The organism is Streptomyces sp. NPDC059247 (assembly GCF_042754005.1).
GTDB lineage: Bacteria > Actinomycetota > Actinomycetes > Streptomycetales > Streptomycetaceae > Streptomyces.
This window is the reverse complement of the sequence record NZ_JBHYZW010000019.1, coordinates 1-111,874: the sequence shown is the minus strand read 5'-3', so window position 1 is coordinate 111,874 and position 111,874 is coordinate 1. Positions and strand designations below refer to the sequence as shown.

83 protein-coding genes, 1 tRNA gene, 1 rRNA gene and 1 other RNA gene are annotated in these 111,874 nt (G+C 73.1%); 29 read left to right on the top strand and 57 right to left on the bottom strand.

What is annotated here, in order from left to right; genetic code table 11:
* Positions 1-187 precede the first annotated feature (187 nt).
* The 3 genes from ACFXGN_RS26920 to clpS form a co-directional block, all read right to left on the bottom strand.
* Positions 188-1,612, bottom strand: a complete 1,425-nt coding sequence (locus ACFXGN_RS26920) for an amino acid permease (RefSeq protein ID WP_384864114.1) — start codon at positions 1,610-1,612, stop codon at positions 188-190.
* A gap of 322 nt (positions 1,613-1,934) precedes the next feature.
* Positions 1,935-2,519 carry a DUF2017 domain-containing protein gene (locus ACFXGN_RS26915; RefSeq protein WP_384864112.1) on the bottom strand — a complete coding sequence of 195 codons (585 nt, stop codon included), beginning with the start codon at positions 2,517-2,519 and terminating at the stop codon, positions 1,935-1,937.
* Positions 2,519-2,824, bottom strand: coding sequence for an ATP-dependent Clp protease adapter ClpS (clpS, locus tag ACFXGN_RS26910; RefSeq protein ID WP_351782794.1), 306 nt, complete (start codon positions 2,822-2,824; stop codon positions 2,519-2,521). Before clpS ends, ACFXGN_RS26915 begins: the two co-directional genes overlap by 1 nt.
* Before the next feature lie 112 nt (positions 2,825-2,936).
* On the opposite strand from clpS, the gene ACFXGN_RS26905 reads away from it, so the two are divergent.
* Together ACFXGN_RS26905 and ACFXGN_RS26900 are read left to right on the top strand one after the other, a co-directional pair.
* Positions 2,937-4,313: a nicotinate phosphoribosyltransferase gene (locus ACFXGN_RS26905; protein WP_384864109.1), complete on the top strand. Its 1,377-nt coding sequence runs from the start codon at positions 2,937-2,939 to the stop codon at positions 4,311-4,313.
* A 274-nt stretch (positions 4,314-4,587) separates the two neighbouring features.
* Positions 4,588-5,187, top strand: a complete 600-nt coding sequence (locus ACFXGN_RS26900; protein WP_384864106.1) for a nicotinamidase — start codon at positions 4,588-4,590, stop codon at positions 5,185-5,187.
* A gap of 114 nt (positions 5,188-5,301) precedes the next feature.
* On the opposite strand, the gene ACFXGN_RS26895 is transcribed toward ACFXGN_RS26900, so the two are convergent.
* The gene (locus ACFXGN_RS26895) at positions 5,302-5,613 is read right to left on the bottom strand and encodes a hypothetical protein (protein ID WP_030324937.1); all 312 of its coding nucleotides are present in this window, start codon (positions 5,611-5,613) and stop codon (positions 5,302-5,304) included.
* A 134-nt stretch (positions 5,614-5,747) separates the two neighbouring features.
* Positions 5,748-8,186: an immune inhibitor A domain-containing protein gene (locus ACFXGN_RS26890; RefSeq protein ID WP_384864102.1), complete on the bottom strand. Its 2,439-nt coding sequence runs from the start codon at positions 8,184-8,186 to the stop codon at positions 5,748-5,750.
* Between the two features lie 357 nt (positions 8,187-8,543).
* On the opposite strand from ACFXGN_RS26890, the gene ACFXGN_RS26885 reads away from it, so the two are divergent.
* Positions 8,544-8,822, top strand: a complete 279-nt coding sequence (locus tag ACFXGN_RS26885) for a hypothetical protein (protein ID WP_384864099.1) — start codon at positions 8,544-8,546, stop codon at positions 8,820-8,822.
* Between the two features lie 16 nt (positions 8,823-8,838).
* Here the strand turns inward: ACFXGN_RS26885 and ACFXGN_RS26880 are convergent, their stop codons facing one another.
* Complete coding sequence (locus ACFXGN_RS26880) at positions 8,839-9,573, bottom strand: RDD family protein (protein ID WP_384864097.1); 735 nt, start codon at positions 9,571-9,573, stop codon at positions 8,839-8,841.
* A gap of 101 nt (positions 9,574-9,674) precedes the next feature.
* Positions 9,675-11,297 (bottom strand): RDD family protein, encoded by a 1,623-nt coding sequence (locus ACFXGN_RS26875; protein ID WP_384864094.1) that lies wholly within the window; start codon positions 11,295-11,297, stop codon positions 9,675-9,677.
* Between the two features lie 488 nt (positions 11,298-11,785).
* Between ACFXGN_RS26875 and ACFXGN_RS26870 the strand changes: the two genes are divergently transcribed.
* On the top strand, positions 11,786-12,277 hold the full coding sequence (locus ACFXGN_RS26870; protein WP_384864091.1) for an SsgA family sporulation/cell division regulator: 492 nt from the start codon (positions 11,786-11,788) through the stop codon (positions 12,275-12,277).
* Positions 12,278-12,336: 59 nt separating this feature from the next.
* Here ACFXGN_RS26870 and ACFXGN_RS26865 read toward each other — a convergent pair whose 3' ends face one another.
* Positions 12,337-13,731 carry an FAD-binding oxidoreductase gene (locus ACFXGN_RS26865; RefSeq protein WP_384864089.1) on the bottom strand — a complete coding sequence of 465 codons (1,395 nt, stop codon included), beginning with the start codon at positions 13,729-13,731 and terminating at the stop codon, positions 12,337-12,339.
* A 97-nt stretch (positions 13,732-13,828) separates the two neighbouring features.
* Between ACFXGN_RS26865 and ACFXGN_RS26860 the strand changes: the two genes are divergently transcribed.
* Complete coding sequence (locus tag ACFXGN_RS26860) at positions 13,829-15,493, top strand: tetratricopeptide repeat protein (RefSeq protein ID WP_384864086.1); 1,665 nt, start codon at positions 13,829-13,831, stop codon at positions 15,491-15,493.
* A 133-nt stretch (positions 15,494-15,626) separates the two neighbouring features.
* Here ACFXGN_RS26860 and hppD read toward each other — a convergent pair whose 3' ends face one another.
* A complete protein-coding gene (gene hppD, locus ACFXGN_RS26855; protein WP_384864083.1) occupies positions 15,627-16,772 on the bottom strand; it encodes a 4-hydroxyphenylpyruvate dioxygenase in 1,146 nt (381 codons plus the stop codon).
* 121 nt (positions 16,773-16,893) lie between these two features.
* On the opposite strand from hppD, the gene ACFXGN_RS26850 reads away from it, so the two are divergent.
* The 4 genes from ACFXGN_RS26850 to ACFXGN_RS26835 all read left to right on the top strand — a co-directional run bounded on the left by ACFXGN_RS26850 (position 16,894) and on the right by ACFXGN_RS26835 (position 19,962).
* The gene (locus tag ACFXGN_RS26850) at positions 16,894-17,361 is read left to right on the top strand and encodes an Lrp/AsnC family transcriptional regulator (RefSeq protein WP_351782826.1); all 468 of its coding nucleotides are present in this window, start codon (positions 16,894-16,896) and stop codon (positions 17,359-17,361) included.
* A gap of 188 nt (positions 17,362-17,549) precedes the next feature.
* On the top strand, positions 17,550-18,131 hold the full coding sequence (locus ACFXGN_RS26845; RefSeq protein ID WP_384864080.1) for an ArsR/SmtB family transcription factor: 582 nt from the start codon (positions 17,550-17,552) through the stop codon (positions 18,129-18,131).
* An 86-nt stretch (positions 18,132-18,217) separates the two neighbouring features.
* Entirely contained in the window at positions 18,218-18,421 is a 204-nt protein-coding gene (locus ACFXGN_RS26840; protein WP_384864077.1) for a hypothetical protein, read from the top strand.
* On the top strand, positions 18,418-19,962 hold the full coding sequence (locus ACFXGN_RS26835) for an MFS transporter (RefSeq protein ID WP_384864074.1): 1,545 nt from the start codon (positions 18,418-18,420) through the stop codon (positions 19,960-19,962). Before ACFXGN_RS26840 ends, ACFXGN_RS26835 begins: the two co-directional genes overlap by 4 nt.
* Here ACFXGN_RS26835 and ACFXGN_RS26830 read toward each other — a convergent pair.
* The 6 genes from ACFXGN_RS26830 to ACFXGN_RS26805 all read right to left on the bottom strand — a co-directional run bounded on the left by ACFXGN_RS26830 (position 19,895) and on the right by ACFXGN_RS26805 (position 26,654).
* Positions 19,895-20,689 (bottom strand): hypothetical protein, encoded by a 795-nt coding sequence (locus tag ACFXGN_RS26830; protein ID WP_384864071.1) that lies wholly within the window; start codon positions 20,687-20,689, stop codon positions 19,895-19,897. The two genes, ACFXGN_RS26835 and ACFXGN_RS26830, sit on opposite strands and share 68 nt — an antisense overlap.
* 452 nt (positions 20,690-21,141) lie before the next feature.
* Positions 21,142-21,783 (bottom strand): helix-turn-helix domain-containing protein, encoded by a 642-nt coding sequence (locus ACFXGN_RS26825; protein ID WP_351782840.1) that lies wholly within the window; start codon positions 21,781-21,783, stop codon positions 21,142-21,144.
* 550 nt (positions 21,784-22,333) lie between these two features.
* Entirely contained in the window at positions 22,334-24,130 is a 1,797-nt protein-coding gene (locus tag ACFXGN_RS26820) for a DEAD/DEAH box helicase (RefSeq protein ID WP_384864118.1), read from the bottom strand.
* Between the two features lie 312 nt (positions 24,131-24,442).
* Positions 24,443-24,838 carry a type II toxin-antitoxin system death-on-curing family toxin gene (locus ACFXGN_RS26815; protein ID WP_384864067.1) on the bottom strand — a complete coding sequence of 132 codons (396 nt, stop codon included), beginning with the start codon at positions 24,836-24,838 and terminating at the stop codon, positions 24,443-24,445.
* Complete coding sequence (locus ACFXGN_RS26810) at positions 24,835-25,035, bottom strand: CopG family transcriptional regulator (protein WP_384864064.1); 201 nt, start codon at positions 25,033-25,035, stop codon at positions 24,835-24,837. The genes ACFXGN_RS26815 and ACFXGN_RS26810 overlap by 4 nt, the downstream gene beginning before the upstream one ends.
* Before the next feature lie 128 nt (positions 25,036-25,163).
* The gene (locus ACFXGN_RS26805; protein WP_384864061.1) at positions 25,164-26,654 is read right to left on the bottom strand and encodes an MFS transporter; all 1,491 of its coding nucleotides are present in this window, start codon (positions 26,652-26,654) and stop codon (positions 25,164-25,166) included.
* A gap of 180 nt (positions 26,655-26,834) precedes the next feature.
* Between ACFXGN_RS26805 and ACFXGN_RS26800 the strand changes: the two genes are divergently transcribed.
* Positions 26,835-26,909: transfer RNA gene (locus ACFXGN_RS26800), tRNA-Cys, on the top strand.
* Positions 26,910-27,196: 287 nt separating this feature from the next.
* Here ACFXGN_RS26800 and ACFXGN_RS26795 read toward each other — a convergent pair.
* The 3 genes from ACFXGN_RS26795 to ACFXGN_RS26785 are packed head-to-tail and all read right to left on the bottom strand — an operon-like array spanning position 27,197 to position 30,670.
* Positions 27,197-27,862: a hypothetical protein gene (locus ACFXGN_RS26795; RefSeq protein ID WP_384864058.1), complete on the bottom strand. Its 666-nt coding sequence runs from the start codon at positions 27,860-27,862 to the stop codon at positions 27,197-27,199.
* A 28-nt stretch (positions 27,863-27,890) separates the two neighbouring features.
* Positions 27,891-30,227 (bottom strand): hypothetical protein, encoded by a 2,337-nt coding sequence (locus ACFXGN_RS26790; protein WP_384864055.1) that lies wholly within the window; start codon positions 30,225-30,227, stop codon positions 27,891-27,893.
* 14 nt (positions 30,228-30,241) lie between these two features.
* Positions 30,242-30,670, bottom strand: a complete 429-nt coding sequence (locus ACFXGN_RS26785) for a hypothetical protein (RefSeq protein WP_384864052.1) — start codon at positions 30,668-30,670, stop codon at positions 30,242-30,244.
* 617 nt (positions 30,671-31,287) lie between these two features.
* On the opposite strand from ACFXGN_RS26785, the gene ACFXGN_RS26780 reads away from it, so the two are divergent.
* The 3 genes from ACFXGN_RS26780 (at position 31,288) to ACFXGN_RS26770 (ending at position 36,881) form a co-directional block, all read left to right on the top strand.
* On the top strand, positions 31,288-32,139 hold the full coding sequence (locus tag ACFXGN_RS26780) for a serine/threonine protein kinase (RefSeq protein ID WP_384864116.1): 852 nt from the start codon (positions 31,288-31,290) through the stop codon (positions 32,137-32,139).
* Between the two features lie 291 nt (positions 32,140-32,430).
* Positions 32,431-34,617 carry a PQQ-binding-like beta-propeller repeat protein gene (locus ACFXGN_RS26775; RefSeq protein ID WP_384864049.1) on the top strand — a complete coding sequence of 729 codons (2,187 nt, stop codon included), beginning with the start codon at positions 32,431-32,433 and terminating at the stop codon, positions 34,615-34,617.
* A 155-nt stretch (positions 34,618-34,772) separates the two neighbouring features.
* Positions 34,773-36,881, top strand: a complete 2,109-nt coding sequence (locus ACFXGN_RS26770) for a serine/threonine-protein kinase (protein WP_384864046.1) — start codon at positions 34,773-34,775, stop codon at positions 36,879-36,881.
* A 99-nt stretch (positions 36,882-36,980) separates the two neighbouring features.
* Here the strand turns inward: ACFXGN_RS26770 and mycP are convergent, their stop codons facing one another.
* The 12 genes from mycP to ACFXGN_RS26710 form a co-directional block, all read right to left on the bottom strand.
* Positions 36,981-38,213 (bottom strand): type VII secretion-associated serine protease mycosin, encoded by a 1,233-nt coding sequence (gene mycP, locus ACFXGN_RS26765; protein WP_384864044.1) that lies wholly within the window; start codon positions 38,211-38,213, stop codon positions 36,981-36,983.
* Between the two features lie 23 nt (positions 38,214-38,236).
* Complete coding sequence (locus ACFXGN_RS26760) at positions 38,237-39,769, bottom strand: WXG100 family type VII secretion target (RefSeq protein WP_384864041.1); 1,533 nt, start codon at positions 39,767-39,769, stop codon at positions 38,237-38,239.
* Between the two features lie 48 nt (positions 39,770-39,817).
* Positions 39,818-40,252, bottom strand: coding sequence for a hypothetical protein (locus ACFXGN_RS26755; RefSeq protein WP_384864038.1), 435 nt, complete (start codon positions 40,250-40,252; stop codon positions 39,818-39,820).
* Between the two features lie 173 nt (positions 40,253-40,425).
* Positions 40,426-42,747 (bottom strand): xanthine dehydrogenase family protein molybdopterin-binding subunit, encoded by a 2,322-nt coding sequence (locus ACFXGN_RS26750; protein WP_384864036.1) that lies wholly within the window; start codon positions 42,745-42,747, stop codon positions 40,426-40,428.
* Complete coding sequence (locus ACFXGN_RS26745; RefSeq protein ID WP_384864033.1) at positions 42,744-44,951, bottom strand: 2Fe-2S iron-sulfur cluster-binding protein; 2,208 nt, start codon at positions 44,949-44,951, stop codon at positions 42,744-42,746. Before ACFXGN_RS26745 ends, ACFXGN_RS26750 begins: the two co-directional genes overlap by 4 nt.
* Entirely contained in the window at positions 44,948-45,823 is an 876-nt protein-coding gene (locus ACFXGN_RS26740; protein ID WP_351782883.1) for an FAD binding domain-containing protein, read from the bottom strand. Before ACFXGN_RS26740 ends, ACFXGN_RS26745 begins: the two co-directional genes overlap by 4 nt.
* A 225-nt stretch (positions 45,824-46,048) precedes the next feature.
* Positions 46,049-47,698 carry a beta-N-acetylhexosaminidase gene (locus tag ACFXGN_RS26735; RefSeq protein WP_384864030.1) on the bottom strand — a complete coding sequence of 550 codons (1,650 nt, stop codon included), beginning with the start codon at positions 47,696-47,698 and terminating at the stop codon, positions 46,049-46,051.
* 4 nt (positions 47,699-47,702) lie between these two features.
* A complete protein-coding gene (locus tag ACFXGN_RS26730) occupies positions 47,703-48,542 on the bottom strand; it encodes a carbohydrate ABC transporter permease (RefSeq protein ID WP_384864027.1) in 840 nt (279 codons plus the stop codon).
* Positions 48,539-49,501 (bottom strand): carbohydrate ABC transporter permease, encoded by a 963-nt coding sequence (locus ACFXGN_RS26725; RefSeq protein WP_384864025.1) that lies wholly within the window; start codon positions 49,499-49,501, stop codon positions 48,539-48,541. The genes ACFXGN_RS26730 and ACFXGN_RS26725 overlap by 4 nt, the downstream gene beginning before the upstream one ends.
* A gap of 5 nt (positions 49,502-49,506) precedes the next feature.
* Positions 49,507-50,811, bottom strand: a complete 1,305-nt coding sequence (locus tag ACFXGN_RS26720; RefSeq protein WP_384864022.1) for an extracellular solute-binding protein — start codon at positions 50,809-50,811, stop codon at positions 49,507-49,509.
* 459 nt (positions 50,812-51,270) lie between these two features.
* Positions 51,271-51,564: a DUF3039 domain-containing protein gene (locus tag ACFXGN_RS26715; protein WP_384864019.1), complete on the bottom strand. Its 294-nt coding sequence runs from the start codon at positions 51,562-51,564 to the stop codon at positions 51,271-51,273.
* Between the two features lie 29 nt (positions 51,565-51,593).
* Complete coding sequence (locus ACFXGN_RS26710; protein ID WP_366441001.1) at positions 51,594-52,154, bottom strand: YqgE/AlgH family protein; 561 nt, start codon at positions 52,152-52,154, stop codon at positions 51,594-51,596.
* A gap of 290 nt (positions 52,155-52,444) precedes the next feature.
* Here ACFXGN_RS26710 and murA point away from each other — a divergent pair, with 290 nt between their 5' ends.
* The gene (murA, locus tag ACFXGN_RS26705; protein WP_384864016.1) at positions 52,445-53,785 is read left to right on the top strand and encodes a UDP-N-acetylglucosamine 1-carboxyvinyltransferase; all 1,341 of its coding nucleotides are present in this window, start codon (positions 52,445-52,447) and stop codon (positions 53,783-53,785) included.
* Positions 53,786-54,028: 243 nt separating this feature from the next.
* On the opposite strand, the gene ACFXGN_RS26700 is transcribed toward murA, so the two are convergent.
* The 6 genes from ACFXGN_RS26700 to ACFXGN_RS26675 all read right to left on the bottom strand — a co-directional run bounded on the left by ACFXGN_RS26700 (position 54,029) and on the right by ACFXGN_RS26675 (position 62,642).
* A complete protein-coding gene (locus ACFXGN_RS26700) occupies positions 54,029-54,310 on the bottom strand; it encodes an HU family DNA-binding protein (protein WP_003968811.1) in 282 nt (93 codons plus the stop codon).
* Positions 54,311-54,622: 312 nt separating this feature from the next.
* Entirely contained in the window at positions 54,623-56,053 is a 1,431-nt protein-coding gene (locus tag ACFXGN_RS26695; protein ID WP_384864013.1) for an NAD-dependent malic enzyme, read from the bottom strand.
* A 414-nt stretch (positions 56,054-56,467) separates the two neighbouring features.
* On the bottom strand, positions 56,468-58,804 hold the full coding sequence (locus ACFXGN_RS26690) for a HelD family protein (protein WP_384864012.1): 2,337 nt from the start codon (positions 58,802-58,804) through the stop codon (positions 56,468-56,470).
* A 63-nt stretch (positions 58,805-58,867) separates the two neighbouring features.
* Positions 58,868-59,422, bottom strand: a complete 555-nt coding sequence (locus ACFXGN_RS26685) for a GNAT family N-acetyltransferase (RefSeq protein ID WP_384864009.1) — start codon at positions 59,420-59,422, stop codon at positions 58,868-58,870.
* A 392-nt stretch (positions 59,423-59,814) separates the two neighbouring features.
* The gene (locus ACFXGN_RS26680) at positions 59,815-60,939 is read right to left on the bottom strand and encodes a uroporphyrinogen-III synthase (protein WP_384864007.1); all 1,125 of its coding nucleotides are present in this window, start codon (positions 60,937-60,939) and stop codon (positions 59,815-59,817) included.
* Positions 60,940-61,658: 719 nt separating this feature from the next.
* Entirely contained in the window at positions 61,659-62,642 is a 984-nt protein-coding gene (locus ACFXGN_RS26675) for a LysR family transcriptional regulator (RefSeq protein WP_384864004.1), read from the bottom strand.
* 83 nt (positions 62,643-62,725) lie between these two features.
* Between ACFXGN_RS26675 and ACFXGN_RS26670 the strand changes: the two genes are divergently transcribed.
* Complete coding sequence (locus ACFXGN_RS26670; protein WP_384864001.1) at positions 62,726-64,132, top strand: MFS transporter; 1,407 nt, start codon at positions 62,726-62,728, stop codon at positions 64,130-64,132.
* A gap of 82 nt (positions 64,133-64,214) precedes the next feature.
* Here the strand turns inward: ACFXGN_RS26670 and ssrA are convergent.
* From ssrA to ftsE, 5 genes are all read right to left on the bottom strand, one after another.
* Positions 64,215-64,607, bottom strand: a transfer-messenger RNA (tmRNA) gene (gene ssrA, locus ACFXGN_RS26665).
* A 98-nt stretch (positions 64,608-64,705) separates the two neighbouring features.
* Complete coding sequence (smpB, locus tag ACFXGN_RS26660; protein WP_384863999.1) at positions 64,706-65,242, bottom strand: SsrA-binding protein SmpB; 537 nt, start codon at positions 65,240-65,242, stop codon at positions 64,706-64,708.
* 18 nt (positions 65,243-65,260) lie between these two features.
* Positions 65,261-66,436: a S41 family peptidase gene (locus tag ACFXGN_RS26655; protein WP_384863996.1), complete on the bottom strand. Its 1,176-nt coding sequence runs from the start codon at positions 66,434-66,436 to the stop codon at positions 65,261-65,263.
* Between the two features lie 77 nt (positions 66,437-66,513).
* The gene (ftsX, locus tag ACFXGN_RS26650; RefSeq protein WP_351782930.1) at positions 66,514-67,431 is read right to left on the bottom strand and encodes a permease-like cell division protein FtsX; all 918 of its coding nucleotides are present in this window, start codon (positions 67,429-67,431) and stop codon (positions 66,514-66,516) included.
* A 21-nt stretch (positions 67,432-67,452) separates the two neighbouring features.
* Complete coding sequence (gene ftsE, locus ACFXGN_RS26645; protein ID WP_366440991.1) at positions 67,453-68,142, bottom strand: cell division ATP-binding protein FtsE; 690 nt, start codon at positions 68,140-68,142, stop codon at positions 67,453-67,455.
* Positions 68,143-68,376: 234 nt separating this feature from the next.
* On the opposite strand from ftsE, the gene ACFXGN_RS26640 reads away from it, so the two are divergent.
* Positions 68,377-68,559, top strand: a complete 183-nt coding sequence (locus tag ACFXGN_RS26640; RefSeq protein WP_384863993.1) for a hypothetical protein — start codon at positions 68,377-68,379, stop codon at positions 68,557-68,559.
* Between the two features lie 185 nt (positions 68,560-68,744).
* Here the strand turns inward: ACFXGN_RS26640 and ACFXGN_RS26635 are convergent, their stop codons facing one another.
* From ACFXGN_RS26635 to ACFXGN_RS26620, 4 genes are all read right to left on the bottom strand, one after another.
* Positions 68,745-69,473: an LPXTG cell wall anchor domain-containing protein gene (locus ACFXGN_RS26635; RefSeq protein WP_384863990.1), complete on the bottom strand. Its 729-nt coding sequence runs from the start codon at positions 69,471-69,473 to the stop codon at positions 68,745-68,747.
* 378 nt (positions 69,474-69,851) lie between these two features.
* Positions 69,852-70,955, bottom strand: coding sequence for a peptide chain release factor 2 (gene prfB / locus ACFXGN_RS26630; RefSeq protein ID WP_384863987.1), 1,104 nt, complete (start codon positions 70,953-70,955; stop codon positions 69,852-69,854).
* Between the two features lie 111 nt (positions 70,956-71,066).
* Positions 71,067-72,305, bottom strand: coding sequence for a serine/threonine-protein kinase (locus ACFXGN_RS26625; RefSeq protein ID WP_384863985.1), 1,239 nt, complete (start codon positions 72,303-72,305; stop codon positions 71,067-71,069).
* A gap of 107 nt (positions 72,306-72,412) precedes the next feature.
* Positions 72,413-74,218 (bottom strand): serine/threonine-protein kinase, encoded by a 1,806-nt coding sequence (locus tag ACFXGN_RS26620; RefSeq protein WP_384863984.1) that lies wholly within the window; start codon positions 74,216-74,218, stop codon positions 72,413-72,415.
* 456 nt (positions 74,219-74,674) lie between these two features.
* Here ACFXGN_RS26620 and ACFXGN_RS26615 point away from each other — a divergent pair, with 456 nt between their 5' ends.
* Positions 74,675-78,955, top strand: a complete 4,281-nt coding sequence (locus tag ACFXGN_RS26615) for an FtsK/SpoIIIE domain-containing protein (protein WP_384863981.1) — start codon at positions 74,675-74,677, stop codon at positions 78,953-78,955.
* A 526-nt stretch (positions 78,956-79,481) separates the two neighbouring features.
* Here ACFXGN_RS26615 and ACFXGN_RS26610 read toward each other — a convergent pair.
* Positions 79,482-80,090, bottom strand: coding sequence for a TetR/AcrR family transcriptional regulator (locus ACFXGN_RS26610; protein WP_384863978.1), 609 nt, complete (start codon positions 80,088-80,090; stop codon positions 79,482-79,484).
* Positions 80,091-80,233: 143 nt separating this feature from the next.
* Here ACFXGN_RS26610 and ACFXGN_RS26605 point away from each other — a divergent pair, with 143 nt between their 5' ends.
* From ACFXGN_RS26605 to ACFXGN_RS26595, 3 genes are all read left to right on the top strand, one after another.
* The gene (locus tag ACFXGN_RS26605; RefSeq protein WP_384863975.1) at positions 80,234-81,151 is read left to right on the top strand and encodes an ABC transporter permease; all 918 of its coding nucleotides are present in this window, start codon (positions 80,234-80,236) and stop codon (positions 81,149-81,151) included.
* Entirely contained in the window at positions 81,144-81,956 is an 813-nt protein-coding gene (locus ACFXGN_RS26600) for an ABC transporter ATP-binding protein (RefSeq protein ID WP_384863971.1), read from the top strand. Before ACFXGN_RS26605 ends, ACFXGN_RS26600 begins: the two co-directional genes overlap by 8 nt.
* Positions 81,957-82,222: 266 nt before the next feature.
* Entirely contained in the window at positions 82,223-83,527 is a 1,305-nt protein-coding gene (locus ACFXGN_RS26595; RefSeq protein WP_384863968.1) for a glycosyltransferase 87 family protein, read from the top strand.
* A gap of 112 nt (positions 83,528-83,639) precedes the next feature.
* On the opposite strand, the gene ACFXGN_RS26590 is transcribed toward ACFXGN_RS26595, so the two are convergent.
* Positions 83,640-88,604: an NAD-glutamate dehydrogenase gene (locus tag ACFXGN_RS26590; RefSeq protein WP_384863965.1), complete on the bottom strand. Its 4,965-nt coding sequence runs from the start codon at positions 88,602-88,604 to the stop codon at positions 83,640-83,642.
* 430 nt (positions 88,605-89,034) lie between these two features.
* Here ACFXGN_RS26590 and ACFXGN_RS26585 point away from each other — a divergent pair, with 430 nt between their 5' ends.
* Positions 89,035-89,589 (top strand): DJ-1/PfpI family protein, encoded by a 555-nt coding sequence (locus tag ACFXGN_RS26585; RefSeq protein ID WP_384863962.1) that lies wholly within the window; start codon positions 89,035-89,037, stop codon positions 89,587-89,589.
* A gap of 407 nt (positions 89,590-89,996) precedes the next feature.
* On the opposite strand, the gene ACFXGN_RS26580 is transcribed toward ACFXGN_RS26585, so the two are convergent.
* Together ACFXGN_RS26580 and ACFXGN_RS26575 are read right to left on the bottom strand one after the other, a co-directional pair.
* On the bottom strand, positions 89,997-90,668 hold the full coding sequence (locus ACFXGN_RS26580) for an HAD family hydrolase (protein WP_384863960.1): 672 nt from the start codon (positions 90,666-90,668) through the stop codon (positions 89,997-89,999).
* A gap of 49 nt (positions 90,669-90,717) precedes the next feature.
* Complete coding sequence (locus tag ACFXGN_RS26575; protein ID WP_351782974.1) at positions 90,718-91,224, bottom strand: DUF6912 family protein; 507 nt, start codon at positions 91,222-91,224, stop codon at positions 90,718-90,720.
* A 285-nt stretch (positions 91,225-91,509) separates the two neighbouring features.
* Here ACFXGN_RS26575 and ACFXGN_RS26570 point away from each other — a divergent pair, with 285 nt between their 5' ends.
* Positions 91,510-92,094 (top strand): Rv3235 family protein, encoded by a 585-nt coding sequence (locus ACFXGN_RS26570; RefSeq protein ID WP_384863957.1) that lies wholly within the window; start codon positions 91,510-91,512, stop codon positions 92,092-92,094.
* Between the two features lie 234 nt (positions 92,095-92,328).
* On the opposite strand, the gene secA is transcribed toward ACFXGN_RS26570, so the two are convergent.
* Positions 92,329-95,133, bottom strand: a complete 2,805-nt coding sequence (gene secA / locus ACFXGN_RS26565) for a preprotein translocase subunit SecA (RefSeq protein ID WP_384863955.1) — start codon at positions 95,131-95,133, stop codon at positions 92,329-92,331.
* A gap of 240 nt (positions 95,134-95,373) precedes the next feature.
* Here secA and ACFXGN_RS26560 point away from each other — a divergent pair, with 240 nt between their 5' ends.
* Together ACFXGN_RS26560 and ACFXGN_RS26555 are read left to right on the top strand one after the other, a co-directional pair.
* A complete protein-coding gene (locus tag ACFXGN_RS26560; protein WP_384863952.1) occupies positions 95,374-95,961 on the top strand; it encodes a GNAT family N-acetyltransferase in 588 nt (195 codons plus the stop codon).
* 64 nt (positions 95,962-96,025) lie between these two features.
* Positions 96,026-97,195, top strand: a complete 1,170-nt coding sequence (locus tag ACFXGN_RS26555; RefSeq protein WP_384863949.1) for a winged helix-turn-helix domain-containing protein — start codon at positions 96,026-96,028, stop codon at positions 97,193-97,195.
* A 207-nt stretch (positions 97,196-97,402) separates the two neighbouring features.
* Here ACFXGN_RS26555 and ACFXGN_RS26550 read toward each other — a convergent pair whose 3' ends face one another.
* The 6 genes from ACFXGN_RS26550 to mtrA form a co-directional block, all read right to left on the bottom strand.
* Positions 97,403-98,155: a response regulator transcription factor gene (locus ACFXGN_RS26550; RefSeq protein WP_351782989.1), complete on the bottom strand. Its 753-nt coding sequence runs from the start codon at positions 98,153-98,155 to the stop codon at positions 97,403-97,405.
* Between the two features lie 196 nt (positions 98,156-98,351).
* On the bottom strand, positions 98,352-99,032 hold the full coding sequence (gene hpf, locus ACFXGN_RS26545; RefSeq protein ID WP_366440972.1) for a ribosome hibernation-promoting factor, HPF/YfiA family: 681 nt from the start codon (positions 99,030-99,032) through the stop codon (positions 98,352-98,354).
* Positions 99,033-99,334: 302 nt separating this feature from the next.
* Complete coding sequence (locus tag ACFXGN_RS26540; RefSeq protein WP_384863945.1) at positions 99,335-100,147, bottom strand: ComF family protein; 813 nt, start codon at positions 100,145-100,147, stop codon at positions 99,335-99,337.
* A 296-nt stretch (positions 100,148-100,443) separates the two neighbouring features.
* On the bottom strand, positions 100,444-102,312 hold the full coding sequence (locus ACFXGN_RS26535) for an LpqB family beta-propeller domain-containing protein (RefSeq protein WP_384863942.1): 1,869 nt from the start codon (positions 102,310-102,312) through the stop codon (positions 100,444-100,446).
* Positions 102,302-104,326, bottom strand: coding sequence for an MtrAB system histidine kinase MtrB (mtrB, locus tag ACFXGN_RS26530; protein ID WP_384863939.1), 2,025 nt, complete (start codon positions 104,324-104,326; stop codon positions 102,302-102,304). The genes ACFXGN_RS26535 and mtrB overlap by 11 nt, the downstream gene beginning before the upstream one ends.
* Position 104,327: 1 nt before the next feature.
* Positions 104,328-105,005, bottom strand: a complete 678-nt coding sequence (mtrA, locus tag ACFXGN_RS26525; protein WP_010356958.1) for a two-component system response regulator MtrA — start codon at positions 105,003-105,005, stop codon at positions 104,328-104,330.
* A 1,088-nt stretch (positions 105,006-106,093) separates the two neighbouring features.
* Between mtrA and ACFXGN_RS26520 the strand changes: the two genes are divergently transcribed.
* Genes ACFXGN_RS26520 through ACFXGN_RS26500 form a run of 5 tightly spaced genes read left to right on the top strand, consistent with a single transcriptional unit; the run spans position 106,094 to position 111,501 of the window.
* Positions 106,094-107,308 carry a hypothetical protein gene (locus ACFXGN_RS26520; RefSeq protein ID WP_384863934.1) on the top strand — a complete coding sequence of 405 codons (1,215 nt, stop codon included), beginning with the start codon at positions 106,094-106,096 and terminating at the stop codon, positions 107,306-107,308.
* Between the two features lie 4 nt (positions 107,309-107,312).
* Entirely contained in the window at positions 107,313-108,005 is a 693-nt protein-coding gene (locus ACFXGN_RS26515; RefSeq protein ID WP_384863931.1) for a DUF4129 domain-containing protein, read from the top strand.
* A complete protein-coding gene (locus tag ACFXGN_RS26510) occupies positions 108,002-109,198 on the top strand; it encodes a DUF4350 domain-containing protein (protein WP_384863929.1) in 1,197 nt (398 codons plus the stop codon). Before ACFXGN_RS26515 ends, ACFXGN_RS26510 begins: the two co-directional genes overlap by 4 nt.
* A complete protein-coding gene (locus tag ACFXGN_RS26505) occupies positions 109,195-110,178 on the top strand; it encodes an AAA family ATPase (RefSeq protein WP_384863927.1) in 984 nt (327 codons plus the stop codon). Before ACFXGN_RS26510 ends, ACFXGN_RS26505 begins: the two co-directional genes overlap by 4 nt.
* Before the next feature lie 12 nt (positions 110,179-110,190).
* Positions 110,191-111,501: a DUF58 domain-containing protein gene (locus tag ACFXGN_RS26500; protein ID WP_384863924.1), complete on the top strand. Its 1,311-nt coding sequence runs from the start codon at positions 110,191-110,193 to the stop codon at positions 111,499-111,501.
* A 109-nt stretch (positions 111,502-111,610) separates the two neighbouring features.
* Here the strand turns inward: ACFXGN_RS26500 and rrf are convergent.
* Positions 111,611-111,727 (bottom strand): 5S ribosomal RNA (gene rrf, locus ACFXGN_RS26495).
* Between the last annotated feature and the right edge of the window lie 147 nt (positions 111,728-111,874).

Below are 111,874 nucleotides of genomic sequence, written 5' to 3'. Positions count from 1 at the left end.
TTCCTCCCGGGCCCTGCTCAAAAAAACCCCGGGCGCCCCCCCCGGGTTGGGGCGCCGTCCCTTTTCACCCTTTCCACACCGGCGCCCGGCGCGCCCGGGGGGGGGGCCCCCCGGGACTCGTCGCACGCGGGCGGCGCCCCGCTCCGGGCCCGAAGGCGGGACGGCCCGGATGCTGGGACGGTCGTGGTCAGGGCCGCTTGGTGAAGGCCGCGCCCTCCGGGTCGCGGGACTTCAGGACCAGGTAGGAGACGCCGAGCAGGAGGCCCCAGAGCGGGGCGCAGTAGAGGGAGACGCGGGCGCCTTCGTCGATGCCCATCATCACGATCACCATGCCGATGAAGGCGAGCGCGAACCAGCTGGTCCAGGGGGCTCCGGGGGCCTTGAAGGAGGACTCGGGGAGTTCGCCCCGGTTCGCCTTGGCGCGGTAGCGGATCTGGCAGACCAGGATCATGATCCAGGCCCACATGCCGGAGATGGTGGCGAAGGAGACGACGTACTCGAAGGCCCTGCCGGGGGCGATGTAGTTGATCCAGACCCCGACCAGCATGAGCGCGGCGGAGAAGGTGGTGCCGACGAGCGGGATGCCGCTCCTCGTGAGCTTCGTGAAGGCCTTCGGGCCCTGGCCGTTGAGCGCGAGGTCGCGCAGCATCCGGCCGGTGGAGTACATGCCCGAGTTGCAGGAGGAGAGCGCGGCGGTCAGCACGACGAAGTTGACAATCGCGGCGCCGACGCCGAGGCCCATCTTCTCGAAGGCGGCGACGAACGGGGAGACGCCCGGCTGGAACTCGGTCCACGGGACGACCGACAGGATCATGATCAGCGCGCCGACGTAGAAGACGGCGATGCGCCACGGCACGGTGTTGATGGCCTTGGGCAGGACGGTCTTCGGGTCCTTGGACTCGCCTGCGGTGACGCCGACGAGCTCGACGGCGAGGAAGGCGAACATCACGATCTGGAGGGTCATCAGCGTGGAGCCGATGCCGTTCGGGAAGAAGCCGCCCTGGTTCCACAGATGGGCGACGGTCGCGGTGTCACCGGCGTCGGAGAAGCCGAGGGTGAGGATGCCCGCGCAGATCAGGATCATCCCGATGATCGCGGTGACCTTCACCATCGAGAACCAGAATTCGATTTCTCCGAAGAGCTTCACGGAGATCAGGTTCGCGCCGTAGAGGACCACGGTGAAGACGAGTGCGGAGATCCACTGCGGAATGTCCCACCAGTACGTCATATAGGTGGCGGCTGCGGTGACCTCGGTGATTCCGGTGACGACCCAGAAGAGCCAGTACGTCCAGCCGGTGACGAAGCCCGCGAAGGGGCCGACGAATTCGCGGGCGTACTCCGAGAAGGAGCCGGACACCGGGCGGTACATGAGGAGTTCGCCGAGGGCCCGCATGATGAAGAAGATGACCAGGCCCGCGATCGCGTACGCGAGGATGAGACTGGGTCCCGCCTTGGCGATGGCCTTGCCCGCGCCGAGGAAGAGACCGGTGCCGATGGCGCCGCCGATCGCGATCATCTGGATCTGCCGGGCGCCGAGGCCACGCTGGTAGCCCTCGCCGCCGCCCACGGACCCGTCGCCGCCGTGTTCCTGGTCGACCTGCGCAGAGGTCATGGTGGTGCGCCTTTCTCCATGCCGATCCGCGCGTTCGCGTGTGCGTCCGCCGCGGACCAGTTCCTGATCCCCCCGGATATGGATGGAGTGCCACCGGCGGTCAGCCGGTCGGAGCGCCCTCGGGAACAGGGGTGGCGTCCCCGAGCGGTCGTGAAGATTTATCACGGGACAGGACACGAAGGACGGAGTCACGTGTGACCCGCGCCACGGAAAAGGACAGAGGAAAGGGATTCCGTACGGCAAAGCGGACGCTCTGATAACGCATTCGTTATCCGGATTTGAGCGTCCGCTGAGCGAACGGAAAGGGTCCTTGCGGCACCCGCTACGGCATCAGGGTCTCGACGAGGGACTCCTGGAGGGCGCCGAGCCAGAGGTACGCCATCACCATCGGCTTGCGGGGATCGGAGTCCGGCAGCCGGTACAGCCGCTCGCTCTCCCCGTCGTCCGCGACCTCCAGCCGGGCCCCTATGGTCAGCCTGAGGTCGTTGAGCGCGCCGAGCCATGCCCGGGACTCGTCCGGGGTCAGCCTCAGGACCGCCCCGCCCTCGTCCGCGGCGGTGGCGGAGAGCCCGTCGAGCGCGCGGATCACGACGAGGGCGTCCGCGCGCTTGCGGGCCCGCAGGTCGTTCTCGGTGAAGCGGCGGAAGTCGGACGCGGCGGACCGCAGCTCCTCGCTCTCGTCGCCGTACGCGTCGGGGAAGAGGCGCCGCAGCGCCGGGTCCGACGGCGGCTCGCTCGGGCCCTCGGCGAACAGCGCGGCCAGCGGGTCGGCGTCCGGCGCGGGCTCGTCGCCCGGCCCGATCAGCTCCATGAGCTGGACCGCCAGGGAACGCAGGATGGAGATCTCGACGTCGTCGAGCCCGATGGCGGCGCCGCCGTCGGGCAGCCGGTCGAAACGCCCGGCCATCAGCCGCGGTCCTGCGAGAGGGTGGCCCACAGACCGTAGCCGTGCATGGCCTGCACGTCGCGTTCCATCTCCTCGCGGGTGCCGCTGGAGACGACCGCGCGGCCCTTGTGGTGCACGTCGAGCATCAGCTTGTGCGCCTTGTCCTTGGAGTGTCCGAAATAGGCCTGGAAGACATACTCCACATAGCTCATCAGATTGACCGGGTCGTTGTGCACCAGGGTCACCCAGGGCACGTCGGGTTCGACGACCGCGGAGACCTCCTCGGCCGATTCCGTACGTTCGATCTCAACAGGCGCGACGCTCACTCACCCCATGCTGCCACTCCGGAGGGCCCGTCGCACAAACGGATGCACCCATTCCGTCTCTCGCGGGCATCGAAATCGTCAGAGTGACGATTTCCGGGTTAGCATCGCTGCCATGAACGCTGCGGACCTTGGGCTGCCGAACGAAGAAGTGCGCGGGACGCCTCCTCGGGAGGGCGGCGGGCGACGGGTGGGCGTGCCGTCGACCGCGCTCTTCACCGACCAGTACGAGCTGACCATGCTCCAGGCGGCCCTCAGGGCCGGGACCGCCGACCGGCGCTCGGTCTTCGAGGTCTTCACCCGGCGGCTGCCCGAGGGGCGGCGCTACGGCGTCCTCGCGGGCGTCGGGCGGGTCCTCGACGCCATCGAGGACTTCCGCTTCGACCCCGACCTGCTGGACTTCCTGCGCGAGCGCGGGACCGTCGACGGGCCGACCCTGGAGTGGCTGGCCCGCTACCGCTTCTCCGGCGACGTCGTGGGCTACCCCGAGGGCCAGGTGTACTTCCCCGGCTCCCCGCTGCTGCGCGTCGAGGGTTCCTTCGCGGAGTGCGTGCTCCTGGAGACGGTGATCCTCTCCGTCCTCAACCACGACTCGGCCATCGCCGCCGCCGCCTCCCGCATGTCGGCGGCGGCCGGTGGGCGCCGTCTGATCGAGATGGGCGCCCGGCGCACCCACGAACTGGCGGCCGTCGCCTCCGCCCGCGCCGCGTACGTCGGCGGCTTCGACTCGACCTCGGACCTCGCGGCGGGCTTCCGCTACGGCATCCCGACCGTCGGCACCTCCGCCCACGCCTTCACCCTGCTGCACGACACCGAGCGGGAGGCGTTCCGGGCCCAGGTCGAGACTCTGGGGCGCGGTACGACCCTGCTGGTGGACACGTACGACGTGACCGAGGCGGTGCGGACCGCCGTGGAGGTGGCGGGGCCGGAGCTGGGCGCCGTCCGGATCGACTCCGGCGACCTGCTGCTCGTCGCGCACCGGGTGCGGGCGCAGCTGGACGAGCTGGGCGCGCGCAACACCCGGATCGTGGTCACCTCGGACCTGGACGAGTACGCCATCGCCTCGCTGGCGGCGGCGCCGGTCGACGCGTACGGGGTGGGCACGCAGCTGGTCACCGGCAGCGGCCATCCGACCTGTTCCATGGTCTACAAGCTGGTCGCGCGGGCCGCCTCGGCCGATCCGGCGGCGCCGCTGGTCCCGGTCGCCAAGAAGTCGGCGGGCGGCAAGACGTCGGTCGGCGGGCGCAAGTGGGCGGCCCGGCGGCCGGACGCGGACGGGGTCGCGGAGGCGGAGGTCGTGGGCACCGGGCCGGTGCCCGGGGAGCTGGCGGACCACCAGTTGCTCGTCCCGCTGGTCGTGGGCGGCGAGGTGGTGGGCCGGGAGCCCCTGGAGGCCGCCAGGTCCCGGCACCTCGCGGTCCGTGCCGCGCTCCCGATGTCGGCGATCCAGCTGTCCCGGGGCGAGCCGGTGCTGCCGACGGAGTACGTGTGACCCGAGACCGAGTACGCGTGACCGAGTACGCGTGACCGAGTACGTGTGACGGACCCGGGTGACGGCGTGCGGACCCGGGCGACGGGACCCGGGTTGACGGCGTGCGGGCGCGGGTGGCGGCGTGCGGGTGACGCGCGCCCGCGGGGCCGCTCCCGCCGAGGTCGCCCGGGACGCCCCCTCCCGGCGGGAGGGGGAAGTCTCTAGGCTCGGACCCCTTCCCCTTTCCCGACGCGCCTTCCCGACGCGCCCTCCCCCCAGGACAAGGACACCCGCCATGCAGCGCGCTTTGATCGTCGTGGACGTGCAGAACGACTTCTGCGAGGGCGGCAGCCTCGCGGTGACCGGCGGCGCGGACGTCGCCGCCGCCATCACCGACCTGGTCGGCCAGACGGCGGGCTCCTCCTACCGGCAGGTGGTCGCCACCCGTGACCACCACGTCGACCCGGGGGCCCACTTCGCCCCGGCGGGCGAGCGGCCGGACTACGTGACCTCCTGGCCGGTGCACTGCGTGGCCGGTACGGAGGGGGTGGGCTTCCATCCGAACTTCGCTCCGGCGGTCGCCAGCGGGGCGATCGACGCGGTCTTCGACAAGGGCGCCTACTCGGCCGCGTACAGCGGGTTCGAGGGGCGGGACGAGAACGGGCGGACGCTCGCGGAGTGGCTGCGCGAGCGGAACGTCACCGAGGTCGACGTGGTGGGCATCGCCACCGACCACTGCGTCCGGGCGACGGCCCTGGACGCGGTCGGGGAGGGTTTCAGGACCCGGGTGCTGCTCGATCTGACGGCCGGGGTCGCGCGGCCGACGACCGAGCGGGCCCTGGAGGAGCTGCGGGCGGCGGGCGTGGAGCTGACCGGGAAGCCGGTGCTCGGCTGAGGCCGTACCGCGCCGGGACCGGGGGCGTGCCCCCGAGGGTCGGGATGCGCCCCTGAGGGCGGGCCGTGCCCCTGAGGGCCGGGGCGATGTCCCTGAGGCCGGGGCCGGGGCCGGTCAGGCCGCCGGTTCCCTGGGGAGGGACCGTACGGGGTGCCAGAGCTCCTGGGCGGCGCCCGGGGCGGACCTCCACAGCAGGCCGTCCGGGTGGTGCAGGACGGCCGTGATCTCGTCCGGGGTGGGCGGCTCGGTGTTGCCGCGCAGATAGACCGCCCGCAGCCCCAGGTTGCGCAGCCTGGTCAGGGCGCGGGCGCGGTTCGCGGCGTGGACGAGGAAGCGCACGGTGGCGCCGTCGCGGGCCGGACTCGGCAGTCCTATCGCCACCACCACGCTGCCTCCCGGCAGCTTGCAGAACCCTCCGTTGGGCATGTGGAACCACTCCCCCGTGGATCGACTGTCAACAAGGACGGTGGCAGGGCACCGTCAGACGCACCTAAACACGATCGGCCGCCGCCCGCTAGGGGGCGACGGCCGATCATGGCTTGACCTGGTGCTTTACCGAATTACTTGGTAGAGGGACCCACCCGGACCGTGATCGTCTCGCCGCTCTTCGGCTCCTTGACGACCTCGATCTTGGTGTTGGTGTCAGTTGTCTTGACACCGGCGCGCTTGGTCTCCTCGAACCAGTACGTGCCCTTGCGGTCGTCGAAGACGGGGTTGCCCGCCTGCGACTTCACCCAGGTGGCCACGTCGTTCTTGTGGAGGAGGATGCTGTCGGTCCGGTACGTGCCGAAGGTGGCGTCGTACGACTGGACGCGGTTGCGCATCAGGGTGCCGTCGGCCCACTTCAGCGGCGTCGGGTGGGCGTCGACCGGAAGGATCAGACCGGTACCCGGGTGGGTCGCGGTGTTGTTGTCCTTCTGGGAGAGGTCCCACTTCCAGATGAGCAGACCGTTCTGGTACGGGTAGTGCTCGACCCAGCTGGCCTTGTCACCGGTGAAGCCGAAGTTGTACGGGCCGGTCTTCAGCGTGGTGTCGTAGGAGACGTACTGGCGGTTCTCCGCGATGTAGTACTGCTCGTACTGCTTCGTGAAGCCGTTGCCGATCCGCGAGAAGCCCTTCGAGACCCAGCCGTTGTCGCCGTTCTCGACACCGTCGGAGAAGACGGGGGCGCCGTCGGCCTTCACGGTGATGGCGTCGGCGGTGAAGCCCTTGCCGCCCGCGCCGCCGTCCGTCTGGTAGCGGAAGCGGAGGTCGAACTTCTTGCCCGCGTAGGCGTCGAGGCCGTAGACCAGCGACTTGTGCGTGCCGGAGACGTCGGTCAGCGCCGGGGCGCCGCTGGCGTCGCGCGGGAGCGCCTTGCCGTCGGCGGTGCCGTCCAGGGCGGTCCAGTTGGCGCCGCCGTCGGTGGACACCTCGGCGTAGAGGTAGTCGTAGTCCAGCTCGATGTCGTACCAGCCCTTGAGCTCAAGGGAGGCGGACGTCTTGCCGGTGAGGTCGACCGGGCGGGTCAGGGTGTTCTTGAGGTTGTCGCCCATGCCGCTCCACCACTGCGTGGCGCCTTCGGCGGGCGCGACGACCTCGGTGGGAACCGTCTTCTTCGGCAGCTCGACGATGAGCGCCTGCGGGTTCTTGGTGTTGTACTCGGAGACGCCCAGCTTGTGCGTGGACTTCGTCTGCCGGCCGTCGTTCGACACCTTGGTGTAGTTCAGCCAGCCGAGCTGCAGCTTGTCCCAGGCGGTCATGTCGCCGGGCAGGTCGCCGATGGCGTCCTTGCCCTTGCCGAGCCAGGAACCGGACGACATGAGGGTCCAGAAGCCGGTCGAGTTCTCGGCGCCGGGGAGACCGGAGGTGTCGTACAGGTCCGGCAGACCGAGGTCGTGGCCGTACTCGTGCGCGAAGACGCCGAGGCCGCCGTTCTCCGGCTGCATCGTGTAGTCGCCGACCCAGATGCCGGAGTCACCGATCTGGGTGCCGCCGGCCTTGTTGTTGGCGGGGCCGGTCTTGCCCACGTTGGTGCCGTACGCGTACCAGCGGTGCGCCCACAGGGCGTCCCGGCCCTGGGCGCCGCCGCCCGCCGACTCGTCCTCGCCCGCGTGGACGATCTGGAAGTGGTCGATGTACCCGTCGGGCTCGTTGAAGTTGCCGTCGCCGTCGAAGTCGTACCGGTCCCACAGGTCGTACTGCGCCAGGTCGGCCTTGATCTGGGCGTCGGTGCGGCCCTTGGCCTTCTGGTCGGCGGTCCACGCGGTGACACCGTCGCGGACGGCGTCCCAGACGTTGGAGCAGTTGTTGTTGCCGCAGTAGTTCGAGCCGTAACGGGCCTCGTTGTACTCGACCTTGACCCAGTCGGAGACGGCGCCGTCGACCGAGTAACGGCCGGACGAGGTCTTCTCGTAGTAGGTCTTCAGCGACTGCTTGGGCTGTCCCTTGGCGTCCTTGCCGGTGCCGAAGTACAGGTCCTGGAAGTGCTTCTGGTTGTAGTCGGCCTTCCAGTCCGTGGAGTTGTCGTCCTCCCGGTCCGGCTGGGCTATCTGGTTGTGCAGCGGTCCCGGCGTGCCGCCGAACTTCGGCTTCAGGTCCGGGGTGTTGTCGTCCGCGCGGTCGACGAGGGTGGTGTTGTCCACCTTGTCGCCGAACTCGACCAGGATCGTGAAGATCTTGTCGGTCTTCTCACGGCCGAGCTCGACGTACTTCTTGCTGTCGAGCTTGACGACCTGAGAGCCGCCGCGGCGCTCCACCTTCGACTTGCCGTTCAGCACCTGCTCCAGAGCGGCCTTGCGCTGCTGGGCCTGCTGCTGGCTGAACGGGCCGTCGAGATCGTGGTCGACCGCGGTCTTGTCGATCCCGGCGCCGGGCGCCGGGTCGTGACGCACGTCGGCCACGGTCACACGACCGTTGTTGTCGGCCCAAGCGGTGCTGAAGGTCGAGGCGGTCGCGGCGGTAGCCGCGAGTGCCACAACCACTGCGGACGTTCTGATCGCCCGTCGTCTATTGGTCACTTGAAGTTGTCCTCCCCGGCGCCCGCGCCCTCGGACCGAAGGTGGGGTGTCCGTCCGGCGGGGTCGCGCGTCACAAGTGACGACATTCGACCGGAGGGAGACCAGAAAAGACAGATCTTGACTTGCTCATACCAACTGCATTATGCGGCAGATGGATTCCGATTATCGGACAGATGACGGGCTCATGACGGTCAAGATCACAGAGAGCGTGACCCCGTGCGCCCCCCGTGCATCCGCGCCCCGGGTGCGGGCCCGCACGTGCCGGTTCCGCTCGGACACCCGCCGTCGGTACAGTCGAACCGGCGTCCGGACACCGGCGCCCAGGCCGAAGCGACCTCCTGAGGGGGCGGTCCCGACATGCAGCGTCCGAACGCCGCACAGCTCGCCTGCGGCACGGCCACCGTCGTCCTCACGACCGTCGCCCTGCTGCTGCTCTCCGGCACGACGAGCACGCCCGGCATCGCGGCGGCCAGCCTCGCCGGACTGCTGCTCGGACTGTTCGTGGCGGTGACGATGCCCGCGCGGGCGGGCTCCGTCAAGACCCCCGGCACCGTTCTCCCGGCCCCGGCGGAGGCACCGGTCCGTGCGCCGGCCGCCCGCGTCGGTGCGGCGGCCGAGACCCGGACCGGTCCCTGACGCTCCGGACCGGTCCCTACTGCGGCACGGCGACGACCACGGTCTTCGCCGCCTTGTCGTGCAGACCCTGCTTGTAGGGCTTGTCGACCAGGATCAGGATCAGCAGGAGCAGCGGCCACAGACAGGCGCAGCAGATCAGCGCGGGCAGCCACAGGACCACGGCCCGCAGCAGCGACTGGTTCATCGGGGGCGTCGAGCCGTCGTTGAGCATCGCGACCCGGAGCTTCATCAGCTTCTTGCCCACGGTCTGGCCGGTCCTCGCCGTCATCACCGTGTCGTACGCGACGAACGCGACGATCGTGAGCAGTTGGAAGCCCAGGCTCTCACCGCTGCCGAAGCTGTTCTCGGTGGCCCGTCGGTAGATGTCGAACGGGATGCCGATGATCGCCAGCGGGACGGCGATGATCAGCCAGTCGATCACCCGGGCGATGATGCGGCGGCCCGACTCCGCGAGCGGCGGCATCCCGGAGAGCGGATCGCTCCCGCCGTAGCCTCCGCCCCCGTACGGGGAGGACGGCGGCGGGGGCATCCCACCGCCGTAGGGGGAGCCGCCGGAGGACCCGTAGGGAGAACCGTCCGACGGCCCGTACGGGGAACCGCCGGACCCGTACGGGTCGCCCGGCGGGGGTCCCTCCGGGGGCGGGCCGGACGGCGGCGGCTGACCGCCCGAGGGCGGCGGGGGCTCCTGCGGCCTCTTGAGGAACGGGTCCTCCTCGGGCGGCGGGCCGGACGGCGGCTGGTCGGTGCTCATGGGGGCAGTGCATCCCGGGCCCGCCGCCCCCGCAAGGAATCACCGCCCGTTCGGGGGGACCCTCGCCCGGTCGGCCCCCTCCCGGTCCGTCCGACGCCCCGTCAGCGCGCCACGAACGTACCGGCGGCCTTGTCGTGCCAGCACTGCCGCCACGGACGGTCGAAGAGACACCAGGCCACGTTGAGGACACCGACGACGAGCAGGTTCAGGACCCCGTGGACGAGCCAGCGGCGCAGCGACGCGCCGAACCCCGGCGGCTCGTGGCCCTCGATGTCCCGCACCGAGATCCCGCACAGCTTCTTGCCGAGGGTGCGGCCCCAGCGGGCCGTGGGCACCACCTCGTAGAGGACGCCGAGGACGAGCAGCGCGGCCAGCGCGATGCCGAACTGCACCGAGGTCGTCGAGTCCACCAGCCAGACCTGGACGGTGACGCCGGACTGCTTCGCCTCCTCGATCTTGCCGTCGATGTGGTCGAGCGCGGCGGTCACGAACGGGAACGCGGCGGCGCCGGAGAGCCCGCCCAGGACGACCGTGTCGATCACCCGGGCGAACAGCCGCCGCCCGAGCGGGGCGGGCCGGGCCGAGGCCTGCGCGCGGGCCGCCCGGGTGAACACGTCCTCGACGGGCGGCTTCCAGGGCGCGACCGGCTGCTGCTCCTGCGGCGGGGCCTGCTCCCAGGCCGGAGCCCCGGGAGCCACCCGCGTCTGCTGCGGCACGGCCGGAGGACCGGGACGCGCGGACGCGGGCGCCGGGTTCGGCGGTACGGGGGCCGGGGCCGGGTTCGGCGGTACGGGGGCCGGGGCGGCCGTCTGCCGGGGCGGGGACGCCGAGGGCCCCGGCGCTGGGGCCGGGCTCCGCCGCACGGGCGAGGGCTGTGCGGGGGCGGGCGTCGGGGCCGGGGTGACGGGCATCCCGCCGAGCCGGGCGGCACCCCCGGGGGTCCTCGGGTCCGGCACGGGCGCGGGGGCCGCGGGCTCGCCGCCGCCCGTGACCGGCCACTCCGCCGGGGTCCTGGGGTCGGCCGCGGCGGGCCCCGGCGCGCCCCAGGAGACCCGCTGGTCCCGGTCGCCGCCGAAGCCGGTCTGCCGGGAGGAGTCCGCCTGCCAGGCCGGGGCGGGCTCGGCATAGGGCCCGGGGTCCTCGTCGAAGAAGACGGGGCCGGTCTCCTCCACCGCGGGCACGGGGGCGGGGGCCGGGGCGGGCCGCTGCCGGGCGGGGGCGGGGATCTGGGCCGGGGGCCCGAACGGCCCGGCAGCGGAGGGCTGGACGGCCCCCGGGGGCTGGACGGCCGGGCCCTGGGCGTGCGCGGGTGGCTGGGGCGGGAGCGGGGTGCCGCGCTCGGCGGGGACGGGGTTCCGGGCCGGTTCGGGGGCCGGAGTCCAGTCCCTCACCGGTGCCGCCGGTGCCGCCGGTGCCGTCGGTGCCGTCGGTGCCGTCGGTGCCGTCGGTGCCGTCGGTGCCGTCGCGGCGGGCGCGGCGGGCGCGGCGGGCTCCGGCCGTCCGGCCGCGACCGGGGTGGCGGCCGGGCCCGACGCCAGGACCGGACCGGCCGGGGCCGCACCGGCGGGCGGGTAGGGCGGGGCCTCGCCGTCCCCGGGCGCGGGGCGGCTCGTGCCGGGCACCCAGGCGCCCCCGTTCCAGTACCGGATGTACCCGGGAATGGACGGGTCCGGGTAGTACCCCGCCTGCGGTACCTCTCCGCCGCCTCCAGGAGGAGTAGCCACTGCCCCGACTCCGTTCAGTCACAACGCCTTTGGTCCGCGCGGTCGCGTGCCGGGCGTGCCGCGCCCAAGGAGGACAGTAACGAAGAACGCCCCCCGGGGAACAAGGAGCTCGGGAGAAAGGCCGCCTTCGGGGGGACGGACCCCGGAATCGGTCACTCAGTGTGATGTTCGGGGCGGCACATGGGGCGGCCGGGGACGTGCCCGGGACCGTATCGGGGTCGTATCGGGGACGGGTGGGGGCGAGTGGGGGACGGATCAGGGATCAGGCCGGGGGACGGATCAGGGATCGGCTCGGGGTTGGGTCAGGCCTGGATCTGGCCCGGATAGGGATCGGATCGGGGTCGGATCGGGGTCGGATCGGGGGCCCGGCGGAGGGCTGGGAAAACTTCTCGGAAAAAACTTCCCGAAGTCGCGTAATGAAGCGCGTCCACCCCGCTCTCTCCTGGTGAAGGCCCGTCCGGGGCCGGTCCACGCGAAGGAGCACGACCATGCAGAACACCCACCACACCACCGTCGAGCGCGAGCTGGAGCTGAAGCTGGTGCTCTCCCCCGAGCGGGCCGTCCCGGTGCCCGCCCGGCTGGCCTACCGCACGGACGACCCGTACGCCGTCCACATCACCTTCCACATCGGCACGGAACACCCGGTCAACTGGACCTTCGCCCGCGAACTGCTCGTCGAGGGCGTCTTCCGGGCCTGCGGGCACGGCGACGTCCGCATCTGGCCGACCAAGGTCGACGGGCGGGGCGTCGTCCTGATGGCGCTCTCCTCCCCCGACGGCGACGCCCTCCTGGAAGCTCCGTCCGCGCAGGTGTCCGCCTGGCTGGAGCGGACCCTGCGCGCGGTGCCGCCGGGCACCGAGTCGGAGCGCCTCGGCATCGACGAGGGGCTCGCCGAGCTGCTCTCCGCCACCGTGATCGCCGACGAGCTGTGGCTGCGCGACCCGTGGCCGTCGGACGAGTCGCAGGACGGCGAGCTGTGAGCCCCGTACGGGACGCGGGGCGGCGAGCCGTCCTCCCCGTACGGGACGCGGGGGCGGCCTCAGAACAGCTTTCCGGGGTTGAGCAGTCCCAGCGGGTCGAAGGTCGCCTTGATGCCCCGCTGGAGTTCCAGGCCGACCGGGCCCAGTTCGCGCGCCAGCCACTCCTTCTTGAGGACGCCCACGCCGTGCTCGCCGGTGATCGTGCCGCCGAGCGCGAGCCCGAGCGCCATGATCTCGTCGAAGGACTCGCGGGCCCGCCGCGACTCGTCCTCGTCGGTGTGGTCGAAGCAGACCACGGGATGCGTGTTGCCGTCGCCCGCGTGCGCGCAGACACCGATGGTCAGGCCGTACTTCTCCGCGACCGCCGCCGTGCCGGCGAGCATCTCGGCGAGCCGGGTGCGGGGCACGCACACGTCGTCGATCATCGTCGCGGACTTGATCGTCTCCAGGGCCGTGAGGGAGAGCCTGCGGGCCTGGAGGAGGAGTTCGGACTCGGCCGCGTCCGCCGCCGGGACGACCTCGGTGGCGCCCGCCGCCGCGCACAGCTCCCCGACGGCGGCCAGATCGGCGGCCGGGTCCGGGGTGTCGAAGGCGCACAGGAGCAGCGCCTCCGTGCTGTCGGGCAGCCCCATCCGCGCCATCGCGTTGACCGCCCGGATCGTGGTGCCGTCCATGAGTTCGAGGAGCGACGGGGTGTGACCGCGCTCCATGATCGCGCAGACGGCCTCGCACGCGGCGGCGGCCGAGGGGAACTCGGCGGCGAGCGCCAACTGGGCGGGCGGCTGCGGGCGGAGCGCGAGCACGGCCCCGACGACGATCCCGAGGCTGCCCTCCGAACCGACGAAGAGCCTGGTCAGGTCATAGCCCGCGACCCCCTTGGCGGTGCGCCGCCCGGTGGTCAGGAGCCGCCCGTCGGCCAGCACCACGTCGAGCCCGAGGACGTACTCGGCGGTCACCCCGTACTTCACGCAGCACAGGCCGCCGGAGGCGGTGCCGATGTTCCCGCCGATGGTGCAGGTCTCCCAGCTGGAGGGGTCCGGCGGGTAGTACAGGCCGTGCTCGGCGACGGCCCGTGAGAGGACCGCGTTGACGACGCCCGGCTCGACGACGGCGATCCGGTCGACCGGACTGATCTCCAGGATGCGGTCCATCCTGACCAGGGAGAGCACGATGCAGCCCTCGGTGGCGTTGGCGCCGCCGGACAGGCCCGTACGGGCCCCTTGGGGGACGACGGGCACCCGGAGCTCGGTCGCGGTGCGCATGACGTGCCGCACCTGCTCGACCGTGCGCGGGAGCACCACGGCCGCCGGGGCTCCGGCGGCGCAGAAGCTCGCCATGTCGCGGGAGTAGGAGGCCATGACGTCCGGGTCGGTGAGCACCGCTCCCCCGGGCAGCCCGGCGCGCAGGCGCTCGTGGAGCCGCGAGCGGAGGTCGTCCTGCTGAAGATCGTCCATGCCTCCAGCGTGGCACCCGGGGCCATCGGTGTGAACCCGCCGGAGCGGGCGCATCGTGTGCTCTTCGTACAGCCGCGGCGGGTTCACAGTGAGCGCCATGAAGACCCAGAACGTGTCGAGGACGGTCCTGGTGGCCGGGGCGGGCGCGGTGCTCGCGGCGACGGCCCTGCTGTACGTCCCCGAACTCCTCGGTCAGGACCCGCCGCCCCCGCCGGGACCGGCGGAGCGGGCGGCCATCGCGGCCCACGCGGGTGCCCCCGCCTCGCTCCCCGACCTCGCCGCGCTGATCTCCGACCGGGAGAAGTGGCTGCGCGAGCACCCCGACGACGACTCCTCCTGGGCCCGGCTCGGCGCGGCGTACACGGAACGGGGCACCCGGCTGGGGGACGTACGGGACTATCCGCGGGCCGACCGGGCGCTGCGCCGCTCGCTGGCCGAACGGCCCGCCACGAGCGGCAATCTGGACGCGCAGCTGGGTCTCGGGGCGCTCGCGGGGGCGCGGGGCGACTGGCGGGCGGCGAAGGAGTGGGGCGAGCGGGTCCGGAAGGCGGACCCGAAGCGGTGGCCCGTCTACCCGGTCCTGTTCGACGCGTACAACGGCCTCGGGGACCACAAGGCCGCCCGGAAGGCCGTGGAGAGCCTGGAGGGGCTGCACTCGGGCGCGATGGTGCGCGGGCTCGCCGCGCAGAACTACCGCGACCGGGGCTGGCGGGAGGACGCCGACGCGACGGCGCTGGCCGCGGCGGCGCTCGCGACGACCGACGCGGAGAAGGCCCCGGCGCTGGTCCGGCTGGGCGATCTGGCGTGGGAGCGGGGCGAGCCGGAGGAGGCGGTGGAGCGGTACGGGGCGGCACTGCGGCTCGTGGCGGACCACGCCCCCGCGCTGGCGGGCCGGGGGCGGGCGCTGGCGGCGCTGGGGCGCGGGGACGAGGCGCTGCGCGACTGGCGGGCGGCGCTGGCCCGGCTGCCGCTGCCGGAGTACCTCCTCGACGCGGGCGAGCTGCACGAGGCGCTCGGTCTCGACGGGGACGCGCGGGCCCTGTACGAACGGCTGCGGACGAGCGCTCCGCCGTCGGCCGAGGTGTCGCTGGTGCTGCTCGAAGCGGACCACGGCGACCCGGTGGCGGCGGCGGCGCGGATGCGGGCGGAGTGGGCGCGCGGGCACCGCTCGCTGCGGGCGACGGACGCGATGGCGTGGGCGCTGTTCCGGTCGGGGCAGACCAAGGAGGCCCTGGGGTACGCGAAGCTGGCCACCGAGGAGGGGTTGCGGAGCGCGCTGTTCGCGTACCACCGGGGGGAGATCGAGCGGGCCCTGGGTCTGGAGGGACAGGCCCGCCGCCATCTGGCGGAGGCGCTGCGGATCAACCCCGGGTTCTCGCCGCTGCTGGCCCCGAGGGCGGAGGAGGCGCTCGCGGAGCTGGGCGAGCCCTCCGACGAACTTCCCCGCGAACTCCGCCCGAGGGAACCGGTGAGGTCGCGCGGTACGGACTCGTCAGCGGGTACGGGGACGGGCCCTGGCACGGGGACGCGTCCGGGGAGGCCCTCGGGCGCCGGGCGGCCGTCGTCCGCGTCGCCGGGGGCGGCCCCGGGAAGGGACACGGGCCGCGGCACGGGAGCCGCGTCGGAGAAGCCGGTGGAACGGGCGCCGGAGAAGCCGGAGCGGCCCGAGCGGACGGAGCGGCCGGAGAAGCCGGAGCGGACGGAGAAGCCCGCCGGGAGCCCGTCCGCGGACTCCGGCGAGAGGCCGGGCGGGCGGGGGTAGGGCGGGGCGGCCGACGCGCACGGGTGGACGGGCCCCGTACGGACCCGGGGCGGCCGTCCCGTACGGGATGCGACGGGATGGCGGGGCGGGTCCCGGGGGTGTGTCCCCGGGACCCGTCCGTGTCAGGCGTGGACTACAGGTTGCCGCGCTTCTCCTGCTCGCGCTCGATCGCCTCGAACAGGGCCTTGAAGTTGCCCTTGCCGAAGCCCATGGAGCCGTGGCGCTCGATCATCTCGAAGAAGACGGTCGGGCGGTCCTGCACCGGCTTGGTGAAGATCTGCAGCAGGTAGCCGTCCTCGTCGCGGTCCACGAGGATCTTCAGCTCGCGCAGGGTCTCGACCGGCACCCGGGTCTCCCCGGCCCACTCGCCGAGGGTGTCGTAGTACGAGTCGGGGGTGTCGAGGAAGGTGACGCCCGCGGCCCGCATCGCGCGCACGGAGGCCACGATGTCGTTGGTGGCGAGGGCGATGTGCTGGACGCCCGCGCCGCCGTAGAACTCCAGGTACTCGTCGATCTGCGACTTCTTCTTCGCGATCGCGGGCTCGTTGATCGGGAACTTCACCTTGAGGGTGCCGTCCGCGACGACCTTGGACATCAGGGCCGAGTACTCGGTCGCGATGTCGTCGCCCACGAACTCCTTCATGTTCGTGAAGCCCATGACCTTGTTGTAGAAGCCGACCCACTCGTTCATCCGGCCGAGCTCGACGTTGCCCACGCAGTGGTCGATGGCCTGGAAGAGGCGCTTGGCCGGGGGCTCGACGATCGGCGCGGCGGTGACGAAGCCCGGGAGGTACGGGCCGTCGTAGCCGGAGCGCTCCACGAGGGTGTGGCGGGTCGTGCCGTAGGTGGCGATGGCGGCGAGGACGACGGTGCCGTGCTCGTCCTTCACCTCGTGGGGCTCGACCAGACCGGTGGCGCCGTGTTCGACGGCGTAGGCGTACGCGGCGCGCGCGTCCGGCACCTCGATCGCCAGGTCGACGACGCCGTCGCCGTGCTCGGCGACGTGGTCGGCGAGGAAGCGGCCGTGGTCGGTGGAGACCTTGATGACGGAGGTGAACACGAAACGGGCGGAGCCGTTGGTGAGGACGTAGCTGGCGGTCTCCCGGCTGCCGCTCTCCGGTCCGGAGTAGGCGACGAGCTTCATGCCGAAGGCCGTGGAGTAGTAGTGGGCGGCCTGCTTGGCGTTGCCGACGGCGAAGACGACCGCGTCCATTCCCTTCACGGGGAAGGGATCGGCCTGCCGCGCCGTGGAGGGGGTGTGCTCGATGGTCTCAGTCATACGAGCAATGTCCCGCCGCTCGGCAAGGTGCGCAAGAGTTTGCTGTTCCCCTGGTCATCCTGTACAGGGAACGCCGAGTATGGCCGGACGACTTGTACATCCTGACCATGGGGAGACCACTGTGGCGATCGATCATCTGGACGGCAGGCTGATCGTGCTCCTGGCGCGCGAGCCGCGCATCGGCGTCCTGGAGGCGTCCCGGCGCCTCGGAGTGGCCCGAGGTACGGCGCAGGCGCGGCTCGACCGGCTCCGGGCCAGCGGGGTGATCAGGGGGTTCGGGCCCCAGGTGGACCCGGCGGCGCTCGGTTATCCGGTGACGGCGTTCGCCACCCTGGAGATCAAGCAGGGGCAGGGCGCGGACGTCCGGGAGCATCTGGCGACGGTCCCGGAGGTGCTGGAGCTGCACACGACCACGGGCCACGGCGACATGCTCTGCCGACTGGTCGCCCGCTCCAACGCGGACCTCCAGCGGGTGATCGACAAGGTGGTGGCGTTCGAGGGGATCGTCCGGGCGTCCACGGCGATCGTGATGGAGAACCCGGTGCCGCTGCGGATCATCCCGCTGGTGGAGCAGGCGGCGCGGGAGTAGGAGGCGGGGGTCGGCGGGGCGCCGCGAGGGCGGCGGTCCGTACGGCGCGGGCCGCACCCGACCGTACGGACCGCCCAGGCCGCCCAGGCCGCACGCCCCGCACGGGCGGGAGACGCAAAGAGAATCTTGCAAAGAAGTAGTTGCAAAAATTCCTTGCAACTACTTCTTTGCAACTCTACGCTGAGGCCATGCCCGAGCCCGAGGAATTCGTCAGCCGCTCGCTCGACCCCCGCTCCCTGCGCGGGATCGCCCACCCCCTGCGCATCCAGCTGCTGCGCAGCCTGCGCCACCACGGCCCCGCCACCGCCTCCCAACTCGCGGAGCGGCTCGGCGAGTCCAGCGGCGCCACCAGCTACCACCTGCGCCAGCTCGCCGCCCACGGCTTCGTCGAGGACGACCCGACGCGCGGCAAGGGCCGGGAGCGCTGGTGGAAACCGGCCCACCAGGGGACCAGCTTCGGCGAGGAGCTGTACAAGAACCCCGACCCCGAGGTGCAGGGCGCGCTCGACGTCGTCATGCACGAGGTCGCCACCATCCACACCCAGGAGCTCGCGACCTGGTTCGCGACCCGCCGCGACTGGGACGAGTCCTGGTACGGCGCCGCCGACATGAGCGACTTCACCCTGCACCTGCCGCCCGAGCAGCTGCGCGAACTGAGCGCGAAGCTGCACGAGTTGATCGACCAGTACCGCGTCGCCGCCGACCCCGAAGCACCCGGCGCCGCGCGCGTACGGATGCATCTGCACGCGTTCCCGCAGCACGAGGAGTGACGGCGGGCGCCCCGACGGCACCCGCGCCCACAGCACCCGCACCCGCACCCCACGGCACGCGAACCGAGGAAAGGAACCACGGAGCCATGCACTCCGACATCCACTTCCAGCTGCACACCCTGACCGCCGCCGAGCTGCACCGGGAGACCGCCGACGGCCACGGCCGCCCCGGCCCCCTCCCGGCCACCGCCGCCGCGCCCGCCCTGCGCGTCCGGCTCGGCTGGACCCTGGTCGCGCTGGGCCTGCGCCTGGCCACCCCCACCCCCCACTCCATACGCCTGGCAGCATGAGCGCTCCGGGGGGACACGGAGAAGAACCGGCGGACGCGACGGAGAGCGACGCGGACCCGACCGAGGACCGGACCGGCACCACCGGGAGCCGGGCCCGCACGACGAAGGACGGACCCGGTACGGCGAAGGACTCGGCCCGTACGGGGAAGGGCGGGGTCGGTACGGCGAAGGGTGACCGGGCTCCCCTGCTGACCGTCCTCGGCGCCAACGCCGTCTCCATCACGGGCAATTCGCTCACCCTCATCGGCGTCCCGTGGTTCGCGCTCGAAACCACGGGGAGCCCCGGCAAGGCCGGGTTCGTCGCCTTCTGCGCGGCCCTGCCCGTCCTGCTCGCCACCCTCGCGGGCGGCCCGGTCATCGACCGGATCGGCCGCCGCCGCGTCAGCGTCACCTCCGACCTGGTGTGCGCGCTCGCGCTCGCCGCGATCCCGCTGCTGCACCACACGGGCGTCCTGGAGTTCTGGATGCTGTGCGCCCTGATGGCGGTCAACGGCCTGTTCCACGCACCCGGCGAGACCGCGCGGCACGTCCTCGTGCCCGACCTCGCCGCCCGCGCCGGGACCTCGCTCCCCCGGGTCGCCAGCCTCTACGACGCGGTGTCGCGCGGCGCCCGGATGACCGGCGCGGCCCTCGCCGGGCTCCTCGTCGCCTTCCTCGGCGCCGACACGGTCCTGGTCCTCGACGCGGCCACCTTCGCCCTCTCCGCGCTGCTGGTCGTGGTGGGACTGCGCGGGATCCCGGCGGCCGAGCCGGTACGGGACGGCCCCCGGCTCTCCCCCGCCCGCTACCGCGCCGACCTGCGCGAGGGGTACGCCTATCTGTTCGGCAACCGGCTGCTGTTCGGCATCATGATCATGGTGATGGTCACCAACGGCCTGGGCCAGAGCTGGAGTTCGGTCCTGCTGCCGGTCCACGCCCGGGAGCAGCTCGGCGGCCCCGCCGCGCAGGGTCTGATCGTCGCCGTCTTCGGCGGCTGCGCCCTCGCCGGGGCACTGCTCTACGCGGCGGTCGGCGAACGTCTGCCGCGCCGGGCGGTGTTCACGGCGGGCTTCCTGGTCGGCGGCGCCCCGCCGTTCGTGGTGGCGGCGCTCACCGACACCACCGCGCCGCTCCTGGTGACGGTCGCCGCGTCGGGCTTCGGCGTCGGTTTCCTCAACCCGATCCTGACCACGGTGATGTACGAGCAGGTCCCCGACGGGCTGCGCAGCCGGGTCGTCGGCGCGAGCACCGCGGGTGTCCTGCTCACCACCCCGCTGGGCGGTCTGGCGGCGGGCCTGCTGGTCGAGCGGATCGGTCTGACGACGACGCTGCTCGGGGTCGGCGGGCTGTACTTCCTGACCACGCTGGCGCCGCTGGTCTTCCCCGCCTGGCGGGGGATGGACGTACGGCCGGAAGCCTGGCCAGAGGCCCGGTCGGAAGCCCGGTCGGACCCGTCGCCGGAACGGCCGCCCCACGGCGGCGGCACGGTGCCGGTCAGCAGGACGGGACCTTCGACTCCTGCCCCTGTTCCAGGGCCCGGAGGGACGCCACCGCGTCGCTGAGGGCGGTGACTGGCACCAGCCGCAGGCCCTCCGGCCGCTCGGCGCGGGCGTCGCCGCACTCGGCCTTCGGCACGAGGAAGACGGTGGCCCCGTCCCGGGCGGCTGCCTGGGTCTTGAGGGAGACCCCGCCGACGGCGCCGACCGTGCCGTCCGGGTCGATGGTGCCCGTACCGGCGACGGTCCGGCCGCCGGTGAGGTCGCCGCCGTCCCCGTCGCCGTCGAGCTTGTCGACGATGCCGAGGGAGAACAGCAGTCCGGCGCTGGGCCCGCCGACATCGGCGAGGCTCAGGGTCACCTTCACCTTCTCGGGGTCCTCCTTCAGGTACCCGAGGGCGGCGAGGGCCGCCGCGTCCTGCGACTGCTTCATCTGCCCGAGGTTCCGCTTCTCGATCTCGGCGTCGGACTTCCCCGGCGGGTAGACGGACGCGCGCGGCAGGACGGCCCGGTCGGTGCGGAACCAGGCGTCGGCCACGTCCGCGAACCGGATGTCCGCGGACGGCCCGGTCGCGAGGATCGTCGTCATCCGCAACTGGCCCCGGGTCTCCCGGACCGGGGCGCCGGTGATCGTGATGATCTCCTTCCCCTTGTTCTCGCCGAGCACGTCGGCGGTGGTGCCGGGCTGTGCGATCGCGTACGGCAGCGGGGCGAGTCCGACGACGGCGAAGAGCGCGAGGACGGGCACGGCGCAGACCGCGAGGACACGGGGACGCGAGAGGCTGGAGAACACGCACCCAATCTACTGGGGCGCGGAGGGTGACGGGTCCGGGGCCGGAATCGCGCGGGGCGGGAACCCCATGAGGGGCCCGTCTGCCCGTAGGGGCCCTTGCCCGTAGGGGAAGTCCCTGCCCGTACGGGCCCGCCGCCGGGGCGCGGGGCCCGGCCGGGAAGGGCCCCGGCCAGGGCCTCTCGGCGAGGGGGCCTCGCCGGGCCGGACCGTCTCCGGGCGTGGACCCGGTGGGCGGCCCGTGCCGAGTGAGCGGGGGCGGCCGGACCCGGGGGCGTACCGACCGGGGAAGCGGCCCCGCGTGACGGGCGGGCGCCGCCCCAGGGCCTGCCCTGGCCCTGAGGTCAGCGTCCTGGGTGCGCGTGGCTCGGGGTGTAGGTGGATCGGGTGTGTGGCTCGGGGTGCGCGTGTCACGGGGCCGGGTGGGGGTGGCCCCGTGACGTCGTCGCGTGCCTCTAGCGCAACGCGTCGGCGACCTCGCGCGCCGCGTCCACCACCCGGGGGCCGACGCGTTCCGGTACGGCGTCCGCGAGCATCACCACGCCGACGCTTCCCTCGACGCCCGTCACGCCCACCAGCGGGGCGGCGGCGCCGCTCGCGCCCGCCTCCAGTTCGCCGTGGGTCAGGGTGAAGCCCTGTTCGGTCAGACCGCCCTGCCGGGCGGCCAGGATCGCCCGGCCCGCCGCGCCCCGGTCGAGGGGGTGACGGAATCCGGCCCGGTAGGCGACGTGGTAGTCGGTCCAGGTCGGTTCGACGACCGCGACCGCGAGCGCCTCCGCCCCGTCGACGAGCGTCAGATGGGCGGTCGCGCCTATGTCCTCGGCGAGCGAGCGCAGCGCGGGCAGCGCCGCCTCCCGCACCAGCGGGTGGACCTGGCGGCCGAGCCGCAGCACACCGAGGCCGACGCGGGCACGTCCACCGAGGTCGCGGCGGACGAGGGCGTGCTGTTCGAGGGTGGCGAGCAGACGGTAGACCACGGTCCGGTTGACACCGAGTCGGTTGGACAACTCGGTGACGGTCAGGCCGTGGTCGGTGTCGGCGAGCAGTTTGAGGACTCTGAGTCCCCGGTCGAGCGTCTGGGAGGTCTCCGCGGTCACGACGCCCTCTCCTTCGGAGTGAGTGGCGGCGGATCTCTCACGGTGGCCGCGTCGCCGGTCCCGTCGGCGACACACGTCAGAGGCCGCCGGCAGGAAGGGGTACACCGGCTGCGCTCCGCGGCGGCGCTGCCACGGGGCGATTGCTTTTGAGCCGGGACAGTAGCGACCCGCTCCGCTGAGCGGAAGACCTCGTCCAGAATCCGGGCGCCGACGACCGGATACGGACGGTTCAGGACCTTCGTCGGTCGTACGCGGGACCTTGGAGGACAAGACCGGCTGTGTCGTGCCCCTAGCGTGGAGGATGCCCGGAGGCCGACCGTGGGGGCCGGTCTCCGAGGCGGTCCCGCCGCCGGTTCTCTCCGCGCGGGACGGGCCGAGGCCCGTACGAACGCCGTCGTACGGGCCTCAGCCGTTTTTTCCTGCCCGGGTGTTCGCCGGGGGCTCCCGGGGACTCTCCGGGGACTCTCTGGGGACTCCCCGGTGGGCCGGGGGGGCTTCCGGTCGCCCGGGGCGCTCCCGGTGGGCCGGTGGGCCGGGGCGCGGAGGGGCGTCACCGCATCCGGGTGGCCCACTCCTGGACCTTCTTGATCCGTTCCCGGAGCTGTCCGGCGGTCGCCTCGGCGCTCGGCGGGCCGCCGCAGACCCGGCGCAGCTCGGTGTGGATCACCCCGTGCGGCTTGCCGGTCTGGTGGACGTACGCGCCGACCATCGTGTTGAGCTGCTTGCGGAGTTCGAGCAGCTCTTTGTGGGAGACCACGGGCCGCCGTTCGGCCGGGAGTTCCAGGAGGTCGGCCTCCTCGTCCGGCTTCCTGCGGCTGTGCGCGATCTGCCGGGCCTGCCGCTTCTGCAGCAGCAGCTGGACCTGGTCGGGTTCGAGCAGGCCCGGGATGCCGAGGTAGTCCTGCTCCTCCGCGCTGCCGGGGTGGGCCTGCATCCCGAACTCGGCGCTGTTGTAGAGGACGCGGTCGAAGACGGCGTCGGACTCCAGCGCCTCGAAGGGCAGCATGTCCTGTTCGCCGGTGTCCTCGTCCTGCTGGCGTTCGGCCTCCGCCATCTCCTTCTCGGACTCGGCGTACGGGTCCTCGTCGTCGCCCGCCTTCTTCGGCTTGTCGAGGACGTGGTCGCGCTCGACCTCCATCTCGTTGGCGAAACCGAGGAGGCTGGGGATCGTCGGCAGGAACACGGAGGCGGTCTCGCCGCGCCTGCGCGAACGCACGAAACGGCCGACGGCCTGCGCGAAGAACAGCGGGGTCGAGATCGTCGTCGCGTACACGCCCACGGAGAGGCGGGGCACGTCGACGCCCTCGGACACCATGCGGACCGCGACCATCCAGCGGGAGCCGTCCTCGCTGAACTCGTCGATCCGGCTCGAAGCGCCGGTGTCGTCGGAGAGGACGACGGTGGGCTTCGTACCGGTGATCTCGCGGATCAGCTTGGCGTACGAGCGGGCCGCGTCCTGGTCGGAGGCGATGACGAGACCGCCCGCGTCCGGGATCGACTTGCGGACCTCGGTGAGCCGCTGGTCGGCGGCGCGCAGCACGTTCGGCATCCAGTCGCCCTTGGCGTCGAGCGCGGTGCGCCACGCCTGCGAGACCGCGTCCTTGGTCATCGGCTCCCCGAGCCGGGCGGCGATCTCGTCGCCCGCCTTGGTCCGCCAGCGCATGTTGCCGCTGTAGGAGAGGAAGATGACCGGGCGGACGACGCCGTCGCCGAGGGCGTTGCCGTAGCCGTACGTGTAGTCCGCCGAGGACCTGCGGATGCCGTCGTTCCCCTCCGCGTAGGTGACGAAGGGGATGGGGTTGGTGTCGGAGCGGAACGGGGTGCCCGTGAGGGCGAGCCGCCGGGTGGCGGGCTCGAAGGCCTCCAGGCACGCCTCGCCCCAGGACTTGGAGTCTCCGGCGTGGTGGATCTCGTCGAGGATGACGAGGGTCTTGCGCTGCTCGCAGCGGTTGCGGTGGAGCATGGGGCGGACGCCGACACCCGCGTAGGTGAGGGCGACGCCGTCGTACTCCTTGCTGAGCGGCCCGGCGCTGTACTCCGGGTCCAGCTTGATGCCTATCCGCGCGGCGGCGGCGGCCCACTGCTTCTTCAGGTGTTCGGTGGGGGCGATCACGGTGATCTGCTGCACGACGTGGTGGTGCAGCAGCCACGAGGCGAGGGTCAGCGCGAAGGTCGTCTTGCCCGCGCCGGGGGTGGCGACGGCGAGGAAGTCACGGGGCTGCTCCTGGAGGTACTTCTCCATGGCTCCCTGCTGCCAGGCACGCAGCTTGCCGGCGGTACCCCAGGGGGCCCGTCCGGGGAAGGCGGGAGAGAGGTGATGGGAGGTGGTGGTGGTAGTAGTCACGATCTCCGGGTTCGACGCTCGTCCAGATATGACAACCGGGCCACCTTACCGGCGGCCCGCCCCGAACCTCGTACGAAACAGGCCGCGTACCGCCCCGCTGCGACCCACCTCACTCCGGGGGAGATCGACTCGCGGAGACGGGGCGGGTCGGCTGGGGCGGGCCCCGGCCCGGTGGAAACGGGTCGGCTCACCGGGCCCGGCCCGGCCGGGCCGGGCGGGACGGGGCTCGATCGGCTCACCGGGCCTGGCTGGGCAGGGCTCAGCCAGGCCGCCGGGCTGGGGGTCGGCCGGATCAGGCCGCCGGGCCGGGACCGGTCAGGTCACCGGACCGGGACCGGTCAGCTCCCGCAGACCGTCCGCGATGGCCCCCACCTCGTCGGTCTCCCCGGTCGCCACGGCGATGACCAGGCGTTCCGCCGTGTCGATGTCGGGGCGGAGCTGGACGCCGTGCAGGGCGAGGAACGTGACGCAGGACAGCCAGGCGGTGCGCTTGTTCCCGTCGAGGAAGGGATGGTTCACCGCGAGGGACTGGAGGAGCGCGGCGGCCTTGTCGAGGAGCTCGGGATACGCCTCCTCGCCGAACATGGCGGCGGCCGGGCGGTGCACCGCCGAGTCGAGCAGCCCGGCGTCGCGCACGACGACATCCTGGTCGTCCACGGCGTGCTCGGCGACGATCAGGGTCTCCTCTGCGGACAGGTGGACGGCGCTCACTTGAGCCGCTCCATCAGCTCGTGCCACTTGGCCGCCTGCTCCATGGCCGCCCCGCGCACGATCGCCTCCCGGGCGGTGCGCGCGAGACGGTCGTCGACGGCGTGCGGGGCGAGGGCGTCCGTGCTCGCGCCCTCCTGCTCGGCGCGCGGCTCGGGCACCTCGGTCCGGTCGTCGTGGAAGCGCGGGTTCAAGGCCATGCCGGAACGGTACCGAGCGGTGGGGCCGGAGCGGTACCGCGTTTCCCCCCCCGTACGGGCCCGCCGTACAGGCCAGCCGTACGGCCAGCCGCACAGGCCCGGCCCGCCCTACGGCCCGGCCCCGGACGTCAGTCGCGGGGCTCCGTGCCGTGGAGCCGGGTCGCCACCCAGGCGCCCACCGCCGCCACGCCCGCCATCGGCAGGAACACCACCGTGAAGGCCCCCGGGTGGGAGCCCGTGGACGTCGCGGCCGTGACCGCGTGGCCCACCGCGCCGCCGCCGAGCGCCGCGAAGGCCGCGCCGCCCGCGGCGAGCAGCAGGACGTTGGAGAGGCCGTCGGAGATCTGCAGCGCGGCGGAGTTCGCGCCCACCTCGTCCGGCGCGGACAGCTTCATGAGCAGCACGCTCGTCGAGGCGATCACCGCGCCCATGCCGAGACAGCCCAGCGCCCAGGCGACCGCGAGGACCCAGACGGGCACGGCCGTGATCAGCACGGTCGGCGCCGTGGCGATGGCGAGCGCGACCAGGACCATGCCGAGGACGACGAGCCGCTCCCGGTACGGCTCCGTCCACGGCCGGGCCTGGATCCAGGAGCCGAGCGCCCAGGTGAGGCCGCCCATGGCGAGCGAGAGACCGGCCAGGGTGGGGCTCAGACCCCGCTGGGTGACCAGCATCAGCGGTACGAACGACTCGGCCGCGATGAAGGCACCGGCGGCGATGCCGCGCAGCAGGACCACCGAGGGCAGGCCGCGGGCCGCCCGGTAGGTGCCGTGCGGGAGCAGGCCCCGGACGGCGGGCACCAGGAGCGCGACGCCCGCGACGGCCGGGAGGAGGGAGAGCCAGCGCAGTTCCTGGCCCGCGTACTGGAGGAGCGCGGCGCCCGCCGAGATCGCGAGCGCCAGCCCGATGCGGCGCCGGTCCCAGGCGGCGACGGGCGCGGCCGGGTCGGCGGGGCCCGAGGCGGTGCGGCGGATCGCGGGGAGCGCGAGGGCCAGCGGGAAGACGACGAGGGCGGGGATGCCGAGGAAGACCCAGCGCCAGCCGAGGTGCTCGGTGACCGTGCCGGAGGCGAGGGGGCCGACGACGGAGGGTATGACCCAGCTCGCGGCGAAGGCGGCCATGATCGCGGGCCGGAGGTGTTCCGCGTAGGCCCGGCCGACGATCACGTACAGCGCGACGATGACGAGCCCGCCGCCGAGGCCCTGCACGGCCCGGCCGAGGATGAACAGCCACATGGCCCCGGCGGTGCCGGAGAGCAGCAGTCCGGCGGCGAAGGCGCTGATGCCCGCGGCGAGGGGCGCGAGCGGCCCGCGCCGGTCGGACCACTGTCCGGCGAGGACCATGGCGAAGAGGCTGGTGGTGAAGTACGCGGAGAAGGCGAAGGCGTAGACGGACACGCCGTTCAGCTCGCGGGCGGCGACGGGCATGGCCGTGCCGACGGCGGTCGCCTCGAAGGCGATGAGCAGGACGACGGAGACGATCCCGATGCTGAGCGCCCGGTGGGCGGAGTCGAGGACGGACCCCCCGGCGTCCCCCGCGGTCGCGCGGGGTGCCGGGTCCGGCGGGAGATCGACGACGGTGCCGGGGTCCGCGGCGTCGCGGGGTTCGAGGGCGCTCATTCCCCCAGAGTAAGAGGTGTTTCCGGTGATGGCGCCTGTCAGGAGTCCCGTTCGCCCTCGGTCGTCGGTCGTACGACCATGAACGGAGTGTGGCAGCGGCATGTCAGTCCCGTGGCACACCCCGGGCCCCTCTTGAGCCCCTCCCGTCCCCGCCCTACGGTCGTACCCAGAACACCGCACGACCGTGTGCCCGAGTGGTTGAGGGGCTCGCCTGCAAAGCGAGTTACGTCGGTTCGATTCCGATCACGGTCTCCACCAGGTCCCGTCCACGGGATCTCCCCGAGCCGCGGCGGCCCGTGCCGCGCGGCCAGGCCATGAACGATCGAGCCGGACGCGGACCCGGCGGCGTGGGCCTCGCCCGGGCCTGCCGCCCGGCCGCTCCAGGCGCGGGGCGGTCAAGTCTCGCTCCCGGTCCTCGCCGCCGCCCTCGTACCGGTCCCGCTCACCCAGCCGATCCGCATCGGCCCGTCGGACCGCGTCCCGCCGCCCGCCCCGGCCACGCGGACGGCCGAGGACCGGACCGGGGGGCGACGGAGCGGCCCCTACCGCTCCCCGCGCCACTTCTTCGTCTCGAACACGGGCTTCTCGGGCAGCCCCGCGTCGTTCTCGCAGCCCAGCTTCCGCACGACCGCCAGCGTCACCGAATGCAGGACGGTGAGGTACGCCTCGCGGGTGGCGGGAGTGTTCCGGGGGTACGCGCCCTTGCCCCGGTCGTCGAATTCGATCATCCCGTGGAGCGGGGCGGGCTCCTTGTCGGAGCCCTTCAGCCGGGGGCTGGAACACCCGACGAAAAGGTGCGCGTCCTTGTTGTCCGCGCTCGCCTCACGGCCCATCGCGTAGAGGTGGCGCCCCTGGTCCTGCCACTTGGTGCCGTCGTCGTACAGGTCGCCCGGACCGTACAGGACCGCGTCGATCTTCACCTCGCTCCGCGCGCCGCCCTCGGCGGTCGCCTCGCACAGATCGGGCTGGCCCGGCCCCCTGCCCAGGGTCGCCTGGTCCTCGATCAGCGCCTCGGTGATCCGGTCGAGACCGACGCCCCCCATGCGGAACTCCTCGGTGCCCAGCAAGGACCCGAGCGCCGTGACCGCCTCGGGCGACAGGGTGCCGTCGCACCTCTCGGCGACCTGCCGCTCCCCACCGCCCCCGCACGCGGTGAGGAGCAGCCCGAGGGCCAGCACGGTCGAGACGGACGCGGACACTCTTCTCATCGGGATTCCTCGCGAAGGGGTACGGGGGTCAGCCGGTCTCGGGGGCGTTGCCGGTCTGCCTGGCGTGGGCGTTGCCGCCGAGATAGCCGCTGCCCACGGACTCGATCATGTCCTGGCGGAATTCGCTGCTCACCTGGCTGCGGTGCTCCAGCAGGAACCTCTCCATGGGAGATTCGGCACTGAAACGGCCCTGGGTGTAGATGAGCTTCTTGTCGTCGTGGATGTCGTCCTCGATCTTCTCCTTGTTGTCCTCGACGGACTTGTCCGACCAGTCGCCGATGACCTGCCCGGCAAGCTGCTCCATGACCCCGGAGCCGGTGTCGACGGCCAGCGGCACGAGGACGGCCGCCGCGCCGACGGCGGCGGTCGCGGGCAGGAAGGCGACACCTGCGGCGATGCCGACCGTGGCGCCCAGCTCCACCCAGCCCGCCTTGGCCGCCTGCGCCTTCTCGTACTCCTCGTGCTTCTTGATGCCCTCGGCCTCGACCTGGGCACCACGGGACTCGTCCAGCAGGCCCTGGAGGGTCGCGCCCGTGTACACGGCTCCCCGTGCCCGGCCCTCGTCGATCTTGCCGTCCGGGCCGACCTGCGCCTCCAGGACGCTGGTGGTGTAGAGGCGCTCGGCCGTGGAGACCGTGGCGTAGGCGTCGGGGTGCTGCCCGAGGGTGCTGAGGAAGTCGACGGCGGCCTGTCGCCCGAACGAGGGGTGCGCCGACTGGTCCTTCGTCGGAGCGTGGACGCTGTCGGTGACGTTCTTGTCCAGGGCCCAGTTGAGGTCGTCGATGTACCCGGCGCCCATGTTGCCGAGACTGTCCGCCAGCGGGGACTGCCACTTCTTGACCAGTTCGGCGTCGCCGCCGTACTTCTCCACGACCTGCTTCATGATCTCGGCCGTGGTCTCGTCGCGCTTCAGCTCCGGCGTGGTGTCGTCCCACGCGTGGCCCAGCGTCGCCGCCTCCAGGGCGTGGCCGAGGGCGTCGGGCATGTAGTCGGCGGACTTCTTCGCGTCGTCCGGGTGGTGCCCGTCGATGTCAGGGAAGAAGTCGTACTTGTCCGTCGCGAAGACGTCCAAGTAGTTCGTGATCGGGTCGCCCTTCTTGTCCTTGCCCAGGTTCAGGTCCCCGCCGACGCTCCCGTCCTTGTTGTACGACGTCGGGTCCTTCGAGAAGAAGTCCTTCGCCGCCTCCGGGCTGTGGCCCAGGGCCTCCAGCATCGGGATCATCGGGTCGAAGCCGGAGCCGTTCACGCCCGAGGGGTTGTACTGGTTCTTCAGCCAGCCGCCGCCCAGGGGCTTGCTGTCGGCGAAGAGGTAGGGGTCCTTCGCGTGGAGCTGGGTGACGTGTTCGGCGATCGGGACCAGGAACTTCTTGTCGTAGTCGCCGTAGCGCATGATGCCGCCGAGCAACTGGTACCCGTACGCCGGGTTGTTGTCGTACTTGGCCAGCGGGATGCGCTCGGTGCCCAGTTTCCGCATGTCCGCGGACCACTTGTCGGTCCACCCGTCGCCGCCCTGCGTGGCGGTCGCCAGATTGAGGCCCAGGTTCTTCTGGAGCGCCTGGACGTCGGCGAGGCGCTCCTTGTCGACCTTCGAGTATTCGTACGTGTCCGTGGACAGCTGCCCGAAGAACTCCAGGGCGCCCTTGGGGCCGAGGTGGTCGTAGAAGGTGCGGGAGAACTCCTTCGAGCCGCTGTTGTCCCCGAGCAGCTCGTTGAGCCGCACCAGCTCCTCGTGGCTGATGTCCCGGCCCTTCTTGGCCAGGTCGGCGGCGCGCTGCGCCTCCTCGGCGTCGAGGCTGCCGTACTTCGGGGCGCTGAAGTTGTTCCTGTCGCCGGTGATGTTGGCCTTGAGCGCGTTGGAGCAGGACTCGTCGGCGTCGTCGCAGGTCTCGACGATCGCGTCGATCCGCCGCTGCATCGCGTCGATGTCGGCGATCTCCTGGCTGACCATCATCCGGAAGTCGGGGTCGTGCCGCATCCCCTGGTCCTTGGTCTGCGACAGCGGTTCGACGGCCTCGACCTTCCCGCTGGAGGTGACCCTGAAGCGCTTGGCGGGGGCGTCGGTCTCGACGATCGTCTTGAGGTCGTCCTTCGCCTTCTTGAAGGCGTTGTAGCCGTCGAGCAGGACCTTGTGGATGCCGTCGGCGGCCTTCGACGCGTCGTCGAACTCCTTCGCCGTCTTGTCCACGAACGGCTTGGTGACCTCGGCGTTCACCCCGCGCCAGTAGTCGTCCCTGGCCTTCGCCGCCATGGTCGTACGGGCGTCCTCGGCGAGCTTGTCGAGCTTGCCCTTCATCGTGGACCAGTCGTCGGCGGCGGACTTCATCTTGTCCAGCGGCGCCTGGTACACGTTGTCAAAGGTCAGCACAGCAGGTCCCCCGCCTACTTGAAGTACTCGTTGATCCTGGAGGCCGTGAGGGCCGCCTGGATGTCCGCCTCTTCCTTCGCGTGCGAGGCAGCGCTGTAGTCGAGGTGGTTGGAGATGTTGGCGCAGGCGTCGAGCAGCGTGTTCAGCTGCGAGCTCCACGTCTCCTGGACGGTCGCCATCGCGGACCCGGTGCGGAAGCCGTGGCTGGACATGCCCGTCGCCGCCTCCGTGGTGTTCGTACGGGCGTGGTTCCCGTCCTTGGCGAGCCGTCCGTGCAGTGCGTGGGCGGCGCTGCCGATGGCCCCCAGCTTGTCCTGGTCGACGCCGAGGTCGGCGTTCCCGCCGCCGTTTCCGCCCGGCTCCGGAGGGACCTGGTTGAGCCGCATGGTCACGTTGGCCGTGGACGTGGTCCGGACGGACGCCCACTCCTCTTCGAACGACATGCTCCACCCCCGCTGATACCGCTGTGCTCGCGCGCCCGTTCGGGCTTCGCCCCCGCAAGTTCGGCATCTGCGGAGGCACCGCGATCGTAGCCGGAGGTCACTCCGTCCGAGCACTGTCGGCCCGGATTCCGCCCCGTCCGGAAGATCTTCACGCGGTACCCGCACCCACTTCACCTTCGCAACCCGGACAGCCCGGACTTTTCCCGGACCCGGGGCCGTCGCCCCCCTCCGGGCGCCCCCTCCGGGCACGGCCGCCGCCCCCCTCCTCGGTAGGCTCGGCCCGCCCCCGTCGCCACGGGGCGCACGAACGGCGGGGGAACGGGGAACAAGGAACAGTGGAGCGGTCACGCGCCGAACAGGCAGATCAGACGGATCAGATGGATCAGACCGGTCAGACCGGTCAGACGGATCAGGCAGAGCCGGGTGATCAGCCGGTGGAGCCGGTGGAGCGGACGGGGCAGGGATACGAGGGGCAGGAGCACGCGCCCCCGCGCGAGCCCGGCCCGCGAGCCTCCGGCCGCCCCGCTCACGTCCCCGCCCTCCATGTCCCCACCCCTCCCGTCCCCGCCCCTCACGTCCCCGTCCCCGTCCCCGTCCCCCACGATCCCACCCGCCGCATCGGCCCCTACCGGCTGATCACCCGGCTCGATCCGCCCCGACCCGCCCCGCCCTGCCGCCGGTTCGTCGCCCGTACGGCGGACGGGGAGCGGACCGTACTCCTCAGCGCCCCGCTGCCCGGCGCCGACCCGGCCCGGTTCGCCGCCGAGGCGACCGCCGCCCGCCGTCTCGTCGGCCCCTGGACCGCGCCCGTCACCGAGACCGCCGCCCCCGGCGAACCCCCTTGGTACGCCGTCCCGTACGTCCCCGCCCTGCCGCTGCCCGTGGCCCTCGCCGTGCACGGCGGGCCGCTCCCCGAGTCCACCGTCCGGGCCTTCGGCGCCCCTCTCGCCGAAGCCCTCGCCGCCGCGCACGCCCAGGGCCTCACCCACGCCGGGGTCTCCCCCGCCGCCGTCCTCCTCACCGCCGACGGACCCCGGCTGACCTGCTACGGGGCGGTACGGGCCGCCTCCGCCGACGGCGAGCCGCGCACCGGCCTGCCCGGCATCGACCCGGGGTCCCTCGCCCCCGAGCAGTCCTCGGGGGGCCGCCCGCGCCCGCCGGGGGACGTCTTCGCGCTGGGTGTCGTCCTCGCGTACGCCGCCACCGGCCACACCGTGCCCGAACGGGACGAACTCCCCTCCGCGCTACGGACGGTGATCTCCGCCTGTCTGGCCCGCGACCCGGCCGACCGGCCCACCGCCGCCGCCCTGGTCTCCGCCCTCGCCCCGCCGACCGCCCACGGGACCGTGCTGGACCCGGCCGGTTCCCCGCTCGCCCCGGGCTGGCTGCCGGGCCGGGTGGTGGCGGCCCTGGCCCGCCAGTCCGCGGAACTCCTCGCGGTGGAACTCCCGGTCCCGGCAGGACCGTGAGCACCCTCCTTCCACCGAACCACCGGACAGGAAAAGGGCGTTCGCTCCCCTCCCCGACGAACTCCCGGCCCCAGCCCCAGATCCGGCCCCCGCTCCGGCTCCGGCCTCTGCCTCTGATGGGCCGCGCGCCCCTTCCTTTACGGAACCCCCGCCCCCGGTAAGGCCGCACCACCCTCACCTCACCTAACTCCCGCCCCCAGCAGGGCCGTACCACCCCCACCCCACCGAACTCCCCTCCCCCGGTGGGGCCATGGACCATCCCCCGCTCCCGGACCTGACGGACGTCTTCCCATGCTGTCGCCCCTGACCCACGACGACCCGGTCGCCGTCGCCTCGTACCGTCTGCTCGCCCGCCTCGGCACCGGCGGCATGGGCACGGTCTATCTGGCGCGCACCCCCGGCGGCCGTACGGTCGCGCTCAAGACCGTGCACACGCGGCTCGCCGCCGACCCCGCGTTCCGGGCCCGGTTCCGGCTCGAAGCCGACGCGGCCAGGATCATCGGCGCCCGTCACGGCGCGGCCGTCGTGGCCGCCGATCCGCTCGCCGGGACCCCGTGGCTGGCCACCGAGTACGTCCTCGGCCCGCCCCTGGACGACGCTGTCGCGCTCGGCGGCCCCCTGCCCGAGCCGACCGTCCGCGCCCTCGGCGCCGCGCTCGCCGGAGCCCTCGCCCAGCTGCACTCCTCGGACGTGGTCCACCGCGACCTCAAGCCGTCGAACGTCCTCGTCACCGCGTACGGCCCGAAGGTCATCGACTTCGGCATCGCCCGCGCGGCGGGCGACGACCACCTCACCCGTACCGGAGCGGCGGCCGGAACGCCCGCCTTCATGTCCCCCGAGCAGGCGGGCGGACAGGAACACCCGCCCGCGGGAGACGTGTTCGCGCTGGCGGGCGTCCTCGTCTTCGCCGCGACCGGCCACGGCCCCTTCGGCACCGGCTCCCCCGCCGACCTCCTGTACCGCGTCCGGCACGCCGAACCCGACCTCACCGGCGTACCGGAATCCCTCCTGCCGCTCCTGACGGCCTGTCTCGCCAAGGACCCGGCGGCCCGCCCCACCACCGCCGTCCTGGTCGACCGGCTCCACGACGGCCACGGCGAGTTCGCCGACCACCTGCCGCCGCTGGTGCTCGCCGACATCGCCCGCCGCGCCCACGACGTCTGGCTGCCCGCGCCGCACCGCCTCCCGGCCCCCGCGCCCGCCGTCGCCACCGCGACCGCACCGGCGGCGCCCCCGCTCTCCCGCCGCCGCCTCCTCCTGACCGGCGGCGCGACCCTGCTCGGCGTCGCCGGGGCCGGAGTCGGCCTGAAGGCGTGGATGGCGGCCCGGGACATCCCGCACTCCTCCGGCGGCGCACCGGCCCCCACCGGCCCCACCGCGGTCCCCGCGACGACCGCGTCCGACGGATCGCCCGCGGCCCTGTGGCGGGGCGACTCGCTGGACCGCGAGGAAGGCCTCACCCCGCTCCTCGCCGGGGGTGTCGTGGGCGTCGCGGAGACGGTGTCGTTCCGGGCCCTCGACCCGAAGGACGGGCGGGCGCTGTGGGAGGACCGGATGGTGGGCGACCCCCGGCAGATCACCACCGACGGCGGCCTGTTCTACGCGTCCGGCTACCCCTCCGACGGCACCTCGGCCCTGGTGGTCCGCACGCTCTCCGCCCGCACCGGCGAGGAGGCGGCCCGGACGATCGTGCTCGACGCGTACGAGGGCTCCCCGTTCGGCACGGAACTCCTCACCGCGTCCGGGGGCGTGCTCTACGCGGCGTCCCGGCGGGGCGAAAGGGACGTGAGGGACCCCGGGGAGAGGGAGACCGGCTGGCACCTGCTCGCCGTCGATCTGCGCACCGGCCGGGAGGTCTGGCGGCAGCCGTACGCGTGGGGCAATGTGCGCCCCTGGCTGTGCCGGATCGTCGGCGACCGGCTGGTCCTCGGCAAGAACAGCGACGACCTGACCTCCTTCGACGTCCAGGCGAGGGACCTGCGCACCGGGCGGCGGCTGTGGCGGCGGACCCTCCCGCTCCCCGATTCCCTGTCCTACCGGCCCGGCCAGCTCGCCGCCGACGACCGGCACCTGTACCTCGGCGGCGACCGGCTGCGCGCGCTGCGGCTCTCCGACGGCGGTGTCGCCTGGGAGTACGGCCGGGGCTCCGCCTTCGGGCTCCCCGCCGTGTCGGGCGGCCTCGTCCACGCGAACGAGGCGGGCCGGGGCCTCGTCGTCGTCGGCGCCGACCGGGGCGCGGAACGCTGGCGGGAGGAACCCGGCGGCCGTGCCCTCACCCCGGGACTGCTCACGGTCCCGGTGGTCGGCACCCGGTACGTGTACGCGCCGGTCCGGGGCGGACTGAGCGCGGTGGACCGGCGGACGCGCCGCTCGGCGTGGGTCTTCCCGACGGACGCCACCCGGTACGTCGTCGACGCCCCGGGACGGCGGATCGTCGGCGCGGGAGCGACCTCCGTGGTGGCACTGCCGTACGCGTGACCCGCGTCCGCCGCCCTCGATACGCCCCGGGTCCGTCCCTCCGCACACCCTTCCGCACACCCTTCCGTCCACCCTTCTGTCCGTCCCTCCGCCGGGCTCCTCCCTCCGCTCTCCTCCGCCCGCTCTTCTCCGTCCGTCCCGACCTGGAAGTCCCCATGACCCCACAGCCCCTCGCCACCGGCGACCCCCTCCGGCTCGGCCCGTACCGTCTGCTCGGTGTCCTCGGCGAGGGCGGCATGGGCAAGGTGTACGTCGGCCGGGACGCCGGGGGGCGGCCCGCCGCCGTCAAGGTCCTCCGTCCCGAACTCGCCCACGACCAGCACCTCGCCCTGCGTTTCGTCCGCGAGGCCGCCATGGCGCGGGCCGTCACCGGCGAGGGCGTGGCACGGGTCCTCGGGGCGGAGACCGAGGGCGGACGGCCGTGGATCGCCGCCGAGTTCCTGGCCGGGCCGACGCTCGACGAGGCCGTCCGCGCGTACGGCCCGATGGACGTGCCCACGGTCCGCGCGCTGGCCGCCCGGCTCGCCCTCGCCCTGCGGGACGTCCACGCGGCCGGACTGGTCCACCGCGACCTCAAGCCCGCGAACATCGTGCTCACCTCGACGGGCCCGCGCGTCATCGACTTCGGCATCGCGCGCCCCGAACACGGCCTCACCCTCACGACGACCGGCCAGATCCCCGTCACCCCCGGGTACGGAGCCCCCGAGCAGGCCCTGGGGCGGCGCGTCGGTCCCGCCTCCGACGTCTTCTCGCTCGGCGCGGTCCTCGCGTACGCGGCGAGCGGGCGCCGCGCCTTCGACGGCGGGCACGTGGCGGCGGTCCAGTACGAGGTGGTGCACGGCGACCCGGACCTGAGCGGGGTGCCGCCGGAACTCCGGAAGCTGATCGGGCCGTGTCTGGCGAAGGACCCGGCGCTGCGCCCGCACCCGGTGCGGATCGCGGAGGCGTTCGCGCCGCCGAAGGGCGCCTCCCGGGTCTGGCGCGAGGGGCCGCTCGCGGAGGACATCGCCCGGCGGGAGACCGCCGTACGACGGCTGGTGGCGCCGCCGGACGCCTCCGCGCCGCCCTCCGGTCCGTCCTCCGGTCCGTCCCGGCGCCGCTTCCTCACCGGGGCGGCGGGCGTGGCGGTCCTGGGCGCGGGCGGCGGGACGGGCGCCTGGTGGTGGCTGGGCCGGGAGGGGAAGCCTCCGGCGTTCGACGTGCCACCGGCGGCGGCGGTCCCGGAGGCCGCGTTCCTCTCGGCGGTGGACACCGCGCCGGGCGAGGTCCCGAAGCCCCTGTGGGGCCCCCTCGACGTCGCCGCGCCGGACGGCGGACTCCCGCTGCCCGTCCGGGACGTGCTGGTCGTGCGGGCGAGGACGGGCGGGCTGCTCGCCCTCTCCGTCACGGACGGCGCGGAGCGGTGGCGGGCCCCGGACGTGGCCACCGGCACCGGTCTCGTCACGGTCGCGGACCGGCTGGTCGTCGGCGTCGGGAAGGAGGGCGCCCTGCACGCGTACGCCGCCGCCTCCGGCGCCCCCGTCTGGCGGACCGGTGACGGTGTCGTCGACGTCCTCGCCGCCGACGGCACCCGGGTCTACCTGGTGACCGAGGACGACGAACTGCGGGCGGTCGACGCCTGGACGCTCACCACCGCCTGGACCCGCCCCATGCCGTCGCCGCGCTCCCCGAACGGCCCGGCGAAGGCCGCCGTGGGCCGTGGGCGGCTGGTCGTGCACGGCGGGGACGGGCGGGTGGAGGCCCTCGACACGGCGACGGGCAGGACGGTCTGGACGGTCGAGGGCCAGGGCACCCACGGCCAGGCACCGTCGATCGGCGGCGGCACCGTGTACCTGGGCGGCCCCCTGCTGATGGCCCGGCGGCTCGACCGGGGCGAGCTCCTGTGGAAGGAGGACTCCGGCGACCCGGCCGGCGAGGGACCGGGCTGGGGCGGTCCGGCCGCCGACGGCGACTCCGTCGTGGCCGTCGACGGCTACCAGGCGCACCGCTACCGCACCCTGACCGGCATCGACATCCCGGGTCAGGAGTGGATGGAGGTCATGGACGTCCGGGGCGGCATCACCGCGCCGGTGGTGGAGGGCGCGACGGTCTGGCTGCCCGAGGGGGACGACAGCACCGTCCGCGTGGTCCACAAGACCACGCACAAGGCCCTGTTCACCGTACGGATGCGGCGCGAGGGCCCCTACCGGATGGCGAGCGCCGCCCACCGCGTGTTCCTCGCACGCGGCGGGCGGATCACGGCGATGCCGGTGTACGGGGTCTGATCCGGGCGGGCCGGGATCGGGACCGGGATCGTGACCTGGGCCGATCCCGCCCGGTCCGGCCCCCGGTCCGGCCCCGGCCGGGTGCCTGCCCCGCGTCGCTCAGCCGCGCCGCGAGCGGAGTACGGGCACGGCGACGGCCCCGGCGAGCAGGACGGCGGCGGCGATGCCGAGGCCGATCCAGAGTCCGGTGCCGCCGCCCCCGGCGTCGGCGGCGGCTGCCTGCGGGGCGGGCGCCGGGGAGGTGTCCGAGGGAGCCGGTGCGCCCGGTGCGGAGGCGGAGGCGGACGGCCCGGGGGTCGCGGTCTCGGCGAGGTCGTCGATGGGCCGGACGTCGGCGGGCCCGGGGTCGCCGGGCGTCTTCAGCGTCCGCAGCGGCCGGATGGCACCGTAACCGACGAAGTCACTGCGCGCCTCGCCCTCAAGGGGCTTGGCGACCGTGTTCAGCATGACCTTCAGAACCTGGTTGTTGGTCCAGTCCGGATGCTTCGCCCAGAGCAGCGCGGCGGCGGCGGAGGCCAGGGCGGTGGCGTCACTGGTACCGGTGGTCCGGCAGACCCCGGTCCCCCCGCCGCAGGCGTGGACGGTGTCCTTGCCGGGGGCGACGAGATCGACCTGCGGGCCGTGCTGGGAGATCGGGATGCGCGCCGCCTTGTCGTCCACGGCACCCACGCCGACGACGCCGGGGGTGCTGGCCGGGTAGGCCGGTTGGTTGCCCTTCTCCGCCCTGTTGCCGACACCGGCGAAGACCAGGGCCCCCTTGTCCAGGGCGTACTTCACCGCGTCGGTGAGCTCCTGGGAACCCGCGTAGGCGGCCATCGAAATGTTGATGACCTTGGCACCGGAGTCCGCGGCGAACCGAATCGCCGGGGGCATGACCTTGTTGAACTCGTCGTTCGCCTCGGTCTGGCTGCTCTCACCCGTCTCGCCGCCCGGCACCCGGACCGAAAGGATCTTGGCGCCGGGCGCCAGCCCGAACGCGCCGCTGCCGCCCTCGCGTTCGCCCGTACCGGCGATGAGTCCCGCCATGCCCGTGCCGTGACCGCTGTAGTCGGTGAACTCGTCGCCCGGCTCGCCCGTGGCGAAGTCCTTGCCCTTGAGGACCTGCCCTCTGAGATCGGGGTTGTCCTTGTCCACGCCGGAGTCGATGACGGCGACGGTGACGCCCTTGCCCGTGCTGAGCTGCCAGATCTCCTCGGCGCCCATGGCGTCCAGCTGCCACTGCCGTTCCCGGGCCGCGTGGGCGGGGACGGAGGCGATGCCGACCAGCAGCATCCCCAAGGCGGCCGAGGCGGTGACCCGGGCACGACTCCGCCGAACACTGCTGGTAGGCATCTGCTTCCGCTTCCTCGCGCTGATCAGTCGATGACGGGCGGCGCCACGCGGCGGCCCTGCTGCCAGGTCTCCTCGTCCTCGACCAGGTAGTCGGGACGCTCTCCGTTCCGCTCCTCGCGCTCGTCGGGCTTCGCCTGGCTCCCGCGCACGAGACCGGACCCGCCGGGCGTGAAGGGACGTCCGGTGCCGCCGACCGCTCCGGCGCGCTGCGCCTTGCCGCCGACGACCCCGCCGGTCTCCCCGGCGAGCCTGCGTCCCCCGCTGATGCCGCTCTGGCCCGTGCCCGCGCCGCCCATCGGACCGCCCATGCCGGGAGCGCCCATGGGACCACGTCCCATGCCCGCGCCCGTGCCGCCGCGCCCGGTCGGCTCGCCGCCGATGACGGTGCCGCGCGGAATGCCGGTGGCGGGACGGCCGGTGGTCTGGGGGACGGCGCGTCCGCCGCTGATGCCCTCGCGGGGGCCGCCCCCGAGCGGACCGAGTCCGCGCGGGCCACCGGTGACCGGGTTGGTGGTGAGCGGGCCGCGCGAGCCGGAGCCGCCCGTGACCGGAGCGGTGGGACCCGGCGGGCCGGGAACGCCCTTCACACCGAGCGGAGGGATGCCGGTGGGCACGAGCGGAGGCGTACCGCCGTCCGGCTTGGTGAGCGGGGGCTGTCCGGCCTGCGTCGGGCCGGGGCCGGTGGTGGTCGGGTTCGGCAGGGTGTCCACGTTGTCGATGCCCAGGTCCACGGGGACGTCGGGCCGGACCTCGGGCCGGACGACCCGGGTCGGCCCGGTGGTGTCCTGCGACGGCAGAACGACGTTCGTCCCGGTGGTCCCGTGGGAGCCGTCCGGCTGGTCGTCCGTGCTCGTGTAGGTCACCGTGGTGGAGTCCTTGCCACCACCCCGCCTGCCCCGGACCGGGGGGCCGACGTAGGTGCCGTTCTCATTGATGCCACCGACGTACTCGGGTACGAAATCCCCCGGCGGCGGCGGAAACGTCGGCGGTTCCAGGCCCTTCATGTTGTACGTGGACCAGGTGTACGCGCCGGAGAGCTTCTCCAGTTCGGCGGCGGCCTCCTGCTGGTTGGCGCGCTCCTTGGCCTCGATGTCCTTGAGGTCCTCGCTCGCGGCCATCGACTTCTTGGCGTTGTTCGCGACGGTCGACGCGTCCGGGTCGTTGCGGTACTTGATCGCCGCCGCCAGGTTCTCCTTGGCGGCGGCGTGCGAGGTGTAACGGGGCGTGGCGCTCTGCGCGGTGGCGATGGCCTGGGCCGCGTGGTCCATCCAGGTGGCCGCGTCGGAGCCGTAGGTGCCCAGGGAGTGGGTGGAGCTGACGACGCTCTCGGCCCACGTGTTGAACGCCTTCTCCGCCTCGCCCTCCCATTCGACCCGGCCGGTGCGGTTCTTGAGCTGCGCGGCGATGCGGTGCATCTCCTCGGACGCCTCTTTCAGGCGGCCCGCCGCGTTCCCCACGGAGAACGAGCTGGCCTCGTCCAGCCATGCCAGCATCTGCTGGTGGGACATCGAACGGAAGTCGGTGCCCCCGCCTCCGCCACCCTCTGCAGGCCTCATCCTTCGCCTCTTCCCCCGTGTGTCCTTCTGTTTCCCGTCCCCGGCGCGCTACTTGAAGGTGCCGCCGCCTTCGGTCGCCCCGCTGCCCGTGCTGACGGGCACCCGCCCGGCCTCGACATCGGCCTGGCGCTTGGCGTCCTCGGTCCGCTGGTGGATCTGGAGCATCTTGTACCGGGTGTCCTCGTCCAGCTGCTCTAAGCCGTCCTTGGACGCGACGACCGCGATGCCGAGGCCCTCCAGGCAGTCGCGCAGCAGACCGGAGAGTTCGACCAGCTGCTTGAGCACCGCGTTGTACGCGTCGTACACGCCGGCGGCCTCGGACCAGGCGGCGCCGCCGCCGCCGAACTGGGCGCGCACCACCGGGTCCGACTTCATCTTGCCCTTGTCGGCCTCCGAAGAGGTGAGCTTGGTGATCAGACCGTCGATGCTCGCCTTGAACTCGGTCATGGACTCCGAGTTGTAGAGCACGGCTTCCCTGCTCATGCCGTACATTCCAGCCTCATAGGGCCTCATGCCCGCGTTCCTCCCCCGTGAACCGCCATGGCAGGGCGTCCGGGACAGCCGGGACGCCCTCCTGTCGGGTCTAGAAGTTCACTGTAGCCAGGAACGACGACAGTCCGCACCTCCCGGTTGCACAAGCAACCGGCATCGCACGGTCACGAAGGGGACACGGCGACGGCGGCCTGGGGCCTGATCGGGAGGCGGTTGACCGGGCGTCCCGTCGCCGCGCGCACGGCTGAGGCCACTGCGGCGGGTGAGGTGACGACCGGGACCGCGCTCGCCGCCTTCGCGCCGAAGGGCGCGACGACGTCCCGCTCCTCGACCAGTTTCACGATGCGAATGTCCGGGGCGTCCAGGGATGTCGGGAGTGCGTAGCCCGTGAAGTCGGGGTGGCGGACCAGACCCCGGGCCGTACGGAGGTTCTCCGTGAGGGCCGCGCCGACGCCCTGGGTGACGCCCGCCTCGATCCGGGCGGCCAGCTGGGCCGGGTTGAGGACCCGGCCGACGTCCTGGGCGACGGCCATCTCCACGACCCGTACCGACCCCAGCTCGATGTCCACGTCGACCACGGCGCGGATCGCGCAGAACGCGAGGCCCACGAACGCGTCGCCCTGGCCCGCCTCGTCCAGCGGCTCGGTCGGATGGGGGCGGCACTGGGCGGTCGCCCACAGCTCCTTGCCGTCCAGCGCCTCCGTGACCGTCGTGGAGAGGACCCCGTCGTACGAGGTGATCTTGCCGTCGTTGATCTGGAGCAGCTCCGTGGACATGCCGAACTGGTGGGCCAGCGGCTGGAGGAGCTGGGTCCGCACCATCTTCGCGGCCCGCTCGACCGCCCCGCCCGACACCCAGGTGTGACGGCCGTGCGCCGACGGTCCCGCCGGGGGCTGGTCCGTGTCCACGGGTGCCACGTGGACCTCCTCGATGCCGAGGGTGTCCTGCACGATCTGCCGGGCGAGCGTCGAGAAGCCCGAACCGGTGTCGACCGCCGAGCAGATGACGGTGGCCGCGCCCTCGTGGACCCGTACGGTCGCCGTCGAGACCTCGTCGGTGCCCTCCGCGCCCAGCATGTGGACCATGCCGAGCGCGTATCCCACGCCCCGCCGGACCGCGCCGGGCTCGCCCGCGCCCTCCGGGCCGCCGGGCAGCAGCCAGTCGCCCTCCGGGGTGTCCTTGGGGAGCGGCGGCAGCGGGAATTCCCGTACGGCGGAGAGGAGTTCCGCCACCGGGGCCGGGCAGGTCACGGTCTGTCCGGTGGGCAGGATGTCGCCGGTCGCCATGACGTTCCGCATCCGCAGCTCGGCCGGGTCGACGCCCAGTTTCGCGGCCAGCCGGTCCATCTGCGCCTCGTAGGCCGCGCACACCTGCATCGCGCCCTCGCCCCGCACGTGGCCGGACGGCGGGTTGTTCGTACGGACCGCCCAGCCCTCGACGAAGGCGTGCGGGACGACGTACGGGCCGCAGGCGAAGGCGACCGCCGCCGCGAGGGACTCGGACGAGGAGTCCGCGTAGGCACCCGCGTCGAGGAGGATCTGCGCCTCGACCTTCACCAGGCGTCCCTCCGCGTCGGCGTGGTGCCGGTAGCGCAGCAGGGTGGGGTGGCGGTGGGCGTGGCCGAGGAAGGACTCCTCGCGGGTGGCCGTGAGCTTCACCGGGCAGCCGGTGCGCAGCGCGAGCAGGCCCAGCGGGATCTGGAAGCCGGGATCCTCGCGGTCGCCGGTGGCGCCGGGGACGCCGGTGACGACCAGTTTGACCTGCTCCGGCGGCAGTCCGAAGCAGGCGGCGGCCAGGTCGCGGTCGGTGTGCGGGTCGGTGGAGGCGGTGTACAGCTCGACGCCTCCGTCGGGCCGGGGCACGGCGAGACCGGCCTCGGCTCCGATGGGCGCCGGGTCCTGGCGGCCGATCCGGTACAGGCCCTCGACGACGACCTCGCCGACCGCCGTCGGGTCGCCGAAGCGCAGCGGGATGTGCCGGATCAGGTTCCCGTCGGGGTGCAGGGGTTCGGCGGCGAAGGCCTTCTCCGGGTCGGTCACCGGTTCGAGGACCTCGTACTCGACGGTGATCGCGGCGGCGGCGAGCCGGGCCGTGTCCGGGTGGTCGGCGGCGACGGCGGCGAGCGCCTCGCCGTGGTGGCGGACCAGGTCGGAGGCGAAGACGGGCCGGTCGGCGACCCGGCGGCCGTAGGTCGCGGCGCCCGGCACGTCGGCGGCGGTCACCACGGCGCGGACGCCCGGCATCGCGGCGGCGGCGCTGGTGTCGACCGACAGCACGCGCGCGTGCGGGTGCGGGGAGCGCAGGATCGCCGCCCAGAGCAGGCCCTCGGCCCACAGGTCGGAGGCGTACGGGAAGGTGCCCTCGGTCTTCGCGCGGGCCTCGGCCTGCGGGAGCGAGATCCCGAGTCCGTGCGCGGCGGGTTCCCCGGCCGGGGCGCCCGAGAGGTCGGGGAGCGTGGGAATGGCGGTGGTCGCGTCGCTGCTCACGCCATGCCTCCGTCGTGCGTGGGGGGAATCTGGTGCGGGATCCGGGGTCCGTCGGCGGGCTCGTGCGCGGCGGCGGTGGCCGCCTCGCGTCCGGCGACGACCTCCTGTACGGCCGCGAGCACGTTCTGGTAGCCGGAGCAGCGGCACAGGTTGCCCGCGAGGGCCTGGCGCGCCTCCAGTTCGGTGGGGGCGTGGTTGCCCTCCAGGAGGTCGTGCACGGTCATGCACATGCCGGGGATGCAGAAGCCGCACTGCACGGAGCCGCACTTGGCCATCGCCCGCTGCACGTCCGAGGGTTCGCCGTCGGACGCGAGGCCCTCGACGGTCCGGACCTCGCTGCCCGCCGCGGTGGCCGCCGGGACCAGGCAGGAGGCGACGAGACGGCCGTCGACCTGCACGTTGCACGCGCCGCACTCGCCCTGTGAGCAGCCGTCCTTGGCGCCCGCGAGGCCGAGCCGCTCGCGCAGCACGTAGAGCAGGGACTCGCCGATCCAGGACCCGGTGACGGGCCGGTCGGTGCCGTTGACCCGCAGGGTGTACGAGGTGTGGGGGTGCTCGTCGCTGTCGGTGGACGCGAAGGGCCCCGCGGCGGGTTCGGGCACGGGGACGGGGTCGGTCCCGGGCTCGGGGACGACGGGACCGGTCACCTCCCCGGGACCGGTCGCCTGCCCGGGGACCTGCGGACGGGCGGGCTCGGACGACGGAGGGGCGGGCTCGGAGGGACGGTCGGGCTCGGGCTGCCGCCCGCCCGCGTGCTGCCCCACGGAACCACCCGCTCCGTGGTCGCCCAGGTCGCCCACGGAGTCGCCCATGGAGTCACCCGCGTGCTCCTCCCCGTGCTCGGCCGCCCGCCCGGAGCCGGGCCCGGACGGGGAGTCCTGGCCGGAGTCGGGACCGGGACCGGGGACGGGGTCGGACGGGTGGGCCGCGGAGGGCCCGTGGGGTACGGCGGGCGCGTGGGAGCCGAACGGCCCGTGAGGGTCGGACGGGCCGTGGAGGTCGGACGGGCCGTGCAGGTCGGACGGTCCGTGCAGGTGGGCGGACCCGTGGACCTCGGAGGACCCGTGCGGCTCACCCGCTCCGGCGCTCCCGCCTGGCCCATGAATGTCCCCGGGCCCGTGGACGTCCCCGGCCCCGTGCGCGTGACCGGCCTCCCCGGGCTCGTCGGCCCCGTGGGTCTCGCCGGACGCGTGTACGGGCTCGACCGCGTGGGTCTCGCCCAACTCGTGCACCTCACCGGCCCCGTGGAGGGCGTCGGCCGTGTGGAGGGCATCGGCCGTGTGGCCGGGGTCGCTCCCCCGGACCGGACCGGCAGCCTCGTGGACCTCGCCCGGACCGTGAGCCTCACCGGGACCGTGCGCCCCGCCGGAACCGTGCTCCGGGGCCTGCCCCCGCGGGGGGACGGAGCCGTGCGTCGGCCCGTCGCCCGGCACCGGCGGGCGCTCCTGTACCGGCGCCGTGCCCTGCTGGGCCGCGTGCCCGGTCCCGTGGGCCGCGCCGGAGGTCCGGGCCGCGCCGGAATCCCGCTCGGGCCCGTGCTCGGGCCCGTGCTCCGGCCCCTGTCCTGGGACGGGCCGCTCCGCCGTCCGCGTGTGCTCCGCCGCCGGTGAGGCTCCGGCGTCGCCGGGGCGGGCGGGCGCCGGTTCCTCCTGCAGCGCCCACGGCGCCGGGGCGCCGCCCGGCAGGGTCGCGGGGGCCTCGGCGTAGGGGCGGACGGCCGACGCGGCGAAGCCGCCCGGCTCCTCGTCCGGTCGCGGCGCGTCCGGCACCGTCCACTGGCCGGTGGCGCCCGGGTCGGGGGCCGTCGTCTCCGGGAAGTGCCACTCCGCCGTGGCGTGCGGGTCGCCCTGGCCGGACGGCGCCGGGTAGGGGGCCGTCCGCTCGGCGTACCGCCCGTACGCGGAGGCGTCGAAGTACGGGACCTGCTCCTGGTAGGGGGGCTGCTCCGCCGGTGCCGGGACGTGGGCCGGCCAGCCGCCGGTGGCCGCCGGGCCGTCCGGGGTCATCGGGGCGAGCGGCTGGAGCGGGGTGATCATCGGCGGTACGTAGCCGTGGCCGGGGGCCTCCAGCGGGACGCCCTCCAGCATGAAGTCCGGCGGGAGCTGGACGAAGGCCGTCGCGTCGCCGTCGTACCCCTCGCTCTGCGGGATCGGCTCCCAGCCGCCGGGGCTCCCGCCCTGGTTCCCCTGCTGTTCGTTGCTCACGACAGTGCCCTCCCCAGTGCCCGTCGGGCGAGTGCGGCGACCGTGCGCCGCAGGTGCAGTACGGCCGGGGGCAACGCCTCGTCGCCCGGCGGGTCAGGGATGCAGGCGGCGGCGACGTACTCGCCGAACGCCGCCAGCGCCTCGGGGGCCAGACCCCGGTCGTTGTCCCAGTCCACGAGCGAGGCGATCCAGCGCTCGGCCTCCAGCGGGCGCAGCGGCATCGGGGCGACGGCGCCGACCGCGCAGCGGACACCGCGCCGGGCCGGGTCGAGGACGACGGCGACGGACGCGGTGGCGCGGGCCGGGCCGGTGCGGCCGGTGGCCTTGACGAAGACCTGAGGGGCGTGGAGCAGCGGGACGCGGACGAAGGCGACGAGTTCGCCGGGGGCGAGCAGGTCGCGGCCCGCGAGCAGGTGGGAGACGGGGATCTCGCGGCTGCCGAGCGGCCCGAGGACGACGAGGTCGGCCTCCAGGGCGGCGAGGACGGGCAGCGAGTCGCCGGTGGGCGCGGCGGTGACGACGTTGCCGCCGAGGGTGCCCGCGTTGCGGATCTGGGGCGGTCCCGCGGCGCGGGCGGCGGCGGCGAGGGCGGGGATGAGGGCGGCGAAGTCGGGGCGGCCCATGCGGGCGTGGGTGAGGCCCGCGCCGAGGAGGGCGTGGCCGTCCTGGTACTGCCAGCCGCGGATCTCGTTGATGCGGCTGAGGCCGACGAGTCCGGCGGGGCGGAGCTGACCCTTGTTGACGGCGGCCATCAGGTCGGTGCCACCGGCGACGGGGACGGCGGCCGGCATCGCCGTGAGCGCCGCCACGGCCTCGTCGAGCGAGGCGGGCAGCGTCACGGACTGCGCCGTCTGTGGTGCGTGCGTGGTCAACCCGCTGCCCCTTCCCGGTGTCCCGGTGGTCCCCGAATGTGCCCGGCCGTCGCGCCTGCGTGTGGGCGTACCGTACGTGCTCACAGGCCGGACGTGGCAACTCTGGCACATCTTGGGAGCGGTCCGGCGCGAGGGTCCGCGAAGGACTGTTCCGTCCGGGACGCCCCGGGGAGGGACGGTAACTTCCGGTTCGCCGCTCTTGGGTGACGGGGACCGCCGGGTGTCTCACACGTTCGGGGGCGTCCCTTCCCGGGGGCGGCCGATGATGCCGGGGCGCTGTTGACGGGCGTACGGTCCGGCGGGCGGGCGGTAGTCCACGCCGAGGGCGTCCAGGCGGCGGTAGTGGGTGGTCATGCGGCCTTCGAAGGCGGGGTAGTCGCGGGCTTCGGGGGCGGGCAGTTCGGACCAGGCGACCTCGGCGAAGGCGGCGAGGCGCGGGAAGACCTGGTAGTCGACGCGGGAGCGGTTCTCCATGACCTCGGTCCACACGTTGGCCTGGGTTCCCAGGATGTGGGCCGCGGCCTCCGGGGAGAGGCCCGGCGGGACGGGCTCGAAGCGGTAGACGTCCTCCAGGGTGCGGACGTACGCGATGGGTACGGGCTCCTCGTCGCCGGGGGCCTGCCGGTAGTCGAGGTAGACGTGCTGTTCGGGGCACATGACGACGTCGTGTCCGGCGTTCGCGGCGGCGACGCCGCCGCCGTAGCCGCGCCAGGAGGAGACGGCGGCGCCCTCGGCGAGGCCGCCCTCCAGGATCTCGTCCCAGCCGATGAGGCGGCGGCCACGGGCGGTGAGCCAGCGGTCGAAGTGCCGGATGAACCAGGACTGGAGCTCGTTCTCGTCGGCGAGGCCGAGTTCGCGGATGCGGTCCTGGGCGGCCGGGGAGGCCTTCCACTGGTCCTTGGGGCACTCGTCGCCGCCGACGTGGACGAAGGGCGAGGTGGCCGCCGGGAAGAGGTCGAGGACCTCTTCGAAGACGCCCTCGTAGAAGCGCAGGACGGCTTCGGTGGGGGCGAGGACGTTGGGGTTGACGCCCCAGGTGTCCCAGACGGTGAGGGCGGCGGTGTCGACGACGTCGGTGTTGCCGAGTTCGGGGTAGGCGGCGATGGCCGCCTGGGAGTGGCCGGGGATGTCGATCTCGGGGACGACGGTGATGTGCCGTTCGGCGGCGTAGGCGACGATCTCGCGGATGTCGTCCTGGGTGTAGAAGCCGCCGTGCGGGGTGTCGTCCCAGAGCGGCGAGGCGCGGTGGCCCCACTTGCTGCGGGCGCGCCAGGAGCCGACCTCGGTGAGCCGGGGGTGGCGCTTGATCTCGATGCGCCAGCCCTGGTCGTCGGTGAGGTGGAAGTGGAAGACGTTGAGCTTGTGGGCGGCGAGGAGGTCGAGGTAGCGCAGGACCCCGTCCTTGGGGGTGAAGTGCCGGGAGACGTCGAGCATGAGGCCGCGCCAGCCGAAGCGGGGGCGGTCCTCGACGGTCACGCACGGGAGTTCGCGGGCGCCGCCGCCGACGGGGGCGGCGCGGTACGCCTCCGGGCCGAGGAGCTGGCGGAGGGTCTGGGCGCCCCAGAACACTCCGGCGGGGCCGCCGCCCTCGATGACGGCGGCGGCTCCGGGGCCGCCGGTGGTGAGGCGGTAGCCCTCGGGGCCGTCCGTCCGTGCCACGTCCGGGCTGATCCGGAGGCGGACGGCGCCGGGTCCGGCGCCGTCGGGGAGGGGCAGTCCGGTGGCGGCGCCGAGGACGGTCCGCAGCCAGCGGGCGGTGGACTCGGTGCCGGGGCCCGCGTCGAGCGTGGTGCGGGCGTCGAGGGTGAGGTGCCGGGGGCCGTCGGCCGGGTGCTCGACGGTACGGGGGGCGGGGATCAGGGCCGGGTCGGTCATCGCGTCAGTCCTTCACCGCGCCGCCGAGTCCGGAGACCAGACGGCGCTGTACGAGTACGAAGAAGACGAGCACCGGGACGGTCATCACGGTCGAACCGGCCATGATGCCTCCCCAGTCGTTCTCGTCGGGCTTGAAGAAGACGAGGAGGGCCATGGGGAGGGTCGACTGCGAGGTGTCGCTGATGATGAACGACTTCGCGAAGAGGAAGTCGTTCCAGGTGGAGATGAACGAGAAGACGCTGGTGGCGACGAGGCCGGGGAAGACCAGCGGGAAGAGGATCTGCCAGAGGAAGCGGGTGCGGCTGGCGCCGTCGATCTGGGCCTGTTCCTCCAGGGCCTCGGGGACGGCCTTGACGAAGCCGCGCAGCATCCAGATCGCGAAGGGCAGCGAGAAGGCGATGTGCGGCAGGATCAGCGAGCCGAGGGTGTTGAGCTGCCCGGCGTCCCGCATGAGGAAGAACAGCGGGATGGTGAGGGCCTCCACCGGCACCATCTGGGCGACCAGGAACATGATCAGGAGGGTGGTGCGGAACTTGAAGCGGAAGCGGGTGACGGCGGTCGCCGCCAGGAAGGCGATGAGCGCGGAGGCGAGGACGACGGTGCTCGCGACGATCAGCGAGTTGAGGAAGTAGCGGCCGAACTCCTGCTGTTCGAAGACCCGCCGGAAGGAGTCGAGGGACGGCGAGAGGGTCCACGGCCGGGGGTTGGTGGACTGGATCTCTCCGGCCGGTTTGAAGGCGGAGAGGACCATCCAGTACAGCGGGAAGGCGACGGCGGCGGCGACGAGGAGGGTGACGGCCTCGGCGGCGAGCCTGCCGGGCCGCCGGATGCGGAACGCGCTCACAGTTCTTCTCCCTGACGTCGCAGCAGGCGCAGGTAGACGAGCGTCACGGCCAGCAGGATCAGCAGCATGACGACGCCGATCGCCGAGCCCAGGCTGTACTGGGACGAGGCGAAGGCCTTCTGGTAGGCGTACACGTTGAGGACGAGGTTCTGACCGGCGATGCCGCCGCCGTTCGTCATCACGTAGATCTGGGTGAAGACCTTGAAGTCCCAGATGATCGACTGGATGGTGACGACGACCAGGATGGGCCGGAGCATCGGTGCCATGACCGCACGCCAGATCCGCCACTGGGAGGCGCCGTCGAGGGAGGCGGCCTCCAGGACCTCGGACGGGATGGCCCGGATGCCCGCGTAGACGGTGACCATCACGAACGGGAACGAGCACCAGACGACCTCCATGAGGACGAGCGCGAAGGCGCTGTAGCGCCCGTACGTCCAGGAGAAGTCGCCGAGCCCGAGGAGCTTGTTGACGGGGCCGAAGTCGGGGTCGAAGAGGAAGACCCAGACGGTGGAGCCGGTGACCGCGGGCGTGGCCCAGGCGCCGAGCGCGGCCATCATCAGGACGAGCCGGGGCAGGGCGCGGACCCGGGTGAGGAGGACGGCGAGGGCGCAGCCGACGGCCAGGGTGGTGACGACGCAGGCGGCGGCGAAGACGACGGTGGCGAGGAGGACCTGCCAGAACTGGGGGTCGCCGAAGAGGGCGGTGTAGTTGCCGAAGCCCTTGAAGGTGGTGGGTTCGCCGCCGCTGACCTGGGCCTGGGTGTACTCCAGGAAGGAGATCAGGCCGAGCTGGTAGACGGGGTAGACGAGGAGTCCGCCGATGACGACGAGGGCGGGCAGGAGGTAGAGCCAGGGGGTCCAGGCGCTGTGGCGGCGCGGGGCGCGGGGGGCCCGCGCCCCGCCGCGGGGGGCGGGGCGGGGGCCGGTGCCGGCCCGCTTCTCGGTGAGCTGGGTCGTCATGCGTCTCAGCCCGCCGGAGCGAAGGCGGTGTCCATCTTCTTCGCCGCGTCGTCGGCCGCGGCCTTGACGTCCTTACGGCCGCTGACGACCTCCTGGAACATCGTGGGCAGGACGAGACCGGCGTCGATCTGGCCCCATCCGGCGGACGCGGGGACGAACCTGGTGCCCGCGCCGAGGGTGTCGATGAAGGGCTTCACGAAGGGCTGACGCTGGGCGGCGGCGGCCCGGACGTCGGTGTAGGTGGGGAGGAAGCCCATGGCGTCGAAGAGGCGGGCCTGGCTCTCCTTGCCGGTGAGGGACTTGAGGAGGTCGACGGCGAGGCTGCGGTGCGAGGTGCTCTTGAGGACGCCGATGTTGTTGCCGCCCGCGAAGGCGGGGGCGATGGAGCCGGGGGTGGTGCCGGGCAGCGGGACGACGGCGTACTTGCCCTTGACGGTGCCCGCCTCGACGGCGGCGTGGCTGAAGTCGCCGCCGATGGCCATGCCCGCCTTGCCGGAGGCGAAGGCGGTGACGGTGGCGTTGCCGCCCATCTGGGCGCACTTGGCGGCGGGGCAGTTGTCGTCGCCGAAGAGCGAGGTGTACGTGGTGATGCCCTTGACGGCGGCCTCGCTGTTGACGGCCGCCTTGTAGGAGTCGCCGTTCGCGGTGGCGAGTTCGCCGCCCGCGGCCCAGACGAAGGGCATCGCGCCGTAGGTGTAGGCGCCGCCGACGGCGATGCCGTACAGCTCGGGCTTGGCCTTGCGGATCTTCTTGGCGGTGCTGACGAGTTCGGCCTGGCTCTTGGGGGCGGTGAGGCCGAGCTCCTTGAAGACGTCGGTGCGGTAGTAGAGGGCGCGGACGCCGACGAAGAGCGGGGCGCCGTAGATCTTGCCGCCGACGGTGACGGACTGCTTCGCGGTGGGGTCGGTGTCCTTGGCCTGGTCCCACGCGCCGAACTCGGTGGTGATGTCGGCGAGTCCGCCGTCCTTGACGTATCCGGCGGTGTCGGTGTTGCCGTACTCGATGAGGTCGGGCGCCGACTTGGGGTCGTTGAAGGCGGCCTTGACGCGCTGGGCGCGGGTCTCGACGGGGATGTACTCGACCTCGACCTTGGCGCCCTGGTGCTGCTTCTCGAAGGTGGCGACGGCCTGCTGGACGACCTGCTCCTTGGGCTTGTTGCTCACCTCCTGGAAGAGCCAGACGCGGAGGGTGCCGGTCTTCTCGTCCGTCGTGGCCTTGCCGTCGGAGGTCCCCGGTGCGCAGGCGGTGGCGGTGAGACCGGCCAGCAGGAGTGCGGCGGCCGGGGCGGTGACGCGGGCAGGAAGCTTCATGACGGATCCCCTCCGAAGGCGTGCGTTGCAGCATGTGCAATGTGCGTTTCGTTCTGCACAACACGCGTGAGGTTAGGCGCGCCTCAGGCGGCCCGACAAGAGGTCTCGACCACCTCAACCACTCCGTGACCGGCGAAAGCATCCTGCGCAACACCCGGAAGGACCCGGTAAGGGCGGAAACGCCCCACCGCCCGCCGCACGGACCCACCCGGCATCCCGGGACGACCGCCGGGGAGACCACCGAGGAGACCGCCAGGGAGAACCGGAAGGCCCGCAACCGGCTCCGGAGGGCCCCGGAAGGCGCGGGGCGGCCCGGAGAATACGGAACCGGCTCCGGAAAGCCCCCGGAAAGCTCCGGAGGCCCCGGAAGCCCCCGAAGACGCGGAACGGCCCCCGGCGCACGCACCGGAGTGCGCGCGCCGGGGGCCGTCCCGACGTGCCAGAGGGGAAGGACCGCCGCTACTTGTCCTTGCCGCCCTTGCCCTTGTCCTTGTCGCCGCCGCCCGCGCCCATGGAGTCGTAGATCTCCTTGCACATGGGGCAGACCGGGTACTTCTTGGGGTCGCGCCCCGGTACCCAGACCTTCCCGCACAGCGCCACGACGGGCGTGCCGTCGAGGGCGCTCGCCATGATCTTGTCCTTCTGGACGTAATGGGCGTAGCGCTCGTGGTCGCCGTCACCGTGGGACACCTGCGGCGTAGGCTCGACGAGGGTTCCCGTACCTGCCCCGCGCTCGGGCTCGAGAGTGCTCATAAGCGCCAAGGGTACTGAAAGCCGGGGCCTCAGTTGAGTGACGGGTCGTCGGGGTACGTGGCGATCATCGCCAGTTCCCCGCGCTGGCGCCGCAGCACCTGCCGCCAGAGCGTCTCGGGGCGGGGCGAGGAGACGTCCCCGGGCTCCGACTCGACCACGTACCAGGCACCGTCGGCCAGCTCCGCCTCCAGCTGGCCGGGGCCCCAGCCCGCGTACCCGGCGAAGATCCGCAGCGAGCCGAGGGCGGGACCGAGGAGTTCGGGCGGGGTCTCCAGGTCGACCAGACCGATCGCCCCGAACACCCGCCGCCAGCCCAGGGGCCCCTCGTCGCCGGGGATCACGGCGAGGCCGAGCGCCGCGTCGAGGGCGACGGGACCCCCCTGGAAGACGACGCCGGGTTCACCGGCGAGTCCGGCCCAGGGGGCGAGGACGTCGCCGACGGTCACCGGGGTGGGCCGGTTGAGGGCCACGCCGAGCGAGCCCTCGTCGTCGTGGTCGAGCAACAGCACCACCGCGCGGTCGAAATTCGGGTCCGCGAGGGCGGGGGTGGCGACGAGCAGCCGGCCTGTGAGCGAGGACACCTCGGTCATGCGACACATGATCCCGCATCTTCGGCGCGCGCGGGGCCCGTCCGGCCCGAAGGGCGGGCCCGGCGTCCGGCGGGTGAGCGGCGCCGCAGATCAGAGGGGACGGCGCGGTCCGCCCGGAAGGACGGCCCGGACCAAGCGGACGGTCACCCTCCGCAAGATCACGGAAGCGGAGGGTGTTGTGCCGAATTCATTACATCTGCCAGGCCCCCCGGGGCACCCGATCGGGGTCCCCGGGACCCTTACCCTTTTCACTGGCCACCCGACCGACCCCACTCCGGAACGCGAGATTCATGACCGGCACAGACGATGTCCTGCTTGTCCACGGCGGAACCCCGCTGGAGGGTGAGATCCGCGTCCGCGGCGCGAAGAACCTCGTGCCCAAGGCGATGGTCGCCGCCCTGCTCGGCAGCGGCCCCAGCCGCCTGCGCAACGTGCCCGACATCCGTGACGTCCGCGTCGTGCGCGGGCTGCTCCAGCTGCACGGAGTGACGGTCCGTCCGGGCGAGGAGCCCGGCGAGCTCGTCCTCGACCCGACGCACGTCGAGTCCGCGAACGTCGCCGACATCGACGCCCACGCCGGTTCGTCCCGCATCCCGATCCTCTTCTGCGGCCCGCTGCTGCACCGCCTCGGCCACGCCTTCATCCCGGGTCTGGGCGGCTGCGACATCGGCGGCCGTCCCATCGACTTCCACTTCGACGTGCTCCGCCAGTTCGGCGCGACCATCGAGAAGCGCGAGGGCGGCCAGTACCTGGAGGCCCCGCAGCGCCTTCGCGGCTGCAAGATCCGGCTGCCGTACCCCTCGGTCGGCTCGACCGAGCAGGTGCTGCTGACGGCCGTGCTCGCCGAGGGCGTCACCGAGCTGTCGAACGCCGCCGTGGAGCCCGAGATCGAGGACCTCATCTGCGTGCTGCAGAAGATGGGCGCGATCATCTCCATGGACACCGACCGGACCATCCGGATCACCGGTGTGGACCGGCTCGACGGCTACACCCACCGGGCGCTCCCGGACCGCCTGGAGGCGGCCTCCTGGGCGTCGGCGGCGCTGGCCACCGAGGGTGACATCTACGTGCGCGGCGCCCAGCAGCGCTCGATGATGACCTTCCTCAACACCTACCGGCGGGTCGGCGGCGCCTTCGAGATCGACGACGAGGGCATCCGCTTCTGGCACCCGGGCGGCTCGCTCAACGCGATCGCCCTGGAGACCGACGTGCACCCCGGCTTCCAGACGGACTGGCAGCAGCCGCTGGTCGTGGCCCTGACGCAGGCGTCCGGCCTCTCCATCGTCCACGAGACGGTGTACGAGTCGCGGCTCGGCTTCACCTCCGCGCTCAACCAGATGGGCGCGCACATCCAGCTGTACGCCGAATGCCTGGGCGGCTCCGACTGCCGCTTCGGGCAGCGCAACTTCCTGCACTCGGCGGTCGTGTCCGGCCCGACGAAGCTCCAGGGCGCCGACCTGGTCATCCCGGACCTGCGCGGCGGCTTCTCGTACCTGATCGCGGCGCTCGCGGCGCAGGGCACCTCCCGGGTGCACGGCATCGAGCTGATCAACCGGGGCTACGAGAACTTCATGGAGAAGCTCGTCGAGCTGGGCGCCAAGGTCGAGCTGCCGGGCAGCGCGCTGGTCTAGCCGGGTCCCCGCCCGGCGCGCCTCGCGCCGGGAGGCCGCCCACACCTCCGGTCCGGCCCGGTGGGACGCACACCGTCCCGCCGGGCCGGACCGGACGCGTTTCCGGCCGGGTCCGACCGGCCCGGCCCGGGGCGGGCGGCCCCGCGGGACGCCTCCCGGGCCCGCAGACGGCCCCTGACGGGCATACGGAAGGGCGGCCACCCCCTGACAGGGTGGCCGCCCTTCCGTCGCCTCTGGACTGCCTTACTTGCCCTTGGCGGCTTCCTTGAGCTTCGAGCCCGCGGAGACCTTCACGCTGTAGCCGGCCGGGATGTTGATCGGGTCGCCGGTCTGCGGGTTGCGAGCGGTGCGAGCGGCACGGTGGGTGCGCTCGAAGGTCAGGAAGCCGGGGATGGTGACCTTCTCGTCGCCCTTGGCGACGATCTCGCCGACGGTCTCGGCGAGAGCGGCCAGCACGGCGTCGGCGTCCTTGCGGGTCACCTCGGCACGGTCGGCCAGGGCGGCCACCAGCTCACTGCGGTTCATGTTCTTACTCCCGTGTTCTTCTTGCCTGTGAGGCGTGCCACGCGGCGGAAGCCGCGTGAGGTGGTTCGGCGATGCCGATGCTGCCAGGGCCTTCGGACAGTCCCCGGACCCGGGTCCGATGCCGGACCCTCGCGCCCAAACACGCATCCTGCCCCCACCAGCGGCGGGAACGCCAATCCGGCACCCCCGGGGGTCACACGAAAAGCGCCAGAGCCCCGTGGTGGTGACGTGCTGTCGACCACGCGCACACGACGCGGAGCCGAAAAGCCACCCTAAAGGCGGGTTTACGGCTCCGCGAATCGCGACGCGCCGTCAGCGGTCTTCGGCCGCGGGAGCCTCGGCCGCGGCCTTCGCCGCCTTGCGGACCGCTCCGGCGACCGCGCCCGCGACCTTGTCGTTGAAGACCGACGGGATGATGTAGTTCGGGTTCAGCTCGCCCTCGGTGACGACACCGGCCAGCGCCGTGGCGGCGGCCAGCATCATCTCCGTGTTGACGGTGCGGGACTGGGCGTCGAGCAGACCCCGGAAGACACCCGGGAAGACCAGCACGTTGTTGATCTGGTTGGGGAAGTCGGAGCGGCCGGTGGCGACGACGGCGGCCGTCTGGCGGGCGGCGGCCGGGTCGACCTCCGGGTCCGGGTTCGCGAGCGCGAAGACGATCGCGCCCTCCGCCATCGCGGCGACGTCGGTCTCGTCGAGCAGGTTCGGGGCGGAGACGCCGATGAAGACGTCGGCGCCGACCACGGCCTGCTTGAGGGTGCCGGTGACGCCCTCCGGGTTGGTGTTGTCGGCGATCCAGCGCAGCGGCGAGTCGGCCGGGGCGTCCACCAGGTCCTCGCGGCCCGCGTGCACCACGCCGTGGATGTCGGCGACCACCGCGTGCTTGACGCCCGCGGCCAGGAGCAGCTTCAGGATGGCCGTACCGGCGGCGCCCGCGCCGGACATGACGACCCGTACGTCGCCGATGCCCTTGTCGACCACGCGGAGCGCGTTGGTGAGGGCGGCGAGGACGACGATGGCGGTGCCGTGCTGGTCGTCGTGGAAGACCGGGATGTCGAGGGCCTCGCGCAGCCGGGCCTCGATCTCGAAGCAGCGGGGCGCCGAGATGTCCTCCAGGTTGATGCCCGCGAAGCCGGGGGCGATGGCCTTGACGATGGCGACGATCTCGTCGGTGTCCTGCGTGTCGAGGCAGATCGGCCAGGCGTCGATGCCCGCGAAGCGCTTGAAGAGGGCCGCCTTGCCCTCCATGACGGGCAGGGAGGCCATCGGGCCGATGTTGCCGAGGCCGAGGACGGCGGAGCCGTCGGTGACGACCGCGACGGAGTTGCGCTTGATGGTGAGGCGGCGGGCGTCCTCGGGGTTCTCGGCGATGGCCATGCACACCCGGGCCACGCCCGGGGTGTAGATCATGGACAGGTCGTCACGGTTGCGGATGGGGTGCTTCGACGCCATCTCGATCTTGCCGCCGAGGTGCATCAGGAACGTACGGTCGGAGACCTTGCCGAGGACGACGCCCTCGATGCCCCGCAGCTGCTGCACGATCAGATCGGCGTGGGCCGTGGAGGTCGCGGCGATGGTGACGTCGATGCGGAGCTTCTCGTGTCCGGAAGCGGTCACGTCGAGGCCGGTGACGGAACCGCCGGACGACTCCACCGCCGTGGTGAGCTGGGAGACCGCGGTCCCGCTCGCGGGAACCTCCAGCCGGACCGTCATCGAGTACGAGACGCTGGGCGCCGTTGCCATGGCCGACTTCCTCTGCTTTTCCTGAGCTTCGTTGCTACGCCGCCCCGGCTGGTTGCCCGGCTGCGCCCTCCGATGGTCGCACCTACCTGCCGGTAGCAGGTAATGCGGTCATTTTGTTTTCGGAAACTACTTTCCACCATACGAGAGAGCCTCGGGAAACAGAAGAGGTCCCCGCCACCAGGTGGTGACGGGGACCTCGACTTCGTAGCTACGCACTAAGTGGCACCGACCCGCCATGCTCGCCTCGCGGCAAGTGGTCCCTCTGAGGGACGAAGGTTGGGCCCGGGGGCTTGGATCGAGCCGGTGCCACGACAAGGCTAACAAACCACCCCGCCCGGCGATTCCAGCGCCACAGGTTGACCGGAAATCAATCCTGTAGCCGCCGGGCGGCCCGGATTCCTGCTAGGGCCCTCGTCAGTCCCTCAGCAGATCCGGCACTCCCGCCGCGTCCGGCATGTCCCCGGCCGCCGCGACCACCGTGAGCTGCTGCGTCGCCCGGGTCAGGGCCACGTAGAGCACCCGCAGACCGGCCGGGGACTCGTCGGCGATCTCGGCGGGCGAGACGACCACCGTGGCGTCGTACTCCAGCCCCTTCGCCTCCAGCGAGCCCAGCGCCACCACACGGTCGCCCAGCTCGGCGAGCCAGCGGGCCGCCTCCTCGCGGCGCCGCATGGCGACGACGACACCGACCGTGCCCTCGACCCGCTCCAGCAGCAGTCGCGCCTCGGACCGAACGATTTCGGCCAGGTCCGGCTTCCCGGGTCCCTCCGGCACCGCCACGAACCGGGGCTCGACGCCCGTCGAGCGGACCGCGCGCGGCGACTCCTTGCCCGGCATCGCCAGGGCGAGGACCTTCGCGGCCAGCTCGGCGATCTCCGCCGGGTTCCGGTAGTTCACGGTCAGCTCGAAACGGCGGCGCGGCCGGGAGCCGAGGGCCTCGTCGCGGGCCGAGGCCGCCTCGTCCGGGTCCGACCAGGAGGACTGCGCCGGGTCGCCGACGACCGTCCAGGTGGCGTGCCGACCGCGTCTGCCGACCATCCGCCACTGCATCGGCGTGAGGTCCTGCGCCTCGTCGACGATCACGTGCGCGTACTCGGTGCGCTCGGCCGCGAGCCGCTCGGCCCGCTCCCACTGCGTCTCCTCCCGCACCGGCATCAGCTCCTCCAGACCGGTGAGCTGGTCCAGCGGGTCGTACTCCCGGCGCTTCCTCGGCCGGGCCGGGGCGCCCAGCAGGGTGCCCAGCTCGTCGAGGAGGGCCACGTCGTGGACGGACAGCGCCCGGCGGCGCAGCGAGCGGGCCAGCCGCCGCACCTCGCCGGGGTTGAGGATCCGGCGGGCCCAGCGGCCGAGCCGCCGCTCGTCGGCCATCGCGCCGAGGACCCCGCGCGGGGTCAGCTCCGGCCACCAGGCGTCGAGGAAGGAGAGGAAGGAGTCCTCGGTGGAGACGTCCTCGTCGAAGGAGGAGCGCAGCTCGGCGGCGAGTTCGGGGTCGCTGTGCCGTCCGACCGCCCCCGACCTGGCGTACAGGGCGTCGAGGAGGAGGCGGCGGGCGCGCGGGCGGAGCAGGTTGACGGGGGCGGTGCCGCCGAGGACGTTGTGGCGGATGCGCCGCAGGTCGTCGGCCTCCAGCTCCAGGCGGCGGCCGAAGGCGACCACCCGCAGCCGGGTGGGGGTGCCGGTGCTGACGGGCTCGTCCTCGCCCAGCTCGGGCTGGGCCCGGGGCGGCGGGGTCTCCAGGGCGCCGCGCGCGGCCTTGCGCAGGACGGCGAGCATCCGGGAGGAGCCCTTGATCCGGGCGACGGCCGGATCGTCGTAGGCGGTGGCCTCGGCCCCGTCGACGAGCGAGCCGACCGCGCGGATGGCGACCTGCCCCTCCTCGCCGAGGGAGGGCAGGACGCCCTCGGTGTACGAGACGAGCAGCGGGGTCGGGGAGACGATCAGGATGCCGCCCGCGTACCGCCGCCGGTCCTGGTAGAGCAGATAGGCGGCCCGGTGCAGGGCGACGGCGGTCTTGCCGGTGCCGGGACCGCCCTCGACGTACGTGACGGAGGCGGCGGGGGCCCGGATGACCAGGTCCTGCTCGGCCTGGATCGAGGAGACGATGTCCCGCATGGTGTGGCTGCGGGCCTGGCCGAGGGCGGCCATCAGGGCGCCGTCGCCGATGACCGGCAGCTCGCGCCCGTCGAGGGTGGCCCGCAGTTCGGGGCGCATCAGGTCGTCCTCGACGCCGAGGACCCGGCGGCCCTTGGAGCGGATGACCCGGCGGCGCACGACCCGGCCGGGATCGACCGGGGTGGACCGGTAGAAGGGCGCGGCGGCGGGCGCGCGCCAGTCGATGACCAGCGGCGCGTAGTCGGAGTCGAGGACTCCGATGCGGCCGATGTGGAGGGTCTCTCCGATCTCGGCCGTGTTGTCGGGGTGTACGGCGTCCTCGGCGGGCTCCACCGAGGTGTAGGCGCCGTCGGGGCCCTTCTTGCCGTCCTTGCCGTACAACAGGTCGATCCGGCCGAAGAGGAAGTCCTCGAACTCGTTGTTGAGACGGTTGAGATGGATGCCGGCCCGGAAGACCTGGGCGTCCCGCTCGGCGAGGGCGCCGGGCGTGCCGACCTGCCCTCGCTGGGCGGCGTCGTTCATCAGGAACTCCGCCTCGTGGATCTTCTCCTCCAGCCGGCGGTAGACGTGATCCAGATGTTCCTGCTCGACACCGATCTCACGGTCTCCGACCGTGTCCACGGCTTCCTGCGCGGCCACCTAAGGCCCCCTTCTGACGTGCACTGGGCAGCCGTCGAGCGTACGCCACCGGAAGGCTCCGTGTCAGGCGGGATCACCTGACGGGGCCCGGCCCGCCGGAACTCCGGGCGGCGGGTCGTCGTGGAGGATGCGCTGGAAGAGGTGGTGGTCGCGCCAGGCGCCGTCGATGTGCAGGAGGCGGGGCGCGGTCCCGATCCGTTCGAAACCGCATTTGGCGAGGACCCGTTGGGAGGCGTGGTTGTCGAGGAGGGTACCGGCCTGGATCCGGTGCAGGCCCAGTTCCTCGCGGGCACCCCGGCAGGCCTCCTCGGTGAGCGCGGCGGCCAGGCCGAGCCCGGTGTGCTCCTCGTCGACCCAGTAGCCGAGGGAGGCGCTGCGGAGGGGGCCGAGGACGATCCCGGAGAGGGTCGCCTGGCCGACGACGCGCTCGCCGCGCACGGCGAACCACCGCACCCCGCCGTCGGCGAGGCGCTCGGCCTGCGCCTCGGGGGTGTAGTAGTCCTCGGTGCGGTACGGCTCCGTGTTCTTCAGGTACGCCCGGTTGCGCAGCAGCGCGACGGCGAGCGGGCCCGCGTCCTCGGGAACGGCGGGCCGGATGCGGAGACCTTCGGTGATCATCCGGGTACGGTACCGCGCACTCGAACGGATGTCGGGGTACGGGGGCGGGACGGGACGGTGTCCCCAGGGGAGCCGGTTGGTCCCCTACGGGTTCCGGGACCGGCCCGTAGGGGCCACCGGTACGGGAGAGGCCGACCCGGGTCCGTAAGGAAAAGCGGGAACGGACCCGCCCGGGACCGGAGCCGGAGCCCCATGGGAAGCCTGACCGCCCCTTACGGGTTCGGAGGCCGTCCCCTACGGGCTCGGAGCCCGTCCCTCACCGGCTCCGGAGCCGTCCCTCACTGGCCCTGGGACCATCCCCACCGGCTTCAGGACCACCCCGTACGGGAGACGGGACCGGGTCCCCTACGGGAGGCCCGGCCCGGGACCGTACGCAACCGGAACCGGCGTCCTCACCCCTCGGTGGGGGCCGCCGGGTCCACGGACAGCCGGTAGCCGCGTTTGACCACGGTCCGGATCAGTTCCGGGGTGCCGAGGGCGGCCCGGAGCCGGGCCATCGCGGTCTCCACGGCGTGCTCGTCGCGGCCCGCGCCGGGCAGCGCGCGCAGCAGCTCCGCCCGGGGCACCACCCAGCCGGGGCGGCGGACCAGCAGCCTCAGGAGGGCCATCCCGGCGGGCGGTACGGGCCGGGGGGCGCCGTCGACGAGGACGGCGTGGCCCCGCACCTCCAGCCGGTGCCCGGCCACCGGGAGGACCCGGGCGCGGGCGGGCAGTTCGCGGCAGAGCAGCTCGACGAGCGGGCCGGACCGGGAGGATTCCGGCTGGTGGGTGCCGATGCCCTCGGCCCGGAGCGGCAGGGCGGTCAGCGGCCCGGCGCAGAACGCGAGGACGTCCCGGCGCAGGGCGGCGACGAGCGCGTCCCGGTCGCCCCGGGCCCCGGCGCGGGCGAGCAGCGAGGCGGCGGCGGGGGCGCGGGTGAAGGTGACGGCGTCGAGGGTTCCGGCGAGGACCGCGTCGAGGAGCCGGTCGAGCGGCCCGGTGTCCTCCGGGGGCGTCCAGCGGTGGACGGTGACGCCGAGGGCCTCCGCCCCGGCGGCGGTCAGTGCCGCGATGAGGCCGGGCGGGGGCTCCCCGTGCGACTGGACCAGGACGCGGCGGCCCGCCACCCCCTGGCCGAGGAGCCGGTCGAGCAGTCCGGCCGGGGAGCCGGGCGCCCCGCTCCCGGTGAGCCCGGCGGCCCGGACGGCGTCCAGGACCCCGGGGTCCAGGGCGAGGAGTTCGGCGCCCCGCAGGACGCCGAGGAGTTCCCCGCCGTGCCCCCAGCCGTGGGCCGCCTCGATCCAGTCCCGGAAGCCGGGGGCGGTGGTGGCGACGACGATGTCCGGTGCGCGGCCGAGGAGTTCCTCGGTGGCGGAGCGGAGCGCGGGGTCGTCGGCGGGGGCCACGATCCGCAGGGCCGGGCCGTGGACGACGGCGGCGCCCCGGCCGCGCAGCAGCGCGTCGAGGCCGTCCGCGCGGCGCACCGAGGTGACGCCGACCGTGAAACCGGCGAGGGTGCCGTGGGGGTGCTCGTCCATGGGGACCGAGCCTGACGGCGCCGCGTGACGGGCCGGGTTCGCCGGTATTTCCTGCCCGTTACGGTCCGCACCGGGCACCCACCCGAAGCGGATCCGGTACGGCCCCGGGCGGGCGACGGGAACGGATGGGGGCGTCGGCGGCGGAACGCCGAAGGTATACGCCCGCCGGGAAGAACCCGCCGACGAGCCGGAACCGTCCGGGCCCCCGTCCGAACCCCGGACGAGACGGCCCCGAGAAGGCGGCCCCGGCCCGCACGGACGGCGACCCCACCCCGCCGACCCGAAAACCGGAAACGCCCGGGCGGACACGACACCCGAGCCCCGGACCGGACAGCTCCCGGACCGGACCGCTCCCAGGCCGCACCGCTCCCGGACCGGACGAGCCCCCGACGCCGGACCGGCCCGGACCAGACCCGCCCCGGGACCAAGCCGCCGCCAAGGCCCGGTTCCCCGACCGGGAAGCCGGGACCGGGCGGACCGCACATCGATCCGGGCCTGGATCGGACGGGCGGCGGACCTGGCCACCGGCCGGGAGCCGACACCGGGCAGACCGCACGCAGATCGCACGCAGGCCGCACGACCAGCCGCACGACGGCGGGGGCCCCGGGCCGGACCGCCCCGGATCGGACAGGTCCGGATCGGACAGGTCCGGATCGGACAGGTCCGGATCGGGATCCGGCGGATCCCGGACCCGGCGGACCAGGCCGGACCGGCCCCCGTCAGGCGGGCGGCAGGCCCGGTTCGTCGGGTGGGAGCCAGGAGTCCGCCGGGCGGGACCGCCAGCCCTCGCGGGTGCCGACCTCGACGGTGGCGGTCCGCAGCGCGTCGAGACCCGGGTGCCGCACTCCCTTGCGCCACACCAGGCTCACCGGTGACAGCGGTACGGGGTCGACCAGGGGCCGCAGCACACAGTCGGGCATCGGCGGGAAGCCGACGACGGCGAGCACCGGGTGCCGGTGCTTGGCCATGATCCGCCGGAACTCCTCCTTGCCGACCGCGAGCGGCGCGGGCGGGGCGACCTCGATGCCGCGCCCGGCGAAGAGCCGGACGGCCAGGTCGGTCCACTCGGGCGTGCGGTCGTTCCCGGCGCCCGCGTAGATCCGTTCCCCGGCGAGCGAGCCGAGCGGCACCTCGGGCAGGGCGGCCAGCGGATGGTCCTCGGGCAGGATCACCGCCATCCGCTCGTACCGCATGAACCGGACGCCGAGCCGGACCCTGAGCGCGGGGTCGAGCCCTCCGTACCGGCCGAAGGACGCGTCGAGGCGCCCGGCGAGGATCTCCCGTACGGCTCCGGTGAGTCCGCTCTCGTAGCGGGCCATCAGCTCGTGGTCCGGGACGAGCTCCCGCGCCCGCGCGAGGACGCTCTCCTGGGCGAGGCCAGGACTGTTGAGGTCCACGAGGAGGGGCCGGGGCGCGGCCCGGAAGGCCTCGGTCAGCTCCTCGTGGGCGGCGAGGACCCGGCGGGCGTACGGGAGGAGCCGCTCGCCGTCGGCGCTGAGGGTGACCTGCCGGGTGGTCCGTACGAACAGTTCGGTGCCGAGCTCGCCCTCCAGGCGCCGGATGTCCCGGCTGAGGGCCTGCTGGGCGACGTAGAGCCGGGCGGCGGCGCGGGTGAAGTGCAGTTCCCCGGCGACGGCGGTGAAGGCGCGGAGCAGCCGGGGGTCGATGTCGCGCGGGGCGGCGGACGGGGGCGAGAGGGTCACCGCCGCATTCAACAACACAGATGCGTGAATGGCGACCGAACAGGTGTTGGACCCGCCGGGGCCGGGCCCAGGAGCCTGGGGCCATGCCGCAACCGGACCTCATCCTGACCCCGGCGGGCCCGGCCCTCGCCCCCCGCTACCGCGCACCGGGCGAACCCGCCGACCGGCCCGCCCCGACCACGGCCCCCGGCCGGGGCCGGGGCCGGGGCCGGGGCCGGGGCCGGGGCCGGGGCCCCGGGACCGACCGCCCGGCCCCGGACGGCGGCCACCGGCCCCCGGGTGGCCGCCGCCCCGCTCCCGAGGACGGCACCCCGGCCGCCCTCCCCCGCAGCCCCTACCTCCGGCTCTTCTCCCTGCCCGGCACCCGGGCCTTCACCACGGGCAATCTGATCGCCCGGCTGCCCGTGGGCATGTTCGGGGTCAGCGCCGTGATCATGATCGCGGCGGCGCACGACTCGTACGCGCTCGCGGGCGCCGTGACGGCCACCGGCATGGCCTCCGGGGCGGTCCTGGCCCCCTGGATCGCCCGGCTCGTCGACCGGTACGGCCAGTCCAGGATCGCCGTCCCCGCCACGGTGTACGCGGTCCTCGGGCATCTGGTGCTGGTGCTCTGCGTCCACGGGAGGGCCCCGGTCTGGACCCTGTTCGCCACCGCCGCGCTCACCGCCACCGCCCCCAACACCGGCGGCATGTCCCGGGCCCGCTGGGCGCACCTGCTGCGCGACCGGCCGGACGAGCTGCACACGGCGAACGCCTTCGAGCAGGCGGCGGACGAGCTCTGCTACATGCTCGGCCCGGTGGTCGCCGCGTTCCTCTGCTCGGCGCTCTTCCCGGAGGCGGGCACCCTCACCGGCGCCGTGCTCTTCCTCGGCGGGGTGCTGGTCTTCGCCGCGCAGCGCTCCACGGAGCCGCCGGTCGCCCCGCGCACGGCCACCGGCTCCCCGCTGCGGCTGCCCGGCATGGTCCCGCTGCTCGCGGTGTTCCTCGCCACCGGGGCGGTCTTCGGGTCGATGGAGGTGGGGGCCCTCGCGTTCGTCGACGGTCCCGTCGCCGGGCCCGTACTGGCGCTCCAGGCGGCGGGTTCCTGCGCGGCGGGGCTGTTCTACGGCCGGGCCCGGCGCACCGCGCGGCTCCGCACCTGTCTGGCCGCGATGAGCGTCCTGATGACGGTCCCGTTCCTCGCGGCCTCGACCGGTTCCCTGCTCGCGCTCGCCGCCGGGCTGCTGGTCGCGGGCATGGCGACCGCGCCGACGATGGTGACGGGGATGGGTCTGGTGCAGCGGATGACCCCGCCGTCCCGGCTCAACGAGGGGATGACGCTGGCTGTGACCGCCCTGCTCGGCGGGATCGCGGTCGGTTCCGCCACCGGCGGCTGGGCCGCCGACCACGCGCCCTTCGCCTCCTTCGGCTTCCTGGTCCCGGCCACGGCGGCGGCCCTCGCGCTCACGCTGTGCGCGGCGACGGGGGTCGGCGGCCGGGTCCGGACATGACGAAGGCCCGGCGGTCTGACGACTGCCGGGCCTTCGCCCACATGGGGTGAGGTGTCCGAGAGGGCGGGCCCCCTCGGGCTCTCGGTGGAGATGGCGGGAATCGAACCCGCGTCCAACGGTGCGGAACCAGAGCTTCTCCGTGCGCAGTCCGCTACGAGTTTCTCAGCCCCGGAGATCACGCGGACAAGTCTCCGACGGGCTCAGTCACTGTTTGATTTCCCCCTCACCCCCGTGACCGGAGTGAGAGGTTTAGATCCCTTGATTACGCCAGGATCCGGGTCGGGACCACCCCCGGGCTGACGCTCCTCACAGAGGCTTCTTGTCGTTACCTAAAATTAGGCAGCGAGGGCGAAGCGGGAGTTATCGCTCTTGGAGTTGGCGATTATTGGTTGCGACACATGGTTAACGAGATCATTGCCGCTTCCTCGACACGCTTCCTCTGGCTCGACATCCGCTGTCGAAACCGATCATCCCCATGTTGTTTTTTCAAAGGTCGCACCCGCTGTGAGGTGCGATGCCCATCGTACGTGACCGACGGGCGCCGCCGCCAGCACATTACGCGCGACCGGGCGGCTAGCCCGCCTTCGCCGCGCGCTGCCTGCGCTTCGCCGCCGCGATGGCCCGGCTGGTCTCACGGGTGTCCTGCTTCTCCCGGAGCGTCTGGCGCTTGTCGTACTCCTTCTTGCCCTTGGCGAGCGCGATCTCGACCTTGACCCGCCCGTTCACGAAGTACAGGGCGAGGGGCACGATCGTGTGACCGGTCTCCTGCGCCTTCGACTCCAGCTTGTCGATCTCCTCCCGGTGCAGCAGCAGCTTCCGCTTCCGCTTCGCCGAGTGGTTGGTCCAGCTGCCCTGGGTGTACTCGGGCACATGGATGTTGTGCAGCCACGCCTCGTGGTTGTCGATCTGCACGAAGCCGTCGGCCAGCGAGGCACGACCCATCCGCAGCGACTTCACCTCGGTGCCCATGAGCACCAGACCGCACTCGTAGGTCGTGATGATGTGATAGTCGTGGCGCGCCTTCTTGTTCTGCGCGATCATCTTGCGCTCGGGCGCCTTGTCCTGATTCTTCGCAGGTTTGCCCTGCACGTTCACGAGTCCCTTGGCCATAGTGCGGTCATTTTCGCACTACGAGCCCCCTCCGAGGCCACTCAATACCGTCCGGGCCCGTTCCTCGGCCCGCTCCCCCGCCGCCAGGTCCGGCACGATGCCCCGCCCGTCCACCACGTGACCGGCGGGCGTGCGGTAGTGGCCGACGGTCAGTTCGGCGACCGAACCGTCCGGCAGCGCGCTCGGCATCTGCACCGAGCCCTTGCCGAAGGTCCGGGAACCCACCGTCACCGCCCGGCCCCGGTCCTGGAGCGCCCCGGTCAGCAGCTCCGCCGCGCTCATCGTGCCGCCGTCGATCAGCGCCACCAGGGGCCGGGTGGTGTCGCCGCCGCCCTCCGCGTACACCGCCCGCTGCTCGCCCTCCACGTCGTACGTGGCCACCAGGCCCCCGTCGAGGAACGCCGAGGCCGCCACCGCCGCCTCCGACACCAGACCGCCCGCGTTGCCCCGCAGGTCCAGGAGGACGCCCGCGCCCGCCGGGGCCGCCCGGACCGCGTCCCGCACGCGCGTACCGGCGCCCTTGGTGAAGGCCGAGACCCGGATCAGCAGGGTCCCGTCGTCGAGCCTGCTCACCGTGACCGGGTCCGTCGCCAGCCGGGCCCGGCGCAGCGTCTGCGTCCACCCGGCCCGGCCGCGCTCGACCCGGAGCACCACCGGCGAACCGGCCACCCCCTCGCCGCGCAGCAGGGACACGACCTCCGAGACCGAGAGCCCGTCGACCGGGCGCCCGTCCACCGAGACGATCCGGTCCCCCGCCCGGAGCCCGGCCCGCTCGGCCGGCCCGTCGGCCCGTACCCGGGTCACCCCGACCCTGCCCCCGGCGGCCCGCCCGGCGGAGAGCCCCACCCCGGTGTAGGCACCGTCGAGGGCCTGCTCGAACTCGGCGTACTCCCGTTTGTCGTACACCGCGCCCCAGCGGTCACCGCTGCGGCTCACGAACTCCTCGGCGGCCTTCTTGCCCGACTTCCCGTCGGCCATCGCGGCGGCGGCGGCCCGGCTCAGCGCGGCACTGTCGACGGTCGCGCCCCTCCCGGCGTCCTCCCCCGCCCGCACGGCCCCCGCGCCGCCCCGCTCCCGGGGCAGCGCACCGGTGGCGGCGGCGGTCGCGAGGACACCGGTGAACACCAACGTCAGAACGGCCCCACGGACCACTCCGCGGGGCCGGATACAGAGAAGGCCGCGACCACCCGACACGACGCCCACTCTAGACAAGCGAAAGGCGCCGCAGGGGCTTTGCCCCCATGGCGCCTCTCGCCGTCGACGGCGTCCCGTCACACCTTCAGGTACTTGCGCAGCGCGATGAAGGCCGCCACCGCCGGCATCAGCAGGCCGATGGCGATGACCAGGGGCAGCTTGGCGAGGACCGCGTCCCAGCCGATGAAGTTGACCAGCTGCATCTTGTCGGCGAGCGCGATGCCGTGGTCGATGAGGAAGTACCGGCCGACGAGGAGCAGCACACAGGCGACCGCGCCGCCCAGGAGTCCGGCGAAGGCCGCCTCCATGATGAACGGCATCTGGATGTAGAAGCTGGACGCGCCGACGAGCCGCATGATGCCGGTCTCCCGGCGGCGGCTGAAGGCCGAGACCCGCACCGTGTTGACGATCAGCATCAGCGCGATGACCAGCATCAGGCCCATGACGCAGAGAGCGGCGATGTTCATGCCGTTCATCAGGTCGAAGAGGTTCTGCAGGATGTTCCGCTGGTCCTGGACGGACTCGACGCCGTCCCGGCCCGCGAAGGCGGTGGCGACCACCTTGTACTTCTCCGGGTCCTCCAGCTTGACCCGGAAGGACTCCTGCATCTGGTCCGGCGTCACCACGGAGGCGATGGCGGTGTCGCCGTACTGCGCCTTGTAGTGCTTGAACGCCTGGTCGGCCGTCTCGTGCTGGACGGTCTCGACGATGTCCATCTTCTTCAGGTCGGCCTCGATCTGCTCCTTCTGCTGTGCGGTGACCGCGCCCTTGGCGCACTTGGCCGCCGAGGCCGCGTCGGCCTTGTTGCAGAGGAAGATGGAGACGTTGACCTTGTCGTACCAGTAGTCCTTCATCGTGCTGACCTGCTCGCGCATGAGCAGCGCACCGCCGAACAGGGCGAGCGAGAGGGCCACGGAGACGATGACGGCGAAGGTCATCGTGAGATTGCGCCGGAGACCGACGCCGATCTCGGAGAGCACGAACTGAGCGCGCATGGTGATCTGTCCCCTACCTGCTCAGTGCTGGTACCCGTAGACGCCTCGGGCCTGGTCGCGGACGAGCCGGCCCTTCTCCAGTTCGATGACGCGCTTGCGCATCTGGTCGACGATGTTCTGGTCGTGGGTCGCCATGACGACGGTGGTCCCTGTCCTGTTGATGCGGTCGAGCAGCTTCATGATGCCGACGGAGGTCTGCGGGTCGAGGTTGCCGGTGGGCTCGTCGGCGATCAGCAGCATCGGGCGGTTGACGAAGGCGCGGGCGATGGCGACGCGCTGCTGCTCACCGCCGGACAGCTCGCCCGGCATCCGGTCCTCCTTGCCGCCGAGACCGACCAGGTCGAGCACCTGCGGCACGCCCTTGCGGATCTCGCCGCGCGGCTTGCCGATGACCTCCTGGGCGAAGGCCACGTTCTGGGCGACGGTCTTGTTCGGCAGCAGGCGGAAGTCCTGGAAGACGGTGCCGAGCTGGCGCCGCATGTGCGGCACTTTCCAGTTGGACAGCCGGGCCAGGTCCTTGCCGAGGACGTGCACCTGGCCTTGGCTCGCGCGCTCCTCACGCAGGAGCAGCCGGAGGAAAGTCGACTTTCCGGAGCCGGAGGAACCGACGAGGAAGACGAACTCCCCCTTCTCGATCTCCAGGGAGACATCCCGGAGCGCGGGGCGGTTCTGCTTCGGATAGGACTTGGAGACATTGTCGAATCGGATCACGAATGCACCACGGTCGGCCGGGAGTAGGTGTGCGTGACCTTACGCGAACGGGGAAGGCCCGCGCAGTCGCGCTCCGGGCTTGCGCCGTTTATCCTTTTCGCCCCATGGGGTACGACCGGGACGATCCGGTGGGGCGCGCCGGAACGCCGACGAGCTGGCACAGTGGTAGGGGGAACGTCCGGACCCCTCCGGGCGTTGTTCCCCGTGTAGTCCAGTGCGGGAGGAGGAGAGCGTATGACCTACGACCGACTGGTGTGCGCCAACTGCGCGGCCCCGGTCACCGAGGGCCGCTGCCCCGTCTGCCGTGCCAACCGGGAGCGGCTGACCCCCCAGGGCCCCTCGCCCGCGATGCTGCTGGCGCTGGCGGTCGCCCTGCTGGCCGCGATCGCGCTGCTGGCCGCGGTGCGCACGGTCTAGGGAGCCCGCCGGTCGGGCCGGACGCCGACGCGCGACGCCCGCACGAGCCGGAGAGACGACGAAGGGCCGGGGATTCCTCCCCGGCCCTTCCTCGTGCGCGGGCGCGGATCACCCGGACGGTCCGGCTCCGCGCGGGCGGACCGCAGGGACCGTCCGGCCGCGCGGGACGCGGATCACGCGGACGGTCAGACGGCGGCGCGACCGCCGCCGACGAGGCGCGGCAGCATACGGAAGCCGATGCCTCCGGCGATCATGGTCGCGGCACCGATGACCAGGAACGAGGTCTCGGCCGCGCCGGTCTCGGCGAGCTCCTCCTTCGCCTGGCCCTGCTGCACGGGCTGCGAGCCGGCACCGTCGGTGTCGACGTTGCTGTTGCCGCCGTCGACGCACTCGGCGCCGTCGAGGTCGACGGTGCAGGTGCCGGGCTCACCGCCGTCGTCCGGGGTGGTGGGGGTGCCGGTGCTGCCGGGACCGGGCTCGGTGGTCTCCCCGGGGCCCGGCTCGGTCGGCGGCGTGGTGACCGGCGGGTTCGTGGTGGGGGGCGTGGTCGGGGGCTCCGTCGGGGGCTCCGTCGGAGGCGTGGTGGGCGGCTCCGTCGGGGGCTCGGTGGTGGGCGGCGGAGTCGTCGGCGGCTCGGTGGTCGGCGGCGGCGTGGTCGGGGGCTCGGTGGTGGGCGGCGGAGTCGTCGGCGGCTCGGTGGTCGGCGGCGGCGTGGTGGGCGGCTCGGTGGTGGGCGGCGGAGTCGTCTCGCACCCGGCACCGCCGGGCATACAGGTGTCCGTCGGGGTCGGGGTCTCGCCCTCGCTGAAGATACCCACGGCCTGTGCGGCGCCCGCCGCGGTGAGCGACGCACCGGCCGCGATCACCGCACCGGCGGCGATGCGTGCGATACGGACTCGCATCTGCTTGGTCATCTGGCTGCTACCCCCAGTAGCTCATCTCGTCATGGGGCAGCGCTCGGGACGCGGGACAGGGGCGGCTCACTGCTGGACCGGGCCCCCGTGCGCACGCGCCCCGGAAGTGCGCATACCGGTAGGTCACCTTTCCGAGTTTCCGATGAGGCGTCAAGGTCGTTGCGCGTGCGATGCCCGAAAGATGACCGGCTGACCCACATGCGACGATGCAACTGTGATGTAAACCCTGAACTACGGGGTGCGCGGGGCCAGTTGTCTTGTCGACAAAGCGTCCCGTTCGCCTCGATTCCGCTTGCGGGAGCGAATCCCCCGGCGGTGCGGGAACGGCACCGGCCCCGCACCGGAAGGTGCGGGGCCGGACGCGGAGTACCGCGCGGGTTACTTCTCCTGCTGCTTGCGCCAGCGGATGCCCGCCTCCAGGAAGCCGTCGATCTCGCCGTCCAGGACGGCCTGCGGGTTGCCGACCTCGAACTCGGTCCGCAGGTCCTTGACCATCTGGTACGGGTGGAGGACGTACGAGCGCATCTGGTTGCCCCAGGAGCTGCCGGTGTCCTTCAGGGCGTCCATCCTGGCCCGCTCCTCCTGGCGCTGCCGCTCGAGGAGCTTGGCCTGGAGGACGTTCATGGCGCTGGCCTTGTTCTGGATCTGCGAGCGCTCGTTCTGGCAGGAGACGACGATGCCGGTCGGAAGGTGCGTGATGCGCACGGCCGAGTCGGTCGTGTTGACGCCCTGGCCGCCGGGGCCGGACGCGCGGTAGACGTCGACGCGCAGCTCGGACTCGTCGATCTCGACGTGGTCGGAGGACTCGACGACCGGGAGGATCTCGACGCCCGCGAAGGAGGTCTGGCGGCGCCCCTGGTTGTCGAAGGGCGAGATGCGGACCAGACGGTGGGTGCCCTGCTCGACGGAGAGCGTGCCGTAGGCGTACGGGGCCTTGACCACGAAGGTGGTCGACTTGATGCCGGCCTCCTCCGCGTACGAGGTCTCGTAGATCTCCGTCGGGTAGCCGTGGCGCTCCGCCCAGCGCAGGTACATGCGCTGGAGCCGCTCGGCGAAGTCGGAGGCGTCCACGCCACCGGCCTCGGCGCGGATGTTGACCAGGGCCTCGCGCTCGTCGTACTCGCCGGAGAGGAGGGTGCGGACCTCCATCTCGTCGAGGGCCTTGCGGACGGAGGTCAGCTCCGTCTCGGCCTCGGCGAGGGTGTCCGGGTCGTCCATCTCCTCGGCGAGCTCGAAGAGCACCGCGAGGTCGTCGATGCGCCCGCGCAGGGTCTCGGCCTTGCGGACCTCGGCCTGGAGGTGCGAAAGCCTGCTCGTGATCTTCTGTGCCGCGTCCGGGTCGTCCCACAGGGACGGTGCCGCGGCCTGCTCTTCGAGCACGGCGATGTCGGCCCTCAGCTTCTCGAGGTCCAGGACGGCCTCGATCGACCCCATGGTCGAGGAGAGGGACTTCAGCTCTTCGGATACATCGACGACTGCCACACGCCCAGCGTAACGGCTCCGGGACCGGAGCCGAACCCTCGGCCGCCGGGCCCGGCGGGGCGCCCGCGGAGCGGCCCGGCGCGATCGGCGGGGCCCCGGCGGGACCGGCCGCTACGGCAGGGAGGACTGCTTGCTGTCCCGCGGCGGGGTCTCGGTGTCCCCGGAGGCCGCCAGGTAGCCGCCGACGCCGAGGGCTCCGGCGACCACGACGGCGGCGACGGCGAGGGTGATCCGGCGCTTGCGGACCACACCCGCCTTGTGGCGGGCCGAGCCGGGACGCCGGGCCCCGGCGGAGCGGGGCGCGCGGGCGGTGCCGAGGGGGCCGCCGGACAGTTCGTCGGGGGCGGGGACCCGCATGGAGGTGTGGGTGTCGCGGTGGGAGTCGGCGGAGGCGCCGGGGACGAGCGGGACGGCGGCGCGCCGGGGCGCGGGTTCGCCGGGGGCCGTGGCGGTCGCGTAGGCCTCCTCGTCGTACGGCTCCGGGGCGGTCTCGGCGCCGGGCTCGTCCACGTCGAGCGGCGGGATGCCCTTGAGCGTCGGCAGGACGTCCTTGAGGCGGGCGGCCAGCTCGGAGGCGCGCAGCCGGGAGGCGGGGGCCTTCGCCAGGCACTGCACGACCAGCTGCCACAGCTCCTCGGGGATGCCGGGCAGCGGGACGACGGTCTCGGTGACGTGGCGGCGCAGGACGGCGCCGGGGTGGCCGCCGCCGAACGGGGTGAAGCCCGCGAGCAGCTCGTACAGGACGGTCGCCAGGGCGTAGATGTCGACGGCGGCGCGCGGCGGGAGGCCCTCGACGATCTCGGGGGCGAGGTAGTCGGGGGTACCGATGATCCGGGTGGCCTTGGTGCGGCCGGGGGTGTCGATGAGCTTGGCGACGCCGAAGTCGGTGAGGAGGGCGGGGTGGGCGCCGCCGGGGCCGAGCGGGCCCTCCATGTCGAGCAGGATGTTCTCGGGCTTGACGTCCCGGTGGACGACCCCGGCGGCGTGCGCGGCGGCGAGGGCGTCGGCGACGTCGGCGACGATGGCGACGGCCGCCTCGGGGGCGAGCCGCCGTTCCCGGTCGAGGCGGGTGCGCAGGTCGGTGCCGCGGACCAGGTCCATGACGAGGGCGAGGTCGTTGCCGTCGACGACGAGGTCACGGACCTTGACCACGCGGGGGTGGTCGAGGCCGAGCAGGGCGTTGCGCTCCTGGACGAAGCGTCCGACGAGTTCCTGGTCGGACGCCAGGTCCTCGCGCAGGAGTTTGACGGCGACGGGTCCCTCGGGACCCTCGCCGAGCCACACCGTTCCGGCGCTGCCCCGCCCGAGGATCTGGTGGGTGGTGTAGCGACTGCCGATGTTCCGTGCCAAGACTGCTCCCTCAGCGGCTGCGGTTCACGCCAAACGTACGCGTCCCCGGCCGCCCGTCTCGACTTCCGAAGGGAAATCACCCTTCGGAAGTCGACAAATCGGCAGCCTTACTGTCCCGTACCGCCGGTAGTGCCCGTCGAGCCGGTGCTGTCGCCGAGGCTGGAGATCCAGTCGGTGACGGAGGTGATGCCGTCCCCGATGGCCTCCCAGTAGCCCTTGCCCTGGGCGACCCAGTCCTGGAGGGGGGTCAGTTCCCAGATGAGCCAGCCCGCGACCACGAACAGGACGATCATGATCAGACAGCCCTTGAGGCAGCCGAGGCCGGGAATGCGCACCGGGTTCGCGCCGCGCTGGCGCGGCGGGCGCGGTTCGCGGGGCGCGGGCGCCTGGGGCGGCGGCTGCGGCGGGGTGTACTGCTGCGGGGGCGGGGGCGGCGCGTACTGCTGGGGCGGGGGCGGCGGGGCGTACTGCTGGGGCGGAGGCTGGGGCGGGTACTGCTGGGGCGCGGGGCGCTGCGGGGGCCGCTGCTGCTGATAGGGCGGCTGTCCCGGCGGCGGACCGTGCTGTCCGTGCTGCTGACCGTGCTGCTGGCCCTGCTGCCCCTGCGGCGGCTGCTGGCCGTATGAGCCGGGCTGCGGCTGCTGACCGTGCTGCTGGCCGTACGCGCCGGACTGCGGGGGCCCCGGCTGGCGCTGGGGCCGACGGCGCAGCGGGTCCTCGCTCGGGTCCAGGTACTGGACCTGCGTCTGCTCGTTGCGGTCGCGGACCGCGCGGAGCTGGCTCTGCCAGGGGTGCGGGTCCTCGGGTCCGCCCTGTCCCGTCTGGGGCGGGCCGGGCGGTACGGGCGGCATGACGGCGGTCGGGTCGGCGCCGCCCCCCGGGCCGCCGGTCGGCATGACGCTGGTCGCGCCGGCGGGGTCGAAGAGCGGGGGTGCCCCGGCGCCGCTGGGCAGCACCTGGGTGGGGTCGGCGGCGCCGGGGGTCTCCGGTACGGGCGCGGGCGCCGGGTCCGGGGCGAGCAGGGCGCCGACGCCTTCGGCCGCCTCGATCTGGGCGGGGGTGGCGTGCACGCCGATGCCCGCGGCGACCGCGCGCAGCCCGCGGGCGAGGTTCACGGCGCTCGGCCGCCGGTCGGGGTCCTTGCTGAGGCAGCGCTCGATGACCGTCCAGAGCGGTCCCGGCACGGTCGAGGGGCGGCGGGGCTCCTCGCTGAGGTGCCGGTGCAGGACTTCGAGCGCGGTGCCGCCCGCGAACGGGGGACGGCCGGTGACCAGCTCGTACAGCAGGATTCCCGCGCCGTAGATGTCGACGGCGGAGGTCTGCGGGCGGCCCTCGGCGGACTCGGGCGCCACGTACGCGGGCGTGCCGACGAATTCATGGGTGCGGGTGAGACCCGGGGAGTCGGCGAGGCGCGCGATGCCGAAGTCGGTGAGCATCGGGTGCATCTGGCCGCCCTGCTCGGCGAGCAGCACGTTGGCCGGCTTGAGGTCGCGGTGGACCACTCCGTCGGCGTGGCTGGCGGCGAGCGCGTCGGCGATCTGGGCGGTCAGGAGCGCGGCGGCGACCGGGGTGAGCGGGCCGCTCTCCCGGATGTACCGGTGCAGGTCGGGGCCTTCGACGAGGTCCATGACGAGGGCGAGGACATCTCCCTCGACGACCAGGTCGCGGGTGCGCACGATGTTCGGGTGGGTGAGCCGGAGCAGCACGGACCGCTCGCGCAGGAAGCGCATCACGATGTCCGCGTCGTTGGCCAGCTCCTCCTTGAGGACCTTGATCGCGACGGTCTCGCCGGGCTGGCCGGGCACGGCCGCCTCGGCGCCCGCCGTCTCCCGCTGGCGGGCTCGCCAGACGGTGCCCGTGGCGCCGCGGCCGAGCGGCTCCTCGAGCAGGTACTTGCTGCCGATAGGCCGCACGTCACGCGCTCCCTGCTGATCGTGGTCCCGGGGTGTGCCGGAGGTGTTCCCGGGGTCCCTGTTCCCTGTGGTGACCCGTCCGGGTGTCCGACCCACTTTAGTGCCGACCGACCGACAACCGGCCGGTCGTCCACAGGCCGGTTCCGGAGGCCGTGCCGGAGCGCTGCTGTCCGGAAGAAGACGCTCTGTGGACCGGGAGGGTTGCCAGGCACGTTCCGAAGGCATGTTCAATCAGGCACTTTTACGTCCTTGGGCGACCATTCAAGATCACTTCTGGCCGACCCGGGGGCGGGTTGTCGGCGGCAGGTGCGAGGATGCCTCCAGCACGTCGTACCTAGGGGGTCGGGAGCCCCGCGCCGTGCCGACCTGTACCGGGCGACGCGCCCGTGCCGGGTGGGGGGAGAGACAGGGCGGTTCCCCTGCCGGCATCGCGCGCAGAAGGGACCGCTGACGGCGATGCAGATCCGGCTGACCGTCCTCGCGCCGTACGCCGGCCATGGCGCGGGGCGCACCTGCGACGTGCTCGTCACGGCCCCCGCCGGTACGGCGCTCGCGGCCGTGGCCTCCCAGCTCGCCGCCGCCGTCACGGGCCCCGAGACCTCCGCCTCGGGCACGACCGTCCTCCACGCCGGAGCCGAGCGGCTCGACAACCGGCGCTGTGTGCTCGGCGAACCCCCGCTCGTGGACGGCGCGGTCCTCTCCCTCCAGGTCCCCGGGCCCGACGAGCGCGTCGGCGAGCCCGCGTCCGCCCGGCTGCACGTGGTGGCGGGCCCGGACGCGGGCGGAGTGCACCTGCTGCACGGCGGACCGATCAGAATCGGCCGTTCCGTCGAGGCGGACGTACCGCTCGACGACCCGGACGTCTCCCGCGCGCACTGCATGGTCACCGTCGGCGAGGACGGCGCCGTCACGGTCGCCGACCGGGGCTCGACGAACGGCACGACCCTCGACGGCGTCCCGGTCGGCGAGCGCCCGGTCCGCTTCCGCCCCGGCGCCCTGCTCCGGCTCGGCGAGTCCGCCCTCCGGCTGAGCGGCCCCGGCGACGACCCCGTCGGCACGGACGCGCGGACGACGGCCCCGGACGGCGAGGGACATCTGCGGATCGCCCTCGGACCCGCCGACCGGTCCGGCCACGATCCGTCCGGCGCCGACCGGCCCGGCCACCCGGGCGGGCCCGGGTCCGCCCACGGCGGCCCGGTGGACGACACCACCCACGGCGGCGCGGGCGGCGCCCCGACCGGCGGCCCGGTGGACGGCTCCCGCCACGACGGCCCGTACGGCACCCCGTACGACACTCCGTACGGAGAGGACGCGCGCGGGCACGCGCGCGAGGGAACCCCCCACGACGGCCCCGGCGACACCTCGGGACACGACGACCACCACGACCACGACGACCACGACGACCACGACGACGGGGAGCACGGCGGGACCCGGCGGACCCGCCCCGCGACGCCCGCCGCTCCGCCCGCCCCCGCCCGGGGCGGCGGCAGGCGCGGCCTCGGCGCCTGGGCCCGGCGCCTCACCGGTGGCCGCGAGGACCTCCCGGCGCCCGCCGACGGCCCCCGGGCCGCGCCCGACACCCGCACCGGCGCCCGGCCGGTGCCCGCCGCGAAGGCCGCCGCGCCCGCGCCGGTGGCCGACACCTGGCCCGACCCGGCCACCGTGCTGCTGACCGCCCTCGGCCCCGGCCCCCGGCTCTGGGAGCGGGCCCCGCACCACCCCGAGGCGCTCGTGGTCCGGCTCGGCACCGCCGACCGCGCCGAACTCTCCGGCGTACCCGTCACCGTGGGGCTGCGCGAGGCCGGTTCCCTCGGTCTGGCGGGTCCCGCCGACCGGCTCGCCGGACTCGCCCGCTCCGTCGTGGCCCAGCTCGCCGCCCTGCACTCCCCGGCCGATCTGGAGATCGTGCTGATCAGCGCCGACCGCAACCGCTCGCTGGACGAGCGGCGCCGGGCCTGGGGCTGGCTCGGCTGGCTCCCGCACGTCCGGCCCGCCCACGGCCAGGACGCCCGGCTGCTCCTCGCGTACGACCGCGAGCAGGCCCAGGCCCGTACGGCGGAGCTGACCCGGCGGCTCGACGACGGCCCGCTCGGCCCCGGCTGGCCCAGTGCCGACCGCGCCGCCGTCGCCGAGGCCGCGGCCCGCCACGAAGGCCCGGTCACGGTGGTGGTCGTGGACGGCGACCCCGGCTCCGCGGCCCTGCGCGAGACCGTCGCCCGGCTCGCCGGTGCCGGAGCCGCCGCGGGCATCCACCTCCTCTGTCTGGCCGAGGCCCCCGCCGCCTCCCCCGCCTCCCCGGTGGCCGCCACCTACGAGTCGGCCTGCGCCGGCTCGTTCGCGTTCCGCGAGTGCGGGGCCGCCGTGCTCCTCAGCGGTGATGTCGCCACCGCGCTGCGCCTGCTCAGGACGGCGGGCGGACGGGCCGCGGGCCACGGCACGGTGGGAGTGGTGGACGCGGTCTCCGTCGCCTGGGCCGACCGGTTCGGCCGCGCCCTGGCCCCGCTGCGCACGGACGCGGCGGCGGTGCCCGGCGCCCGCGCCGCCGCGCTGCCCCCCTCGTCCCGGCTCCTCGACGAACTGGGGCTCGGCCGCGCCACCCCCGCCTCCCTGATGGCCCGCTGGGCCTCCGCCGGGGACGGCACCGCCGTCCTGGGCACGGGCCCCCGCGGACCGCTCGCCGTGGACCTCACCAAGGAGGGCCCGCACCTGCTGATCGAGGGCCCCGCGGGCAGCGGGCGCACGGAGCTGCTCCGCTCGGTCGCCGCCTCCCTCGCGGCCGGTGGCCGCCCCGACCGGATCGGGCTGCTCCTGGTGGACGGGGCGGGCGGCGAGCGCGGTGAGGGACTCGCGGTCTGTACGGAGCTGCCGCACGTCACCGAGCACCTGGTCGCCTCGGACCCCGTGCGGATGCGGGAGTTCGCGCAGGCGCTGGGCGCGGAGCTGAAGCGGCGCGCGGAGATCCTCGGCGACGGGCACTTCGCCGACCGCAGGGGCCCGCGCACCGCGTCGGCGTCCGGCGCGGGCGACCGGCTGATCGGCCAGCGCAGCCCGAGCGCGGCGGAGTCGCTCCCGCAGGGCGCGCGCGCGACCGTCCGGCTCACGGAGGGCGAGGACCTCGCTCCCCGCGCGAGCGGCCGGACGGCGTACCCCGGCGACCTCGACAGCAGGACCACCGGACGGACGCTCCGGACGGGGGACGGCACGACCGGCTCGCCGCCGGGCACCCGGAGCGGGCGCGAGGTCCGGGGCACGTACGGAGGGGACGTCGAGAGCCGGGCGAGCGGGCGGGCGCCGTACCCGGCGGAGGAGCCTGGCGGGCGCCCCGGCGGCCGGACCACGTACTCCTCCGGCGCGGACGATCCGCGCGGACGCCCCAGCAGCCGCACCCTGCGCACGAACGACGACGAGCCGGGCGAACGGCCCGGCGGACGGATTCCCCGTACGGGCGACGGCGACGCCGCCGACGGGCCCGGCTCCCGCGCGGGCGACCTCGGTGGCCGGGCGAGCGGGCGTCTCCCCCACCCCGGTTCCGGCGAGTCCGGCGACCGGCGCGCCCCGCGCGCGGGCTCGGGCTCGGGCGACCTCGGCGGGCAGCCGAGCGGGCGGATCCTCCACGGCGGGGACGGCGAACGCGGGGGCGGGCACACCGGCCGCGCCGGAGCGGGCGACCCCGCCGCCCGTACGGGTGCGGAGGACCTCGGTGGCCGTACCGGCGGAAGGATTCCTCACCCCGGCACCGGGGGCCTCGACGGGCAGGGCTCGTGGGGCCGGGGAGCCGACGAGCGGTCCGGGGGGCGGGCGCGGTCGGGCGGTGATGCCTTCCTCTCCGACACGCCGAGCGGACGGCTGCCCCGCCGGGACGGCGGCCTCCTGGACGACCGCCCGAGCAGCCGGACGCTCCGCACCGGCGACGGCGAACCCGGCGGACAGCCGGGCGGGCGGATCTCCCGCCCCGGCGCCGCCGACCTGGGCGGCCCCGGGAGCGGGCGCGTCTCCCGCCCGGGAGAGGGCGACCGCGGCGGCGATCTCGGCGGGTACGGGAGCGGACGCGTCTCCCGTACGGGCGAGGGCGACCTCGGCGGGTACGGCTCCCGGACCTCGGACGGCGGGTACCCGGGCGGCCGGGGTTCCCGTGCCGGGGAAGGGGCGCGGATTCCCGCGCCCGCCGTCGGCGAGACGGGTGCCGTCAGGGGCTCGTCCGGGCATCTGCCCCGGCTGGTCGTCCTCGTCGACGACTTCGACGCGCTCGTCGCGCCCGCGCTCGGCGCCCCCGGGCGGCCCGCCGCGGGTTCCGTCGTACGGGCCCTCGAAGCCGTCGCGCGGAACGGGGAGCGGCTCGGTGTGCACCTGGTCGCGACCTCGGCCCGGCCGGACAGGACCGCCGACACCGAGCTGGCCCACGGGGCCCGGCTGCGGATCGTGCTCGACGCGCCCCCGGCCACCTCGGGACCCGACGTACCGGCCGCGGGGCGCGGACGGCTGGGCCATCCGGACGGCCGGGTGACCCCGTTCCAGGCGGGCCGGGTGACGGGCCGCATCCCCCGGACGGCGACGCTCCGGCCGACGGTGGTCCCGCTGGAGTGGGAGCGGATGGGCGATCCGCCGACCCGCCGCCCGGTGCGGGAACTGGGCAACGGCCCGACGGACCTGGCCCTGCTGGCGAGCGCCCTCGACCGGGCCGCCCGCTCGGTGGAGGCGACCCCGGTGCCGCCGCTCACCCCGGCCACGCACGCGTAGCGCGGCCCGGGGCGCCCGCCCTCGGTGGACCGGCCCCCGGATCGGGCCCACGGTCCGGGGGCGGGTTCCTCGGTACGCCCTCCAGCACCTGACGGCCCACGAACGCGCCGGACCGGACGGGCCCTCCGCGCGTCCTCCGCTCCTCCGCGCGTCCTCGGCGAAGTCAGGTGCGGCGGGCGGGGGCCACCCGTACGCCCTCAGGAACCGCACGCCCTCGGGCGCCGGGACGGCTCCCGGTCCTCGCGCGGTGCCGTTCCGCCCGCTGCCGGGGCCCGTTCCGCCGCCATGGCCGTCGCGCCCTCCTGATCGGGCCCGGCTGACGGCTGACGGCTGACCGTCCCGTACCCCGGTCGGCCGCCGGGGACCGCGCCCGGCCGCTCGCCCACGAGACGATCACCCGTTCACCGCGTCGGCGGCTCCGCACCTGGTCATCGGCCGCCGGGCACGCCCCACCCGGCCGGGCCCGTCCGGCGGTCCCGCCGTCGGGGGCTCCGTACCGACCGCCCCGGGCCCGCCCCGGGTCCCGTCAGCCCCGGAGCGCCGCGACCGCCGAGCGCGTCAGGTCCTCCACGTATCCCGGCGGCAGTGGCGTACGGACGACGACGAGGCGCCAGTAGAGCGGGCCGACGATCAGGTCGAGGGCGCGCCCGGGGTCGGTGCCCTCGGGGAGTTCGCCCCGGGCGACGGCCTCGCGGACGATCTGGGTGACGACGCCCCGGGGCCCGTCGAGGAGGGTCGCGGTGACGGTCTCGGCGATCTCGGGGTGCCGGGCGGCCTCGACGAGCAGATCGGGGACGACCTGCGAGGCGACGGGGTGGCGCAGGGCGTGCGAGGCGACTTCGAGGAGGGCCCGGACGTCCCCGTCGAGGGAGCCGGTGGCGGGGGCGGGCAGGCCCTGCGCGGCGAAGGCGCCGACGAGGTCGAGGACCAGGGCGAGCTTGGACTTCCAGCGCCGGTAGACGGCGGTCTTGCCGACTCCGGCGCGGCGCGCGATGCCCTCGATGGACATCCGTGCGAAGCCCACGGCCGCGAGTTCCTCGAAGACGGCGGCGCGGATGGCCTCGGTCACGTCCTCGCGGAGCACGGCGGCCCCGGCGGGAGCGCGGCGGGGGGTCGGATCGGTCATGAACCGCATCCTAACGAACGGCAAGATCCCGGCCAGGTGACGACGATACGGTTGCGTTCCGACGTGACGAGCCCTAATCTCGCCGTAGCGACGATACGGACCCGTTCCATCGCCGACGAATGCCCCGCACCCTTCGTCGAAAGCGCCCGCCCGTGACCATCACCCTCGCCCCGCCACCGTCACCCCCGCGCCAGGACGCCCCCGAGGACCTCCGGGCCCTGGCCCTGCGCCACGGACTGACCGTCAGCGGCGCCCGGCCCTCGCTGCCCGCGTACGCCCGGCAGCTCTGGTCCCGCCGTGACTTCATCGCCGCCTTCGCGACCGCCCGGCTGACCGCCCGCTACAGCGAGGCGCGGCTCGGCCAGGTCTGGCAGCTCATGACCCCGCTGCTCAACGCGGCCGTCTACTACATGATCTTCGGCGTCCTGCTGAACGCGAAGCACGGCGTCCCCGACTACGTGCCGTTCCTGCTCACCGGCGTCTTCGTGTGGACGTTCACCTCCGACACGGTCCTGGCCGGGACCCGGGCCATCAGCGGCAACCTGGGCCTGGTCCGCGCCCTGCACTTCCCGCGCGCGAGCCTGCCGATCTCGCTCGCGCTCCAGCAGCTCCAGCAGTTGCTGCTCTCGCTCGCCGCGCTGGCCGCGATCCTGTGCGTCCTCGGCGAGTTCCCCGCCTGGAGCTGGCTGCTCGCCGTCCCCGCGCTGCTGTGCCAGGCCCTGTTCAACACCGGCGCGGCGCTCGTCCTCGCCCGGCTCGCGGCCCGCACCCCGGACATCAGTCAGCTGATGCCGTTCGTGCTGCGCACCTGGATGTACGCCTCCGGCGCCATGTGGTCGATCCAGAACCTGGCGAGCGGCGGGCGGTTCCCCGAGGCGGTGGTCCTGGCGCTCCAGTGCAACCCGGCGGCGGTCTACATCGACCTCATGCGCTTCGCGCTGATCGGGAGCCACACCTCGGCGCAGCTCCCGCCGCACGTCTGGGCGCTCGCCGTGGGCTGGGCCCTGCTGGCCTTCGTCGGCGGTTTCGTGTGGTTCTGGAAGGCGGAGGAGACGTACGGCCGTGGATGAGAACGAGCGGACCCCGACCGTGGTGGTCGACGGCGTCCATGTCACGTACACCGTCAACGGCGTCCCCACGGGCGGCCGGGGCGCCGCGACGGCGGCGCTGGCGCGCGTCCTGCGGCGCGGCGGCACGGCTCCGGCCGGACGCCGGGTGCACGCGGTGCGGGGCGTCGGCTTCGTCGCGTACCGGGGCGAGGCGATCGGCCTGATCGGTTCGAACGGATCGGGGAAATCCACCCTCCTGAAGGCGATCGCGGGTCTCCAGCCCGTCGAGCGGGGCCGGGTCTACACCCATGGGCAGCCCTCGCTGCTCGGCGTCAACGCGGCCCTGATGAACGATCTGACCGGCGAGCGGAACGTGATCCTGGGCGGTCTGGCGATGGGCATGAGCCGCGGGGAGGTCCGGGAGCGGTACGACGAGATCGTGGACTTCTCCGGCATCAACGAGAAGGACGACGCCATCTCCCGCCCGATGCGGACCTACTCCTCCGGGATGGGCGCCCGGCTGCGCTTCTCGATCGCCGCCGCGAAGAGCCATGACGTCCTGCTCATCGACGAGGCGCTGTCGACCGGCGACGCGCGCTTCCGGCGCCGCAGCCAGGCGCGGATCGACGAACTGCGGGCGGCGGCGGGCACGGTCTTCCTGGTCAGCCACTCGAACTCGACCATCACGGAGACCTGCGAGCGGGCCCTGTGGCTGGAGGCGGGCACGCTGCGGATGGACGGCCCGGCGAAGGAGGTGATGGCGGCGTACGAGGAGTTCACCGCGACGGGAGCCACACCCGCGCCCGGTACCGGGACCGGGACCTAGGCCGGGACCGGGACCTAGGCCGGGGCCGGGCCGGGATCACCGTCGAGGTCGGGCCGGGGCCAGGACCACGAGCGGGACCGGGACCGGAGCCAGGACCGGAGCCGCCGTCAGGGCCGTGACCGGGCCCGCAGCCGGAGCGACGGCCGGACCCACGAGCGGGACCCCGAGCGGACTCACGGCCGAGCCGCGACCGGACCCACGACCGGAGCCGCCCTCACGGCCAAGACTCCGGGCAAATGGTACATAGAGGTCTAAAGTGCGGAGGGATGACGAACGATCACCCCCCTCCGCCCCGGCCGTCCGCGCCCCCGCCCCCCTCCCTCACCGCGTCCCCCTTCGACTCGGACACCTTCACCTCCGCCACCTTCGTCACGGTCGGCCTCGGCCCCCGGCTCGCCCTCGCCGTCCTCTGGCTGCTGACCCGCGCGGGCATGGTCCTGCTGCTCCTGCGCGACAACCTCGGCATCGGCGGGGTCGGCCGCGAGGTGGACCTCTACCGCCACTGGTACGGCCAGTTCGCCCAGGGCACCTTCCCGCCCGGCGACGTCACCTGGCAGTACCCGCCCGGCGCCGGAGTCGTGATCATGTCCCCGGGCCTCCTGCCCTGGCTGACGTACTTCCAGGCGTTCGTCGCCCTCACCCTCGTCGCCGACGCGGTCGTCACCCTCGCCCTCGCCCGCGCCGACAGCTCCCGGCTCACCCACGGCGCCTGGTACTGGGCCTGCGGACTGCCGCTCCTCCTGCATCTGCCGCTCGCCCGGTACGACGTCCAGACCACCGCCCTCGCGGTCCTCGCCCTGCTCGCCCTCAGCGCCCGCCCGACCGCCGCCCACCAGCTCGGCGGGGCGCTCGCCGGAATCGGCGCCATGGTCAAGGTCTGGCCGGTTCTCGCCCTCATCGGCACCCCCCGGGGCCGTACCACCCGCGAAGCCTGGACCGCCGCCGCCGTCGCCGCCCTCGCGCTCCTCGCCACCCTCGCCCTGTTCTTCTCCGACTCGCTCGGCTTCCTGCGCCGCCAGGGCGACCGGGGCGTCCAGATCGAATCGCTCGGCGGCACCGCCCTCGCGCTCGCCCGCGCCACCGGCGTCTGGCCCGGCCGGGTCGAGTACCGCTACGGCGCCTTCGAGTACGTCGGCCCGTACGTCTCCAGCCTCGGCCACCTCGCCCTGCTGCTCACCGTCATCACCTTCGGCTGGCTGCTGCTCTGGCGCGTCCGGGCCCACCGCTGGACCACCGCCACCCCCTTCGACGCGGCCCTCGCCGCCGTCCTGCTCCTCACCGCCACCAGCCGGGTCATCAGCCCCCAGTACCTGATCTGGCTGCTCGGACTCGCCGCCGTCTGTCTGACCTCCCGCGCCACCGTGATGCGCCCGGTCGCGCTGCTGCTGCTCCCGGCGGCGGCGCTCAGCTCGCTCGCGTACCCCGTCCTGTACGACGAGGTCCTCGCCGGCACCCCCAGGGGCCTGGCCGTCATGGTGCTCCGCAACGGTCTGCTGCTCGCCGCCGCCCTGCTCGCCGCCCACCGCCTGTGGACCTCGACGGTCCCGGGACCGCCCACGGAGACCGCCTAGGGCGACCCGGGAACACCCGGGGCGACCGGGGGACGCGGAAGGGCCCCGCCGGAGATCCGGCGGGGCCCTCCACGTCCCCCGGACCGGGAAACCAGGTCCGGGGACGGTACGACTAGCTGTGCGTCCGGAGCAGCGTGCGCATGGTCCGCATCGCCACCGACAGGTTCGCCAGGTCGAAGGTGTCCGAGCCCTGGATCTCCTCCAGGGTCGTCCGCGCGCGGCCCAGGATCGCCGTGTTCCGCTCCTCCCAGCCCTTGAACCGCTCCTCGGGGCTGGTCGTGCCGTTGCCCACCGTCAGGACGTCCGCCGTCAGCGCCGCGTGCGCCGCGAACAGGTCCTCGCGGATCGAGGCGCGGGCCATCGACTGCCACCGGTCGCTGCGCGGCAGCTCGATGATCCGGTCCATCAGATCGGTGATCCGCAGCCGGTCGCCCAGATCGAAGTAGACCTCGGCCACCGCCGACGGCTCCTTGCCCATCCGGTCCGCGATCGCCACGACGTCGAGCACCGGGAACGCCGAGGAGAAGCCCGCGACCCGCTGGGCCAGCTCCTCCGGCACGCCCGCCCCGATCAGCTCGTCCCGGATCGACTCGTACCACTCCAGGTCGGCGCCGCGCAGCAGACCGGGCAGCTGCGCCCGGACCTCCTCGACCCGCTCGGAGAAGAACTCGATGGTCTCGGTGAGCTGGAGCGGCTGCGGCCGGTTGTTGAGCAGCCAGCGCGTGCCGCGCTCGACGAGCCGCCGCGAGTGCAGCCGCATCCGGGTCTGGACCTCGGCCGGGACCTGGTTGTCGAGCGCCTCGACGGCGTCCCAGACCTGGCCGAGCCGGAAGACCACCCGGGCCGCGGTCTGCGCCCGGACGATCTCCTCGATCGACGCGCCGGTCTCCTCGCGGAGCCGGTGCAGGAAGGTCGAGCCGCCGGAGTTGACGGTGTCGTTGACCAGGACCGTGGTGATGATCTCGCGGCGCAGCGCGTGGCCGTCGACCGCCTCGGGGAACTTCTCGCGCAGCAGCGTCGGGAAGTACGCGTGCAGCAGTCCGCGCAGGTACGGGTCGTCCGGCAGCTCCGTGCCGATCAGCTCGTCGGCCACCGTGATCTTGGTGTAGGCGAGGAGGACGGCCAGCTCCGGCTGGCTCAGACCGCGGCCGTTGTTGAGCAGCTCGCGGATCTGCCGGTCGTTGGGCAGGAACTCCAGGGAGCGGTCGAGGGCCCCGTCGCGGCCCAGGCGGCGCATGAACCGCTGGTGGGCGTGGAGCAGGGACGGCGACTGGGCGACGGCGTTGGCCAGGGCCGTGTTCTGCGCGTAGTTGTTGCGCAGTACGAGCGCGCCGACCTCGTCGGTCATCTCCGCGAGGATCTTGTTGCGCTGCTTGACGGTCATGTCGCCCTCGGCGACGAGCCCGTTGAGCAGGATCTTGATGTTGACCTCGTGGTCGGAGGTGTCGACGCCCGCGCTGTTGTCGATGGCATCGGTGTTGATCTTGCCGCCGTCGCCCCGGGGGCCGCCGGAGCGGGCGAACTCGATGCGGCCCAGCTGGGTCGCGCCGAGGTTGCCGCCCTCGCCGACGACCTTGGCCCGGACGTCCTGGCCGTCGACGCGGATGGCGTCGTTGGCCTTGTCGCCGACGTCGGCGTCGGTCTCGGCCGAGGACTTCACGTAGGTGCCGATTCCGCCGTTCCACAGCAGGTCGACGGGGGCCTGGAGCACGGCCTTCATCAGCTCGGCCGGAGTCATCTTGGTGATCCCGGCCTCGATGCCGAGGGCGGCCCTGACCTGCGCGTTGACCGGGATCGACTTGGCGCTGCGGGGGTGGATGCCGCCACCGGCGGAGAGCAGCGAGGAGTCGTAGTCGGCCCAGGACGAGCGGGGCAGCTCGAAGAGGCGGCGGCGCTCGGCGTAGGAGACGGCCGCGTCCGGGGTGGGGTCGAGGAAGATGTGCCGGTGGTCGAAGGCGGCGACCAGCCGGATGCGCTCGGAGAGCAGCATTCCGTTGCCGAAGACGTCACCGGACATGTCACCGACGCCGACGACGGTGAAGTCCTCGCTCTGGGTGTCGTGGCCCAGCTCGCGGAAGTGCCGCTTGACGGACTCCCAGGCGCCGCGGGCGGTGATGCCCATGCCCTTGTGGTCGTATCCGGCGGAGCCGCCGGAGGCGAAGGCGTCACCGAGCCAGAAGCCGTACGACTCCGCGACCCCGTTGGCGATGTCGGAGAAGGTCGCGGTGCCCTTGTCGGCGGCGACCACCAGGTAGGTGTCGTCCTCGTCGTGGCGGACCACGTCGAGGGGCGGCACGACCTCGCCCGCGACCAGGTTGTCGGTGATGTCGAGCAGCGCCGAGATGAAGGTCTTGTACGAGGCGATGCCCTCGGCCAGCCAGGCGTCCCGGTCCACGGACGGGTCCGGGAGCTGCTTGGCGACGAAGCCGCCCTTGGCGCCGACCGGCACGATGACGGTGTTCTTCACCATCTGCGCCTTGACCAGGCCGAGGATCTCGGTACGGAAGTCCTCGCGCCGGTCGGACCAGCGCAGGCCGCCCCGGGCGACCTTGCCGAAGCGCAGGTGGACGCCCTCGACGCGCGGGGAGTACACCCAGATCTCGAAGGCCGGGCGGGGCGCGGGGAGGTCGGGGATGGCCTGCGGGTCGAACTTCATCGACACGTAGGAGTGCGGCTCCCCCTGGGCGTCCTTCTGGAAGAAGTTCGTCCGCAGCGTGGCCTTGACGACGGTCAGGAAGGACCGCAGGATGCGGTCCTCGTCCAGGCTCGCGACCTGGTCGAGGGCGCCGTCCAGCTCCTCCAGGATGCCGTCGGTCAGCTCGGTCCCGGCGCGCTGGCGCTCCGGCGCCATCCGGGCCTCGAAGAGGGAGACGAGCAGCCGGGTGGTGTGGACGTTGTTGCGGAGGGTGTCCTCCATGTAGTCCTGGCTGAACGTCGAACCGGCCTGGCGCAGGTACTTGGCGTAGGCGCGCAGCACCATCGCCTCGCGCCAGGTGAGCCCGGCGGACAGGACGAGCGAGTTGAAGTTGTCGTCCTCGGCCCTGCCGGTCCAGGTGGCGGCGAAGGCCTCCTGGAAGCGCTCGCGTGCGTCGTCGCCGAGGTAGTCGCCGTTGCCGGTCGTGGCGGGCATCCGCAGACCGAAGTCGTAGATCCAGGCGTGGGTGCGGTCGGTGCGGCGCAGCTCGTAGGGGCGCTCGTCGGTGACCTCGACGCCGAGCCGGTTGAGCACCGGGAGCACGGCGGACAGGGAGATCGGCTCGCCCGTCTTGTAGATCTTGAAGCGGCGCTCGCCGGGGCCCGCGCCGACCGGCTCGTACAGCGAGAGCGCGAAGTCCTTGCCCTCGGTGCGGGCCAGGGCCTCCAGGTGGAGCAGGTCGGCGACGGCCGCGCGGGGCGAGTGGTCGGCCTTGTAGCCCTCGGGGATGGCGTTGCCGTAGCGGCGCAGCAGCTCGGCGGCGCGCTCCTCGCCGCACTCGGCGTTCAGCGCCTCGGCGAAGCCGTCGGCCCAGGAGCGGGCCGCGTCGACGAGCCGGGCCTCGACGCGGTCGACGTCGGCGTCGGTGAGCTTCGCCAGCTCGGTGCCGGGCTCGACGCGGACGACGAAGTGCAGCCGGGAGAGGATCGACTCGGTGTTCCAGGCGGTGAAGTCGACGCTGGCGCCGCCGAGCTCCTCCTTCAGGATGTCGATGATCCGCAGCCGGACGCGGGTGGTGTAGCGGTCGCGCGGCAGGTAGACGAGGGCCGAGTAGTAGCGGCCGTACTCGTCCTGGCGCAGGTAGAGCCGGAGGCGGCGGCGCTCCTGGAGGTACAGGACGCTGGTGACGATGGCCTGGAGCTGGTCGACCGGGGTCTGGAACAGCTCGTCGCGCGGGTAGGTCTCCAGGATCTGGAGCAGGTCGCGGCCGTCGTGGCTGTTGGGCGAGAAGCCCGCGCCCGCGAGGACCTCCTTGACCTTGCGCTTGACGACCGGGACCCGGCGGACGGACTCGGTGTAGGCGGCCGAGGAGAACAGTCCGAGGAAACGGCGCTCGCCGATGACGTTGCCGTCGGCGTCGAACTTCTTCACGCCGATGTAGTCGAGGTACGAGGGGCGGTGCACGGTCGCGCGGCTGTTGGCCTTCGTCAGGATCAGCAGCTTGTGCTCGCGGGCCTTGGCCCGGACGTCCTCGGGCAGCCGGCTGAAGGAGGGCGAGACGGGGTGGGCGTGGTGGCCCTCGTCGCCGGTGTGCTGCGGGTCGGAGCGCAGGATGCCGAGGCCGGTGCCGGGCACGGCGGACAGGGCGTCACCGTTGACCAGCTCGTACTCGCGGAAACCGAGGAAGGTGAAGTGGTCGTCGGCGAGCCAGCGCAGCAGTTCCTGGGCCTCCTCCACCTCGGTGGGGCGCAGGTCGGACGCGGTGGGCTCGGCCGGGAGGCCGTCGGCGATCCGCAGGGCGGCCTCGCGCATCTTCTCCCAGTCCTCGACCGTCTCGCGGACGTCGGACAGGACGCGCAGCAGGTCGGCGGTGATCTGCTTGAGGTCGGCGCGGTCGGTCTCGCGGTCGATCTCGACGTGGATCCAGGACTCGGTGAGCGCGTCGTGCGGCAGCTCGCCGTGGATCTGGGCCGAGAGGACCTCGATGAGGCGCCCGGTGACGTCACGGCGGACGAGGACCTGCGGGTGGATCACGACGTGGATGCCGCGGCCCTGGCGGGACAGCTCGTTGGTGACGGAGTCGACGAGGAAGGGCATGTCGTCGGTGACGACCTCGACGACGGAGTGGCTGCTCGTCCAGCCGTTCTCCTCCACCGTCGGGGTGTGGACGCGCACGTTCGCGGTGCCCTGCGGACGGTTCTCCGCGAGGCGGTAGTGGGAGAGCGCGGCACCGAACACGTCGACCGGGTCCCGGTCGCCGAGGTCCTCCGGAGCGGTGTGCAGGTAGTAGCGCTGGAGGTACTCGAGCACCGTGTCCCGGTCCGGACGCTCCCCGGCGCCCTCGGTGCCCGTCGGGAGTCGCCCCCCGACCGGGCTGTGCTCAGCTACCCGGGCGGCCCTTTCGAGCAGCTCGGCCTTGGCTTCGTCCAGCTTGGTCTGCATGTCCTCTGACTCCTGTCGCGCGCCGTTGCGTGACGTCGGTGGAAGAAAGGGCACAACGCCACGACGCGGTGATTCCGGTCGATGTCGACGGTATGCCCGGATGAGAGATGCCCGGGTCGTTATCGGCCACGGAGAGCGGCACGCCCGGACGGAAGGGATCGGCGAACGCACGGTGGGCCCGGCCGCCGTGGCGGGTCGGGCGGCGGCCGGGGGCTTCACTGCCCCCACGGCGTATCGCGCTGATCACGGCAAAAGCCTATCGCCCCCGACCCCCGAACCGTCATGAGCCGCATGTGTACAAAAGATGAGGGGGAAGTTTGACGTTCTGGACAGCGACACATGTCCTCTTGGCAAAGAGCCCCGCCGGGGGCGGCATGTGCGCGAGCATGGGCGCAGCACGGCAGACCGAAATCTGTGATCTGGGAGAGCCATGGCGAAGATCCTGATCGTGACCGGGGACGCGGCGGAGTCGCTGGAGGTGTTGTACCCGTACCAGCGGCTCCTCGAAGAGGGGTACGAGGTGGACATCGCGGCCCCGGCGCGCAAGACGCTCCGCTTCGTCGTCCATGACTTCGAGCCCGGTTTCGACACGTACACGGAGAAGCCGGGCTACACCTGGCCGGCCGATCTGGCGTTCTCCGAGGTGGACCCGGGCGCGTACGCGGCCGTGGTGATCCCGGGCGGCCGGGCGCCGGAGTACCTGCGCAACGATCCGGAGCTGCGCGAGATCCTCAAGGCGTTCTTCGACGCCGACAAGCCGGTGGCGCAGATCTGTCACGGACCGCTCCTGACGGCGGCGACGGGCAGCCTGGAGGGCCGCCGCGTCACGGCGTACCCCGCGCTGGAGCTGGACATGCGGGCGGCCGGGGCGTCCTTCGAGGACAGCGAGGCCGTGGTGGACGGCCTGCTGGTCTCCTCCCGCGCGTGGCCGGACCACCCGGTGTGGATGCGCGAGTTCCTGAAGGTGCTCCGCGCCAAGGGCTGACCCCCACGACCGCACCGCCCGGCCCCCGACGACCGGGGCCGGGGCGGTGCGGCGCCGGGCGGCGTCAGGGTCCGGCCGGTGCCGGTCACGGAGGTGTCAGCGGCCCAGCACGATCAGGGACCCGACGGAGACAGGCACCCGACGGTGTCAGAGACCCAGCACGGTCAGGGACCCGGCAGGGACAGGGCCCGGCGGGGTCAGGAGCCGGGCGGGGTCAGGAGCCCAGCAGCGGTCAGGGCTCTCGGCACCGCCGCACCCGCCGGGCAGCCCCTGACCCGCCCCTACGGCCGAGACCCCGGCGTCACCGGGCCCCGCAACACCGCGGGCCCAGCACCGCCAGGGCCCGGCGTCACCGGCCCCGCACCACCGGCCCCGGCATCGCCCGGACCCCGCGTCGCCCGGACCCGCTAGGCCAGCTCCTCCGCGACCGCCACCGCCTCCGCGAGCGAGTCGACCACGGGGACGCCCACCCGCTCCAGGGACGCCCTGCTGTGCGAGCCCCCGGTGTAGAGCACCGCCTTGGCACCCACGTGGGCCGCCGCCAGCGCGTCGTCGGCCGCGTCCCCGATGACGACCACCCGGTCCGCCCGGACGCCGCCCAGCGCCGCCAGGTGCCGCACCATGTGCGCGGACTTCCCGTCCGTCGAGGCGTCGGCCCGGCCGTCCATCCGGACGAACCGCTCGGCTATCCCGTGCCGCCGCACCAGCGGTATCAGCTCGGCGTGCGGCGCGAGCGAGAGCAGCGACTGGGTGAACCCGGACTCCTGCCGGACCGCGAGCAGCTCGGCGGCGCCGGAGGTCAGCCCGCAGCCCTCGGCCCGCGCCCAGTAGTGCCGGTGGAAGGCGCCGTCCATGACGCTCCACTCGGCGTCCGTGGGCAGCCGCCCCATGAGCCGCTCGTAGAACTTGGGCACCGGCACCGTGTACAGCTCGCGGTACCGCTCCAGAGTGATCTGTTCGAGTCCCAGCTCGGCGAAGGCGGCGTTGGTCGCCCCGATGACCGCGCCGATGTCGTCGAGCAGCGTGCCGTTCCAGTCCCAGACCAGGTGCTTGCCCCGCAAGCCGTCGTGCTTCCCCATGGAGAGGACCGTACCCGGCGACTCGGACAGTCACGTGCCGGGCCGGGAATCAGCCCAGGAGCGCGGGAATCTCCTGGACGCCGAACCAGAGCAGCTCGTGGTCCTCGGCGCCGTCCACGACGAACCGCGCGTCGTCGTCTCCCTGGTCCGCCGCCCCGAGCGCGGCGGCGGCGGCCGTGACGTCGGCCTCGGCGTCGTCCGCGTCCGCGTGCACGGCGGCGGCCTTGGCGAGCGGTACGGGCCCGGCGATCCGGACCTCGCCGACGGAAGCGGCGTCGAGCCCCGGGCCGGGGTCCGTGGCCGCGTCGCGGTCGGCGACGTCCACGGCGACGACGATCCGGCGCCGGGGCGCCCCCGGGGCCCCGGCGAGGAGGCGCAGGGAGGCGGCGGCGGCCCGGTTGAGCGCCGCGTACTCCAGCTCCTCGATGTCGTCGGAGACGTACCACTCGCGCAGGGCGGGGGTGACGGCGTAGGCGGTCAGCGGGCCGGGGCCCAGCTCGCCCGCCTCGTGCGCCTGTGCGAGACCGGGGAGGGTCAGGGGGACGTACACGCGCATGACTGGCCGCTTTCGTAGACGCATCCGTGGTCGGAGAGCCTCAGGATACGTGCGGAGTCCCCCTTCGGGGATTCCGGCCGGAGCGGGCCCGCGTCCACCCCCGCGGCGGACCTCCGGGGACCCCGGTGACCCGAATTTTCGGGCCTTCACCCGGATAGGTGATTCCGTTTTCGGACACCTTCGGCGCGGGCCGCTCCTTGCGGGGGCTCCGGCCCCACCCGTACAAGATCCCCAAGGAAAGTTACCGACTGGTACCAGCCGGTTACGCACTGACAGGGGGCCCTCATGACCAGCACGCTCACCGCCGCACCGCCCGCCGCACCCGGGCACGCCCCCTCCGGCGCCCCCGCGCCGCACCCGGCCCCCGTACCCGCCGCCCGGCCGCACCCCGCCACGGCGGCCACCCGCCCCCGCACGCCACGCCCCCGCAGCGCCCCCGGCGGACCGGCCGGCACCCGCCCGCGCGGCCACACCGGCATCCACCCCCGCCCCACCGTCCCGCGCCCCCGCACCGCCCCGGCACCCCGCGCCCTCCCCCCGCACACCGTCTTCGCCGAGCGCCTGCTCGCCGTCCTCAGCGGGGAGCGCCCGGTCCACTGGATGCTCGGCCACACCGTCGGAGAGGCGTACGAGCAGCTCGTCCGGATCGCCCCGCGCACCCCGCTGCGCTCGCTCGGTCCCCGCCCGGTGCTGCGCCGCTGCTCGGCGCAGGCGCACGACGGCAGGACCGTCCTCGAAGCCTTCGCGACGATCGCCACGGGACCGCGTCTGCGGGCCATGGCCTTCCGTCTGGAACGGGGGGCGGACCGCCGCTGGCGCTGCGCCGCCGTGGAGCTCGACGGACTCGGGACGGCGGACCGCCCGGCATGACGGAGGGGACCGGACGCCCGACGTGACGGAAGGGACGGGACCGCCCGACGTGACGGAAGGGGCAGGACCGCCCGGCACCACGGAAGCGAGCGGACGCCCGGCACCACAGAAAGGGACCGGCCGCCCGGCACCACAGAAAGGGACCGGACCGCCCGGCACGACGGAAAGGGGCCGGACGCCCATCGGGCGACCGACCCCTTCCGTCATCGGCTCAGGACCTCGGCGGTCCCGGCCTCACTTCTTGCGGCGACGCCCGCCGCCCGCGTTCTTCTGGGCCTTGCGGCGCTCGGCACGGGTCATCCCGTCGCCGCCGTCCGCGTCGTCGGAGGCGAAGTCGCCCTCGACGACACCGCCGTCACCGTCCACGCTCGGCGCGGAGAAGTGGAGCCGGTCGGGCCGCTGCGGGGCGTCGAGGCCCTTGGCGCGGATCTCCGGACGCCCGGCGGGCACCGCGTCCTGCTTGTCGAGCGAGGGAGAGCTGGCCTGCACCGGGACCTCCTCGACCTGCTGCTCGACCTGGACCTCCAGGTTGAACAGGTAGCCGACGGACTCCTCCTTGATGCCCTCCATCATGGCGGTGAACATGTCGAAGCCCTCGCGCTGGTACTCGACCAGCGGGTCCTTCTGCGCCATGGCGCGCAGACCGATGCCCTCCTGGAGGTAGTCCATCTCGTAGAGGTGCTCGCGCCACTTGCGGTCCAGGACGGACAGGACCACGCGCCGCTCCAGCTCGCGCATGATCTCCGAGCCGAGCTGCGTCTCGCGCGTCTGGTACTGCTCGTGGATGTCGTTCTTGATCGACTCGGCGATGAACTCGGCGGTGATGCCCGCCCGGTCCCCGGCCGTGTCCTCCAGCTCCTCCACGGTGACCTTCACCGGGTAGAGCTGCTTGAACGCGGTCCACAGACGGTCGAGGTCCCACTCCTCCGCGAAGCCCTCGGCGGTCTCCTGGCGGATGTAGTCGTCGATCGTGTCGTCCATGAAGTGCTGCACCTGCTCGTGCAGGTCCTCGCCCTCCAGGACGCGGCGGCGCTCGCCGTAGATGACCTGGCGCTGCCGGTTGAGCACGTCGTCGTACTTCAGGACGTTCTTGCGGGTCTCGAAGTTCTGCGTCTCGACCTGCGACTGGGCGGAGGCGATGGCCCGGGTGACCATCTTGTTCTCGATCGGCACGTCGTCCGGCACGTTGGCCATGGCCATCACGCGCTCGACCATCTGCGCCTTGAACAGGCGCATCAGGTCGTCGCCGAGCGAGAGGTAGAAGCGGGACTCGCCGGGGTCGCCCTGACGGCCGGAACGACCGCGCAGCTGGTTGTCGATGCGGCGGGACTCGTGGCGCTCGGTGCCCAGCACGTACAGCCCGCCGAGGTCCTTGACCTCCTCGAACTCCGTCTTCACGGCCTTGACGGCACGCTCCAGGGCGCCGGGCAGGGCCGCGGCCCACTCCTCGACGTGCTCGACCGGGTCCAGACCCGCCTGGCGCAGCTCGGCCTCGGCGAGGTCGTCCGGGTTGCCGCCGAGCTTGATGTCCGTACCGCGGCCCGCCATGTTCGTGGCGACGGTGACGGCGCCGCGGCGACCGGCCTGGGCGACGATGCTCGCCTCGCGGTCGTGGTGCTTGGCGTTGAGCACCTCGTGCTGCACACCGCGCTTGGAGAGCTGCTGCGAGAGGTACTCGGACTTCTCGACGGAGGTCGTGCCGACCAGGATCGGCTGCCCCTTGTCGTGCTTCTCCGCGATGTCGTCGACGACGGCGGCGAACTTGGCGACCTCGGTCCGGTAGATCAGGTCGGACTGGTCCTTGCGGATCATCGGCCTGTTCGTGGGGATCGGGACGACGCCCAGCTTGTAGATCTGGTGGAACTCGGCCGCCTCGGTCATCGCCGTACCGGTCATGCCGGAGAGCTTCGAGTACAGCAGGAAGAAGTTCTGGAGGGTGATCGTGGCGAGGGTCTGGTTCTCGTCCTTGATCGCCACCCCTTCCTTCGCCTCGATCGCCTGGTGCATACCCTCGTTGTAGCGGCGACCGGCGAGGATACGGCCGGTGTGCTCATCGACGATCATGACTTCGCCGTCCATGACGACGTAGTCCTTGTCCTTCTTGAACAGTTCCTTCGCCTTGATGGCGTTGTTCAGGTAACCGACGAGCGGGGTGTTCACCGACTCGTAGAGGTTGTCGATGCCCAGCCAGTCCTCGACCTTGGCGACACCGGCCTCGTGGATGGCGACGGTCCGCTTCTTCTCGTCGACCTCGTAGTCGCCGGTCTCCTCGATGCCCTTGAGCTGGTTGCCCGGCTCGCCCTTGGAGAGACGGGTGACGAGCTTGGCGAAGTCGCCGTACCACTTCGTCGCCTGGTCGGCCGGACCGGAGATGATCAGCGGCGTACGGGCCTCGTCGACGAGGATGGAGTCGACCTCGTCGACACAGGCGAAGTTGTGGCCGCGCTGGACGAGCTCGTCCTGGGACCACGCCATGTTGTCGCGCAGGTAGTCGAAGCCGAACTCGTTGTTCGTGCCGTACGTGATGTCGCAGCCGTACTGCTCGCGGCGCTGGGCCGGCGTCATGTTGGAGAGGATGCAGCCGATCGTCAGGCCCAGGAAGCGGTGCACCCGGCCCATCAGCTCGGAGTCGCGCTCGGCCAGGTAGTCGTTGACCGTGATCAGGTGCACGCCCTTGCCGGAGAGCGCGTTGAGGTACGCGGGAAGGGTGCCGACGAGGGTCTTGCCCTCACCGGTCTTCATCTCGGCGACATAGCCGAGGTGCAGGGCGGCGCCGCCCATCAGCTGGACGTCGTAGTGGCGCTGACCGAGCACACGCTTCGCTGCCTCGCGCACGGTCGCGAAGGCCTCGGGAAGCAGGTCGTCGAGGCTCTCGCCGTCGGCGTACCGCTGCTTGTACTCATCGGTGAGCGCCCGCAACTCGGCGTCGGAGAGGTTGACGAAGTCCTCTTCGATGGAGTTGACCTGGTCCGCGATGCGGTGCAGTTTGCGCAGGATCTTTCCTTCGCCTGCACGCATGAGCTTGTTGAAGACGGACACTGAGGCTGGTCTCCTTGCCGGTCGGGCCTGGCACTGGGTCTTGTCATGGACGCGAGCGCGGGCACGGCAGGTGGTCCCCACCGCAACGGCCATCGTAAGCGAGACCGCCCTCGCTGAGGGAGGCCCACAGTGCCGCAGCCCGTACGTCCGCCCGGAAAGAGAACGCACGAGGTGGGCGGAAGGTGCCGCCCCACCCGAAAAGTGTTCGCTTCCGGTGTCCCGGGTCACCACAATCCCGGCATGGACCCGATCACCCTCACCACCGACCGTCTCCGGCTCCGGAACTTCGTCCCGGAGGACGCCGACGCGGTGCACGCCATCTGCCAGGACCCGGACATCCTGCGCTGGACCGTCGTCCCCTCGCCGTACACCCGGCAGGACGCCGAACTGTTCCTCCAGCGCCTGGTGCCGGACGGCTGGCGGGAGGACACCGAGTACACCTTCGCGGTGGAACCCCTGGCCGGGGGCCCGCTGCTGGCCGCCGTCTCGCTGGGCAGCCGCGGCGGGGGCGTCTGGGAGGTCGGCTACTGGCTGGCCCGTGAGCACCGCGGCGCCGGGTACATGACGGAGACCGTCCGCGCCCTCGCCCACTGGGCCTTCACCCAGCTCGGCTGCGTCCGGCTGGTGTGGCGCGCCGAGGTCGGCAACACCGGCTCGCGCGCGGTGGCCGAGCGCGTCGGCTTCGTCGTCGAGGGCGTCCAGCGCGCCGGGCTCGCCTCCCGGGGCACGCTCCGGGACGGCTGGGTCGCCGCCCTCCTCCCCTCCGACTTCGGCCTTCCCAGCCCCCTGCCCCACCTCCCGGCCCAGGAGCGGCCGTCCACCCCCTGACGAGGGGGTACGGGGCCCGGGACCGGAGGCCCGGCTGTCAGTGCCGGGGCCTAGGGTGCGGTCCATGACGACTGCGCCGCGCCCCGCCGCCGAACTGTCCGCCGACGAAGCCCGCCGCATCGCGCTGCGCGCCCAGGGCTTCCTGGGGGCGCCCGACCGCCGCGCCGGGGTGCGCGGGGTGCTGCGCGCGCTCGGCCAGGTCCAGCTCGACACGATCTCGGTGCTCGCCCGCTCGCACGAGCTGATCCCGTACGCGCGGCTGGGCGCCGTCGGCCGCAGGACGGTCGAGGACGCCTACTGGAGCGGCAGCCGCGCCTTCGAGTACTGGTCGCACGCCGCCTGTGTCCTGCCCGTCGAGGAGTGGCCTCACTTCGCCTTCCGCAGGCGCGCCTACCGCGACCGCCCGCACTGGGGCCACCAGTTGTCGCCGGGGGCGTACGACAAGGTCATCGACCAGTTGCGGGCCGAGGGGCCGCGCACGGCGTCCGAGCTGGGCGGTGCGAAGAACAAGGGCGAGTGGTGGGACTGGTCCGACACGAAGATCGCCGTCGAGCGGGCGCTGACCTACGGCGAGGTGGTCGTGGTCGAGCGGCGCGGCTGGAAGCGGGTGTACGACCTGGCGGAGCGGGCCGTCCCGGGGGCGCTGCTCCATGACGACCTGGACGACACCGAGTGCGTGCGGCGGCTGGTGCGGCAGGCGGGCGAGGCGCTGGGCGTGGGCACCCGCGCGGACATCGCCGACTACCACCGGCTGAAGGGCGAGCAGTTCGACGCGGTGGTCGAGGCGGCGGGGCTCGTGCCGGTGACGGTGGCGGGCTGGTCCAAGCCCGCCTGGGCGGACCCGGCGGCGCTGGCCTCGGAGCCGCGCGGACGGCACCGTACGACGCTGCTCTCGCCGTTCGACTCGCTGATCTGGGAGCGGGCCCGCACGGAGCGGATCTTCGGCTTCGCGCACCGCCTGGAGGCGTACGTGCCGAAGCAGAAGCGGGTCCACGGCTACTTCGCGATGCCGGTGCTGGCCGGGGGCCGTCTGGTGGGCCGGGTGGACCCGGCGCGGGAGGGCCGGACGCTGGTCGCCCGGCAGGTGACGCTCGACGACCCGAAGGCGGTGCCCGCGGTGGCGCGGGCGCTGCGCGAGGCGGCGGAGTGGGTGGACTGCGACGCGGTCTCGGTGGTCCCGGACCGGGTGAGCCACCCGGAACTGGTGCCGGAGCTGATCCGCGCCCTGGGCTGACGACGGGGCGCGGGGCCGTCCGGAGGGCCCGGGGAGCGGAAGGGGCTCCTGGGGCCGCTTGAGGACGTGGGACTGGTGGGGGCCGTGGGGGTGCGGAAAGGCTCGCGAGGAGCCCCACGAGCCTTGTCAGGGAGGCCGTACCGGGCGGGAGGCGCCACGGGCCCGGCCGAAGGGGCCGGGATCTCCCCAAAAGGGCGGGGGAGGTCCCTATCGGATCTCCAGGATCTTCTCCCGCATCGCGTAGACCACGGCTTCCATCCGGGAGTGCAGCTGGAGCTTCTCCAGGATGTTCCGGACGTGGTTCTTCACGGTGTTCTCGGAGATGAACAGTTGTTTGGCGATGTCCCGGTTGTTCATTCCGGTCGCCACCAGTTTGAGGACCTCCAGCTCGCGGTCGGTGAGCCGGGGCGCGGGTACGAGCCTGCGTTCGTCGGTGCGCTGGATCATCGACTTGAACTCGGTGAGGAGTTTCGACGCCATCGAGGGGCTGATCTGCGACTGGCCGTCCGCGACCGCGCGGATCGCGGTGGCGACCTCGTCGGTGGAGATCTCCTTGAGGAGATAGCCGGTGGCGCCCGCCTTGATGGCGTCGTAGAGGTCGGCCTCCTCGTCGCTGATCGTCAACATGATGATCTTCGCGCTGGGGGCCACCTCCTTGATGGAGGTGCACGCCTCGATGCCGCCGCGCCGGGGCATCCGTACGTCCATCAGGACGATGTCGGGGAGCAGGTCGGCCGCCTTGTCGACGGCCTCGGCCCCGTCCCCGGCCTCGCCCACGACCTGGATGTCCTCCTCCTGGGCGAGAACGATCTCGAGTCCCCGGCGGAAGAGGGCGTGGTCGTCCACGACGAGGACCCGGATCGGCTCCTTGCGGAAGGTGCCGCTGTCCGGTTCCGATCCCTCCGGGACCGCCCCGCCGTGCTCGCGCCCGCTGAGCACCGGCCCGAAGCTGTCCGCCATCGTTCCTCCCCCTGAAGGCCGTGGCCTGAATTCGTATCCGGTCCTCCAACCGGTGCTCGGTGAGCATCGGTTGGCGTGCACGACATGATTTCATGCCCCGGCGGCGGCGGAGGCTTCCCGCGCGCGCGGGGGTGTCCCCGGCGGCGCGGAAAGCGCTTCCGGGGACACCTGTGCGAGGGGTACGGGCGGCGGCCGGTCAGCCGCCGAGCGCACCACCGGCGCCGCCGCCCTCGGCGAGCGGGTCGCTCTCCAGATGGATGACGCCGTAGTCGTACGCGTGCCGCCGGTAGACCACGCTCGGCTGCTTCGTGTCAGAGTCGACGAAGAGGTAGAAGTCGTGCCCGACCAGTTCCATCTCGTAGAGCGCCTGGTCGAGCGTCATCGGCGCCGCCGCGTGGGTCTTCTCGCGGACCACCAGCGGGCCTTCGCCCTGCACCTCGATCGAGCCCATCATCGTGGTGGGCACCTTGTCGGTCTCGTCGGCGACCAGCTGACCGTCGCCGTTGAGCTGGGCGGCGCCGGGCACCACGTCCCCGACCTCCGCCGCCGAAAGCCTGCCGTTCCCACGGCGGGTGTAGCGCTTGTCGTGCTGCTTCCGCAGACGCGCCTCCAGCTTGTCGCTGGCGAGGTCGAGCGCTGCGTACGGGTCGCCTGCCGCGGCTTCCGCCCGGATCACCGGGCCTCGGGAGTGGAGGGTGATCTCCACGCGGTCCGACCTGTCGGCCTGCCGCGGATTCAGCTCCTTGGACACCTCGACGTCGAGGCTGATCACCTTGCCGTCGAGCTTCTGGATCTTCTCCAGCTTCAGCTTCTCGGCCACGTGCTTGCGGAACCGCTCGGGCACCTCGGTCTTGCGGCCCTTGACGACGATGTCCACGCAGAACTCCGTTCCCGGATCGCCCGGACCGGCTCCTTGGCCGCCGGGCATCTCCCTTTGCACCAGATGCTCCGGTGGATTACCGGAGCTTCGGACTCGGCGTTTTCACCTCCTCCTCCCCAGCCGACAAGATCAAGATCCCCACCCCGTCGACATGAGGTTAATTCGCCCTGAACTCCTGTCCTGTAGGCGCAACCATGTTTTCGGCGAGCGATGGCTTTCGCCATTCCTCACAACCGAACATAGCCCCTTCGGACGGGTGTCGGCACCCGCTACCGCGACATACCTCCGTTCGGGTGCTCTCACCTCTCACCACCTGCAACGATCCAAGTTCCCGGAGAGTTCCGGTTTAATTCGAACGAAGCGGGAGAGGATGCGATCACGGCCGCGACCCGCTGTTCGAATCCGTGCTGCGTGAAACCATCCGCGGAGCCTCCCGGTATTCCGCCGGAAATGAACGGAAGGTGTACGGCTCCGAGTGCGCGGGCCGCCTCCGCGAGCGACGCCCCCGTGGTCATCAGGTCGTCCACGAGGACCACCTTTCCGGCCGCCAGGAGCCTTCCGCCGCCGGGCACGACCTCCAGCGCCCCGGAGAGGTTGGCCAGCCGTCCGCGCGCCCCCAAACCCGCCTGGTCCGCCACGGACCGGCGCTGCCGCAGCACCGGCACCATCCGCGCCGCACGCCCCGACCGCCGCAGCCGCGCCGCCGCGGCCCGCGCGATCCGTCGCGTCGGATCGTGGCCACGCGCCCGTACCGAGCGCCGCGAGGACGGCACCGGCACCAGGAGCAGCGGACCCGGTCCGAGGCGCTCCACGGGCCCGGCGGCGGTCTCCACGGCCCCGGCCAGCGCCCCGCCCAGCGGTCCGGCGAGCGCGAGCGCCCCGCGTTCCTTGTGGGCCAGGAGCACGTCCCGTACGGCCCCGGCGTAGGGCACGGCGGCGTGCACCACCGGCAGCCCGGCGGGCTCGGGCGAGGGGCGCACCCGGCGCGGTCCCTCCCCGCCCCCCGCCAGCCCGTCCGCGCACACCGGGCACAGCTCCGTCCTCGGCAGACCGCAGCCCGCGCAGGCGACCGGCAGCACCAGGCCGGCGATCTCGTGCCACCACCCCCGCATGGCTCCACTCTGCGCCCTCGCCGACTCCCGGACCACCCCTGTGGAAAACCCCCGGACCGGCCGCCGAAGTACGTCAGGTACGGACGGTCCGGGCCGGGCGAGGCGCACCGGGGCAGCCCGGACGAGCCACCGCCCCTGTCATTCCGGACATCTCGGAGACCCTGCCACCCGGTTCGTCACTGGGGTCACTGGGATTGCTGGGATTGCTGGCGTCCCCGGCCGCCCCGGCCGCCCCAGACGCCCCAGACGCCCCAGACGCCCCAGACGCCCCAGACGCCCCAGACGCCCCAGACGGATCATCCCGGGTAGATCGGTGACCGGCCCGTCTTGACCACCGGCTGCCAGTTCATCCCGGGCGCGAGCCGGACGATGCCGTCGTTGCCGGAGTAGGCGACGAGCGGTGTGGTGTCGCCGTGCGGGGCGGCCACCGACGTGACCCCGTTGAGGCCGGGGAGCACCGAGGTCGCGGAGGTCGAGCCGTCCGTCTGGAGGTAGCGGATCTGCTGGACGCCGCCCGCCTCCCTGCCGACCACGACGAGCCTGCTCGGCCCGGCCCAGGAGACGGCCGTGACGGACTCCATCCGGGGCGCGGCGGGCTGGAGGTCGAGGACGGAGACGACCGGGTCCGTCTCGGTGGTCTCCCGCTGGACCCGGCCGATCTGCAGGGTCGTACGGCCGTCCTGGGTGACGACCAGCGCGATCCGGACACCGTCCGCGGAGACCTTCAGCGAGTCGATCCTGACGTCCGGCGTCAGCCACGGCGCATTGACCCGGACGGGGTGGCCGGTGCCGTCGGGCACCATCCACAGCCGGGGCGCGGAGCGGTCGCGGTCGGCGACCCACAGGTCGCCCCGGCGGCCGTCCCAGCTCGGTGCGGAGAGCCGGTCGTCCGGCTTGGCCCCCTTGCTGCTGAGGATCGCGGGGGACGGTTCCTGCTCGGTGGTGATCGAGGAGACGAACAGGTCGCGGCCGTTCTCCCCCACCCCCGCGGCCCGGGTCTCGCCCCGGTCCACGGCGACCGACTGGAGTCGCGCCGTGTCCTTGCCGAGGGGGCCCGGCAGCTCGGCGGACCTGTCCGGCACCTTCTCCCCGAACACCAGCATCATCAGCTTGCCGTGCTCGTCGACGAAGTACGGGTTCTCGCCGCGGTCGGCGGTGCGGACGGCGGCGAACTCCGCCGCCTGCCCCTTGCCGAGCCTGCACAGCGACCGGTCGGCCGACCCCAGCAGCTCCACCTGCTCGACGCGCACGGACGTCAGGTCCCGCAGGGTGAAGAGCAGTTGCGCCGCCATCCGCCGGCACACCTCGCCGCCCACCAGGTCGGCCCGGTCGTTGAGCGGCACCTTCAGCGTGGACTGGTCGTCGGTGGTCAGCGTGGTGACGCCCTTCCGCAGCTCCGTACCGGAGGGGAAGCTGGAGTCGACGGCGGGCTTCAGCCAGTTCGTGGGGCCTTCGAGGAGCGCCTTGACCGTCTGCGTCACCGGGTCCATCCGGGTGACGGGGTCCTGCCGCTGCCGGATGTAGACGGGGTCGGCGACGACCCAGTCCTCCCGGGAGGCGAAGTAGTACTTGTTGACCGAGCGGTAGTTGCGCAGGAAATCGGCCTCGCCGAGCACCAGCCCGGGCGGGAGGCTGTCGATGCGCCACTCCTTGCCCTTGCCGTTGACGGTGGGCTGCTGGACGACGTGGATCGCCTTGAGGTACTCGACGGGGCTGTTCGGCTGGTACGCGTGCCGGGCGTCCACGGTCGCGATCTTGCGGCCGGAGAGCGGATAGGCCTTGCCCTGCTCGTCCGGGTCGGCGTTGCGGTCGGCCTGGTCGCGGTTGGGCGCGGTGGTGAGCACGGTGATGCTCTGCTCCGGCCGCCAGCTCGCCGCCGCCTTCTTCGTCAGGTACTTGCGGGCCGTGGCGAATCCGGGGTCGTCGCTGGTCATCGCTTCGAGGAAGCCGTCGACGATCTCGTCCGGGTCCGCGCTCTCCCGGGGGGCCACGGCGTACACCCGTACCTGCGAGTCGCCCTGGTTGACGCCCTTCACGGCCTGCACCTCCCCGCTGTCGGGCATCGTCGCGCACCCGCTCACCAGGATTCCGCCGCAGGCGGCGAGGACCGCCGCCCTCGTCCGCGTCCCGCGTCCCACGAGCCCCTCCCGGGAGTCAGCGCCCACGTGTCCCGTCCTCCCGCTCGGTGTTCCCGCCGCCCCCGGCCGTCGTCTGACCGGCCCCGGCGCCCACTCCGTCGCCGTCCGCCGCGCCCCGCGCCACGACCCGCGCGCCGCTCCCGGGCAGCGCCGTCGGATCGACGGTCGCCCGGGGCGGCGCGGGCAGCCTCGGCGGTACGGGAAGCTGCGCGCGGTCGCTCCCGGACTGCGCCGGTACGGCCGACAGGCGCGCGTTCTCCTGCGCCCGCCCGGCCGCCGCCTGTTCCCGGTTGCGTCGCGAGTCCTCGGGCTCCAGGGGTATCGGGGAGCCCCTGAGCGGTTCGTCGGCGGTGCGCGGCAGGGTGAGCCGGAACTGCGAGCCGCCCCCGGCCTCTCCCCACGCCTGGAGCCAGCCGCCGTGCAGCCGCGCGTCCTCGACGGCGATCGAGAGGCCGAGACCGGTACCGCCGGTGGTCCGCGCGCGGGCGGGGTCGGCCCGCCAGAACCGGTTGAACACCCGGGTCGCCTCGCCCGGCTTCAGCCCGACGCCGTAGTCCCGGACGGCGACGGCGACGGCGCCACCGGCGGCGGCCAGTTTCACCACCACGTCCTTGCCCTCGCCGTGCTCCACGGCGTTGACGACGAGGTTGCGCAGCACCCGCTCGACCCGGCGGGCGTCGGCCTCGGCCACCACCGGCTGCCGGTCGCCGACGACGACGATCCTGCTGCCCTTGCGCTCGGCGAGGGGCTCGGCGCCGCTGATGACCCGGCGCACGACCTGCCGCAGGTCTATCGGCTCGGCCTCGAGAGCCGCCGCGCCCGCGTCGAAGCGGCTGATCTCCAGGAGGTCGGCGAGCAGCGACTCGAACCGGTCGAGCTGGTCACCGAGCAGTTCGGCGGAACGGGCGGTGACGGGGTCGAAGTCGACGCGTGCCTCGTGGATGACGTCGGCGGCCATCCGGACCGTGGTCAGCGGGGTGCGCAGCTCGTGCGAGACGTCCGAGACGAACCGCCGCTGCATCCGCGACAGCTCCTCCAGCTGCTGGATCTTGAGCTGGAGGCTCTGGGCCATCTTGTTGAAGGCTTCGCCGAGGCGCGCGATGTCGTCCTCGCCGGTGACCTTCATCCGTTCCTGGAGGCGCCCGGCGGAGAGCCGTTCGGCGATCCCCGCGGCCATCCGGACGGGTGTGACGACCTGGCGGACCATGAGCCAGGCGATGGCGCCCAGCAGGACGACGACGAACAGTCCCGCCGTCGCCAGCGTGCCCTTGACCAGGGTGAGGGAGTCCTCCTCCTGGGTCAGCGGGAAGAGGTAGTACAGCTCGTACTGGGTGCCCTCGGCGTCGTTCATCCGCTTGCCGATCACCAGCCCGGCCTCGGGGGCCTTGCCGCTGGTGTAGTGGATGCTGGTGAACTGCTGGAAGGTGTCCGTGCTCTGCGCCACCGAGTGGCGCAGGTCGGCGGGGATGCTCGTGGTCGGGTCGACCTCGCCGGAGGCGCGGGCGCCCCGGCTCGCGGTGTCGCCGCTGTCGAGGGAGAGCGCCACCACGTTGAAGGCGCTCTGCCCGCCGCTGGCGAGCTGCTCGACGAGCGTGGACCGCCAGTTCACCGAGGCTCCGGCCCGCCCGCCGTCCTGCTGCCCGGGGGCGGAGGAGGTGGTGGCCGCCCGGTCCTGCGCGGCCGAGAACCCACCGGCGGCCTGGCTCTGCGCGGCCCTCTCCTTGGCGTCGAGGAGCCCGTTGCGGACCTGTCCGATGACGACGAGGCCGAGCAGCAGGACGACCCCGAGGGACATCAGCAGGGTGCCCGCGACGATCCTCAGCTGGATGTTCCGCCGCCACAGCCGTACGGCGGGCAGCAGCGGGCGGCGCACCCACCGGGCGACGAGCCGGATGACCGGCCCGCCGGGCGTCCCGTCCTGGAGCAGCCGTCCGCCGCGCGGCAGGCGGCCGGAACGCGAGCCCCCCCGCCCCGGTCCGGCAGCCCGCCCCGTACGGACTCCCGGGTCACCGGGCTTCGGAGCAGTACTGCCCGTACTCATGTCAGCTGGGTCCCGCCTTGTAGCCGACGCCCCGGACGGTCACCACGATCTCCGGGCGCTCCGGGTCCTTCTCGACCTTCGAGCGCAGCCGCTGGACGTGCACGTTCACCAGACGGGTGTCGGCCGCGTGCCGGTAGCCCCAGACCTGCTCCAGCAGGACCTCACGGGTGAAGACCTGCCACGGCTTGCGGGCCAGCGCGACGAGCAGGTCGAACTCCAGCGGGGTCAGGGCGATGGACTGCCCGTCCCGCTTCACGGAGTGCCCGGCCACGTCGATGACCAGGTCACCGATGGTCAGCTGCTCGGGAGCCGGTTCCTCGGACCGCCGCAGCCGCGCCCGGATGCGGGCGACCAGCTCCTTGGGCTTGAACGGCTTCACGATGTAGTCGTCGGCCCCGGACTCCAGGCCCACGACGACATCGACCGTGTCGCTCTTGGCCGTGAGCATCACGATCGGCACTCCCGACTCGGCCCTGATGAGCCGGCACACCTCGATGCCGTCCCTTCCGGGCAGCATCAGGTCGAGCAGCACCAGATCGGGCTTGGCCTCGCGGAAAGCTGCGAGCGCCTTGTCACCGTCCGCGACGAACGACGGCTCGAACCCTTCACCCCGCAGCACGATGCCGAGCATCTCGGCCAGTGCGGTGTCGTCGTCGACGACAAGAACGCGTCCCTTCATGTCGACATCATCCCATTTCCGTATCAGTCTGAAGGCGGCTGGTGAGATACCTCACTGGCCTGCGGCGACGTCCGAGTGCGCTCGCCGTGAACCGCCGGTGTCTGTGGGTGTTGATGCCAGACATGGATGTCAGCCCGTGGCCCCCGTGGTCGCCCCGAACCGTACCTCGCGGCGCCTGGTAAAGCCCATGGGAGGGCTGGCCCGATCGACGGACCCGCCCCGGCGGAGGAGACCCGCCCGGCGAGACCGCCGACACCCCCGGGGAAAACCCGCTCGCCCCCTCTCGGCCGCGAGCCCGCCCACGAGCACCCACCGAACCAGGCCGTACGACCCCGGCGGCGCGGCCGACGAGAGTCCGCCCGACCGACCGGCGGCCCTCCCGGTCTTCTCCTTCCGTACGCGGGACCCGCGAGGGGACCGACACGCCGGGGAGACGGACCGGTGATCCACCCCGCCACCCGGCACGAATGGAGACAGGAGGCCCGGCCACCAGCGGCGTACGGGATCGCCCCGCTGCTCACCAGCGGAATGGAGCGGGAGTCCGCAGGAGACCCGTCGCCACTCCGGCCGACACACCCTGAACCCGATCGAGATCGGGTTCAGGGTCCCCTTCCCCGCCGCTCCCCAGCACCTCGGCGCTCCCCCAGTACCTCGCCGCTCCCCCGGCACCTCGGCACTCCCCCCGGCCACCGGCCCACCGGAGTCCCGTGGCCGACGATCTCGCAGAACGCCCTGGGCGTCCCAGGCGTCCCCTCGACCGATTCGACCGATCGGCACCTGCCGGGACACTCTCCACACCCCGGCCCACGGCGCCTCCCCGGCCCGCGCCACGCCCTGCCGGGTCGTGGCCCGCCCGCCCCGCCGCCACGCGCTTCGCTTGCTCCGATCGGGTGTCCGCACGGTGCTCCGCCCGCCCGCTCACCCCCGAAGGTCCGGACAAAGGTACGAACGACGGCACCTGTCCGGCCCACGGGCGGGCCCCGCGTGGCACGATGGCACCCGGCCCGCCGCCATGTCCGGTGTCGGCCGCCGTGACCGAGCCGGCACGCCGATCCGGCACCGCGACCATTCCTCCGAGGTGGACGACCGTGAACGACACTCCGGGCTGGACCTCGCCCGGATCCGCCCCCTCCGACGGCCAGGACGGCCCCGGTGTGCCCCGGCCCGCGGCTCCGGCCGACGAGAACGGCTCCGCCCCCCAGTGGTCGAAGGACCAGCCGCCCGGGGGCCAGTGGTCCCCGCCGACCCAGCAGACCCCGCCTCCGGCGCAGGGCCCCGGCTGGGGCGCTCCGCCGCCGAACGTCCACTGGGGCAAGCCCCCGGCCGCCAAGCCCGGTGTGATCCCGCTGCGCCCGCTGGGCATGGGCGAGATCCTCGACGGCGCCGTGAAGACCCTGCGCACCTACTGGCGCCCGGTCCTGACGATCACCGTCGTGGTCGCGCTGCTCTCCCAGACGGTCAGCGTCCTGGCCCAGCGCTATCTCGTCCCCCAGGCCCCGGCCACGAACCCGGACGCCTCTCCCGCCGAGATGCTCGAAGAGTCCATCGAAGCCGCCCAGGTGTCCCTGCTCGGCATGGGCCCCTCCCTGCTGGTCACGCTCATGGCGTCCGTGGCGAGCGCGGCACTGCTGACCGTCATCATCAGCCGCGCCGTGCTCGGCCGCCCGGTGACACTGGGCTCCGCCTGGCAGGAGGCCCGTCCCCGGCTGCTCCAGCTCATCGGCCTGACCCTGCTGCTGGCCGTCCTCGGCGCGGGCGTCGTCACCGTCGCCCTGCTCCCCGGGTTCCTCGTCGGAGGTGGCGCGGGGGCGTTCCTGGCCTTCCTCGGCGGCCTCGGCGGCCTCGTGGCCGTCGTCTGGCTGATGGTCCGCTTCAGCCTCGCCTCCCCGGCCCTGATGCTGGAACGCCAGGGCGTGTTCCCGTCCCTGAAGCGCTCGGCCAAGCTGGTCCAGGGCTCCTGGTGGCGGATCTTCGGGATCACCGCGCTCACCCAACTGCTGATCTTCGTCATCGCGATGATCATCGCGATCCCGTTCACGATCATCGGCATCGCGATCGACAGCGACGGCTTCTCCGGGCTGCTCTCCGGCTCCAGCACGACCTTCGGCTGGCCGTTCCTGATCGTCACGGGCATCGGCGGAGTCATCACCAGCGCGATCACGTACCCCATCTCGGCAGGTGTGACGGTCCTTCTCTACGTGGACCAGCGCATCCGCCGCGAAGCCCTGGACCTCGAACTCGCCCGGTCCGCGGGCCTTCCGGGCTACGGCCCCGCACCGGGCACCCAGACCGCCGGAGGCTGATGCCGTGAGGGTCACGGGGGGAACGACCACGGCACCGGCGCGGCTCCGTGCCGACGGTGACGTACCGGTGGACCTCTCCCGGCTCCCCGCCCGCGAGGCGGCGGAGCGGGAGCTGTCCGAGCCGATGTACCACGAGAACGATCCGAACTTCCTCCAGCGCGGCCTCGACCGCTTCTGGGAGTGGGTCGGCGACCTCTTCGCGTCGGCTTCCGGAGCCACCCCGGGCGGAGTCATCGGCCTCGTCGTGGTCGTCCTGCTCGTGGCCGCCGTCGCCGCCGCCCTGTGGTGGCGGCTCGGCACTCCCCGACGCACCCCCGGCGCCCCTGCCGACTCCCTCTTCGAGGACGGCCCCCGCACCGCCCGGGAACACCGCGCGGCGGCCGTCCGCCACGCCTCCTCAGGCCACTGGAACCAGGCCGTCCAGGAACGGATGCGCGCCATCGTCCGCTCCCTGGAGGAACGCGCCCTGATCGACCCCCGGCCCGGCCGCACCGCCGACGAGGCCGCCGCCGAGGCGGGCCGCTCTCTGCCGTCCCACGCCGACGCCCTGCGCCTCGCGGTCCGCGCCTTCGACGACGTCACATACGGTGGCCGCACCGCCGACGAAGCCACGTACCGCCGGGTCGAGGAACTGGACACGGCCCTGGAACGGACCCGCCCCACCTTCGGCACCACCGCCCCGGGAACCCCCGCATGAGCCGCCCGGCCGTCAGCGCCACCTCGACCGCCGCCACCGCACACCAGTGGTGGACCCGGGCCCGGGGCGTGCTCCTCCTCGTCGTCCTGATCCTCATCGGGGGGATCGTCCTCGCCACGGTGCGGTCCACCGGCTCCCACGGGGCCCTCGATCCCCGATCCGCCGACCCCCACGGCAGCCGGGCCGTCGCCGAACTCCTCAAGGACCGCGGCGTCACGGTCACTCTCGCCACCACCCTCGACGAGGCCACCGCCGCGACCGGCCCCGACGCGACCCTCCTGGTCACCACCCCCGACCTCCTGACGAAGAGCCAGCAGTCCACGCTCCACCGGGCCTTCGCGGACACCACCGCCCGCACCGTCCTCATCGGCGCGGGCGCCGCCTCCCTCCCCGTCCTGGCCCCGGACGTCTCCACCGACCTCAGCACCCCTGTCCGGAACCGCGCCCCCGCCTGCACCTTCCCTGGCGCCGTCCACGCGGGCAGCGTCGACCTCGGCGGCGAGCGCTACCGCGTCCGCCCCGGCACCACCGCCGACTCCTGCTACCCCGCCGACGGCCTGCCGACCCTGGTCCGCCTCCCCGGCTCCGGCACCACCGACACCGTCCTCCTCGGCTCGCCCGACATCCTCCACAACAACCGTCTCGACCAGCAGGGCAACGCCTCGCTCGCCCTCCGGCTCCTCGGCTCCCGGCCCCATCTCGTCTGGTACCTCCCCGCGCTCTCCGACGCCTCCGCCACCGCCCCCTCCGACGGTGACGTCACCGCCGACTTCCTCACCCTCGTCCCCTCCGGCTGGCTGTGGGGCACCCTCCAACTCGCCGTCGCGGCCCTCCTCGCCGCCGTCTGGCGCGCCCGCCGCCTCGGCCCCCTGGTGACCGAACGCCTGCCCGTCACCCTCCGCGCCTCCGAGGCCACCGAGGGCCGCGCCCGCCTCTACCGCAAGGCGGACGCGCGCGACCGCGCCGCCGCCGTCCTGCGCACCGCGACCCGCACCCGGATCGCCCCGCTCCTCGGCGTCTCCGCCCAGGACGCCCACTCCTCCGAGCACCTCCTCCCGGCGCTCTCCGCCCGTCTCCCCGGGACCGCGGATCACGGAACCCTCCTCTTCGGCCCGGCTCCCGCCGACGACGCCGCCCTCATCCGCCTCGCGGACCAACTCGACGCCCTCGAAAGAGAGGTACGCACCTCATGAGCGCCCCGACCCCCGAGACCGCTACGGACTCGGACAGCGCCCGCGCCTCCCTGGAGGCCCTGCGCACCGAGATCGCCAAGGCCGTGGTCGGCCAGGACCCCGCCGTCACCGGTCTCGTCGTCGCCCTGCTCTGCCGGGGGCACGTCCTCCTCGAAGGCGTCCCCGGAGTCGCCAAGACCCTGCTGGTCCGCGCGCTCGCCGCCACCCTCGAACTCGACACCAAGCGCGTCCAGTTCACCCCCGACCTGATGCCGAGCGATGTCACCGGCTCCCTGGTCTACGACACCCGGACCTCCGAGTTCTCCTTCCAGCCCGGCCCGGTCTTCACCAACCTCCTCCTCGCCGACGAGATCAACCGGACGCCCCCGAAGACCCAGTCCTCCCTCCTGGAGGCGATGGAGGAGCACCAGGTCACGGTCGACGGCACCCCCCGTCCGCTCCCCGAGCCCTTCCTCGTCGCCGCGACCCAGAACCCCGTCGAGTACGAGGGCACCTATCCCCTGCCCGAGGCCCAACTGGACCGCTTCCTGCTGAAGCTGACGGTCCCGCTGCCCTCCCGCGCGGACGAGGTCCAGGTCCTCACCCGTCACGCCGGGGGCTTCGACCCCCGCGACCTGAAGGCCGCGGGCATCCGCCCCGTCGCGGGCCCCGCCGAGCTCCGAGCGGCCCGGACCGCCGTCGCCGAGGTGTCGGTCTCCAGCGAGATCGCCGGCTATGTCGTCGATATCTGTCGTGCCACGCGTGAATCCCCCTCACTCACCCTCGGAGTCTCTCCCCGAGGCGCCACCGCCCTGCTCTCCACCGCCCGCGCCTGGGCCTGGCTGACCGGCCGGGACTACGTCACCCCGGACGATGTGAAGGCCCTCGCTCTCCCCACCCTGCGTCATCGCATCCACCTGCGGCCCGAGGCCGAGATGGAGGGAGTCACTCCCGACTCCGTCATCAACTCCGTCCTCGCCCACGTCCCCGTACCCCGCTGAGAACGACGCCCCATGGCCCTCACCGGACGAACCGCGCTGCTAGCCGCCCTCGGGTCACTCCCCGTCGGCATCCTCGCCCCCAGCTGGGCGGGGATGCTCGCCGTGAACGCGCCCCTCTCCCTCGCAATTCTGTGCGACTACGCCTTGGCGGCGCCAGTACGAACGCTCCAATTCACCCGAAGTGGTGATACATCCGTTCGACTCGGTGACGCGGCGGACGTCCAGCTCACGGTCACCAACCCGTCCCGTCGGCGCCTCCGGGCCCAGCTCCGCGACGCCTGGCCGCCCAGCAGTTGGCTCCCCGGCACCGAACAGGCGGCCTCACGCCAGCGCCTGACCGTGCCCGCGGGCGAACGCCGCCGTCTCACCACGAGCCTGCGCCCGACCCGCCGCGGCGACCGCCGGGCCGCCCGCGTGACGGTCCGTTCGTACGGCCCCCTCGGTCTCGCGGCCCGTCAGGGCAACCACGAGGTCCCGTGGACGGTCCGCGTCCTGCCGCCCTTCACCAGCCGCAAGCACCTGCCGTCCCGTCTGGCCCGCCTCCGTGAACTCGACGGCCGCACCAGTGTGCTGACCCGAGGCGAGGGCACCGAGTTCGACAGCCTCCGCGAGTACGTCCCCGGCGACGACACCCGCTCGATCGACTGGCGCGCCACGGCCCGCCAGAGCACGGTCGCCGTCCGCACCTGGCGCCCCGAGCGCGACCGCCACATCCTCGTCGTCCTTGACACCGGCCGCACTTCGGCCGGCCGTGTCGGTGACGTCCCCCGGCTGGACGCCTCGATGGACGCGGCTCTCCTCCTGACCGCGCTCGCCTCCCGTGCGGGTGACCGCGTGGACCTGCTGGCCTACGACCGTCGGCTCCGCGCCCAGGTCCAGGGCCGGTCCTCCAGGGACGTCCTGCCCGCCGTGGTCGACGCCCTCGCCCCGCTCGAACCCGAGCTGGTGGAGACGGACGCCCGTGGTCTGGCCGCGACCGCCCTCGCCCGCGCTCCCCGCCGCTCCCTGATCGTCCTCCTGACGAGCCTGGACGCCGCTCCTATCGAGGAGGGCCTGCTCCCGGTCCTGCCTCAGCTGACCCGGCGCCACACGGTCCTGGTGGCGTCCGTGGCGGATCCCCAGGTCGCCCGCATGGCCGCGAGCCGGGGCACGATCGAGAACGTCTACGAGGCTGCCGCCGCCACCGGGACCCAGTCCCAGCGCGCCCGGACCGCCGACCAGCTCCGTCGCCACGGCGTCACGGTCGTGGACGCCGTTCCCGGCTCTCTCGCCCCGGCACTGGCGGACGCCTATCTCGCACTGAAAGCGGCTGGCCGCCTCTGAAAGGAAAAAGCCCCGGGGCTTCGGCCTCCGGGGCTTTTCCTTGTTCCCGCGGGTGAACGCAAAAATGCCTCAACCCCCGGACAGAGTCCGGGGGTTGAGGCTAAAAATTGTTCGGCGGTGTCCTACTCTCCCACAGGGTCCCCCCTGCAGTACCATCGGCGCTGAAAGGCTTAGCTTCCGGGTTCGGAATGTAACCGGGCGTTTCCCTAACGCTATGACCACCGAAACACTATGAAGATATGAACCGCCGCACCACCCAAAGGGGGGCGTGTTCGTTACTTCAGAACTAACACAGTGGACGCGAGCAACTGAGGACAAGCCCTCGGCCTATTAGTACCGGTCAGCTCCACCCATTACTGGGCTTCCACATCCG

Coding starts and splice junctions, on each gene's coding strand:
- ACFXGN_RS26840 (WP_384864077.1), top strand. CDS start 18,218: ATGCACTCCGACATCCACTTCCAGCTGCACACCCTGACCGCCGCCGAG.
- murA (WP_384864016.1), top strand. CDS start 52,445: ATGACCGGCACAGACGATGTCCTGCTTGTCCACGGCGGAACCCCGCTG.
- ACFXGN_RS26575 (WP_351782974.1), bottom strand. CDS start 91,224: ATGCGCGTGTACGTCCCCCTGACCCTCCCCGGTCTCGCACAGGCGCAC.
- ACFXGN_RS26845 (WP_384864080.1), top strand. CDS start 17,550: ATGCCCGAGCCCGAGGAATTCGTCAGCCGCTCGCTCGACCCCCGCTCC.
- ACFXGN_RS26785 (WP_384864052.1), bottom strand. CDS start 30,670: ATGTCGTTCGAAGAGGAGTGGGCGTCCGTCCGGACCACGTCCACGGCC.
- ACFXGN_RS26895 (WP_030324937.1), bottom strand. CDS start 5,613: ATGCCCAACGGAGGGTTCTGCAAGCTGCCGGGAGGCAGCGTGGTGGTG.
- smpB (WP_384863999.1), bottom strand. CDS start 65,242: ATGGCCAAGGGACTCGTGAACGTGCAGGGCAAACCTGCGAAGAATCAG.
- ACFXGN_RS26680 (WP_384864007.1), bottom strand. CDS start 60,939: ATGGACGAGCACCCCCACGGCACCCTCGCCGGTTTCACGGTCGGCGTC.
- ACFXGN_RS26700 (WP_003968811.1), bottom strand. CDS start 54,310: ATGAACCGCAGTGAGCTGGTGGCCGCCCTGGCCGACCGTGCCGAGGTG.
- ACFXGN_RS26760 (WP_384864041.1), bottom strand. CDS start 39,769: ATGAGGCCTGCAGAGGGTGGCGGAGGCGGGGGCACCGACTTCCGTTCG.
- ACFXGN_RS26540 (WP_384863945.1), bottom strand. CDS start 100,147: ATGCGGGGGTGGTGGCACGAGATCGCCGGCCTGGTGCTGCCGGTCGCC.
- ACFXGN_RS26870 (WP_384864091.1), top strand. CDS start 11,786: ATGCAGAACACCCACCACACCACCGTCGAGCGCGAGCTGGAGCTGAAG.
- mtrA (WP_010356958.1), bottom strand. CDS start 105,005: ATGAAGGGACGCGTTCTTGTCGTCGACGACGACACCGCACTGGCCGAG.
- ACFXGN_RS26635 (WP_384863990.1), bottom strand. CDS start 69,473: ATGACCAAGCAGATGCGAGTCCGTATCGCACGCATCGCCGCCGGTGCG.
- ACFXGN_RS26880 (WP_384864097.1), bottom strand. CDS start 9,573: ATGAGCACCGACCAGCCGCCGTCCGGCCCGCCGCCCGAGGAGGACCCG.
- ACFXGN_RS26670 (WP_384864001.1), top strand. CDS start 62,726: ATGCCGCAACCGGACCTCATCCTGACCCCGGCGGGCCCGGCCCTCGCC.
- ACFXGN_RS26560 (WP_384863952.1), top strand. CDS start 95,374: ATGGACCCGATCACCCTCACCACCGACCGTCTCCGGCTCCGGAACTTC.
- ACFXGN_RS26500 (WP_384863924.1), top strand. CDS start 110,191: ATGGCCCTCACCGGACGAACCGCGCTGCTAGCCGCCCTCGGGTCACTC.
- ACFXGN_RS26640 (WP_384863993.1), top strand. CDS start 68,377: ATGACCTACGACCGACTGGTGTGCGCCAACTGCGCGGCCCCGGTCACC.
- ACFXGN_RS26710 (WP_366441001.1), bottom strand. CDS start 52,154: ATGACCGAGGTGTCCTCGCTCACAGGCCGGCTGCTCGTCGCCACCCCC.
- ACFXGN_RS26805 (WP_384864061.1), bottom strand. CDS start 26,654: ATGAGCGCCCTCGAACCCCGCGACGCCGCGGACCCCGGCACCGTCGTC.
- ACFXGN_RS26865 (WP_384864089.1), bottom strand. CDS start 13,731: ATGGACGATCTTCAGCAGGACGACCTCCGCTCGCGGCTCCACGAGCGC.
- ACFXGN_RS26725 (WP_384864025.1), bottom strand. CDS start 49,501: ATGACGACCCAGCTCACCGAGAAGCGGGCCGGCACCGGCCCCCGCCCC.
- ACFXGN_RS26555 (WP_384863949.1), top strand. CDS start 96,026: ATGACGACTGCGCCGCGCCCCGCCGCCGAACTGTCCGCCGACGAAGCC.
- ftsX (WP_351782930.1), bottom strand. CDS start 67,431: ATGCGCGCTCAGTTCGTGCTCTCCGAGATCGGCGTCGGTCTCCGGCGC.
- ACFXGN_RS26860 (WP_384864086.1), top strand. CDS start 13,829: ATGAAGACCCAGAACGTGTCGAGGACGGTCCTGGTGGCCGGGGCGGGC.
- ACFXGN_RS26695 (WP_384864013.1), bottom strand. CDS start 56,053: ATGGCAACGGCGCCCAGCGTCTCGTACTCGATGACGGTCCGGCTGGAG.
- ACFXGN_RS26795 (WP_384864058.1), bottom strand. CDS start 27,862: ATGAGAAGAGTGTCCGCGTCCGTCTCGACCGTGCTGGCCCTCGGGCTG.
- ACFXGN_RS26510 (WP_384863929.1), top strand. CDS start 108,002: ATGAGCCGCCCGGCCGTCAGCGCCACCTCGACCGCCGCCACCGCACAC.
- ACFXGN_RS26610 (WP_384863978.1), bottom strand. CDS start 80,090: ATGCGGTTCATGACCGATCCGACCCCCCGCCGCGCTCCCGCCGGGGCC.
- ACFXGN_RS26580 (WP_384863960.1), bottom strand. CDS start 90,668: ATGGGGAAGCACGACGGCTTGCGGGGCAAGCACCTGGTCTGGGACTGG.
- ACFXGN_RS26810 (WP_384864064.1), bottom strand. CDS start 25,035: ATGGCCTTGAACCCGCGCTTCCACGACGACCGGACCGAGGTGCCCGAG.
- ACFXGN_RS26570 (WP_384863957.1), top strand. CDS start 91,510: ATGACCAGCACGCTCACCGCCGCACCGCCCGCCGCACCCGGGCACGCC.
- ACFXGN_RS26905 (WP_384864109.1), top strand. CDS start 2,937: ATGAACGCTGCGGACCTTGGGCTGCCGAACGAAGAAGTGCGCGGGACG.
- mtrB (WP_384863939.1), bottom strand. CDS start 104,326: ATGAGTACGGGCAGTACTGCTCCGAAGCCCGGTGACCCGGGAGTCCGT.
- ACFXGN_RS26715 (WP_384864019.1), bottom strand. CDS start 51,564: ATGAGCACTCTCGAGCCCGAGCGCGGGGCAGGTACGGGAACCCTCGTC.
- ACFXGN_RS26915 (WP_384864112.1), bottom strand. CDS start 2,519: ATGGCCGGGCGTTTCGACCGGCTGCCCGACGGCGGCGCCGCCATCGGG.
- mycP (WP_384864044.1), bottom strand. CDS start 38,213: ATGCCTACCAGCAGTGTTCGGCGGAGTCGTGCCCGGGTCACCGCCTCG.
- ACFXGN_RS26920 (WP_384864114.1), bottom strand. CDS start 1,612: ATGACCTCTGCGCAGGTCGACCAGGAACACGGCGGCGACGGGTCCGTG.
- hppD (WP_384864083.1), bottom strand. CDS start 16,772: ATGACTGAGACCATCGAGCACACCCCCTCCACGGCGCGGCAGGCCGAT.
- ACFXGN_RS26720 (WP_384864022.1), bottom strand. CDS start 50,811: ATGAAGCTTCCTGCCCGCGTCACCGCCCCGGCCGCCGCACTCCTGCTG.
- ACFXGN_RS26835 (WP_384864074.1), top strand. CDS start 18,418: ATGAGCGCTCCGGGGGGACACGGAGAAGAACCGGCGGACGCGACGGAG.
- ACFXGN_RS26505 (WP_384863927.1), top strand. CDS start 109,195: ATGAGCGCCCCGACCCCCGAGACCGCTACGGACTCGGACAGCGCCCGC.
- ACFXGN_RS26885 (WP_384864099.1), top strand. CDS start 8,544: ATGCAGCGTCCGAACGCCGCACAGCTCGCCTGCGGCACGGCCACCGTC.
- ACFXGN_RS26685 (WP_384864009.1), bottom strand. CDS start 59,422: ATGATCACCGAAGGTCTCCGCATCCGGCCCGCCGTTCCCGAGGACGCG.
- ACFXGN_RS26900 (WP_384864106.1), top strand. CDS start 4,588: ATGCAGCGCGCTTTGATCGTCGTGGACGTGCAGAACGACTTCTGCGAG.
- ACFXGN_RS26735 (WP_384864030.1), bottom strand. CDS start 47,698: ATGACCGACCCGGCCCTGATCCCCGCCCCCCGTACCGTCGAGCACCCG.
- ACFXGN_RS26755 (WP_384864038.1), bottom strand. CDS start 40,252: ATGAGCAGGGAAGCCGTGCTCTACAACTCGGAGTCCATGACCGAGTTC.
- ACFXGN_RS26770 (WP_384864046.1), top strand. CDS start 34,773: ATGACCCCACAGCCCCTCGCCACCGGCGACCCCCTCCGGCTCGGCCCG.
- ACFXGN_RS26550 (WP_351782989.1), bottom strand. CDS start 98,155: ATGGCGGACAGCTTCGGGCCGGTGCTCAGCGGGCGCGAGCACGGCGGG.
- ACFXGN_RS26590 (WP_384863965.1), bottom strand. CDS start 88,604: ATGCAGACCAAGCTGGACGAAGCCAAGGCCGAGCTGCTCGAAAGGGCC.
- ACFXGN_RS26615 (WP_384863981.1), top strand. CDS start 74,675: ATGCAGATCCGGCTGACCGTCCTCGCGCCGTACGCCGGCCATGGCGCG.
- ACFXGN_RS26595 (WP_384863968.1), top strand. CDS start 82,223: ATGACGAACGATCACCCCCCTCCGCCCCGGCCGTCCGCGCCCCCGCCC.
- ACFXGN_RS26585 (WP_384863962.1), top strand. CDS start 89,035: ATGGCGAAGATCCTGATCGTGACCGGGGACGCGGCGGAGTCGCTGGAG.
- ACFXGN_RS26775 (WP_384864049.1), top strand. CDS start 32,431: ATGCTGTCGCCCCTGACCCACGACGACCCGGTCGCCGTCGCCTCGTAC.